At 67.2% G+C, this 115,343-nt stretch carries 99 protein-coding genes and 1 pseudogene (1 of these 100 running past the window's edge); 29 read left to right on the top strand and 71 right to left on the bottom strand.

Annotated features, from left to right (window positions below; all coding sequences use genetic code 11):
* The 3 genes from ctaC to ACZYZE_RS12990 form a co-directional block, all read right to left on the bottom strand.
* Positions 1-37, bottom strand: the 5' end (the start) of a protein-coding gene (gene ctaC / locus ACZYZE_RS13000; protein WP_459319038.1) for an aa3-type cytochrome oxidase subunit II. It extends 836 nt beyond the left edge of the window; the window shows 37 of its 873 coding nt (coding positions 1-37); it begins with the start codon at positions 35-37; its stop codon lies beyond the left edge, outside the window.
* Between the two features lie 199 nt (positions 38-236).
* A complete protein-coding gene (locus ACZYZE_RS12995) occupies positions 237-626 on the bottom strand; it encodes a HesB/IscA family protein (protein WP_459319037.1) in 390 nt (129 codons plus the stop codon).
* Between the two features lie 174 nt (positions 627-800).
* On the bottom strand, positions 801-2,231 hold the full coding sequence (locus tag ACZYZE_RS12990) for a dipeptidase (protein WP_463908081.1): 1,431 nt from the start codon (positions 2,229-2,231) through the stop codon (positions 801-803).
* A 106-nt stretch (positions 2,232-2,337) separates the two neighbouring features.
* Here ACZYZE_RS12990 and ACZYZE_RS12985 point away from each other — a divergent pair, with 106 nt between their 5' ends.
* Positions 2,338-2,937, top strand: coding sequence for a DUF3043 domain-containing protein (locus tag ACZYZE_RS12985; RefSeq protein ID WP_463908080.1), 600 nt, complete (start codon positions 2,338-2,340; stop codon positions 2,935-2,937).
* A 184-nt stretch (positions 2,938-3,121) separates the two neighbouring features.
* Here the strand turns inward: ACZYZE_RS12985 and ACZYZE_RS12980 are convergent, their stop codons facing one another.
* Positions 3,122-4,195, bottom strand: a complete 1,074-nt coding sequence (locus ACZYZE_RS12980) for a quinone-dependent dihydroorotate dehydrogenase (protein WP_463908079.1) — start codon at positions 4,193-4,195, stop codon at positions 3,122-3,124.
* A 169-nt stretch (positions 4,196-4,364) separates the two neighbouring features.
* Here ACZYZE_RS12980 and ACZYZE_RS12975 point away from each other — a divergent pair.
* From ACZYZE_RS12975 to ACZYZE_RS12965, 3 genes and pseudogenes are all read left to right on the top strand, one after another.
* Positions 4,365-4,682: pseudogene (locus ACZYZE_RS12975) on the top strand (FAD-binding protein); the annotation flags it as partial.
* Between the two features lie 9 nt (positions 4,683-4,691).
* Positions 4,692-5,681 (top strand): alpha/beta hydrolase, encoded by a 990-nt coding sequence (locus ACZYZE_RS12970; RefSeq protein WP_459319033.1) that lies wholly within the window; start codon positions 4,692-4,694, stop codon positions 5,679-5,681.
* Positions 5,678-6,817, top strand: a complete 1,140-nt coding sequence (locus ACZYZE_RS12965; RefSeq protein WP_463908078.1) for an alpha/beta hydrolase — start codon at positions 5,678-5,680, stop codon at positions 6,815-6,817. The genes ACZYZE_RS12970 and ACZYZE_RS12965 overlap by 4 nt, the downstream gene beginning before the upstream one ends.
* A 64-nt stretch (positions 6,818-6,881) precedes the next feature.
* Here the strand turns inward: ACZYZE_RS12965 and ACZYZE_RS12960 are convergent, their stop codons facing one another.
* The 3 genes from ACZYZE_RS12960 to leuA all read right to left on the bottom strand — a co-directional run bounded on the left by ACZYZE_RS12960 (position 6,882) and on the right by leuA (position 10,372).
* Positions 6,882-7,718, bottom strand: coding sequence for an isoprenyl transferase (locus ACZYZE_RS12960; RefSeq protein ID WP_459319031.1), 837 nt, complete (start codon positions 7,716-7,718; stop codon positions 6,882-6,884).
* 2 nt (positions 7,719-7,720) lie between these two features.
* Positions 7,721-8,476, bottom strand: a complete 756-nt coding sequence (recO, locus tag ACZYZE_RS12955) for a DNA repair protein RecO (protein WP_459319030.1) — start codon at positions 8,474-8,476, stop codon at positions 7,721-7,723.
* Positions 8,477-8,632: 156 nt separating this feature from the next.
* The gene (gene leuA, locus ACZYZE_RS12950) at positions 8,633-10,372 is read right to left on the bottom strand and encodes a 2-isopropylmalate synthase (RefSeq protein WP_459319922.1); all 1,740 of its coding nucleotides are present in this window, start codon (positions 10,370-10,372) and stop codon (positions 8,633-8,635) included.
* Positions 10,373-10,623: 251 nt separating this feature from the next.
* Here leuA and ACZYZE_RS12945 point away from each other — a divergent pair, with 251 nt between their 5' ends.
* Positions 10,624-12,576, top strand: coding sequence for a M13 family metallopeptidase (locus ACZYZE_RS12945; RefSeq protein ID WP_463908077.1), 1,953 nt, complete (start codon positions 10,624-10,626; stop codon positions 12,574-12,576).
* Between the two features lie 73 nt (positions 12,577-12,649).
* Here the strand turns inward: ACZYZE_RS12945 and ACZYZE_RS12940 are convergent, their stop codons facing one another.
* The 5 genes from ACZYZE_RS12940 to ACZYZE_RS12920 all read right to left on the bottom strand — a co-directional run bounded on the left by ACZYZE_RS12940 (position 12,650) and on the right by ACZYZE_RS12920 (position 18,157).
* Positions 12,650-14,206 (bottom strand): LCP family protein, encoded by a 1,557-nt coding sequence (locus ACZYZE_RS12940; RefSeq protein ID WP_459319915.1) that lies wholly within the window; start codon positions 14,204-14,206, stop codon positions 12,650-12,652.
* A 121-nt stretch (positions 14,207-14,327) separates the two neighbouring features.
* Positions 14,328-15,287, bottom strand: a complete 960-nt coding sequence (gene era / locus ACZYZE_RS12935) for a GTPase Era (RefSeq protein WP_463908076.1) — start codon at positions 15,285-15,287, stop codon at positions 14,328-14,330.
* The gene (locus ACZYZE_RS12930) at positions 15,271-16,602 is read right to left on the bottom strand and encodes a hemolysin family protein (RefSeq protein WP_463908074.1); all 1,332 of its coding nucleotides are present in this window, start codon (positions 16,600-16,602) and stop codon (positions 15,271-15,273) included. Before ACZYZE_RS12930 ends, era begins: the two co-directional genes overlap by 17 nt.
* Positions 16,599-17,072, bottom strand: a complete 474-nt coding sequence (ybeY, locus tag ACZYZE_RS12925; RefSeq protein WP_463908072.1) for an rRNA maturation RNase YbeY — start codon at positions 17,070-17,072, stop codon at positions 16,599-16,601. The genes ACZYZE_RS12930 and ybeY overlap by 4 nt, the downstream gene beginning before the upstream one ends.
* Positions 17,072-18,157 (bottom strand): PhoH family protein, encoded by a 1,086-nt coding sequence (locus ACZYZE_RS12920; RefSeq protein WP_463908070.1) that lies wholly within the window; start codon positions 18,155-18,157, stop codon positions 17,072-17,074. The genes ybeY and ACZYZE_RS12920 overlap by 1 nt, the downstream gene beginning before the upstream one ends.
* Before the next feature lie 451 nt (positions 18,158-18,608).
* On the opposite strand from ACZYZE_RS12920, the gene ACZYZE_RS12915 reads away from it, so the two are divergent.
* Positions 18,609-19,517, top strand: coding sequence for a GerMN domain-containing protein (locus ACZYZE_RS12915; RefSeq protein ID WP_463908068.1), 909 nt, complete (start codon positions 18,609-18,611; stop codon positions 19,515-19,517).
* A gap of 9 nt (positions 19,518-19,526) precedes the next feature.
* On the opposite strand, the gene ACZYZE_RS12910 is transcribed toward ACZYZE_RS12915, so the two are convergent.
* From ACZYZE_RS12910 to hrcA, 3 genes are all read right to left on the bottom strand, one after another.
* Positions 19,527-20,315: a 16S rRNA (uracil(1498)-N(3))-methyltransferase gene (locus ACZYZE_RS12910; RefSeq protein WP_463908066.1), complete on the bottom strand. Its 789-nt coding sequence runs from the start codon at positions 20,313-20,315 to the stop codon at positions 19,527-19,529.
* Between the two features lie 2 nt (positions 20,316-20,317).
* A complete protein-coding gene (gene dnaJ / locus ACZYZE_RS12905) occupies positions 20,318-21,445 on the bottom strand; it encodes a molecular chaperone DnaJ (RefSeq protein WP_459319908.1) in 1,128 nt (375 codons plus the stop codon).
* Positions 21,446-21,506: 61 nt separating this feature from the next.
* Positions 21,507-22,520: a heat-inducible transcriptional repressor HrcA gene (gene hrcA, locus ACZYZE_RS12900; RefSeq protein WP_463908064.1), complete on the bottom strand. Its 1,014-nt coding sequence runs from the start codon at positions 22,518-22,520 to the stop codon at positions 21,507-21,509.
* A gap of 239 nt (positions 22,521-22,759) precedes the next feature.
* Between hrcA and ACZYZE_RS12895 the strand changes: the two genes are divergently transcribed.
* Positions 22,760-23,611, top strand: a complete 852-nt coding sequence (locus ACZYZE_RS12895) for a DUF3097 domain-containing protein (protein ID WP_463908062.1) — start codon at positions 22,760-22,762, stop codon at positions 23,609-23,611.
* Between the two features lie 159 nt (positions 23,612-23,770).
* The gene (locus ACZYZE_RS12890) at positions 23,771-24,190 is read left to right on the top strand and encodes a DUF4870 domain-containing protein (protein ID WP_459319905.1); all 420 of its coding nucleotides are present in this window, start codon (positions 23,771-23,773) and stop codon (positions 24,188-24,190) included.
* A 71-nt stretch (positions 24,191-24,261) separates the two neighbouring features.
* On the opposite strand, the gene hemW is transcribed toward ACZYZE_RS12890, so the two are convergent.
* Positions 24,262-25,500: a radical SAM family heme chaperone HemW gene (hemW, locus tag ACZYZE_RS12885; protein ID WP_463908060.1), complete on the bottom strand. Its 1,239-nt coding sequence runs from the start codon at positions 25,498-25,500 to the stop codon at positions 24,262-24,264.
* A gap of 42 nt (positions 25,501-25,542) precedes the next feature.
* A complete protein-coding gene (gene lepA, locus ACZYZE_RS12880) occupies positions 25,543-27,396 on the bottom strand; it encodes a translation elongation factor 4 (protein WP_459319903.1) in 1,854 nt (617 codons plus the stop codon).
* A 207-nt stretch (positions 27,397-27,603) separates the two neighbouring features.
* Here lepA and ACZYZE_RS12875 point away from each other — a divergent pair, with 207 nt between their 5' ends.
* Entirely contained in the window at positions 27,604-28,212 is a 609-nt protein-coding gene (locus ACZYZE_RS12875) for a type II toxin-antitoxin system PemK/MazF family toxin (RefSeq protein ID WP_463908058.1), read from the top strand.
* Between the two features lie 219 nt (positions 28,213-28,431).
* Entirely contained in the window at positions 28,432-28,692 is a 261-nt protein-coding gene (gene rpsT / locus ACZYZE_RS12870) for a 30S ribosomal protein S20 (RefSeq protein ID WP_459319901.1), read from the top strand.
* 144 nt (positions 28,693-28,836) lie between these two features.
* Here rpsT and holA read toward each other — a convergent pair whose 3' ends face one another.
* The 5 genes from holA to leuS form a co-directional block, all read right to left on the bottom strand.
* Positions 28,837-29,850 carry a DNA polymerase III subunit delta gene (gene holA / locus ACZYZE_RS12865; RefSeq protein ID WP_463908056.1) on the bottom strand — a complete coding sequence of 338 codons (1,014 nt, stop codon included), beginning with the start codon at positions 29,848-29,850 and terminating at the stop codon, positions 28,837-28,839.
* Positions 29,784-31,775 (bottom strand): ComEC/Rec2 family competence protein, encoded by a 1,992-nt coding sequence (locus ACZYZE_RS12860; protein WP_463908054.1) that lies wholly within the window; start codon positions 31,773-31,775, stop codon positions 29,784-29,786. Before ACZYZE_RS12860 ends, holA begins: the two co-directional genes overlap by 67 nt.
* Before the next feature lie 26 nt (positions 31,776-31,801).
* The gene (locus ACZYZE_RS12855) at positions 31,802-32,659 is read right to left on the bottom strand and encodes a ComEA family DNA-binding protein (protein ID WP_463908052.1); all 858 of its coding nucleotides are present in this window, start codon (positions 32,657-32,659) and stop codon (positions 31,802-31,804) included.
* Between the two features lie 79 nt (positions 32,660-32,738).
* On the bottom strand, positions 32,739-33,752 hold the full coding sequence (locus tag ACZYZE_RS12850; protein ID WP_463908050.1) for a DegV family protein: 1,014 nt from the start codon (positions 33,750-33,752) through the stop codon (positions 32,739-32,741).
* Between the two features lie 96 nt (positions 33,753-33,848).
* Positions 33,849-36,380, bottom strand: coding sequence for a leucine--tRNA ligase (gene leuS / locus ACZYZE_RS12845; protein ID WP_463908048.1), 2,532 nt, complete (start codon positions 36,378-36,380; stop codon positions 33,849-33,851).
* 775 nt (positions 36,381-37,155) lie between these two features.
* Here leuS and ACZYZE_RS12840 point away from each other — a divergent pair.
* The 4 genes from ACZYZE_RS12840 to ACZYZE_RS12825 are packed head-to-tail and all read left to right on the top strand — an operon-like array spanning position 37,156 to position 44,881.
* Positions 37,156-40,329 carry an efflux RND transporter permease subunit gene (locus ACZYZE_RS12840; RefSeq protein WP_463908046.1) on the top strand — a complete coding sequence of 1,058 codons (3,174 nt, stop codon included), beginning with the start codon at positions 37,156-37,158 and terminating at the stop codon, positions 40,327-40,329.
* Entirely contained in the window at positions 40,326-40,778 is a 453-nt protein-coding gene (locus ACZYZE_RS12835; RefSeq protein ID WP_463908044.1) for a hypothetical protein, read from the top strand. Before ACZYZE_RS12840 ends, ACZYZE_RS12835 begins: the two co-directional genes overlap by 4 nt.
* 1 nt (position 40,779) lies before the next feature.
* Positions 40,780-43,923 (top strand): efflux RND transporter permease subunit, encoded by a 3,144-nt coding sequence (locus ACZYZE_RS12830; protein WP_463908042.1) that lies wholly within the window; start codon positions 40,780-40,782, stop codon positions 43,921-43,923.
* Between the two features lie 37 nt (positions 43,924-43,960).
* A complete protein-coding gene (locus ACZYZE_RS12825; RefSeq protein ID WP_459319892.1) occupies positions 43,961-44,881 on the top strand; it encodes a hypothetical protein in 921 nt (306 codons plus the stop codon).
* A gap of 111 nt (positions 44,882-44,992) precedes the next feature.
* Here ACZYZE_RS12825 and glpK read toward each other — a convergent pair whose 3' ends face one another.
* From glpK to ACZYZE_RS12810, 3 genes are all read right to left on the bottom strand, one after another.
* Positions 44,993-46,507: a glycerol kinase GlpK gene (glpK, locus tag ACZYZE_RS12820; RefSeq protein ID WP_459319239.1), complete on the bottom strand. Its 1,515-nt coding sequence runs from the start codon at positions 46,505-46,507 to the stop codon at positions 44,993-44,995.
* 50 nt (positions 46,508-46,557) lie between these two features.
* Positions 46,558-47,307 carry an MIP/aquaporin family protein gene (locus tag ACZYZE_RS12815; RefSeq protein WP_459319238.1) on the bottom strand — a complete coding sequence of 250 codons (750 nt, stop codon included), beginning with the start codon at positions 47,305-47,307 and terminating at the stop codon, positions 46,558-46,560.
* Positions 47,308-47,464: 157 nt separating this feature from the next.
* On the bottom strand, positions 47,465-49,249 hold the full coding sequence (locus ACZYZE_RS12810; protein ID WP_459319237.1) for a glycerol-3-phosphate dehydrogenase/oxidase: 1,785 nt from the start codon (positions 49,247-49,249) through the stop codon (positions 47,465-47,467).
* Positions 49,250-49,374: 125 nt separating this feature from the next.
* On the opposite strand from ACZYZE_RS12810, the gene ACZYZE_RS12805 reads away from it, so the two are divergent.
* Genes ACZYZE_RS12805 through ACZYZE_RS12790 form a run of 4 tightly spaced genes read left to right on the top strand, consistent with a single transcriptional unit; the run spans position 49,375 to position 53,300 of the window.
* Positions 49,375-50,337 (top strand): sugar-binding transcriptional regulator, encoded by a 963-nt coding sequence (locus ACZYZE_RS12805; RefSeq protein ID WP_459319236.1) that lies wholly within the window; start codon positions 49,375-49,377, stop codon positions 50,335-50,337.
* 48 nt (positions 50,338-50,385) lie between these two features.
* Positions 50,386-51,255, top strand: coding sequence for an aldo/keto reductase (locus ACZYZE_RS12800; RefSeq protein ID WP_463908039.1), 870 nt, complete (start codon positions 50,386-50,388; stop codon positions 51,253-51,255).
* Positions 51,256-51,267: 12 nt separating this feature from the next.
* Positions 51,268-52,194, top strand: coding sequence for an alpha/beta fold hydrolase (locus ACZYZE_RS12795; protein WP_463908037.1), 927 nt, complete (start codon positions 51,268-51,270; stop codon positions 52,192-52,194).
* Positions 52,191-53,300 (top strand): glycosyltransferase family 4 protein, encoded by a 1,110-nt coding sequence (locus tag ACZYZE_RS12790; RefSeq protein ID WP_463908035.1) that lies wholly within the window; start codon positions 52,191-52,193, stop codon positions 53,298-53,300. Before ACZYZE_RS12795 ends, ACZYZE_RS12790 begins: the two co-directional genes overlap by 4 nt.
* A 117-nt stretch (positions 53,301-53,417) precedes the next feature.
* On the opposite strand, the gene ACZYZE_RS12785 is transcribed toward ACZYZE_RS12790, so the two are convergent.
* The 13 genes from ACZYZE_RS12785 to pyrR all read right to left on the bottom strand — a co-directional run bounded on the left by ACZYZE_RS12785 (position 53,418) and on the right by pyrR (position 68,760).
* The gene (locus ACZYZE_RS12785; RefSeq protein WP_463908033.1) at positions 53,418-55,577 is read right to left on the bottom strand and encodes a primosomal protein N'; all 2,160 of its coding nucleotides are present in this window, start codon (positions 55,575-55,577) and stop codon (positions 53,418-53,420) included.
* Between the two features lie 164 nt (positions 55,578-55,741).
* Positions 55,742-56,977: a methionine adenosyltransferase gene (metK, locus tag ACZYZE_RS12780; RefSeq protein ID WP_459319231.1), complete on the bottom strand. Its 1,236-nt coding sequence runs from the start codon at positions 56,975-56,977 to the stop codon at positions 55,742-55,744.
* Between the two features lie 78 nt (positions 56,978-57,055).
* Positions 57,056-58,366 (bottom strand): bifunctional phosphopantothenoylcysteine decarboxylase/phosphopantothenate synthase, encoded by a 1,311-nt coding sequence (locus tag ACZYZE_RS12775; RefSeq protein ID WP_459319230.1) that lies wholly within the window; start codon positions 58,364-58,366, stop codon positions 57,056-57,058.
* Between the two features lie 25 nt (positions 58,367-58,391).
* On the bottom strand, positions 58,392-58,652 hold the full coding sequence (gene rpoZ, locus ACZYZE_RS12770) for a DNA-directed RNA polymerase subunit omega (RefSeq protein WP_011692102.1): 261 nt from the start codon (positions 58,650-58,652) through the stop codon (positions 58,392-58,394).
* Between the two features lie 39 nt (positions 58,653-58,691).
* A complete protein-coding gene (gene gmk, locus ACZYZE_RS12765; RefSeq protein ID WP_459319229.1) occupies positions 58,692-59,264 on the bottom strand; it encodes a guanylate kinase in 573 nt (190 codons plus the stop codon).
* A 40-nt stretch (positions 59,265-59,304) separates the two neighbouring features.
* Complete coding sequence (gene mihF / locus ACZYZE_RS12760) at positions 59,305-59,622, bottom strand: integration host factor, actinobacterial type (RefSeq protein WP_463908030.1); 318 nt, start codon at positions 59,620-59,622, stop codon at positions 59,305-59,307.
* Positions 59,623-59,789: 167 nt separating this feature from the next.
* A complete protein-coding gene (pyrF, locus tag ACZYZE_RS12755) occupies positions 59,790-60,671 on the bottom strand; it encodes an orotidine-5'-phosphate decarboxylase (protein WP_459319227.1) in 882 nt (293 codons plus the stop codon).
* Entirely contained in the window at positions 60,664-64,005 is a 3,342-nt protein-coding gene (gene carB, locus ACZYZE_RS12750; protein WP_463908027.1) for a carbamoyl-phosphate synthase large subunit, read from the bottom strand. The genes pyrF and carB overlap by 8 nt, the downstream gene beginning before the upstream one ends.
* Positions 64,005-65,270 carry a glutamine-hydrolyzing carbamoyl-phosphate synthase small subunit gene (gene carA / locus ACZYZE_RS12745; RefSeq protein WP_463908025.1) on the bottom strand — a complete coding sequence of 422 codons (1,266 nt, stop codon included), beginning with the start codon at positions 65,268-65,270 and terminating at the stop codon, positions 64,005-64,007. The genes carB and carA overlap by 1 nt, the downstream gene beginning before the upstream one ends.
* Positions 65,251-65,769: a PH-like domain-containing protein gene (locus tag ACZYZE_RS12740; protein ID WP_463908023.1), complete on the bottom strand. Its 519-nt coding sequence runs from the start codon at positions 65,767-65,769 to the stop codon at positions 65,251-65,253. Before ACZYZE_RS12740 ends, carA begins: the two co-directional genes overlap by 20 nt.
* Positions 65,769-67,136, bottom strand: coding sequence for a dihydroorotase (locus tag ACZYZE_RS12735; RefSeq protein ID WP_459319223.1), 1,368 nt, complete (start codon positions 67,134-67,136; stop codon positions 65,769-65,771). Before ACZYZE_RS12735 ends, ACZYZE_RS12740 begins: the two co-directional genes overlap by 1 nt.
* Positions 67,136-68,164 carry an aspartate carbamoyltransferase catalytic subunit gene (locus tag ACZYZE_RS12730; RefSeq protein WP_459319222.1) on the bottom strand — a complete coding sequence of 343 codons (1,029 nt, stop codon included), beginning with the start codon at positions 68,162-68,164 and terminating at the stop codon, positions 67,136-67,138. Before ACZYZE_RS12730 ends, ACZYZE_RS12735 begins: the two co-directional genes overlap by 1 nt.
* Complete coding sequence (gene pyrR / locus ACZYZE_RS12725) at positions 68,161-68,760, bottom strand: bifunctional pyr operon transcriptional regulator/uracil phosphoribosyltransferase PyrR (protein WP_459319221.1); 600 nt, start codon at positions 68,758-68,760, stop codon at positions 68,161-68,163. Before pyrR ends, ACZYZE_RS12730 begins: the two co-directional genes overlap by 4 nt.
* Positions 68,761-69,019: 259 nt before the next feature.
* On the opposite strand from pyrR, the gene ACZYZE_RS12720 reads away from it, so the two are divergent.
* Both ACZYZE_RS12720 and ACZYZE_RS12715 read left to right on the top strand, forming a co-directional pair.
* A complete protein-coding gene (locus ACZYZE_RS12720) occupies positions 69,020-70,687 on the top strand; it encodes an HNH endonuclease signature motif containing protein (protein ID WP_463908020.1) in 1,668 nt (555 codons plus the stop codon).
* Positions 70,688-71,244: 557 nt separating this feature from the next.
* On the top strand, positions 71,245-72,492 hold the full coding sequence (locus ACZYZE_RS12715) for a PrsW family intramembrane metalloprotease (protein WP_463908018.1): 1,248 nt from the start codon (positions 71,245-71,247) through the stop codon (positions 72,490-72,492).
* A gap of 78 nt (positions 72,493-72,570) precedes the next feature.
* Here the strand turns inward: ACZYZE_RS12715 and nusB are convergent, their stop codons facing one another.
* The 15 genes from nusB to ACZYZE_RS12640 all read right to left on the bottom strand — a co-directional run bounded on the left by nusB (position 72,571) and on the right by ACZYZE_RS12640 (position 86,962).
* The gene (nusB, locus tag ACZYZE_RS12710; protein ID WP_459319218.1) at positions 72,571-72,981 is read right to left on the bottom strand and encodes a transcription antitermination factor NusB; all 411 of its coding nucleotides are present in this window, start codon (positions 72,979-72,981) and stop codon (positions 72,571-72,573) included.
* Complete coding sequence (efp, locus tag ACZYZE_RS12705) at positions 72,981-73,544, bottom strand: elongation factor P (protein WP_459319217.1); 564 nt, start codon at positions 73,542-73,544, stop codon at positions 72,981-72,983. The genes nusB and efp overlap by 1 nt, the downstream gene beginning before the upstream one ends.
* A gap of 167 nt (positions 73,545-73,711) precedes the next feature.
* Entirely contained in the window at positions 73,712-74,227 is a 516-nt protein-coding gene (locus tag ACZYZE_RS12700) for a tetratricopeptide repeat protein (protein ID WP_463908016.1), read from the bottom strand.
* Positions 74,227-75,318, bottom strand: a complete 1,092-nt coding sequence (gene aroB, locus ACZYZE_RS12695) for a 3-dehydroquinate synthase (protein WP_459319215.1) — start codon at positions 75,316-75,318, stop codon at positions 74,227-74,229. The genes ACZYZE_RS12700 and aroB overlap by 1 nt, the downstream gene beginning before the upstream one ends.
* Complete coding sequence (locus tag ACZYZE_RS12690; protein ID WP_463908014.1) at positions 75,315-75,902, bottom strand: shikimate kinase; 588 nt, start codon at positions 75,900-75,902, stop codon at positions 75,315-75,317. The genes aroB and ACZYZE_RS12690 overlap by 4 nt, the downstream gene beginning before the upstream one ends.
* On the bottom strand, positions 75,902-77,101 hold the full coding sequence (aroC, locus tag ACZYZE_RS12685) for a chorismate synthase (RefSeq protein ID WP_459319214.1): 1,200 nt from the start codon (positions 77,099-77,101) through the stop codon (positions 75,902-75,904). Before aroC ends, ACZYZE_RS12690 begins: the two co-directional genes overlap by 1 nt.
* 26 nt (positions 77,102-77,127) lie before the next feature.
* Positions 77,128-78,081 (bottom strand): shikimate dehydrogenase family protein, encoded by a 954-nt coding sequence (locus ACZYZE_RS12680; protein ID WP_463908012.1) that lies wholly within the window; start codon positions 78,079-78,081, stop codon positions 77,128-77,130.
* The gene (gene mltG / locus ACZYZE_RS12675; RefSeq protein ID WP_463908010.1) at positions 78,078-79,793 is read right to left on the bottom strand and encodes an endolytic transglycosylase MltG; all 1,716 of its coding nucleotides are present in this window, start codon (positions 79,791-79,793) and stop codon (positions 78,078-78,080) included. Before mltG ends, ACZYZE_RS12680 begins: the two co-directional genes overlap by 4 nt.
* The gene (gene ruvX, locus ACZYZE_RS12670) at positions 79,777-80,388 is read right to left on the bottom strand and encodes a Holliday junction resolvase RuvX (protein ID WP_459319211.1); all 612 of its coding nucleotides are present in this window, start codon (positions 80,386-80,388) and stop codon (positions 79,777-79,779) included. The genes mltG and ruvX overlap by 17 nt, the downstream gene beginning before the upstream one ends.
* Before the next feature lie 2 nt (positions 80,389-80,390).
* The gene (alaS, locus tag ACZYZE_RS12665) at positions 80,391-83,069 is read right to left on the bottom strand and encodes an alanine--tRNA ligase (protein WP_463908008.1); all 2,679 of its coding nucleotides are present in this window, start codon (positions 83,067-83,069) and stop codon (positions 80,391-80,393) included.
* Positions 83,070-83,202: 133 nt separating this feature from the next.
* The gene (locus ACZYZE_RS12660; RefSeq protein WP_459319209.1) at positions 83,203-83,469 is read right to left on the bottom strand and encodes a DUF6167 family protein; all 267 of its coding nucleotides are present in this window, start codon (positions 83,467-83,469) and stop codon (positions 83,203-83,205) included.
* A 21-nt stretch (positions 83,470-83,490) separates the two neighbouring features.
* The gene (locus ACZYZE_RS12655; RefSeq protein ID WP_459319208.1) at positions 83,491-83,865 is read right to left on the bottom strand and encodes a DUF948 domain-containing protein; all 375 of its coding nucleotides are present in this window, start codon (positions 83,863-83,865) and stop codon (positions 83,491-83,493) included.
* 144 nt (positions 83,866-84,009) lie between these two features.
* Entirely contained in the window at positions 84,010-84,636 is a 627-nt protein-coding gene (gene rpsD / locus ACZYZE_RS12650) for a 30S ribosomal protein S4 (protein WP_326966120.1), read from the bottom strand.
* 239 nt (positions 84,637-84,875) lie between these two features.
* Positions 84,876-85,274, bottom strand: a complete 399-nt coding sequence (locus tag ACZYZE_RS12645; RefSeq protein ID WP_463908005.1) for a cupin domain-containing protein — start codon at positions 85,272-85,274, stop codon at positions 84,876-84,878.
* A gap of 212 nt (positions 85,275-85,486) precedes the next feature.
* Positions 85,487-86,962 (bottom strand): replication-associated recombination protein A, encoded by a 1,476-nt coding sequence (locus ACZYZE_RS12640; RefSeq protein WP_459319206.1) that lies wholly within the window; start codon positions 86,960-86,962, stop codon positions 85,487-85,489.
* 66 nt (positions 86,963-87,028) lie between these two features.
* On the opposite strand from ACZYZE_RS12640, the gene ACZYZE_RS12635 reads away from it, so the two are divergent.
* The gene (locus ACZYZE_RS12635) at positions 87,029-87,676 is read left to right on the top strand and encodes an acVLRF1 family peptidyl-tRNA hydrolase (protein ID WP_459319205.1); all 648 of its coding nucleotides are present in this window, start codon (positions 87,029-87,031) and stop codon (positions 87,674-87,676) included.
* A 6-nt stretch (positions 87,677-87,682) separates the two neighbouring features.
* On the opposite strand, the gene ACZYZE_RS12630 is transcribed toward ACZYZE_RS12635, so the two are convergent.
* Positions 87,683-87,970: an AAA family ATPase gene (locus ACZYZE_RS12630; protein ID WP_459319242.1), complete on the bottom strand. Its 288-nt coding sequence runs from the start codon at positions 87,968-87,970 to the stop codon at positions 87,683-87,685.
* A 238-nt stretch (positions 87,971-88,208) separates the two neighbouring features.
* On the opposite strand from ACZYZE_RS12630, the gene ACZYZE_RS12625 reads away from it, so the two are divergent.
* Entirely contained in the window at positions 88,209-89,033 is an 825-nt protein-coding gene (locus ACZYZE_RS12625) for a phosphotransferase enzyme family protein (protein WP_459319204.1), read from the top strand.
* On the opposite strand, the gene ACZYZE_RS12620 is transcribed toward ACZYZE_RS12625, so the two are convergent.
* The 3 genes from ACZYZE_RS12620 to hisS form a co-directional block, all read right to left on the bottom strand.
* Complete coding sequence (locus tag ACZYZE_RS12620) at positions 88,991-89,779, bottom strand: GNAT family N-acetyltransferase (RefSeq protein ID WP_459319203.1); 789 nt, start codon at positions 89,777-89,779, stop codon at positions 88,991-88,993. The two genes, ACZYZE_RS12625 and ACZYZE_RS12620, sit on opposite strands and share 43 nt — an antisense overlap.
* A gap of 69 nt (positions 89,780-89,848) precedes the next feature.
* Positions 89,849-91,654 (bottom strand): aspartate--tRNA ligase, encoded by a 1,806-nt coding sequence (aspS, locus tag ACZYZE_RS12615; RefSeq protein ID WP_459319202.1) that lies wholly within the window; start codon positions 91,652-91,654, stop codon positions 89,849-89,851.
* Between the two features lie 127 nt (positions 91,655-91,781).
* On the bottom strand, positions 91,782-93,137 hold the full coding sequence (gene hisS / locus ACZYZE_RS12610) for a histidine--tRNA ligase (protein WP_459319201.1): 1,356 nt from the start codon (positions 93,135-93,137) through the stop codon (positions 91,782-91,784).
* Positions 93,138-93,397: 260 nt separating this feature from the next.
* On the opposite strand from hisS, the gene ACZYZE_RS12605 reads away from it, so the two are divergent.
* The 3 genes from ACZYZE_RS12605 to ACZYZE_RS12595 all read left to right on the top strand — a co-directional run bounded on the left by ACZYZE_RS12605 (position 93,398) and on the right by ACZYZE_RS12595 (position 96,671).
* Positions 93,398-94,198 carry a peptidylprolyl isomerase gene (locus ACZYZE_RS12605; protein ID WP_459319200.1) on the top strand — a complete coding sequence of 267 codons (801 nt, stop codon included), beginning with the start codon at positions 93,398-93,400 and terminating at the stop codon, positions 94,196-94,198.
* A 163-nt stretch (positions 94,199-94,361) separates the two neighbouring features.
* Positions 94,362-95,867, top strand: coding sequence for a DUF349 domain-containing protein (locus ACZYZE_RS12600; RefSeq protein WP_459319199.1), 1,506 nt, complete (start codon positions 94,362-94,364; stop codon positions 95,865-95,867).
* A 96-nt stretch (positions 95,868-95,963) separates the two neighbouring features.
* Positions 95,964-96,671 (top strand): hypothetical protein, encoded by a 708-nt coding sequence (locus tag ACZYZE_RS12595; RefSeq protein WP_459319198.1) that lies wholly within the window; start codon positions 95,964-95,966, stop codon positions 96,669-96,671.
* On the opposite strand, the gene ACZYZE_RS12590 is transcribed toward ACZYZE_RS12595, so the two are convergent.
* The 9 genes from ACZYZE_RS12590 to pdxT all read right to left on the bottom strand — a co-directional run bounded on the left by ACZYZE_RS12590 (position 96,668) and on the right by pdxT (position 106,649).
* Positions 96,668-99,061 carry a RelA/SpoT family protein gene (locus ACZYZE_RS12590; RefSeq protein ID WP_459319197.1) on the bottom strand — a complete coding sequence of 798 codons (2,394 nt, stop codon included), beginning with the start codon at positions 99,059-99,061 and terminating at the stop codon, positions 96,668-96,670. The genes ACZYZE_RS12595 and ACZYZE_RS12590 overlap by 4 nt on opposite strands.
* Before the next feature lie 164 nt (positions 99,062-99,225).
* Positions 99,226-100,245, bottom strand: a complete 1,020-nt coding sequence (gene secF / locus ACZYZE_RS12585) for a protein translocase subunit SecF (protein WP_459319196.1) — start codon at positions 100,243-100,245, stop codon at positions 99,226-99,228.
* Positions 100,246-102,006, bottom strand: coding sequence for a protein translocase subunit SecD (gene secD / locus ACZYZE_RS12580; protein WP_459319195.1), 1,761 nt, complete (start codon positions 102,004-102,006; stop codon positions 100,246-100,248).
* A 105-nt stretch (positions 102,007-102,111) separates the two neighbouring features.
* Positions 102,112-102,519 (bottom strand): preprotein translocase subunit YajC, encoded by a 408-nt coding sequence (yajC, locus tag ACZYZE_RS12575; protein ID WP_459319241.1) that lies wholly within the window; start codon positions 102,517-102,519, stop codon positions 102,112-102,114.
* A 244-nt stretch (positions 102,520-102,763) separates the two neighbouring features.
* A complete protein-coding gene (gene ruvB, locus ACZYZE_RS12570; RefSeq protein ID WP_463908000.1) occupies positions 102,764-103,876 on the bottom strand; it encodes a Holliday junction branch migration DNA helicase RuvB in 1,113 nt (370 codons plus the stop codon).
* Positions 103,869-104,513, bottom strand: coding sequence for a Holliday junction branch migration protein RuvA (gene ruvA, locus ACZYZE_RS12565; protein WP_459319193.1), 645 nt, complete (start codon positions 104,511-104,513; stop codon positions 103,869-103,871). Before ruvA ends, ruvB begins: the two co-directional genes overlap by 8 nt.
* A 91-nt stretch (positions 104,514-104,604) precedes the next feature.
* Positions 104,605-105,192 carry a crossover junction endodeoxyribonuclease RuvC gene (gene ruvC / locus ACZYZE_RS12560; protein WP_459319192.1) on the bottom strand — a complete coding sequence of 196 codons (588 nt, stop codon included), beginning with the start codon at positions 105,190-105,192 and terminating at the stop codon, positions 104,605-104,607.
* Positions 105,189-105,944, bottom strand: coding sequence for a YebC/PmpR family DNA-binding transcriptional regulator (locus ACZYZE_RS12555; RefSeq protein ID WP_459319191.1), 756 nt, complete (start codon positions 105,942-105,944; stop codon positions 105,189-105,191). Before ACZYZE_RS12555 ends, ruvC begins: the two co-directional genes overlap by 4 nt.
* 3 nt (positions 105,945-105,947) lie before the next feature.
* A complete protein-coding gene (pdxT, locus tag ACZYZE_RS12550; RefSeq protein WP_459319190.1) occupies positions 105,948-106,649 on the bottom strand; it encodes a pyridoxal 5'-phosphate synthase glutaminase subunit PdxT in 702 nt (233 codons plus the stop codon).
* A gap of 80 nt (positions 106,650-106,729) precedes the next feature.
* Here pdxT and ACZYZE_RS12545 point away from each other — a divergent pair, with 80 nt between their 5' ends.
* Both ACZYZE_RS12545 and ACZYZE_RS12540 read left to right on the top strand, forming a co-directional pair.
* Positions 106,730-108,034 carry a Mur ligase family protein gene (locus ACZYZE_RS12545; RefSeq protein WP_463907997.1) on the top strand — a complete coding sequence of 435 codons (1,305 nt, stop codon included), beginning with the start codon at positions 106,730-106,732 and terminating at the stop codon, positions 108,032-108,034.
* Positions 108,035-108,075: 41 nt separating this feature from the next.
* Complete coding sequence (locus ACZYZE_RS12540) at positions 108,076-108,822, top strand: type 1 glutamine amidotransferase (RefSeq protein ID WP_463908180.1); 747 nt, start codon at positions 108,076-108,078, stop codon at positions 108,820-108,822.
* 222 nt (positions 108,823-109,044) lie between these two features.
* On the opposite strand, the gene ACZYZE_RS12535 is transcribed toward ACZYZE_RS12540, so the two are convergent.
* Both ACZYZE_RS12535 and ACZYZE_RS12530 read right to left on the bottom strand, forming a co-directional pair.
* Positions 109,045-109,182: a hypothetical protein gene (locus ACZYZE_RS12535; RefSeq protein ID WP_463907995.1), complete on the bottom strand. Its 138-nt coding sequence runs from the start codon at positions 109,180-109,182 to the stop codon at positions 109,045-109,047.
* Positions 109,183-109,237: 55 nt separating this feature from the next.
* The gene (locus ACZYZE_RS12530; RefSeq protein WP_463908189.1) at positions 109,238-109,918 is read right to left on the bottom strand and encodes a hypothetical protein; all 681 of its coding nucleotides are present in this window, start codon (positions 109,916-109,918) and stop codon (positions 109,238-109,240) included.
* Between ACZYZE_RS12530 and ACZYZE_RS12525 the strand changes: the two genes are divergently transcribed.
* On the top strand, positions 109,848-110,432 hold the full coding sequence (locus ACZYZE_RS12525) for a GNAT family N-acetyltransferase (RefSeq protein ID WP_463907993.1): 585 nt from the start codon (positions 109,848-109,850) through the stop codon (positions 110,430-110,432). The two genes, ACZYZE_RS12530 and ACZYZE_RS12525, sit on opposite strands and share 71 nt — an antisense overlap.
* Here ACZYZE_RS12525 and ACZYZE_RS12520 read toward each other — a convergent pair.
* Complete coding sequence (locus ACZYZE_RS12520) at positions 110,344-111,180, bottom strand: alpha/beta fold hydrolase (protein WP_463907991.1); 837 nt, start codon at positions 111,178-111,180, stop codon at positions 110,344-110,346. The two genes, ACZYZE_RS12525 and ACZYZE_RS12520, sit on opposite strands and share 89 nt — an antisense overlap.
* Positions 111,181-111,406: 226 nt before the next feature.
* Positions 111,407-112,690 (bottom strand): CapA family protein, encoded by a 1,284-nt coding sequence (locus ACZYZE_RS12515; RefSeq protein ID WP_463907989.1) that lies wholly within the window; start codon positions 112,688-112,690, stop codon positions 111,407-111,409.
* Between the two features lie 73 nt (positions 112,691-112,763).
* On the opposite strand from ACZYZE_RS12515, the gene ACZYZE_RS12510 reads away from it, so the two are divergent.
* Positions 112,764-114,776, top strand: coding sequence for a M3 family metallopeptidase (locus ACZYZE_RS12510; protein WP_463907987.1), 2,013 nt, complete (start codon positions 112,764-112,766; stop codon positions 114,774-114,776).
* Between the two features lie 231 nt (positions 114,777-115,007).
* On the opposite strand, the gene ACZYZE_RS12505 is transcribed toward ACZYZE_RS12510, so the two are convergent.
* Positions 115,008-115,343, bottom strand: a 336-nt coding sequence (locus tag ACZYZE_RS12505) for a beta/alpha barrel domain-containing protein (protein WP_463907985.1), incomplete at its 5' end; no start/stop codon positions are given.

The following is a 115,343-nucleotide window of genomic DNA, read 5'->3' as shown; positions in this document are numbered from 1 at the left end:
GTTTGCGTCGGCTGCCGGTTCGGTTCTGCGAACTCACAGACGGCCCTTCCTACTTGTTGCTGTCGCCCCGGCCGCTAAATGGCGGTCAGGGCACACGAAAAGTTTTACTACTCGGTGTAGAGCTTACCGCTCCCCGCGAGTTTTCGCCCACATGTCCGCGCCGTGCGTCGGGACCTATTTACTGCGCCCGCTCGTTGTGGTTCCTGCGGCATCAGGGCCGGGCCAATTGCCCGTCCTTAGTGGAAGGAATCGCCGCAGGCGCAGGAGCCACCGGCATTCGGATTGTCGATCGTGAAGCCCTGCTTGGAGATGGTGTCCTCGAAGTCGATGCTGGCCCCGCTGAGGTAGGGGACGCTCATCTTGTCGACCACAACTTCGACGCCGTCATAGTTCCGGACGGCGTCTCCGTCGAGGAGCCTCTCGTCGAAGTAGAGCTGGTAGATCAGGCCGGAGCAACCACCGGGCTGCACGGCGACGCGGAGGCGCAGATCGGTGCGGCCTTCCTGCTCGAGCAGGCTGCGGACCTTGCCGGCAGCGACGTCGGTCAGCTTGACCTCGTGCGCGGCCAGTTCCTCGCCCGCCGTGGCGGTGGTGTCGGCGCTGTTTTCATTGGTTGTAGTGCTCATGGCCTACCTTCTTACGACGGTGGTGGCGGCACCGTTCGCACGGTGCCCGCCTCTACTTAAACGGTTTGGGCTATAGCTACATGCTACGTCGGTCAGACGGGCAGCTCTAACTTCTGACGTAACCGTCCCGGCAGGCCGGATGTTCCCGGTAACCCGGCCGGCCGGAGAATCCGCCTAGGCCAGGCCGTCCTCGTTCAGCCGGGCCAGCAGAAGCGCTTCGGCAACGATTGCGTTCCTGAAGTCCCCCAGGTGCAGGGATTCGTTCGCGCTGTGAGCGCGGGAATCCGGATCCTCCACACCGGTCACCAGGATCTGCACGTCCGGGTAGAGCTCGGTGAGGTCCGCAATGAAGGGAATCGAGCCGCCAATTCCCATTTCGACGGCCGGTACGCCCCAGGCCTCGCCGAGGGCCCACATTGCGGCGCCCGCGGCCTTGGAGGACGTATCGGTGCTGAAGGCGTTGCCGCTCTCCCCCGGGGTGAAGACCACGTGGGCGCCGAAGGGGGCGTTGGCTTCCACATGCCGGCGCACGGCGTCCATGGCCTCGGCCGGATCCTGGCCGGGGGCGAGCCGCAGGCTGAATTTGGCGCGCGCCCGCGGGAGCAGGGTGTTGGAGGCGACATCCACGGCCGGGGCATCGAAGCCGATGATGGCCAACGCCGGTTTGGTCCACATGCGCGAGGCGATCGAGCCGGTGCCGGCCAGCCGGACGCCGTCGAGCACCGAAGCGTCGGCGCGGTACTCCTCTTCGGTCAGGTCCACCTCGACGTCGTCGCGGCTGACCAGCCCGGCAACCGCGACGCTGCCGTCGGCGTCGTGCAGGGTGGCGATCAGGCGGGACAGCAGCGTCGGGGCGTCCAATACAGGACCGCCGAACATACCGGAGTGGACGGCGTGGTCCAGGACCTTGACTTCAATGGTGCCGTCCACGAGGCCGCGCAGGCTTGTGGTGAGGGCAGGGATGCCAACCTTCCAGTTGGACGAGTCGGCGACGACGATCACATCGGAGCGCAGCAGTTCCTGATGGGTTTCCAGGAAGGAACGGAACGTCGGGGAACCGGCTTCCTCCTCACCTTCGAAGAAGAAGGTCACGCCAAGGCCGAGGTCATCGCCCAGCACCCGCGTCACGGCGGCGTAGGCCGCGATGTGGGCCATGATGCCAGCCTTGTCATCTGCCGCGCCGCGGCCGTAGAGCCGGCCGTCGCGTTCGACGGCGGTGAACGGCTCGGTCTCCCACAGCGCAAGGTCGCCCGTGGGCTGCACATCGTGGTGGGCGTAGAGGAGGATGGTCGGCTTGCCCCCGGTGGCCGGACGGCGGGCGACGACGGCGGGGCCGCCGGGCGTGCCGTCCTCCTTGTCGCAGCGCAGGATCCGGACGTCGTCGAAGCCGCCGGCGCGGACCAGTTCGGCGACGGCGTCGGCGCTGGCGTTCAGCGGGGCCGGGTCGAAGCTGGGCCAGGCGATGCCCGGGATGGCGACGAGGTTCTTCAGCTGGGTGATCGTGGTGTCGAACGATTCGCTGACGGCCTGGCGGAGGGCTTCGGCGTCGAAGTTTCCGATGTGGCCGGTGGAGGTTTGCGGGTTCGCCGCGGGTGATGAGGTCATGGCCAGAACACTACCCGTGCCGGGGATCACCACAAACAGCGCGGCGGCGGGTCCGCCGGCTTGTGGGCCGGGTCTCGCGCCCGCCGCCGCGGGGTATTCTGTAGGGGTGTTTGGACGAAAAAAGGAAGCGCCCTCGGCGCAGGACGTAGTTGACCAGCAGGCAGCCGAGGCTTCGGCCCGGGACGCCGCCATCGGCAAGGGCGCACCCACGCCCAAGCGCAGCGCTCAGGTGGCCGCCCGCAAGCGGCCCCTCGTGCCGGAGGACCGCAAGGCCTCCAAGGCCGCCGAGCGCGCCGCCGTCCAGGACCAGCGGGTCAAGATGCGGAAGGCCATGGACACCGGGGACGAGAAGTTCCTTCCGCTGCGGGACAAGGGCCCGCAGAAACGCTTTGCCCGCGACTACGTGGATGCCCGCTTCAGCCTCGGCGAATACCTCATGTTCGGTGCCCTGATCTTCGTCGTCGTCTCCCTGCTTGTGCCGGCCTCCAGCGACCAGATGATCTATGTGCTGGGCGGATTCTGGGTGATGTTCCTGGCCGTCTTCGTTGACGTCTTCATCCTGTCCCGGAAACTCAAGAAGCGCCTGGCCGAGAAGTTCAGTGAGGTCGAGCGGGGCACCGTCTGGTATGGCTCCATGCGCTCCCTGCAGTTCCGCCGCCTGCGCCTCCCCAAGCCCCAGGTCAAGCGCGGCGACTACCCCGCCTGATACTTCGTCAGCAGCAAGTTGCCCCGGCAGTCCGACTGCCGGGGCTTCTTCATGTCCGGGCATGCCTCGCGATACGCAAATCGCCTCGCGACGCGCGAAATGCCTGTCGACAGGGGAATGCCGGCGTCGTCAGGCATTTTGCGCGTCGCAGGGAAAGCTGCGCGTCGCAGGAAGACAGACGCGCCTATCGCCGCGACGGGTGCTTCGCGAGCTGCCGGTTGATGTGGGCGGCCCAGAAGGGACCTTCGTAAAGGAAAGCCGTGTAACCCTGAACCAGGGTGGCGCCGGCCTCAAGCCGTTGCTGGACGTCCTGCGCGGTTTCGACGCCGCCGACCGCCACCAGGGTCAGTGCGCCGCCGGTTGCGGCCCGAAGGCGGGCCAGCACCTCCAGCGAACGCTGCTTCAGCGGCGCCCCGGAGAGTCCGCCGGCCCCGCAGGCCGCTACTTTGTCCGGGCCGGACGAAAGTCCTGTGCGGGCGATCGTCGTGTTGGTGGCGATGATGCCATCCAGCTTCAGGTCCAGCGCCAGGCGCGCGACGCCGTCGATGTCCTCGTCGCTGAGGTCCGGCGCAATCTTGACGAGCAGCGGCACGTGCCGGCCTGCGGCTTTGTCCGCCTCCTCCCCCACCGCGATGAGCAGCGGGCGCAGCGTCTCAACGTCCTGCAGCAGCCGGAGCCCGGGCGTGTTCGGGGAGCTGACGTTGACTACGAGGTAGTCGGCTGCGGGTGCCAGGCTCCGGGCGCTGACCCGGTAGTCGGCCACGGCGTCGTCAAGCTCCACCACCTTGCTCTTGCCGATGTTGACCCCGATGACCGGGCGGACGCCGGGATAGTGGCGCTGCAGGGCTGCCCGGGCGGATTTCAGCCGGGGCGCCACCGCGGCGGCGCCGTCGTTGTTGAAGCCCATCCGGTTGATGACTGCCCTGTCGTCGACCAGGCGGAAAAGCCTGGGGGCCGGGTTGCCGGGCTGGGCCTGGCCGGTGATGGTGCCAACTTCCACGTGGCCGAAGCCGAGGTCGGTGAGGGCCTCGATGCCGAGGCCCTCCTTGTCGAATCCGGCGGCCAGCCCGAACGGCGAGGGGAAGGTCAGGCCGAAGGCCTGGGTCCGCAGTGAGGCTGCCGGTGCCGTGAATTTCTGCAACAACCGCCCGGCGCCGCAGCTGTGGACGAGGCGAATGGCCCGGAACCCGATTTTGTGGGCGCGTTCGGCGTCCATCCATGAGAAGGCCAGCCGGAAGAATGTCGGATATACGCGCATGGTTCTAGTTTTGCGGTTCACGCGGTCCAGACCAAACCGGCACCCCGGCGGGCGCTAGCATAAAGCCATGACCAGCGACGCTGCATACCCGACCACGGGATCCCCGGGGGCGGGACAGACCCTGATCGAGGCGGATGTCATCGGTGGCGGCGCGGCGCTGGCCGGGCCGGTAGCAGCGGCCCGGGCCTACGCTTCCGGCCGGCGCGTGGCGCCGCCGCACCGGATGCCGGACCCCCGCCATCGCCCGCTTTTCGCCGTCCGGCTGTCCGTCCTGACGCGCAAGATCCTCGGCGGCCTCCCCACGGATCTGCAGTCCCGGGTTCTCGATGACTCCGGTGCGCCGGTGACCGGATTCTTTGCGGCCGGGGAAACGCCGGGCTTCGGCGGAGGCGGCACCCACGGCTGCCGTGCCATCGAAGGAACCTTCCCCGGCGGCTGCCTGTTCTCCGGCCGCGCGGCCGGCCAAGCCGCGGCGTCGGAAGTCTAGGAGACCGCGATGGAATGGGAACCCGACATCCTCGGGGACGACTTCGAAGCCTGCGCCTTCCAGGCCGCGGGCCCCGACGGCCTCGAGCGGACCGCCACCCTGGTGCGCCGTCTGCCGGGCACCGGGACCGGCAGGACGGGGCGGGTGCGGGCCGTGCTGTTCCTGCACGGCTGGAGCGACTACTTCTTCAACGAGGAACTCGCGGAATTCTGGGCCGGGCAGGGCTTCGAGTTCTTCGCCCTGGACATGCACAACCACGGACGGAGCCTGCGGCCGGGCACCCACGGCGGCTACGTGGCGGACCTGGACGACTACGACGCCGAGATCACCGCTGCCATCGGCATCATCCGCTCGCTCCACCCGGCCGCCGCCGCACCGCCGCCGGTAACACTGATGGGACATTCCACCGGCGGACTGATCGCCGCGCTGTGGGCCAGCCGGCATCCGGGCGTGGTGTCCCAACTGGTCCTCGACAGCCCCTGGCTTGAAATGCACGGCAGCCCGGCCGTCCGCCGCGCAGCCCGGACCATGGTGGAACCCCTCGCCCGTTTCCGGCCCGAATCCGTGATCCGCCTCCCGGAACGCTCCTTCTACTGGCGCAGCATCAGCAGCGCGGCCGAGGGCGAGTGGACCCTGGACGACAGCTACCGTCCGCCGCGCGCCTTTCCCGTCCGGGCCGGCTGGCTCAGTGCCGTGCTCACCGGGCAGGCCAGGGTGGCCCGCGGGCTCAATATCGACGTCCCGATCCTCGTCCTGATCTCCGGGGCCAGCGCCAACGGAATGTTCTGGAAGGAATCCATGCGGCGCACCGACGCGGTCCTGGACGTGAACACGATCGCCCTGCGGGCCCTGAGCCTGGGTCGCACCGTGACCCTGGAACGGATCGACGGCGCCCTGCACGACGTCTTCCTGTCCGCACCGCGGGTCCGCGCGGATGCCTACGCCCGGCTGGCCCGCTGGCTCCGGGCCTATGTACTGGACGACGGCGGGACCACATGACCGTTCCGCTGGCACGTCCCCGGTGGCAGGAGGACGTGCTGGGCAGCCGGTTCGAGTCCCTGGAGCTGCCGCTGCTTCCCGACGACGAGGGGCCCGTCGTCGCCACCCTCGTGCGGCATGTCGGGTCGGGCAGAGCGGACGCGGGAGCGGACGCGGGAGCGGAAGGGACGCCCCCGGCGTCGGGTCCCGGGGAAAGGGTCCTTTCGGCCCTGCGCCGGGTCTTCGGCGCGGACGGCCGGCCGTCACCGGCACCCGGCAACGGCCAGGACGCGTCTGGCAGTCGGGCGCCGGAGAAGGCAGTCCTGTACCTGCACGGCTGGGCTGACTACTTCCTGCAGGCCGAACTCGCCGACCACCTCGCTGCCAGCGGGTTCCACTTCTATGCCCTGGACCTGCGGAAGTTCGGGCGGAGCCTCCGCGGCTGGCAGACCCCCGGCTACATGACCGATCTGGCGGTCTATGACGAGGACATCGCCGCCGCACTGGCCGCCGTGGGAGCCGATATTGCCCTCCGCACCGGCCGCTCCGGCCCGCCGACCCTGCATCTGCTGGCGCACTCGCTCGGCGGCCTGGTGGCGGCCCTGTGGGCTGACCGGCACCCTGGCAGGCTGGGCACCCTGATCCTGAACGCACCGTGGCTGGAATTGCAGGGCAGCAGCCTGATCCGGAACATCGCCATGCATCTGGTGGAGCCGCTGGCGCGGACGGATCCCCGGCGGCCGTTGCTGCTGCCGGGCATGCCGGGCTACTGGGAGAGTATCAGCGATACGGCCCACGGTGAATGGGCCGTGAATCCGGCGTGGCGGCCGAGGGCGTCCTTCCCGATCAGGCCCGGCTGGACAAAGGCGGTGATGGCTGGCCACGCGGCCGTGGAACGGCGGCTCGACATCACGTCACCGGTGCTGGTGATGCTGTCCGGGCGCACCGGGATCCAGGCTGAATGGTCCGAGGAGATCACGGAGGTCGACGCCGTGATCGACGTCGAGGAGACGGCGCGCCGGGCGCTCGGGCTGGGCCGCCGCACAGCAGTCTTCCGTTACCCGGAGGCCCTCCACGACATCTTCCTGTCCCGCCGAGCGGTGCGCCGGGAGGCCTACGACGATCTCGTCCTCTGGCTGCGCCTGTTTCCCGGCTGACTTTGTGGGGCTGGCTGTTTGTGGCTCACCTTCCCGCCGTCCGGCATCCGGCCTGACGCCGGGCTCAGCCCCCCGGGGCGCCGGCGGGGGCCGCGGCGTCGACCGCCCCGCCGTAGCGGCGGTCCCGCCGGGCATAGATCTCGACGGCGTCCCACAGGGTGCGCCGGTCCACGTCGGGCCAGAGCGTATCCAGGAAGACGAATTCGGCATAGGCCGATTGCCAGAGCATGAAGTTGGAGAGCCGCTGTTCGCCGGAGCTGCGCAGGAACAGGTCGACGTCCGGGAGGTCGGGTTCGTCCAGGTACTTCTGGATGGTCTTCTCGGTGATGGCTCCGGGCTTGAGCCGCCCGGCCGCCACTTCCTCCGCGATGGCGGACACGGCATCGGCAATCTCGGCGCGTCCACCGTAGTTAACACACATGTTCAACGTGCAGGTGCTGTTGCCCCGGGTGAAGTCCTCGGCTTCCTCCAGCTCGCGGATCACCGAGCCCCAGAGCCTGGGGCGCCGCCCGGACCAGCGGATCCGGACGCCCCACTCATCCAGCTGGTTCCGCTGGCGGCGTAGCACATCTTTGTTAAATCCCATCAGGAAGCGGACTTCCTCAGGCGAGCGGCGCCAGTTCTCGGTGGAGAACGCGTAGACGCTGATGTGCTCGATGCCGAGTTCAATCGCACCGGCCACAACGTCCAGCAGGGCCGGCTCCCCTGCTTTGTGGCCTTCGATCCGCGGCAGGCCCCGCTGGTTGGCCCAGCGGCCGTTGCCGTCCATGACAATGGCGACGTGCCGCGGAATGAGCTCCGCCGGGATGGCCGGGGGGACGGCTCCGGAGGGGTGCGGGTAGGGCAACACCGGCGGGCCGCTCCGCTGCCGGACCGGATTCTTCTTCTTACCCAAGGCCACAGCTATGTACGCTCCACATGTTTGAGGGACTTCAGGACACGTTCCAGATGCCATTGCAGATAGTTGGACACCAGGCCGGCGGATTCGCGGCGGTGCACCGGGGCCGACGCGTCCGCCGTCGTCCAGTCCCCGGTCAGGAGGGCGCCGAGCAGCAGGACGGTTTCCGCGGCGGGGGCCGGCGAACCGGGCGGCCGGCACTCGGCGCACACCATGCCGCCGAGCGGTGCCGAGAACGCGTTGTGCGGCCCCGGGGCGCCGCAGCGCGCGCAGTCCGTGAAGCTTGGGGCCCAGCCGCCGGTGGAGAGGGCACGCAGCAGATAGGAATCGAGGATAAGTTCCGGGGTGTGGTCCCCGCGGCTCAACGAGGCCAGGGCGCCGACCAGCAGGTGGTACTGGGCGGTGCCGGATTCGCCGTCGACGTCCGTGAGTTTCTCTGCGGTCTCCGTCATGGCGGCAGCCACCGTGTAGCGGCCGTAGTCCGCGGCGATGTTGCTTCCGTACGCACCCTTGGCGACGGCCTGGGTGACGATATCCAGGCTGCGGCCGGAAATCAGCTGCAGATCGGCCACCATAAACGGCTCGAGCCGGGCTCCGAAGCGGCTGCTCGTGCGGCGGACACCCTTGGCCACGGCACGGACCTGGCCATGGTGTTTTGTGAGCAGCGTGATGATGCGGTCCGCCTCGCCCAGCTTGTGGGTGCGCAGCACGACGGCGTCATCGCGGTAGGCGCGGGCTGCAAAGGAGGATGGTTGTGCCACGGTTAATCTTCGCACTCAATTTCTGTAAGTACTGTCTTTCGGCCATCACTGTTCTATCCCAACCCACGGCACTGCCAACCCACGGCCAACGCACCGCGCCGCCGGACGGATCCGGCGGCGCGGAACGGTGTGCAGGACTAGGGCGTGCAGGACTAACTAGGCGCGCGCGTCCCGGATGGCACGGTTCACGGCCGAGATGACGGCCTTGAGCGAGGCCATGGACGTGTTGGCGTCGATCCCGACGCCCCACAGGACACGCTCGCCCACGGCCGCCTCGACGTAGGCGGCGGCAAGGGCACTGCCGCCTTCGGACAGCGCGTGTTCACTGTAGTCAAGGACGCGGACGTCGACGCCGTCTTCCCGCAGGATGCTCAGCAGGGCCGCGATCGGGCCGTTGCCGATGCCGGTGCGGCGGACCTGGGTGCCGTCAATCTTCAGGGCGGCCTGAAGTGTCATCACGCCGTCCTCGTCGGACTCGGTGCTCACCGCGCCGAGCGCGTAACGGCCCCACTGGTGGTCGGAGGAACCGGACGGCAGGTATTCGTCCTGGAAGACCTGCCAGAGCTGGGCGCCGCTGACCTCGCCGCCCACCATGTCGGTCTGCTTCTGGATGACACCGGAGAACTCGATCTGGGCGCGGCGCGGCAGGTCCAGGTTGTGCTCGTTCTTGAGCAGGTAGGCCACCCCGCCCTTGCCGGACTGCGAGTTCACCCGGATGACGGCCTCGTAGCTGCGGCCGAGGTCCTTCGGATCGACCGGGAGGTACGGGACCTGCCAGGTGTAGTCGGCGACGTCCTTGCCGGCGGCCGCGGCGTCCTTCTCTAAGGCTTCCAGGCCCTTCTTGATAGCGTCCTGGTGGGAGCCGGAGAAGGCGGTGAAGACGAGGTCGCCGCCGTAGGGTGAGCGCTCCGCCACGGGCAGCTGGTTGCAGTACTCCACGGTGCGGCGAATTTCGTCGATGTCGGAGAAGTCGATCATCGGGTCGATGCCCTGGACGAACATGTTCAGGCCCAGGGTGACCAGGTCCACGTTGCCGGTCCGCTCGCCGTTGCCGAAGAGGCAGCCTTCGATCCGGTCCGCGCCGGCCAGGTAACCCAGTTCGGCCGCGGCGACGCCGGTGCCACGGTCATTGTGGGGGTGCAGGGACAGGATGATACCTTCCCGCGGGTGCAGGTGGCGGCTCATCCACTCGATGGAGTCGGCATACACATTGGGGGTCGCCATTTCGACCGTGGCCGGCAGGTTGATGATCATCTGGCTGTCGGCGGAGGCCTCGAACACGTCGGCGACGGCGTTGCAGACCCGGACGGCGTACTCCAGCTCGGTCCCGGTGAAGGATTCCGGCGAGTATTCATAGGTGATGTGCGTGTCGGCGAGGGTTTCCTCGTACTTCTTGCACAGGCGTGCGCCCTGCAGTGCGATGTCCAGGATGCCGTCTTCGTCCTGGTTGAAGACGACCCGGCGCTGCAGGACCGACGTCGAGTTGTAGAGGTGGACGATTGCCTGCCTGGCACCGACCAGCGACTCGTAGGTCCGCTCGATCAGGTGCTCGCGGGCCTGGGTCAGCACCTGGATGGTGACGTCGTCCGGGATGTGGTTGCCTTCGATCAGTTGCCGGACGAAGTCGAAGTCGGTTTGCGATGCGGAAGGGAAGCCGACCTCAATTTCCTTGTATCCCATGCGGACCAGCAGGTCGAACATCTTCATCTTGCGGGCCGGACTCATCGGGTCGATCAGGGCCTGGTTGCCGTCACGCAGGTCCACGGCGCACCAGCGCGGCGCCTTGGTGATGAGCTTGTCCGGCCAGGTGCGGTCCGGGAGTTCCACCGTGATCAGGTCCTGGAAGGGAGCGTAACGGTGGACGGGCATTCCTGAGGGCTTCTGTGCGTTTCGCATTACAATCGGGGCCTTTTCTATCGTTCCTGGTGAAAGGGTGGCCGGGCAACACAAACTCCGCAGCGAGGGTGGGCCTTGCGCTAGATCGCGTCTGAGGCCTCGCCGCGGCAGCTAAGGAGAAGCAGTTCTGCGCGCACCATTTCACACTAACACGGGTGCGTAAGATGAAGGAGCCAGACCTCGTAACGTCCATCGTGCAGCCCCGTAACAGTGCCCTCAGCGCTGCCGGGCTGCCTCGCAAAGGAGCATCCGTGCCGCTTTCGGGAATCGCCCTGTCCAATATCGACGCCGGTGTGCGGCCGCAGGACGACCTGTACCAGCACGTCAACGGCACCTGGCTCAAGAACACCGAGATTCCGGATGACCGGCCGCTGGAGGGGACGTTCACCGCGCTGCGGGACGGCTCCGAGCTGGCGGTGAAGGAAATCATCGAGGACGCGGCCGGCCGCGGTACGGAATCCACCGGGATCGAACAGAAAATCGGGGACCTCTACACCAGCTTCATGGACGAGGCCGCGGTCGAGGGCAAGGGACTGGACCCGGTCCGGGAGCGGCTCGCCGATGTGTTCGCCACCCGGTCGGTTGCCGGGCTCGTGGCCCTGGCCGGCAAGCTGTTCCGCGCCGATGTCGCCGGGCTCTTCTATATCTATCCCGCCCCCGACGCCGGAAACCCGGACAGGGTCCTGCTGTACACGGGCCAGGGCGGCCTCGGCCTGCCGGATGAGTCCTACTACCGCGAAGAAAAGTTCGCTCCAATGGTCCGGGCCTACCGCGCACATGTGCGGACGGTCCTCGACCTCGCCGGTGTCGCCGATCCGGAGGGCGCGGCCGGCCGCGTCGTGGCGCTGGAAACCGCCCTGGCCTCACACCACTGGGACAACGTCACACTGCGCAATCCGCAGAAAACCTACAACCTGAAGTCCGCCGACGAAGCCATGCAGCTCTTCCCGCTCCTCACGACCTGGTTCGACGCCGCCGCCATCGCGCCGGAGAAACGCACCGAACTCGTGGTGAGCACCCCCGATTTCTTCGCCGGAGCCGCATCCCTGCTGGACACGGAGCCCCTGGCCGTCTGGCAGGAATGGCTCGCCCTGCGGGTCGTCAGCGCCGCCGCGCCGTACCTGCCGGCCGCGTTCGTGGACGCGAACTTCGCCTTCTACGGCACCACGCTGAGCGGCACCCCGCGCAATAAGGACCGATGGAAACGCGGCGTCGCCGTCGTCGAGGCCGCCCTCGGCGAGGCTGTCGGCCAGATCTACGTCGCCCGGCACTTCCCCGAGGCCCACAAGGCCCGCATGCAGTCGCTCGTCACGAACCTGATCGAGGCCTACCGCGAATCCATCACCGGCCTCGACTGGATGGGCGAGGAAACGAAGATCGAGGCGCTCAAGAAGCTCGGCTCCTTCCGGGCCAAAATCGGCTACCCGGACAAGTGGATCGACTATTCAGCCGTCGAAATCGACCCGTCCGATCTGCTGGGGAACGTGGAGCGCGCGCACAGCGCCGACGTCGACCGCCACCTGGCTGAGGTGGGCAAGCCCGTTGACCGGGAGAAGTGGCTAATGACGCCGCAGACTGTCAACGCCTACTACCACCCGCTCCTGAACGAGATCGTGTTCCCGGCGGCCATCCTGCAGCCTCCGTTCTTCACCGCCGACGCCGACGACGCCGTCAACTACGGCGGCATCGGAGCCGTGATCGGCCACGAAATCGGCCACGGCTTCGACGACCAGGGGTCCCAGTATGACGGCAGCGGCCTGCTCCGCGACTGGTGGACCGGGGATGACCGGACCGCGTTCGAGGCGCTGACCTCCAGGTTGGTGGCGCAGTTTGAGGCGCTCTCCCCCACCGCTGCCCCCGGCCACACCGTCAACGGGAAGCTGACCCTCGGCGAAAACATCGGCGACCTCGGCGGCCTGACCATTGCCTACAAGGCCTACCTGATCAGCCTCGACGGCCAGGAGCCGCCGGTACTGGACGGCCTGACCGGTTTCCGGCGCTTCTTCGCATCGTGGGCCGCGGGCTGGCGGCAGGTAGTGCGCACAGAGGAAGCGATCCGCCGGCTGGCCACGGACCCGCACTCGCCCAACGAATTCCGTACCAACCAGATCGCCAGGAACCTTGACGCGTTCCACGCGGCATTCGGCACCACCGAGCAGGACGGCATGTGGATGCCGGCCGCGGAGCGTGTCAGCATCTGGTAAGCGGCACAAGCGGCACCCGAAGAAGGCCGGCCGCCGGAGCATTTCCGGTGGCCGGCCTCGGCCTCAAGGACGCCTAGCGGGTGATGAGCGCCGGGTTGGCCGGCTGGCAGACGGTGTCCCCGGCGGTCTGGTTGACGATGTCCGAGGGCAGGGCCACCTGGCCGCCCCCGCCGGGGGTGCCGCCCGTGAGGTCGCTGCCCAGATAGACCTGGACTCCGACGACGCCTGCGGCCGGAAGGACCTGCGTGGCAGGGATCCCGAGCAGCGCGGCCACGTCGGCGGCCACATCGGCGAAGTCTGCGCCGTAGTACACGGCCGTGGCCGCCACGGGCTTGGCCGTCAGCTGGCCGGTCTTGGTGAAGCCCCCGGCGGTGAGGGCCTTGATGATCTCCTGGGACCGGGCGGGAACCCCGGAACCGTTGGCCACCGCGACCGGCTGCAGCGACTTGTCGTAGGCCGATGCAGCGGGCGTGGCGCTCGGCTCCGCGCTGGCGGAGGCACTCGGTGCCGCCGTCGGGTCCGTCAGGTCCACGTCCTTGCGCATCGCGGCGAAAAGCTGCGACGCGGCGGGTTCGGCAAGCTGCAGCCGGTTGGTGTCGCTGACGGCCGGCTCGGCGGGAACGGCAACAAACGCCACCTTGCCGACGTCGATGTTTTTCAGCCGGTTCGCGACCGTCAGCAGCGTCGGGACGGAGGCCATGCCGTCATCGATCGTGAGGTTTTTGGTGATGACGTCGGCGATCTGGAGCATCTTGCCGGGGTTGCCGAGCGTCCCGTCGTCCTTGATCTTGCGGACCAGCGAGGACAGGAACCCCTGCTGGCCCTTGATCCGGCCGAGGTCGCCGCCGTCGGCAAAGGCGTGGCGGGTGCGCAGGAACGCCAGGGCCTGTTCGCCCTCCACCTTGGAGGTACCCTTCGGCAGGCGCAGACCGGAGTCCGGATCGTAGACGGCATCGCTGATGCAGACGTCCACGCCGCCGACGGCGTTGGACAGTTCCTTCACCGAGTTGAAGTCCGCCATCATGAAGTGGTCGATTTCCAGGCCCGTGAGCTTGTTGACGGTGTCAACGGCGCAGCCGATGCCGGCCTCGGACATCGCCGCGTTGATCATGACCTTCTTCTGCGCCTGGAAATCCCGCTTCGATTCCGGGTCGGTGCACTTCGGGATATCCACGAGCAGGTCGCGGGGGAAACTGATGACGTTGACGCGCTTATTGTCGGCCGAAATGTCCATCAGCATCATAACGTCCGAATGCCCGTAGCCGGTGGATTCGTTGGCGCTGCCGTACTGGGAGTTTTTGCCGTCACGGGTGTCCGAACCGAGAATCAGGATCTGCATCCGGTCCGTCGCGTCGTTGACGGCGGCTTCGGTCTTATTGTTGCCTGCGCTCAGCGACGCCTTCGTGATGTTTCCCTGCAACCGGATGGCCCAGTAGGCGCCGAGGGCAAGGACACCCACGAGCAGGACGGAAACGACCGCCGCCCCGATCTTCAGCCAGCCGGGCATCCCGCGGTGGGCGCCGAGGTGCCGGGCGGGTCCGACGGCGGGATCTTCCGTGTGCCGGGCAGCGGCGGCCGGCCGAACCGGCGGGGCGGTTCCGTCTGCACGGTTGTCACGGGGTCGAGCCACGGCTAAAGCCTTCCTTCATGAATGGGAATCTCTCTACTTTAGTGTTTCAAGCTGTGAATTTACCGGTGGGCCCCTCCACCGGAGCGGCGCGGGCCGCCATAACACCAGTCAGGCCCGTTGCTTAGAAGCCGAGCTTCACGAGCTGCTTCGGGTCGCGCTGCCAGTCCTTCGCGACCTTCACGTGCAGGTCAAGGTAGATGCGTGCGCCAAGCAGCGCCTCGATCCCCTTCCGCGCGTTGGTGCCGACTTCACGGAGTCTCGCCCCGCCCTTGCCAATGATGATGGCCTTCTGCGAAGGACGTTCCACGTAGAGATTGACCCGGACGTCCAGGAATGGGCTGTCTTCGGGGCGGCCTTCACGGGGAACAATCTCATCGACCACAACCGCCAGGGAATGCGGCAGCTCGTCGCGGACGCCCTCGAGGGCGGCTTCGCGGATGAGTTCAGCAATCATCACGGCTTCCGGTTCGTCCGTCAGGTGCCCGTCCGGGTACAGCGGCGGGGACGGCGGCATGTGGCTGATGAGCACATCGGCCAGGGTTTCGACCTGGAAGCCGTCGGTGGCGGAGACGGGGACGATGTCCTTCCAGCCATCCTCGCCCAACACGGAGCGGCCCAGGGCGGCGACGGCGAGCAGCTGCTCAGTGAGGGCCTGGCGGTCCACGAGGTCGGCCTTGGTCACGATCGCGATCACCGGCTTGTTGCCGACGGCGGCGAGCTGGGCGGCGATGAACTTATCTCCCGGGCCGATCTTCTCGTTGGCCGGCAGGCAAAAGCCGATCGCGTCAACCTCGGCGAGGGTGTCCGCAACGAGCTGGTTAAGGCGCTTGCCCAGCAGGGTGCGCGGGCGGTGCAGGCCCGGGGTGTCCACCAGGATCAGCTGGGCATCCTCGCGGTGGACAATGCCGCGGATCGTGTGGCGTGTGGTCTGGGGCTTCGCCGAGGTGATGGCGACCTTCTGGCCGACCAGGGCGTTGGTGAGGGTGGACTTGCCCGCGTTGGGCCGCCCGACCAGCACCGAGAACCCGGCACGGTAGCCGCCGTGGGCTGCTTCGCCGTCGGACTTATTCTGCTTGCTCACGTGGAACTCCCTGTTGGATTTGTGCGGCCTCGTCGAGAAGCTCGTTAAGGTCAGTTTCTTCTTTTGCTGCGGCGGCCGCAATGATGTGGCTGACGCGGTTCCGCCTGCCCTCGAGCCTGTCGGCCCGGAGCGAGAGTCCGTGGACCGCGACGGTGCTGCCAACGATCGGCACCCGCCCGAGCGCCTTGGCGAGCAGGCCGCCCACAGTGTCCACTTCGTCGTCGTCGAGCTCCAGATCGAAGAGTTCGCCGAGATCGTCGATGCTCATCCGCGCGCTGACCCGGTAGCTTCCGTCACCGAGCTCCACCGCCTCGGCGCTTTCTGTGTCGTACTCGTCCACGATCTCGCCGACGATCTCCTCGATAAGATCCTCGAGGGTGACCAGTCCGGCGGTGCCGCCGTATTCGTCGATGACAATCGCGACGTGGGTCGATTCCTTCTGCAGTTCCCGCAGCAGCTCACTCACCGGCTTGGAGTCCGGCACGTAGCGGACCTCGCGGGAGAGTTCGTCGACGAGCGGGGGTTCCTCGCCGGGGCCGAGGTTGTGGATCACGGCGGCCACATCCTTGAGGTACACGATCCCGAGGATCTGGTCCGTGTTCTCACCGATCACGGGGATCCGGGAATAGCCGGAGCGCAGGAACAGCGACATGGCCCGGTGCAGGGTGGAGCCGGAGTCGATGCAGAGGATATCGGTCCGCGGAACCATCACGGAGCGGACCAGGGTGTCGCCGAAATCAAAGACCGACTGGATCAGCTCGGCTTCGTTGTCTTCGATGACGTCGGATTCGGAGGCGCGGTCCACGAGCTCACGGAATTCCTCTTCGCTGAAGAACGCCTCGTTATCGGCAGGCGCACCCGGGGCCACGGCGCTGCCGAGGGTGACGAGCCAGCCGGGGATGGGGCCCAGCACCCCGCAGAGCCCGCGGATCAGCGGTGCGGTGAACCGGACCAGGCCCGCGGAGTGGACGCGGCCGAGCTGCCGCGGGGAGACGCCGACGATCACGAAGCCGACGAGGGCCATGATTCCGGTCGCCGCCAGCCCGGCGAGCCAGACGTTGTCCAGCAGGCTGTGCAGCACCACGGTCACGGCGACCGCAGAGGCCATTTCGAACCAGACCCGCCAGAACCGGAGGGCCCGCATATGGGCCACGGGTTGCGCCATGATCCGTTTGAGCGCGGTGCCGCGGCTCTGCAGGATCGCCTGCTCGGCGTCGTGCCGCGGCAGGTAGCTGAAGGCGGACTCGGCCGCGGTCAGCAGGAAGGCAAAGCTGAGGAACACCAGCGCCATGCCGGCAAGGATCAGTGGGGTCACTGAATCGTCTCGGACGGGGCGTCTTTGCCGGTGAAGGCGGAGAGCAGTTCGCGCTGAAGCCCGAACATTTCCTCCTTCTCCTCGGGCTCGGCGTGGTCAAAGCCGAGCAGGTGCAGGATGCCGTGCGTCGTGAGCAGCAGCATCTCGTCCTGGGTGGAGTGGCCCGCATCTTTCGCCTGGACCTCTGCCACCTGCGGACAGATGGCGATATCGCCGAGCATGCCCTGCGGCGTCGGCTTGTCCGGCGTGCCGGGGGTCAGTTCGTCCATCGGTACCGACAGCACGTCGGTGGAGCCGGGCTCGTCCATCAGTTCAATGTGGAGCTTTTCCATGGCCGGCTCGTCCACCAGCAGGATGGACAGCTCGGCCTGGGGGTGGATGAAAAGTCGTTCAAAGACGAAGCGGGACAGCTGCACCAGTTCGGCCTCGTCCACGCTGACGCCGGATTCGTTGTTGATCTCGATGCTCATCAGTGTTCCCCGCTCTTCTCACGGGTCACGGAGTGCTTGACCCGGTTTCTCTGGATCTCGTCCCAGACCCCGTAGGCGTTCACGATGTCGCCGACGAGGCGGTGACGGACGACGTCGGACGCGTCCAGGATCGTGAAGTTGACGTCCTCGATGCCCTGCAGGATTTCCTCGACGATCCGGAGCCCGGAGCGCGTCCCGAACGGCAGATCCACCTGGGTGACGTCACCGGTGACCACCATTTTAGAGCCGAAGCCCAGCCGGGTCAGGAACATCTTCATCTGCTCCGGCGTGGTGTTCTGCGCCTCGTCGAGGATGATGAAGGCGTCGTTGAGCGTGCGTCCGCGCATGTAGGCGAGCGGGGCGACCTCGATGGTGCCGGCTGCGATCAGCCGCGGAATGGACTCGGGATCCATCATTTCGTGCAGCGCGTCGTAGAGGGGCCGCAGGTAGGGGTCGATCTTGTCGCTCAGCGTGCCGGGCAGGAACCCGAGCCGCTCCCCCGCCTCGACGGCGGGACGGGTCAGGATGATCCGGCTGACTTCCTTCTGCTGCAGTGCCTGGACGGCCTTGGCCATGGCCAGGTACGTCTTGCCGGTGCCGGCCGGGCCGATCCCGAAGATCACCGTATTGGCGTCGATCGCGTCCACATAGTTCTTCTGGTTCAGCGTCTTCGGGCGGATCGTCTTGCCTCGGCTCGAGAGAATGTTGTGGGTGAGCACGTCGACGGGGTTCTGCAGGGTCTGGCTTCGCAGCAGCGAGACCAGCTGCTTAAGCACGGCGGGGGTCACAACGGTGCCCCTGGCGACGAGCCCGCGCACCTCATTGAGCAGCCGCATGATCCGCGGTACGTCCGCCGACGGCCCGCTGATCGAGAGCTCATTCCCGCGGACATGGAAGTCAACGGCGGGGAACTGGGTCTCGATGAAACGGAGGGCTTCGTCGTGGCTGCCGAGGGACTGGACCATCTGGTCGGAGTTGTCGAACAGGACCACCTCGGTCCGCAGCCCTGGAAGGGAGTGGGGAAATTCTCCTGCGGGGCGCCCTCCGGCGCTGATCCGGGCCTTGCCGTTCGCTGCTTCAGTCATGGTGTTGGCCCGCGGGCCTCTGGTCCCCTCCGGCTCGGAAATGGTCTCTCCCCCTGATCCGGCCCGACGGCGGTGCTCGCCTTCTGGTTCCGGTCTCAGCGGGTCCTTCCATCTTACGCCAGCGCGGCGCGCCGCACGCCGGCGCAGCGGGCGGTGCCGCTGCGCATGCCAGCCGCCGCCGGGCTCCACTGGCTGCCGCCGGCAGACCCCTGTTCCCGGATTTTGGTATCAACTTCGTATCGGCCTCATATCGTTCCCGTTGCAGTTCCACCGCCCGGCCCCAAACCACGGCGCCGCGCCCTGGCGCTGTGCCATGCTGGAAATCGGCCGCCGGCAGGGCGGACGAGCCGCGGCACAGCGGTCTGGCCGGGTCGGCAAGCAGGAGCGGCAAGCAGGAAAGGAACGGGCAATCAGGCAGCGTGGAGTTGAACAAGCAGCAGCAGGCAGGCGGATGCGTTCCCGCGTGCTGTTGCTGGTGCTGCCCGCAGCGCTTGTCCTGTCCGGTTGCATAGCCACTCCCCAGCCCGGCATCAGCAACTCCACCACGCCCTCGGTCCTGAACGGCGCGGCCTCTCCCGGCGCCCCGACCACCAGCGCGCCGCTGGAAACCACCCAGGCCTCCAACAAGGCCCCGGTGTACTGGATCGGCCGCAGCAACGAGAACATGTTCCTGTACCGCGAGTTCCGCGATGTTCCTGAGCAGGACAACCCCGTCACGCGGGCCCTGCGGGTCATGATGTCCCAGAAGCCGCTTGATCCTGACTTCTTCACCCCGTGGCAGAACCCGAAGAAACTGGCCAGCTCCATATCCGGGAAAAACGTGATCACGGTGGATGTCTCGACTGATGCCTTTAACTCCAACGTCGACGCGGCGATGGCCGAGCGGGCCATCCAGCAGCTCGTCTACACCGCGACGGCGGCCGGCGCCAGCGCGGGCCTGATCGACTCCGGCCAGCAGGTCCAGGTCGTCGTGCTCGTGGACGGGCACACCGACTACGTCGCTTTCAACCAGGTCCGGCTCGGCGCGCCGACGTCGCGCAGCGCAGGCCTGGTCGCCCCGGTGTGGATCATTGATCCCCAGGAGGGTACTTCGGTGGCGGACGGCGCCATCAAGGTCTCCGGCCGGAGCACCGTCCCGGGCGGCAAACTCCGCTGGGAAATCCTGCGCATCGACGGAAGCGTCAAGACCACGTACCTGAACGGCACCACGGCCGCCTCCGCGGAGGCCGGCCAGTCCGGCGCCTTCAGCCTGTCGGTGAATCTGGGCCCCGGAAACTACGAGGTCAGGGTTGCCCAGCTTGAGGACGGCAACCCCTCCGAGGACCGGTTCGTCGACACCCGCGGGTTCAGCGTCAAATAGCGTCTGCTGCTACCAGCGGTCCAGGATATCGCTCGCGAGCACGGTCGCCGCGGGACCGGCGGTGGAGGAGCGCAGCACGTGGTGCCCCAGCAGGGCGGTGACCGCGCCGGCAGCGCATAACCGTGTCACTTCCCGCGGGCTGATGCCGCCTTCCGGCCCCACAATCAGCAGCACCTCGAAGGCACCGTTCAGGTCTTCACCCAAGGGCCGGTCGTTGACGCCCTCCTGCCACGTCTCCAGCACCAGCCGCAGGGGACGCACCGCGTCCTCGTGCAGGATGACGGCGAGGTCCGCGGCCGCCACAGCCGCCTGCAGACCGGCGCCGTCGACGAGGGGGCGGACTTCCGGAATCCAGGCACGGCGCGCCTGCTTCGCGGCCGCCGTGACTACGGACTGCCACTTGGCGTGCGCCTTTGCCGCCCGCTCGGCTTTCCAGCGCACGATCGAGCGCTCGGCCTGCCACGGGATCACGGCGTCGATTCCCAGCTCGGTGGCGGTCTCGGCCGCGAGCTCGTCCCGGTCGCCCTTGGCGAGGGCCTGCACAAGGACCAGCCGGATGTCGGGCCGGGACTCGACCGCGAGTTCGGTGCATTCCACCGTCAGCTCACCGGGGGCGACGGCCGTGACCGTCCCCGTCAGGCGCCTGCCGGCGCCGTCGGCAATGTCTACCGTTTCCTCCACCGCGAGCCGCCGGACCGTGACCGCATGGCGGGCCTCGGCGCCGTCGAGGACGAAGGCGGAACCGGGGACCTGCCGGTCAAGGGTTCCCGGGGCAGTGAAGAAGACCGGGTTGCTCACCGCTACAGGTTACCGAGCCGGTCCCGGAGTTTGGCGAAGACGCCGCCGCCGGCGGCGAGCTTGCCTTCCGAGAACTGCTCGCCCCGGAGCTTGGCGAGCTGCCGGAGGAGGTCCTCCTGGGCGGCGTCGAGCCTGGCGGGGGTGTCAACCTGCAGGTGGACCTTGAGGTCCCCGCGGCCGTAGCCGCGCAGGTGGGTGACGCCGAGGCCGCGCAGGGTGATGACCTCGCCGGACTGGGTGCCGGCCTTGACATCGATCTCCTGCTGGCCGTCAAAAGTGTCCAGCCTGAGCTCGGTGCCGAGAGCGGCAGCCGTCATGGGAATGCTGAGGCTCGCGTGCAGGTCGTCGCCGTCGCGGACGTAGGTGGCGTCGTTGTTGACGCGGATCTCCACGTAGAGGTCGCCGGAGGGCCCGCCGGCTGGCCCGGCCTCGCCCTGTGCGGACAGCTGGATGCGGGTGCCGGTGGCAACGCCGGCGGGGACCTTGACCGTGAGGGAACGGCGGCTGCGGATGCGGCCCTGCCCGTTGCACTCGTTGCAGGGATCCTTGATGACGGTGCCGAAGCCTCCACAGCTGCCGCAGGGGGCCGCGGTCATGACCTGGCCGAGGATGGAGCGCACGGCGCGCTGGACCTGGCCGCTGCCGCCGCAGATGTCGCAGCGCTCCGGGTGGCTGCCTTCGCGGCAGCAGGAGCCTTCACAGGTGGGGCAGGTGACGGCCGTGTCGACTTCAAGCTTCCTGTTGACGCCGAACACCGCGTCGCGGAGCTCGATCCGGACGCTGATCAGGGCGTCCTGGCCGCGGCGGATCCGGGACGCCGGGCCGGCCTGGCCGCCGGCACCGAAGAAGGTGTCGAAGATGTCCTGGAAAGCGAACCCCTGGCCCGAGTAGCTGCCGCCGCCGAAGCCGTTGTCGGTGCCGTTCTCGTTGCCCGTGGTGTCATAGATCCGGCGTTTCTGCGGATCGGAGAGCACCTCGTAGGCATGGGTGACTGCCTTGAAACGGTCCGAGGCGTCCTCCCCCGGGTTCACATCCGGGTGGAGGTTCCGTGCCAGCTTGCGGTAAGCCTTCTTGATCTCTTCCCCCGTTGCTTCGCGGGAGACTCCAAGAACGTCGTAATGGCTGCTCAAAGTTCGTATCTCTTCCTGGTTGTACTTACCTGTTAGGGGCAAGAAGTCTGGTATCGGCCCGTCAGGGACCGAGAATCCTTGAAAGGTAGCGGGCCACCGCGCGGACGGCGGCCATGGTGGTGGGATAGTCCATCCGGGTGGGGCCCAGCACACCGACCTTGGCGGTGGCATCAGGGCCGTAGCCCGTCGCGACCACCGATGCCTCCGCGAGACCGACATACGGGTTCTCCCGGCCGATGCTCACTGTCACGCCGCGCGGGTCCTCCGCCATATCGCTGAGCAGGCGGAGCATGACAACCTGCTCCTCGAGGGCCTCCAGCACGGGACCGATGCTCAGTGGGAAGTCCACGTTGGACCTGGCCAGATTGGCCGTCCCGGCCATGACCATACGCTCTTCGCGGCTGCTGACGGCCAGGGCTTCCAGCCCGCGGGCCAGCGCCCGGGCCGCGCTGCGCCGTACGGGCGGGCAACCGGCGATGACGGAGTCCAGCGACTGCGGGAGCAGGTTCAACGGGGTACCGGAGAGGCTGCCCAGGAACCGGGTCCGCAGCTCCGCGAGGGCCTCGTCCGGAAGGTCCTGCCCGACGTCGATCACGCGCTGCTCCACCTTTCCGGTGTCAGCGATCAGGACCGCCAGCACCTTCCGTGGGGCGAGCAGGACGAATTCGATGTGCCGGATCCTGGCCCGGCTGAGGTGCGGGTACTGCACGACGGCGACCTGGTTGGTCAGCTGGGCGAGGAGCCGCACGGTCCGGTCCAGGACGTCGTCGAGGTCCTCGGATCCTTCCAGCAGCGCCTGGATGGCCCGACGTTCGGCCGGGGAGAGCGGCTTGACGGCCGAAATCTGGTCCACGAAGAGCCGGTAGCCCTTGTCCGTGGGGATCCGTCCTGCGCTCGTGTGCGGGGCCGTGATGAGGCCCTCGTCCTCCAGTGCCGCCATGTCGTTGCGGATGGTGGCGCTGGACACACCCAGGTGGTGCCTTTCCACGAGCGCCTTGGATCCGACGGGTTCACGCGAATGGACGTAGTCCTCGACGATGGCGCGCAGCACTTCGAGTTTGCGCGGTTCACTCACACTGCACCTCCATTCGACGGTCCTGCGTTCACTGCCAGCCGGGGCAACCGGCCGGCACTCCGTACTCCGGGCCGGCCCGGGCCGGCCCGGGGTTAGCACTCGACATGCCTTAGTGCTAACCAGTCTAATATGAGTCGCCGCGTTGTTAGCATTGGATTCGCTCCTGGCGTTGTTCCCGGGGCTCGTGTTTTCGGGCACAGTCCGCCGTATCATTCCGAGCGCAAGGCAGTGTGTAGCAGATGTCGTACCAGAACTGGGGCCCCCAGGACCTGTCCGCCCCCGCCAAAACGGAACTGCCCGAGGTGCCGGTGGAGCGCGGCATGGTACTCGAGGACGTGCAGTCCGGCTGGGTCGGCGCCGTCACGCGCATGGAGAAGTCCGGCGGAATGTTTGTTGTGGCGCTTGAGGACCGGCGGGGCAGGTCACGGTCCTTCCGGCTCGGCTTCGGATTCCTGCTGGAAGGCCAACCGATCCGGCTGATGCCGCCGGTGCCGCGGCCCGCCGAGGCACCGGCGGGGGGCGCGCGCACGGCGTCCGGTTCGGTCCGGGTGGCGGGCCAGCGGGCCCAGGTCGCCAAGGCCAGCCGTATCTGGGTGGAAGGCAAGCATGACGCCGAACTCGTCGAAAAGGTCTGGGGCGACGATCTCCGGGTGGAGGGCATCGTCGTCGAGCCGCTGCACGGAATTGACGACCTCGCGGGCGCCGTGGCGGCCTTCCGGCCTGGCCCGGGCCGCCGTCTCGGGGTGCTCGTGGACCACCTCGTGCCTGATTCCAAGGAATCACGGATTGCCGGTGCCGTCATGGCCTCGCCCGGGGCAAAGGGCAATGTCCTGATCGTCGGCCACCCCTATGTGGACGTCTGGCAGGCTATCCGGCCCGCCGTCCTGGGCATCGGGCAGTGGCCCGTGATCCCGCGCGGCGTTGACTGGAAGACCGGCATCCTGAGGGCGTTCGGCTGGCCGCACAGCACCCCGGAGGATATCGGCCTGGGCTGGCAGAAGCTCCTCGGCGCTGTCCGCAGCTACGCCGATCTGGAGCCGTCCCTGCTGGGCCGGGTCGAAGAGGTCATCGACTTCCTCACCGTGCCCTGATGTTTCTGCACCCGCGATCACTGCCGGGCATCACCGTCCGCGGGCCCTGATCTTCGTTTAGCCGTCCGAGCAAGTATTCTTGGAACGGCGGCTGCGCTTCCGGCGCGGCCCTCGCACTTCCAGGCTCCAAGGCATCACCGCAATCCGAAGGAAAAAACCGTGGCAGATAACGCACGCGAACAGCCGGGCAACCAGGCCGGCCATGGCCAACCCCCGTACCAAGGCGTTGCCGCAAATGCGCTGCCGCTGACGGCAAACGAGGACCGGCAGTGGGCCACCCTGGCGCACTTTGGCGGCATCTTAGGGTGCGTTCCGTCGTTGCTGGTCTACCTGATTTTCAAGGACCGCGGCCCGTTCACGGCACAGGAGTCCAAGGAAGCCCTCAACTTCACGCTGCCCCCCACGATTGCTGCCGTGCTGTGCAACCTGCTGGTTTTTGTCCCGGTGGTGGGCAACATCTTCGCCGTCCTGGCCACGGTCATCTGGATTGCCGTGACGTGCTTCTCGGTCGCGGCCGGCATCCACGTCAACCGCGGCCAGCCGCACCGCTACGAATTCAACCTGCGCTGGATCAAGTAGGGCATCTGGCCTCGGCCTGTCTGGCCGGCCGGTGTCCGGCCTGTGGCCCGTGGGGCCGGAACGTGCCGTCGTCAGTCGGGCAGGATGCGGCGGACCACGGCGTCGGCGAGCAGCCGTCCCTTAAGGGTCAGCACCAGGCGGCCTTTGAAGGCCGCCGACGGATCCACGAGGCCGTCGGCAATGAGTCCGGCCACCGCGTGCCGCCCGGTGTCCCCCAGTCCGCCTAGGCTGGGGATCTCCAGGCCGGAGTTCAGCCGGGCTTCGAGCATAACGCGTTCCACGTTTCGGGTCTCGGAATCAAGCGTTTCCCGCCCTGCGGCGGGCGAGAGTCCGGAACCCAGCCGGTTCGCGTAGGCGGTGGGGTGCTTGACGTTCCACCAGCGGACGCCACCCACATGTGAGTGCGCCCCCGGACCAATCCCCCACCAGTCATCCCCGCGCCAGTAGGCGAGGTTGTGGCGGCAGGCCTGCTCCGGGGTGCGGGACCAGTTGCTGACCTCGTACCAGGCAAGCCCGGCCGCCGAAATGAGTGCATCGGCCAGTTCGTACTTCGCGGCGTGGTCATCGTCGTCGATACCCGGAACTTCGCCGCGGCGGATCTGGGCGGCGAGCTTGGTGCCGTCCTCGACGATCAGGGCGTAGGCGCTGATGTGGTCCGGGCCATAGGACAGTGCTGTTTCCAGCGAGTAGCGCCAGTCCTCCAGCGACTCCCCCGGCGTGCCGTAAATCAGGTCGAGGCTGACGGCGAGGCCGGCGTCGCGGGCCCACTGCACCACCTGGGGCACCCGGCTGGGGGTGTGGGTGCGGTCCAGGACCTTCAGGACGTGCGGGACCGCGGACTGCATGCCGAAGGAGACGCGGGTGAATCCGGCGTCGGCGAGCAGCTGCAGGGATTCGGGCGTAACGGAGTCCGGGTTTGCTTCCGTGCTGACCTCGGCTTCGGGCTCCAGGCCCCAGGCCGCGATCGCGGCGGTGAGGATGCGCGCCAGGTCCTCCGCCGGGAGCAGCGTGGGTGTCCCGCCGCCGAAGAAGACCGTGCTGAGCGGGCGTGCCGGCAGGCCGCTGTTCTTAAGCGCAGCGGCGGCGAAGTGGATCTCTGCGACGGCGGTGCCGGCGTAGGCGTCCTGGGAGGCCCCGCCGCCGAGCTCCGTGGCGGTGTAGGTGTTGAAGTCGCAGTAGCCGCAGCGGACGGCGCAGAACGGGATGTGGACGTACAGCCCGAAGGCGCGGTCCGCGGCACCGTCCAGCGCCTGGCCTGGCAGCAGCCCGTCCGGTGGTGCCGGGTCGCCCAGCGGGAGTGCGCTAGGCACGGGCCGGTCCCGCCAGCGTGGGGTCAGTCATCACGAGCACCGCTACTTCTTGGCCTTGTCCTTGGACTCGTCCGTGGTGAGCGCGGCGATGAAGGCTTCCTGCGGGACCTCGACACGGCCCACCATCTTCATGCGCTTCTTGCCTTCCTTTTGCTTCTCCAGCAGTTTGCGCTTCCTGGTGATGTCACCGCCGTAGCACTTGGCGAGGACGTCCTTGCGGATGGCGCGGATGCTTTCCCGGGCGATGATCCGGGAGCCGATGGCAGCCTGGATGGGCACCTCGAACTGCTGCCGCGGAATCAGTTCACGCAGCTTGCCCGTCATCATGACGCCGTAGGCGTAGGCCTTGTCACGGTGCGTGATGGCGGAGAAGGCATCCACCTGCTCGCCCTGGAGCATGATGTCCACCTTGACCAGGTCGGCCACCTGTTCGCCGTCGGCCTTCCAGTCCAGCGAACCATAGCCGCGGGTCTTGGACTTGAGGATGTCGAAGAAGTCGAAGACGATTTCGGCCAGCGGCAGGCGGTACCGGATTTCCACCCGGTCCTCGGAGAGGTAGTCCATGCCGCCCATCACGCCGCGCCGGCTCTGGCACAGCTCCATGATGGCGCCGACAAACTCATTCGGCGCAAGGATGGTGGCGGAAACCATCGGTTCGCGGACTTCGGCGATCTTGCCGCTGGGGTACTCGCTGGGGTTCGTGACGTGGATGACCTTCTTGTCTTCCAGCGTCACCTCGTATTCCACGTTGGGGGCAGTGGAGATCAGGTCCAGGTTGTATTCGCGTTCGAGCCGCTCGCGGGTGATTTCCAGGTGCAGCAGCCCCAGGAATCCCACCCGGAAACCGAAGCCCAGCGCCGCGGACGTCTCAGGCTCATAGACCAGCGCGGCATCGTTGAGCATCAGTTTCTCCAGTGCATCGCGGAGCACCGGATAGTCCGTGCCGTCCAGCGGATACAGGCCGGAGAAGACCATGGGCTTGGCGTCAGCATAGCCGGGGAGGGACTCGGTGGCAGGCTTGGCCAGGTTGGTGACGGTGTCGCCCACCTTGGACAGGCGGACGTCCTTGACGCCGGTGATGAGGTAGCCCACTTCGCCGACGCCGAGGCCCTTGGAGGGGGTGGGCTCCGGGGAGCTGACACCGATCTCGAGGAGTTCGTGCGTGGCACGGGTGGACATCATCTGGATGCGCTCACGGGGGTGCAGCATGCCGTCCACCACGCGGACGTAGGTGACCACACCGCGGTACGTGTCGTACACGGAGTCGAAGATCATGGCGCGGGCGGGGGCGTTGGGGTCGCCCACGGGGGCCGGCAGGTCACGGACAATTTTGTCCAGCAGGACTTCGACGCCCATGCCGGTCTTGCCGGAGACGCGGAGCACGTCGTCGGGGTCGCCGCCGATCAGGTTGGCGAGTTCCGCCGCGTACTTCTCGGGCTGGGCGGCCGGGAGGTCGATCTTGTTCAGGACCGGGATGATGGTGAGGTTGTTTTCCATCGCCAGGTAGAGGTTGGCCAGGGTCTGGGCCTCGATGCCCTGGGCCGCGTCCACCAGGAGCACTGCGCCTTCGCAGGCCGCAAGCGAGCGGGAGACCTCGTAGGTGAAGTCAACGTGCCCGGGGGTGTCGATCATGTTCAACGCATAACCGATGCCATCAAGTTCCCAGGGCATCCGGACTGCCTGGGACTTGATGGTGATGCCGCGTTCGCGCTCAATGTCCATGCGGTCCAGGTACTGGGCCTTCATGTCACGGGACTGGACGACACCGGTGTACTGAAGCATCCGGTCGGCCAATGTGGATTTGCCGTGGTCAATGTGCGCAATGATGCAGAAGTTCCGGATGATGGCCGGATCTGTTGCCGCGGGCACCGGGGCGGTGCGGGCCATGGGTGACACGCAGGGTCCTTACTGTTGGCATTTCCACGGCTTCGCGCGGATTAGTGTTTCGCCATCCAGCAACGTGCCGCATTTATCGTTCCTATAGTCTCCCACGTCCGGGCCGCCCGGAGCGCACTACGGCAGCCCCGCGGGGACAGCGTCAGCCACGCATCGGCCTGCCCGCCTGTGACAGCGTCCCGCGGGGGCTGCCGGTATGGTTTCCCCATGGCTTTGAACTTGCGCTCGATCGGCAACGCGTTCCGCACAACCCTGCGCTTCCTGGGCGGACTCCCGGGCGGCCCGGCACCCGGCAGCTCCGGTGGAACGGCGGCGAAGCCCGGGCCCGTGCCAAGGAGATCCGGCGCGAAGCCCCGCTCCGGCCGGCCGGCCGCACCGACGGCCGGACGGCCCGGCGCCGTCGTCGGGACGACCGGAAGCTACCCCGGAGACTTCCGCGGAACTGCGGCGGTCCTTTACGCGCCCTCCCCCAACGGGCGGCCCGAACCGGGCGAGGTTGTCTGGACCTGGGTGCCCTATGAAGAGGACTACTCCCGGGGCAAGGACCGCCCGGTGCTGCTGGTGGGCCACAGCGGCCGGTATCTGCTGGGCCTTATGCTCACGAGCCAGGACCACGACGGCGATGCGCGCCGGGCAGATGACTACGTCGACATCGGAACGGGCCCCTGGGACCGGCAGCTGCGTCCGAGCGAAGCGAAGCTGGATCGCGTCCTCCAGATCAACCCCAAGGATGTCCGGCGTGAAGGTGCCATCCTCGACGCCGGCCGCTTCCGTCCCGTCGCGGCTGCTCTTCGGTCCCGGCACGGGTGGTCGTAGCAGCGGGCAGCGGCACAGGTCCCGGCACGCCGGGACGGCAGCAGATGCCCGGAAAATCGTCACGGCGCCGGCGTCTCTGCTATTATTGACAGCTGTGTGTCCGTGCAGGTCGACGGCCACATATGGTTGGTCGCCATAGGTATCCCCACGCCGCTCAGTCAATGGCCAATCTGAAAGCCCTCTAGACCATTTTCCGCATTGAAAAAAGAGAGTTCACACGTGGCTAATATTAAGTCCCAGAAGAAGCGCATCCTCACCAACGAGAAGGCTCGCCTGCGCAACAACGCAGCCAAGTCCGAGCTGAAGACGGCCATCCGCGCCGTCAACACCGCCGTTGAGTCTGCCGACAAGGATGCTGCCACTGCTGCACTGGTTTCTGCCGGCCGCAAGCTGGACAAGGCTGTCAGCAAGGGTGTTCTTCACAAGAACAACGCAGCAAACCGCAAGTCCGCGATCTCCAAAAAGGTCAACGCGCTCTAAAGGTTTCCAGTTCACCTGAACTGATGATTGTGGCCGGCACCCAGGGTGCCGGCCACTTCCAGTTAAGCCGTCAGGGCGGCGCCTGCCCTTCGAGAGTCCGGCCTGTGGCTTGAACTGCGGGCTGGCTCGTGGTGGATGCCCCGCTCAGCGGCGGACAGACGTCGCAATCACCGTCACTGCGTGTTCGACGGCGTAGACCGGATCCCGGGAGAGGCCCTTGACCTGCGCGTCGGCCTCGGCGGTCACCTGGATGGAGCGGATGAGTCCCTCGGGGGTCCAGCGCCGTACCTCACGTTGCGCCTGCTCCACGAGCCACGGCTGCATGCCCAGCTGCTTGGCGATCTGGGCGGAGGAGCCCTGCGCCCCGGCAACCTTCGCCAGGGAGCGCAGCTTTGATGCCAGCGCGGCTACCAGCGGGACGGGATCAGCGCCGGTGGCAAGGGCGTGCCGGAGGGTGGAGAGCGCAAGAGGAGCGTTGCCGGCCATCGCGGCGTCCGCAACCTTGAAGGCGGTGGCTTCCACACGCCCGCCGTAGTAACGGTCCACCATTGCGGCATCGACTCCGGTCGCGGCATCGGAGATCAGCTGGCTGCAGGCGGCGGCAAGCTCCGCCAGGTGGGCGCCGACGGCGTTGACCAGGGCGTGCACGGCGTCGGGATCGATGCGGCGGGAGGCGGCCTTGAACTCGGACGTGACGAACGCGATCTTGTCGGCGTCCTTCTTCAGTGGCTGGCAGTCCACCACCGGCCAGCCCCCGGCCTTAATCGCATCCAGCAGTTTTTTGCCGCGCACGCCGCCGCTGTGGCGGAGCACCAGGACGGCGTCCGGCTCGGGCTGTCCGAGATACTTCAGGCCGTCGGTCAGGAAGGCTTCGTTCATCGACTCGAGCCCCTCGACCTCGATGAGCTTCTGCTCGCCAAAGAGCGACGGACTGACATTCATGGCCAGCGAACCCGGCTCGTAGCTGCCGGCGTTGAGCCGGGTGACCTCGACATCGGGCGCTGCCGCGCGGACCTGCGAACGGATGCGGTCCATGGCGCGGGAACCGAGGTAGTCCTCGGGTCCGCCAACCAGCACCACCGCCGCCGGTGTCACCTCACGCCAGGTGGCGGTCGTCGACGCCGAAGTCCTGGTCCGTTGGGTCTGGGCAGCAGCCACTCTTGTTTCCTCCCGGAAGTTCTTTTGCAGACTCTAAGCGTGCCACGGCCTGGGCGGTCCACCAAGCCGCGTCGGCGGCGTCCCTGCCCGTCGTGCCGGCGGGCGCCGGGGGGAAGCATTTGCTCGAGCCAGGCGACGGTAGTCGTATGCGCACCCACCGCCAGGCCTACCGCCGCGGCCGGGTGGAACACCAGCCACGCAGCGGCCAGCACAACGCCGGAGAGCAGTGTCATGGTGGCGGCACCAAAGCCGCCCTCCGGCCAGGGAAGGACGGCGCCGGGGAGCGCCGCGAAGAACCGGGCGACCCCGCCCACACCACCGGCGAAGACCGCCGCAATGCCCAACGGGACTTCCGCGACCGCCGGTGCCAGCGCCACGAGCGGTACGGCGGCGGTGCCCAGCAGCGTCACCGGGGCGACGAGGGCGGCGGCCACCACGTTGGCGGGCAGCGCGTAGCTGGAAAACTGTGGCTGCAGCAGCACGATCACCGGACCGCAGAAGGCCTGCGCCGCCAGCGGGACCGCCAGTCCCGCCGCCGCCCAGCGCGGCACTGCGGCCGGGAACCACGTCATGATTGGCCTGCCTGACACCACGATGCCCAGGGTGGCCAGCACGGAGAGCAGGAATCCGAAACTCGTGGACAGCGCCGGCTCGGCCAACAGCAGCCCGATCACCGCAAGGCACAGGAAACTGAGTCCGCGTCCGGTCCGTCCGCCGGCCAGTGCCATGAGTCCGACCGCGCCCATCACCGCCGCCCGCAGGACGCTCGCGTCCGGACCCACCATCAGGACGAACATTCCCAGCCCCGCGAGGCACACGGCGGCGGCAGCGGCTCGATTTAGCCGAAGGCTGCGGGCGGCGAACAGCAGCGTACCGAGGATCAGGCTGCAGTTCGCCCCGCTGACCGCTGTCAGGTGGGTCATTCCGACCGTCTTCATGGCGGTATCCAGCTGCGGATCCAGCGCGCTGGTATCCCCGGTCACCATTCCCGGCAGGAGGCCGCGGGCATCGCCGTCGAGCCGGCCGGCGGCAGCCGTGAAGCCGGTCCGGAGTTCGCCGGGACCCCGCTGCCAGGGGCCAGGCGCCCGTTGTGTCCGCGGCACAGAGCTCGCCGACAGAATGGCGGCTTCGGCCTGTCCGGGCTCGGAGGGCTTGAGCTTGCCTGTCGTCCGGATCCGCTGGCCCGGTGTGGTGTGCCCCCAGACGGCGCCGCCCATCACCAGCAGCCTTACCTGGGCGAGGACCCGGCGGCCACGGAAATCCAGCGTCAGCAGCGTGGCCGGCACCGCCCACCGGTCGGCGAGCCCGGAGCTTCCCGGTGCCCTAAGCCGCCGCGGTGCACTCACTACCTCCAGTTCAGCCACGACGGCGGCCTGCGCGGCGACGGCCTCGGCGACAGCACCGTCATGGCGCTGGGACGAGCCGACGGCCCCGTGCGCGCCCGCGGCGGCGGAGAGCAGCAGCGCCACGGCAAGCGTCGCAAGCGAACTTCGCCGTGCCGGTCGGCCCGGCCCGCACGCCGTTGCCCTAGCCGCGGCCGTTGCCCTGGCCCTGGCGGACACCCTGAGCAGGAGCAGGGCCGAGCCCGCCAGGAGGAAGAGGCACAGGCCCGCCAAAGCGGCGGGTTCCAGCCAGCTTCCGGCGACGGCTGTCCCCCAGACCAGCAAAGCGGAGGGTACCAACCGAACGTCGGTCCGGCGACGGGTGGCCTCCCGTGCCGGGGTGGGGAGGGCGGGGAACATGATTTCCTCGAGCCGTTCCCTGAGCCGCCCAGCTAGGCCGGGTGCGGGGTGACTATGCCTGCCTGCGGCGGTGCTGGCAGCCAGGGATACGTCGCGGGCCGCAGCGGCGGGACCGCTGGCCAACGGCTGACGCGTGACCGCGGCGTCAACGTACCGCTGCCAGGGACTGCGCTTTTTCGTCATGGCTGGGTCATCTCCACGGCTTCCGCTCAGACCCGGACCAGCGGTAGCAGCGCTGCCAGCAGTTTCGGGCCCACCCCGTCCACGGCATCAAGCTCCTCGACTGTCTGGAACTTGCCGTGTTGACTGCGCCAGTCCACGATGCGCTGGGCAAGCACGGGTCCGACGCGCGGGAGGGTGCCCAACTCCTCGACACCGGCAGTGTTGAGGTTAACCTTCCCACCGCCCGAACCATTGCTGCCGGTACTGCCGGTGCCGGTGCTGGTTCCGGATTCTCCCGCTTCGGCGGCGACCGGGGCAGGCTCCGCGGTGCCCGCTCCGCCCTGCTCCGGAACGAGGATCCTCTGGCCGTCCTCAAGCACAGCTGCGAGGTTGAGCCGGCCCGGATCCGCCGACGCCGTACTCCCGCCCGCGGCGGCTATGGCCTCGTGGAGCCGGCTTCCCTCCGGCAACTCCAACACGCCCGGTTTCGCCACGGCTCCGGCCATGTGGACGAAGATGCTCGCCGGCTTCGTCTCTGTGGCGGCTCCCGTGGGTGCGGACAGGGCGTCAGCGTCAGGTCCGGGCTGTTGGATGCCCGCCGCGGAGACGTCGCTCAGCGGCACCACCTCGGGCGCTCCTGTGGCCACACGCCACCAGAACCAGCCGCCCAGCACCGCCGCTGCGACCCCCAGCAGGACCGCAGCACCCAGTCCGGCCCGACGCCGCAGCCTCGCCGCCACGGGCCGCCGCCCGCTTCCCGCGGATTCAGGGACGCCGGCCGCTGTCAGCCCCAGCAGCCCGGCCGTGTGCCCGGAGCTGTCCCCCACTCCGAGCGTCGCGGACAGGCGGTGCCGGGCAGCCCTGAGCCCCTCGGCGGTTTCCGCCCCCGGAGTCCGGTGTGACACGTTCCGGCATGACATGGGAACTACGGTAGGAAGTCACGGGACGGATGCACATCCCGCACCGGGACTATGTGGAAAAGGGCTAGTCCGAAAGAGCCGGGGAAGAAAGTTCCGGAGATGCAGGGGTGCTGCTCTCCCCCACGATCACTGCCAGCACGCCGAGTCCGGCGTGGGCGGCCAGCACAGCCGGGAGGGCACTGATTTGAGCCGCCGGGCACCCGGGCAGCAGAACCGCCAGGCGTGCGGCAAGCTGCCCGGCCTCGGCCTGGTTGCCGAAATGATGAACGGCCAGCCGTGCCTGTCCGTTCGGGCGCGCGGCGGCATCGGCGGCGACGATCTCCTCCAGCCGGGTGATGGCCTTCGCAGCGGACCGGACCTTCTCCAGCGGAATGATTTTGCCGTCCTCGACCGCCAGTATGGGTTTGATCGAGAACATGGTGCCCCAGAGTGACGCCGCCGCACCGATCCGACCGCCGCGGCGCAGCTGTTCGAGGCTCGGAACGTAGAAGTAGACCCTGGTGCGGGCCAGCCGTGCCTCGGCGAAATCCCGCACATCCACGGCGTTCCTGCCGTCGGCGGCAGCGACAACGGCGCTCTGGACACCCATCCCTTGCGCCATCCCGACGGTCCGTGAATCCAGGACCTCCACCGGAATGCCAACACGGGCGGCCGCGAGCCGGGCCGAATCCACAGTCCCGGAGAGTTCGCCGGAAATATGGACGGACACCACGGACTCGAAGCCGCGTTGGTGTGCGGCGAGGTACGCCTGTTCGAACTGTCCGGGTGAGGGGCGTGAGGTCTTGACGGGTGTACCGCTGGCAAGGGCCACGGCAATCGTGTCGGTGATGTCGTCTTCGCCCTCGCCGTAAATTTCCGCGCCCACCATCACGGGCATGGGCACCACGGTCAGCAGGCCGTTTGCGGTGAAGGCCCGCACCCAGTCGGCCGGCAGCGCCGCCGCGGAGTCCGTGACCACAGCGGTCCGGACGACGGCGGCGGGGGCTGCCTCGGGGACGGCCCCGGGCCTGGTGGTCTGCCGGAGCCGGATAAGGCGCTCCCTCAGCCACGGCCATCCTGCTGGCTCGCGGTCTGGCACGGGAACCTCCTGCTGTCCTAATCTGGCGGCTGGTACTTCAAAGTCGGCCGGCCGCCGGCTTTCACCGGCGGCCGGTCTTTGGGTTGCCCTGCCCGGCTACGCCGGGACGATGTTGACCAGTTTAGGCGCCCGCACGATCACCGTGCGGATACCCCTGCCATCAAGGGCGCGCTGGACGTTTTCCGAGGCGAGCGCCAGTTCGCGCAGCCCGTCCTCGGTGATGTCCGGTGGCACCTCCAGGCGGTCCCGCACCTTGCCCTGCACCTGGACGACGGCCGTGACCGTGTCCTGCACAAGGAGGGCTTTGTCGTGCGCGGGCCAGCCGGCGTTTGCCACGGAGGCGGGGTGCCCCAGCACGTTCCACAGGTCCTCGGCCGTATAGGGCGCGAAGAGGCTCAGGATCACCGCGACGGCCTCCACGGCCTCACGTACGGCCGGGTCTGCCCCGCCCGCACCGCTGACTGCGTCAATAGTTTTACGCGTCGCGTTGACCAGCTCCATCAGCTTTGCCACAACAACGTTGAACTTGTTGTGGTCCAGCAGGGCTTCGGCATCGGCGATGGTGCGGTGGGTGACGGTGCGCAGGGCACGGTCACCGGTGGCGAAGTCGACGCCGGGTGCGCTCGCCACGTCCTGACCCAGGCGCCAGGCCCGGGCCAGGAACTTCGCGGAGCCCGACGGCGAAACGTCCGCCCAGTCGACGTCGTCCTCCGGCGGGGACGCGAAGATCATGGTGAGGCGGACGGCGTCGACGCCGAATTTGTCCAGCTGCTCGCTCAGGTCCACGCCGTTGCCCAGCGACTTGCTCATGGCCTTGCCGCCGTTGAGGACCTGGCCCTGGTTGAGCAGGGCGCTGAAAGGTTCGTTGGCGTCGATCATGCCGAGGTCGTGGATGACCTTGGTGAAGAACCGCGCGTACAGCAGGTGCAGGATGGCGTGCTCCACACCGCCCACGTACTGGCCGACCGGCATCCAATCGTTGATCTTGGCCGGATCGAACGGGCCGCCGGTGTACTCCGGGGAAACAAACCGCAGGAAGTACCAGGACGAATCCACGAAGGTGTCCATGGTGTCCGTGTCCCGTTTGGCCGGGCCGTGGCAGTCGGGGCACTCGACGTTGACCCAGCTTTCGACGGCGGCCAGCGGTGACGTGCCCTTCGGGGACAGGTCCTCGCCGCGAAGGTCCGCCGGCAGCGTGACGGGCAGCTGATCGTCCGGGACCGGCACTTCGCCACAGGACGGGCAGTGGATGATCGGGATCGGGGTGCCCCAGAAGCGCTGCCGGCTGAGCAGCCAGTCGCGCAGGCGGAAGTTGACGAATTTCTCGCCTGTTCCCTGCCCCAGCAGGATCTCGATGGCGGCCGGGATGGCTTCTGCCTTGGGCAGTCCGTCCAGGGCGCCGGAGTTGATCAGTGTTCCCTCGCCGGTGGTCGCGGTGCCGGTCACGGCCGGATCTTCCTCACCGGTGTCCAGGACCGCCCGGACCGGCAGCCCGAAGGTGCGGGCGAAGTCGAGGTCACGCTGGTCATGGGCCGGGACAGCCATGATGGCGCCGGTACCATAGTCGGCCAGTACATAGTCGGCCGCCCAGACGGCCAGCTTTTCGCCGTTCAACGGGTTGATCGCGTAGCGGCCGGTGAAGACACCGGTTTTCTCCCGTTCGGTGGACTGGCGTTCGATTTCCGAAAGCGCCTTGACCTGCTCGCGGTAGGCGTCCAGGGCGGCGGCGTGTTCGCCGGTGACCAGCTCGACGGCGATCGGCGCATCCGCGGCGACGACGAAGAATGTGGCGCCGTACAGGGTGTCCGGGCGGGTGGTGAAGACCGTGACGTCCCTGGCGGGCTTACTGCCGTCGGCCTCGATCACGAAGGTGACGTGGGCGCCTTCGGAACGGCCGATCCAGTTCTTCTGCATGGCCAGGACACGTTCGGGCCAGTGGCCGCGCAGCTCGTCCATGTCATCGAGCAGCCGGTCGGCGTAGTCGGTGATTTTGAAGTACCACTGGTTCAGGGACTTCTTGGTGACGGGGGTGCCGCAGCGCTCACAGGCACCGTTAACCACCTGTTCGTTGGCTAGGACGGTCTGGTCCTTGGGGCACCAGTTGACCGGCGAGTTCTTGCGATAGGCCAGGCCGCGCTCATGGAAGCGCGTGAACAGCCACTGGGTCCAGCGGTAGTACTCCGGGTCGGAGGTGTGGATGCGGCGGGACCAATCGACGGAGACGGCGTACCGTTTGAACGACGCCGCCTGGGTGTCGATGTTGGCGTAGGTCCACTCGCTGGGATGGGCGTTGCGCTTGATCGCCGCGTTCTCCGCCGGCAGCCCGAAGGAGTCCCAGCCGATCGGGTGCAGCACATCGAAGCCCTGCTGGCGCAGGTACCGCGCGACGACGTCGCCCATCGCGAACGCTTCGGCGTGCCCCATGTGGAGGTCGCCGGACGGGTACGGGAACATGTCCAGCACGTAGCGGCGTTCCCTGGAGCCGTCGTCGACGGGCGTGAAGACCTTGAGGTCCTCCCAGACCTGCGGCCACTTGGCTTCCATCGCCGCAAAGCTGTAGGCACCCTCTTCGGGGCCCGCCGTCGCGACGGCGGGTGTTCCGGTCTCTGTCTCCGGCTGAACGCTCACTGCTGGCCTCTTCTGTTCTTTAAAGCTTCACGTAGTTCAAAACGTCACGGTCAGGCTCTATCTTCTGGCAAGGCTGCTGTTCCGGCCCGGCCCTGGTCCCCTGCTGCCCGGCCGGAAAGGGCCCGGACACACAAAAGCCCCTCGACATGGAGGGGCTGCCGCTCGGCACTCCGAGTTCTCGTCGGGATACCGGGCGGCTAGCTAAACAGGAGGATCGCACGCATACGACTACTTTAGCGCTTCCGGCTGGTTCCCGGGGAAACGGGAGCGGTGTCGCAGCAAAGCGGCTGAGGCAGCGGTTGGCGCCGGGCTGGCCGGCGGAGGAATTTCCGGGACGTCCATGAATTCAAATTGTTACAAATTCATCACTTGTAAGCCTGCTGTACTTACAGCACCATCTGCTAATGCAGACTTGCGTAAACACAATTCGGAAGCAAGTACTCGTGTGGCCACATCAAGTAGTCCCTGTATCCATCCCAAGTGACGATTATGCCCTTTCCAGGTAGTTTCTTTTCGCTTACTTAATTTACGCGAACCCGGCGGGAGGACTCCGCCGGAATTGGCAGTCTTCCCCTATTTTCTGCGCCTTGCCAAACGGATCGAATAGGAACACTATTCTCTCAAGATCGCGTGGGGGGATCCTGTGGGGGGATTCGCATAGGTCTCGGGTTGAGGAGCCTGATATGTATCTCTTGCGTATTTCTGCCCTGCATCAATTGAACAATCTGCCCGTGCGGCGCTGCGCCGCATGCAGCCGCCAGGAAATGGTCTAGCCATGTTTGGCTGGGTTACCCGCTTCAGTCTGCAGTTCCGAATCCTGGTTCTCGCCCTAGCGGCGGGCCTCATCGCCTTCGGCGTTGTGAACGTCCCTCACATCGCCGTGGATACGATGCCCGAGTTCGCGCCGGCACACGTTGAGATCCAGACAGAGGCCCTGGGCCTTTCCGCTGTTGAAGTAGAACAGCTCATCACGTCCCCGATGGAAGCCGACCTCCTCAACGGGGTGGCCTGGCTCGACGAGATCCGTTCCAAGTCCGTACCGGGGCTGTCGTCAATCGAGCTAATCTTCGAACCTGGCACCGACCTGCTTCGCGCCCGCCAGCTGGTCGCGGAACGCATGACCCAGGCGCACGCCCTGCCAAACGTTTCGGCACCGCCCCTGATCATGCAGCCGCTCTCCTCCACCAGCCGTGTGCTGATGGTCAAAATGAACTCCAAGCAGCTCTCCGGGATCGAGATGTCGGTCCTGGCCCGGTGGAAGATCAAGCCGCGGCTGATCGGCATTCCAGGTGTGGCCAACGTTTCCATCTGGGGGCAGCGCGAACAGCAACTCCAGGTCGAGGTCACCCCGACCCAGCTGCGTGACAAAGGCATCACCCTTGAACAGGTCATCAAGACCGCCGGCAACGCCGTTTGGGTATCCCCCCTGAGCTTCCTTGAAGCGTCGACACCGGGCACCGGCGGTTTCGTGGAGTCACCGAGCCAACGCCTCGGTATCCAGCATGTCCTGCCGATCCGCACCCCTGCCGACCTCTCCAAGGTCAGCGTTGAGGAATCGAACCCGACGATGCTTCTGGGCGATATTGCCCAGGTCAAGGAGGATCACCAGCCCCTGATCGGCGACGCCGTCGTCGGGCAGGACGCCGGTCTGTTGCTGGTCGTCGAGAAGTTCCCGGGAACCAGCGCCCTGCAGGTCACCGAGAATATCGAGGCGGCTCTGAAGGACATGGAATCCGGTCTGACCGGCATCACGATGGACACCACCGTTTTCCGCCCTGCAACGTCCGTCCAGGAATCAGTTAATGGCCTCGGCTTGGCGCTGTTGATCAGCCTTTTGATCGCCGTGGGACTCTTCTGGCTGCTGTTCCGCTCCTGGCGGGTCGCGGTCATTGCCCTCGTGGCGATCTCGACGACTGTCCTGGCGGCGGCTGTGGTTCTTTACTCGCAAAACGCTACGCTTAACGTCACCGTTCTGGTCGGCGTGCTCCTCGGCATCTCTGTGATTGTGGGAGACATCGTGGAGGACGTCCAGGCACAGCGACGCCGGCCTCTGGTGACCACGGCCACTGAAACCGATGCAACGCTGCGGTCACGCATCGTCCACATCGTCCGGGGTGTCCGCACACCACTGTTCCATGCCTCCCTCATCATGGTGATCGCACTCATTCCGACGCTGTTCGTCACCGGGATCGGCGGCTCCTTCTTCCAGCCGCTGTTCTGGTCCCTGGTGCTGGCCCTTGCGGCCGGATTGCTCGTCGGTATTTCCCTCACCCCGGTACTGGCACAGATGCTCCTGCCGCGGGAGACGGCTCCGCGGCAGGAATTCGCTGCCGCCGGACGCGCCAGGACCTACTATGATCGCGCCCTCAACGGTGCCCGCTCACGCCGCACCCTTGGCCTTGTCGCCGTTGCTGTCATCGGGGTCCTTGGCCTTGCCGCCGGATCCCAGCTGCTCGGCAACCGGCCGGTCGTTCCCACCCTGCCGGACAGGACGCTGCTGGTTCAGTGGGACACCATGGCCGGCACCTCCAATGATGAAGTCCGCCGGGTTGCTTCCAAGGCCTCCGACGAACTCCGGGCCCTGCCCGGTGTATCCGGAGTCGGCGGGCACATCGGCCGCGCCATCTCCTCGGATCAGGTTGTCGGAAACAGCTCAGCCGAACTCTGGGTGTCCATCGCGCCGAACGCGAATTTCGGCGAGACGGAGCAGGCGGTACGGGACGTGGTCCAGGGCTACCCGGGCATCGCGAACAACGTCCTGAACTACACGCAGCAGAAAATCGGCGATATGCGCAGCAGCATGGAACCGGGCTTCGCAGTCCGGGTCTACGGCACCGAGTTGCCCATCCTGCGCGAAAAGGCTGAAGAGGTCCGCAAGGCGCTGGAGAGCATCAGCGGGGTAAAGAACCCGAAAATCAACGCCACTACCAAGTCCCCCATCGTGGAGGTCGAAGTCAACCTTGAGGCCGCCCAGAAGGTCGGCATCAAACCCGGTGACGCCAGGCGCGCCGCGGCGGCACTCATGCAGGGAATCGTCGTCGGCAACCTCTTTGAGCAACAAAAGGTATTCGAAGTCGTTGTTCGCGGCGCGGTGGACGTCAGGGATGACCTGACCAGCATTCGTGAACTACTCCTCGACACCCCCAGCGGTGGCCACATCACGCTCGGCGAGATCGCCGCGGTCCGGATGGTCCCCAACGAAGTTGTCATCCTGCACGATGACACCTCGCGGCGGATCGACGTCGTAGCAGATGTCAGCGGACGCCCGCTGGCGGATGTACAACGTGACATTGAGGCCGCAGTCAAGCAGATTCAGTTCCCGCTTGAATACCACGCGGAGATTCCGGCGAAGTACAGCGAACTGCAGGCGGCCGACACTGTGGTGCTCTGGCTTGGAGCGGCCGCACTGCTGGGCGTACTGCTTCTGCTCCAGACTGCAGTGCGGAGCTGGAAGCTGGCTCTCGCCGTCTTCCTGGCAATGCCCGCGGCGCTGGCCGGCGCGGCGGTGGCTGCCTGGATTGGAGCTGCGTCACTCTCCTGGCTCTCGCTGACCGCCTTTGCAGTGGTGCTGGCCATCGCGGCCCGCAACGCCGCCCTCCTGTCCGCTCGAGTCGATGAGCTGTGGCGGGCCATGCCGCAGACGTCCCACGGGAAGATCGTTGTGATGGCGGCCCGGGACCGGATGTCCCCGGTCCTGAAGTCGGCCCTGATCACGGTACTGGTCCTGATACCACCCGCGGTGTTGGGCGGTACCGTCGGCCAGGCCATCATCGCCCCGATGTTGCTGATTGTCGCCGGAGGCATTGTGACCACAACCCTTGTGGCGCTCCTTGTGCTCCCTCTGCTGACGCTCTGGTTCGGTCCCCGGACCGCCCCGGAGGAGTGGTCAGAAGTCTACGAAGCGGAAGTCCCCGTTCAGCCCATGCAGGAAAAGGTGGAAGTAAAATGACCAGCCAAAAGCCCCTGCGGCGCCTGCCCCTCGCGGCCGCTGTCTGTGCAGCCCTTGTATTCTCCCTCCCCGCGTGCGCTCAGCCCTCGGTGACCCCTGCATCAGTTGCTGAGGCCCCTGCGAAAGTTGAGAAGAACGCTACGACCGGCATCGCGAAGCTCACCCTGACCCAGCGCGGTATCGATCGGATCGATCTCAAGACCGAGCCTGCTACGGCGGGCACCGGAACCGACGTACTGCTGCCGTACGGCGCCCTGATGTACGACGCCAACGGCAAGACCTGGGTCTACACCAACCCTGCCCCGCGCGTTTACGAGCGCCAGTCCGTCACCGTCACGAAAGTGGAAGCCGGCGTGGTCACGGCCAGCGCGGGTCCCTCCGTGGGGACTCAAGTGGTAACTGTAGGCGCACCTGAGCTGTTCGGCGCCGAGTTCAATACGGGCAAATGACATGCGCCGGATAGTCGCAGCCAGCCTGAGGTTCAGATCAATCATCATTGCGATGGCAGCGGCGCTGATGATCGTAGGCGGCGCTCAACTCAGCAGCGCCTCGGTGGATGTGTTCCCCGAGTTTGCGCCGCCGAAAGTCGAGGTCCAGACAGCCTGTCTGGGACTTACCGCTGCTGAGGTCGAAGAACTGGTGTCCGTTCCGATGGAGGAGGCGTTCAACGGGATCGACGGCCTCGACCACATGCGGTCCAAGTCGGTACCCCAGCTGTCATCTATTGTGCTGGAATTCAAGAACGACATGGATCTGCTCACCGCGAGACAATTGGTGTCCGAACGGATGGCCACGGTCATCCCCACACTGCCCACCTGGGCTGCGCCGCCACTAATGCTGCAGCCGCTGTCTTCGACAAGCCGCGTCATGAAGATCGGCCTGTCCTCGGACACGCGGTCCCTGATCGAGATGTCCATGATTTCCTACTGGAATATCAGGGCGCACCTCCTTAGGGTGCCAGGAGTGGCCAACGTGGCAATCTGGGGCGAACGCCTCCAGATGCTTCAGGTCCAGGTTGATCCCGCCAAGTTGGCGGCCAACCAGGTCACGCTGGAAACCGTGATGAGTTCCACCGCTGATGCCTTGGACGCGGGGCTGCTGCAATATTCCCCCGGTGCCCTGATCGGTACCGGCGGGGCGCTCGATACACCTAGCCAGAGCATGGGTATCCGCCACGTCCAGCCCATCACCTCTCCGGAGGAGCTGGCGAAGGTAGCGCTGGAGGATCGTGAGGGCCAGACCCCATTGCGCCTGTCCGATGTTGCCAACGTCGTGGAAGACCACCAGCAATTGATCGGCGATGCCGTCATCAACGGCGGTCCGGGACTTATGCTGATCGTTGAGAAGCTCCCGTGGGGCAATACGCTCGAAGTGACGCGTGGGGTGGAAGAAGCCCTGAAGCAGCTCGAGCCTGGCCTGACCGGGATCGCCGTGGACACCACTCTGTTCCGGCCGGCAACATTTATCGAGGAATCGCTTGGCAATCTGGGCGTGGCCCTCCTGCTGGGCTGCCTCCTGGTCATCCTGGTGTTGAGCGTCTTCCTCTTCCAGTGGCGCACTGCGCTGGTCAGCGTGACGGCCATCCCGTTGTCGCTGATGGCCGCTGCCCTTGTGTTGTACTGGACCGGAGGCACGATCAACACGATGGTACTTGCCGGGTTGGTGATTGCCGTCGGGGTGGTTGTCGACGATGCCATTATCGACGTCGAGAACATCGTCCGAAGACTACGCCAGCACCGCGCCAGCGGCGGGGTAGGAAGCACCGCCCGGGTGGTGGTTAACGCCTCGCTCGAGGTCCGCGGACCCATTGTGTACGCAACCCTGATCATCGTCGCCGCCACAGTGCCGATCTTCTTCCTGGACGGGCTGACGGGGGCGTTCTTCCGCCCGCTGGCCACCTCCTACACCCTCGCGGTGATGGCGTCCATGCTCGTTGCGCTCACCGTCACCCCTGCGATGGCGTACATCTTCCTCCGGAACGCCAAACTGGAGGACCGCGATCCACCCTTGGTCCGAGTACTTAAGCGCTGGTACAACGCGGCGCTGCGTCCGATTGTCCGCCGGCCGCTACCGGGTTACGTCGCTTTGGGAGCTCTTGGCTTGGTCGGCGTTGTGGCGGCCCCGCTCCTGGGCCAGTCACTGCTGCCCTCCTTCAAGGAGCGTGACTTCCTGATGCACTGGCTCACGCAGCCTGGCACGTCCAACTCCGAGGAAGTCCGCGTCAGCCAGTTGGCGTGCAATGAACTCATGACGATTCCGGGCGTGAACAACTGCGGGTCCCACATCGGACAGGCATTCAACGCCGATGAGGTGGTGGGCGTCTACTTCGGTGAGAACTGGATCAGCGTCGACCCTGCGGTCGACTACGACGAGACACTCGCGGCAGTCCAGGAGGTGGTCGACGGATACCCCGGAATCGTGAGGGATGTCCAGACGTACCTCAAGGAACGCATCCGCGAGGTTCTGACGGGCACTGGTTATGCCGTCGTCATCCGTATATACGGAGACGATCTTGCGACGCTGCACCAGCAGGCTGACAAGATCAAGACCATCCTGGCCGGTATTGACGGAGCCGTCGGTGCGAAGGTGGCTCTCCAGGCCAACATTCCGCAGATTAACGTGGAAGTGAATCTGGAGGCAGCCAACCGCTACGGCCTGAAGCCGGGCGATGTGCGTCGCGCCGCGGCCACCCTGGTCGCCGGTGAAGAAGTGGGCGACGTCTACCGAGACGGCAAGGCCTATGACGTCCAGGTGTGGAGCCTGCCGGCAATCCGGACGAGTGTCACGAGCATCGAAAACCTCCCGCTGGATACGCCGAGCGGGGTGAAGATCCGGATGGCTGACGTCGCCACGATCTCGGTCAAACCCACACCGAACGTGATTGAGCGTTCGGAGGGATCGCGGCGCATCGATGTCAGTGCCAACGTCAAGGAAGGGGATCTGGCGAAGGTTGTGGAGAAGTTGAAGTCCGATATGGAGTCGGTTGAGTTCCCGGTCGGCTACAGTGCCTCCATCCTGGGCGAATACGCAGAACGGCAGGCCGCCTCACAACGGCTGCTGCTCTACTCGACGGGCGCGCTCTTAGTGGTCTACCTCCTGCTTCAAGCTGCTTTCAAAAGCTGGCGGCTGGCCACACTCGCCATATTGACGCTGCCGGTGGCCCTTGTAGGTGGGATTATCGCGGCCCACCTCAGCGGCGGGATCCTGTCCCTGGGCTCATTGGTCGGTTTCCTGACACTGATGGGTATCGCAGCCCGCAACGGCATCCTGCTCATCAACCACTGCCAGCATCTGGAACAGTTCGAAGGGATGCCTTTCGGCCGGGGCCTGGTGCTGCGTGGCGCCGCCGAGCGCTTGTCGCCGATCCTGATGACCACGCTCGCAACCGCACTGGCTCTCGTACCACTGGTGGTCATGGGAAACATTCCCGGGCATGAGATTGAACATCCCATGGCGGTGGTGATCCTGGGTGGTCTGGTCACCTCGACGCTGGTCAACCTGTTCATCGTTCCCTCGCTGTATCTGCGGTTCGCAAAGAAGGGACCGAAGCGTGAGCGCCGGCCCAACCAGCCCCAGCCGGCTGCGGCCGTCTAGCCGCAGCCAACCAGCCCAACTAAGAGAGGCCAGACAAATGTCTCAACGAGGAAAACGATTCACAGCATACGGTTCCGCGATCCTGCTGGTCCTGGGAACGCTGACGGTGGGCACAGCCGCCGCGGCAACCGCCGCACCGAATCCGCAGGAGCTCTGCGGACCCGGTTCGGCGATCAAGTTCAACCGCGCCGATTTCCCGGCAAATCCGGTGATCGACAACAAGTGGCTCACGCTCAAGCCCGGCATGCAGTTCACCACCACCGGTGAAGTCAAGTCGGCCGACGGCAGCGTGAGCGCCCATTCCGTGGTCCACACGGTAACCGGGCTGACGAAGGTGATCAACGGCGTCAAGACCCAGGTGCTGTGGGACCGGGACTACTCCGACGGCGTCCTGGCGGAGTCTGAACTCGCGTTCTTCGCCCAGTCGAAGAAGTCGGGAAGCGTCTGGCTCTTCGGGGAGTATCCGGAGGAGTACGAGAACGGGAAGCTTGCCGGCGCTCCCAGCACCTTCATCAGCGGTATCGATAAGACACAGGCGGGAATCGCCATGCAGGGCGCCCCGCACCGCAACAGCCCTGCCGTCGTCCAGGCCTACGCGCCCAGCGTGGACTTCCTGGACTGCGGTCGTGTGCTGTACAAGAACCAGCGCGTTTGCGTGAAGACGGGCTGCTACAACGATGTGATGGTGATCGATGAATACAACCCGCTGGATCCGCCGAGCGCGGGCCACCAGCGCAAGTTCTATTCAGCCGGAACGGGACTCATCAAGGTGACGGCCGTCAGCGGCGCGGACCAGGAGTTCATGGACCTCGTCAAGATCAAGAAGCTGAGCCGTGCCGAGCTGGCAAGCGTCAATGCGCAGGCCTTGAAGCAGGACAAGCGGGGCTACACGGTCAGCAAGGACGTCTACGCCAAGACGCCGCGCGCCGTGGTGGCCTACCCGGGCCCGGTCTCCTGAGACGTGCCGCTGCCCTTAGCCGGGCAGCGGCACACCACCCAGGCACAGCAAGCAAGGCACACAAAAGCTCCGGCCGGGTTTCCCCAGCCGGAGCCTTTGCGCGGAACGGTGTTACTTGACGTCCTCGTCCACCCAGTCCATGGACTTGGTGACGGCCTTCTTCCAGAGGCGCATCTGGCGCTCCCGCTCAGCCTGTTCCATCTTCGGTTCCCAGCGCTTGTCCTCGGACCAGTTGGCAGAGCACTCGCCCAGGTCCTTCCAGAAGCCGACGGCGAGCCCTGCCGCGTAGGCCGCACCCAGGGCAGTGGTCTCGACAACCTTCGGGCGGATCACCGGGACACCGAGGATGTCCGCCTGGAACTGCATCAGGGCGTCGTTGGCGACCATGCCGCCGTCGACCTTCAGCTCCGTCAGCGGCACACCGGAATCGGCGTTGACGGCGTCGAGGACCTCGCGGGTCTGGAAGGCGGTGGCCTCCAGCGCAGCGCGGGCGATGTGGTTCTTGTTCACGAAGCGGGTCAGGCCGACAATCGCGCCGCGGGCGTCGGAACGCCAATACGGAGCGAACAGGCCGGAGAACGCCGGGACAATGTACACGCCGCCGTTGTCCGGCACCGCAGCCGCGAGGGTTTCCACTTCCGCGGCGCTGCTGATCATGCCAAGGTTGTCACGCAACCACTGCACGAGCGATCCGGTGACGGCGATGGAGCCTTCCAGGGCGTAGTGCGGTGCCGCGTCGCCGAGCTTGTAGCCGACCGTGGTCAGCAGCCCGTTCTTGGAATGGACGATTTCCTCACCCGTGTTGAAGATGAGGAAACAGCCCGTGCCGTAGGTGTTCTTGGCTTCGCCGGCTTCGAATGCCGCCTGCCCGAACGTTGCCGCCTGCTGGTCACCCAGGATGCCGGCGACGGGAACTTCGCGCAGCAACTGGGAGGTGTGTACCGTGCCGTAGACCTCCGAGGACGACTTGATGGCCGGCATCATGGAGGCCGGAACACCGAAGGCGTCCAGGATTTCCTGGTCCCAGGAGAGCGTCTCGAGGTCCATGAACATGGTCCGGGAGGCGTTGGTGACGTCGGTGACGTGCACGCCGCCGTCGGTCCCGCCGGTGAGGTTCCAGAGCACCCAGCAGTCGGTGTTGCCGAAGACCAGGTCGCCGGCCTCCGCCTTCGCGCGGGCGCCCTCGACATTGTCCAGGATCCACTTGATCTTGGTGCCCGAGAAGTAGGTCGCCAGCGGCAGGCCCACCTTCTGCTTGAAGCGCTCCGGCCCCCCGTCCATGGCCAGCTCATCGACAATCGACTGGGTCCGGGTGTCCTGCCAGACGATCGCGTTGTATACCGCCTGGCCCGTGGTCTTGTCCCAGACGACGGCGGTTTCGCGCTGGTTGGTAATGCCGACGGCGGCGATGTCGTGGCGGGTCAGGTTCGCCTTGGACAGGGCCGAGGCGATGACCTCACGGGTGTTGTTCCAGATCTCGGCGGGGTCGTGCTCCACCCAGCCGGCCTGCGGGAAGATCTGCTCGTGCTCCATCTGGCCCGAGGAGACGATGTTGCCGCTGTGGTCGAACACGATGGCGCGGGTGCTGGTGGTGCCCTGGTCAATGGCGATTACATACTGGTTCATGTTGACGTCCTTGTCTTTTGGCCTGGCGGTTGTATGGGTGAGTGCGGGGGTTAAGCGGCTGCGGTAACGATGATCGGCACGACGGCGGCCACGATTCCGGCGAGTCCGCCGCCAATCAGCGGTCCGACGACCGGGATCCAGGAGTAGCTCCAGTCGCTGGAGCCCTTGCCCTTGATCGGGAGGAGTGCGTGCGCGATGCGGGGACCCAGGTCACGGGCGGGGTTGATGGCGTAGCCGGTGGGTCCGCCGAGCGAAACACCGATACCGACAACCAGCAGGGCCACGGCCAGCGGGCCCAATCCGGATGGTGTCCCGCCGAAGGTCAGGATGACGAAGACGAGGACAAAGGTGCCGATGATTTCCGTGACGAGGTTCCACGGGGTGGAGCGGATGGCGGGACCGGTCGAGAACACGGCCAGCTTGCTGGCGGGCTCGGGCTCGGCATCGAAGTGCTGCTTGTGGGCCAGCCACATCACGAGGGCGCCCAGGAAGGCGCCGAGCAGTTCAGCGCCGAAGTACGTCAGCGTGGACGCGAAGTCGACAGGAACGCCCGGAGCGTACTCCTTCTTGCCGTTGAGCAGCAGACCGAAGGTGACGGCCGGGTTCAGGTGCGCGCCCGACTTGGCGGCGACGTAGACGGCGGCAAAGACGGCGATGCCCCATCCCCAGGTGACCATCAGGAACCCGCCGTTGTTCCCTTTGGTGCCTTTTAGCGCCACGTTTGCCACGACGCCGCAACCCAGCAGGGTCAGCATCGCGGTGCCGAATACTTCGGACAGGAAAACTATTCCAAGAGACATCTTTGACTCCTCTATTTTCTGTTGTCAGCCCTTCGCGAGTTTGAAGGGCCGTTGGGCCGGCGGCGCGTTGCCGCCGCCGGCCGGCCACTGCGCCGGTCCTGTGAAGAGACCCCGCAGTCCTTGCGTCCGGACGTCCCCCGTCCGGCGCCGAGGTTTGTCAGGAGACCAGGCTGTGGACCTGGACGCCGTGGTATCGCTCGAGCACCTCCTGAGCGTGGCTGATCTCGGAGGACCGTGTTGCCGCGTCCCAGCCCAGCGGGCCGGAAAGGATCCCGGCAACCTCGTTCAGCAGTTCGCCGGTCACCAGGCCACGGAAGGCCAGGGACGTGCGGCGGATCAGTACGTCGATCAGGTGCCCGATCTGTTCGTTCTGCGCCATGAACTCCAGTTCGCGGCTACTGAGTTCGCGGGTGGAGTGCAGGAGCCGGTCCGCGTCCGCGGCGCCGTCGAGGAAGGAGATGACTTCCGCGGCACGCGTGCCGTAGCGGGTCAGCAGGCCCGCGACCCGGTCGGCGTCGCGGCCGGCGGACATATGCGCTTTGATCCAGCGCTGGACGCCGTCGTCGCTGTCGGGGAAGCCGGCGCCGCCGCCGATGGCCAGCTTCGCCGTCGAGACCTTCCGTTCCATGCCGAGCTCGGCGAGGACGTCGTTGCTCAAGTGCTCGGCGAGGGCCCGGAAAGTGGTCCATTTGCCGCCCACAAGGCTGAGGACGACGCCGCCATTACCGCCCGCCGGGCCGGCTGAACCCGCCCGGCGCTCGATCCGGTAGTCACGGCTGACGAAGCCCGGCTGGGTGGCATCATGCTTCGGCAGGGGCCGCACCCCGGCGAAGGTATACACGATCTGCCCGCGGTCCACGGCAACGTCAGGGAAGACATGGCCGATCAGGTCAAAGAAGTAGTCGATCTCGGCCTCGGTGCAGACGGCGTCCTCGGCCATGTCGGCGTCGACGTCGGTGGTGCCGACGAGGACCCGGTCGCCCATCGGATAGATGAGGACGATCCGGCCGTCGGTGTGTTCGAAGAAGATCTCGCGGCCGTTGCAGGCCGCCAGCAGTTCCGGATGGTCAAGCACAATGTGCGAACCCTTGGTGCCGCCCATAAAGGACGACGCCGCGCCCATCGCCTGGTTGGTCAGGTCGACCCAGGCGCCGGTGGTGTTCACAATGACATCGGCGGTGAAGTCGAACACCTCGCCCGTGAGTTCGTCACGGAGCCGGACGGTACCGCCGGATCCGGAGCCTGTCGTGGACAGGAGCGATAGGTAGTTGCTGGCGCGGGCGCTGTGGCCGCCGGCCGCACCGGCCTTTTCGCCGTCCTGCAGTACATCCAGGGTGAGCCGCTCCGGATTGTGCACGGAAGCGTCGAAGTAGGTGGCGGCGTACTTGATGCCCGGGTGCAGCCGGGGCAGTTCGGCCAGGGCACGCTTGCGGCCGCGGAACTGATGCCGGGGCACTGTACCGCCGTCGCGGGAGAAGAAGTCGTACAGACTCAGGCCCAGCTTGATCAGGAAGGCCCCGCGCTCCTTGGGTGCGCCCTGCTGCTTGTGGGTAAGGAAGCGCAGCGGCGCCGCGAGGATGCCGGAAAAGGTGCTGAAGATGGGGATGGTGGTCTGCAGCGGCTTCACATAGTGCGGTGCGATCCGCAGGAGCCGGTTCCGCTCGACCACGGACTCCTGGACGAGGCGGAACTCGCCGTTCTCGAGGTAGCGGATGCCCCCGTGGATCATGTGCGATGAGGCGCCGCTGGCGCCCTGGCAGTAGTCGCCGCGCTCCACAAGCGCCACATCCACACCCTGCAGTGCCAGGTCCCGGAACGTGCCGACTCCGTTGATGCCGCCGCCGATGATCAGCACCTGTGCCCGGGGCCGCGTCCGCAACTTCTGCACCGATGCGCGCTCGCCGGTCTGCGCCTGGTTGCGGGCTGAATCCTTGTGTCCCAAAAACTGCTCCCTTGGGTTTGGTCCTCTGCGGCGCGCCACGTGGCGCGCCGCCGTTCAACACTATTGTTTGGAGTAATGGAAAATGGAGTCAAGCACTATGCACAAACGTGCAGAACGGAAATGGGATGACGCCTTCACGCCAGTCCGACGCCCTCAGGGCGGCCCAGCTGTACTACCTGCAGGACCTGACCATGGACGCGATTGCGCGTGAACTCCGGACCTCGCGATCCACTGTCTCGCGGCTGCTGTCCTCGGCCAGGGAAACCGGCCTGGTACAGATCCAGATCCGCAACCCGCTGGACACGGGCCCCGAGCTGGAGAGCATGATCCGGCTCGAATACAAGGTGGATGTCCACGTCGTTCCAGTCGTTGACACCTTGAATGAAGCGGAAACACTGGACCGTGTGGCAATGCAGGCCGCCCGCACCATCGGCCCGCTGGTGGACTCGAACGCCATCATTGGCGTGGCCTGGGGTTCCACTCTCAGCGCCGTCAGCCGGCACCTGACCCGGAAGATCACCCACGACAGCGTGATCGTCCAGCTCAACGGCGCCGGAAACATGCAGACCACCGGCATCACCTACGCCTCGGACATCATGCGGCGCTTCGGAAGTGCCTACGGTGCCCGGGTGGAACAGTTCCCGGTACCGGCGTTCTTTGACCACGCCGCGACCAAAGCCGCCATGTGGAATGAGCGCAGTGTGCAACGCATCCTCGATCTGCAGTCCCGCATGAGTATCGCCATATTCGGCGTCGGATCGGTCGACGCCGACTACCCCAGCCACGTCTATGCCGGCGGCTACCTCGATGAAGACGACCTGAACGTGCTGGCCGGCTCCGGGGTCGCCGGCGATGTCGCCACCGTCTTCTTCCGGGCCGACGGCTCCTCGGACGGCATCACCCTGAATGCACGGTCCACCGGTCCGGACCTTGCCCAACTCCGCCAAGTCCGTCGAAGGATCTGTGTGGTCTCGGGCGCCTCCAAGATCAACGGGCTGCGGGGGGCCCTCGCCGCGGGCCTGGCCACTGACCTGATCCTCGACGAGGCCAGCGCCCGGCGGCTGGTCAGCCTGGACTGGCGGTCCTAGCTGCCCGTCCTGAGGGATGGGGCCGGCGAAGTCGGTAGAGTCAGTGCTATGAGAATCTCCCCCCGACTGACCTTGAACAACGGTGTGATGATCGACCGCCTGGGCTTCGGGCTGTACAAAGTGCCGCCGGCCGACGCCGCTCCCCTGGTAACCATGGCGCTGGAGGCCGGCTACCGCCATGTCGACACGGCGGCCATGTACGGGAACGAAACCGGCGTGGGCAAGGGCATCGGCGCCCTTTCGGCATTCGGCGGCGGCGCCGGAGGATCCGGGGAACTGGCAGGCTCGCTGACCCGTCAGGACGTGTTCGTGACCACCAAGGTGTGGAATGACGACCACGGCTACGACGCCACTATGCGCGCCTTCGATACCTCGATGTCAAACCTCGGGCTGGAGTACCTCGACCTCTACTTGATCCATTGGCCGTGCGCGAAGCGCGGGCTGTTCACGGAGACTTACCGGGCCATGGAGACGCTCTATCGTGAGGGCAGGGTCCGCGCCATCGGCGTAGCCAACTTCCAGCCCCGCCATCTGGACCGTCTGCTCGAAACGGCCGAGGTGGTGCCGGCCGTTAACCAGATCGAGCTTCACCCGTGGCTGCAGCAGGCGGAACTGCGGGAGATGCACGCCGCCCTGGACATCAGGACGGAGGCGTGGAGCCCGTTGGGACGCGGGCAGGTCCTCACGGACCCGGTGATCCTGGCCCTCGCGGCCGAACACGAACGCACCCCGGCCCAGGTCATCCTGCGCTGGCATCTCCAGCTCGGCAACGTCGCCATCCCCAAAGCCAGCTCCTCCGGGCGCCTCCGGGAAAACCGGGGCGTCTTCGACTTCGAGCTCTCCGCAACGGACCTGGCCGATGTCGCCGCCCTGGAGCGCGGTTTCCGCACCGGCTCCCACCCGGACAACGTCAACTAGGATCCCAGGAAGATGGAACACGTGGACACCAAGCCCTCACCCTCGCCCCTCTTCAGCGCGGAGCTGGAAGCCCGCACCCGCTCCTGCCGGGTGGACCTCGGCGGCACCAGAGTGGCCTACTGGAGCTACGAGCCCGTCCAAGTGACGCCGGCAACCCGCACCATCCTGGTGATCCATGGCTTCCGCGGCGACCACCACGGACTGCTGCGTGTGGCGGACCAGTTGTCCGAGATGCGGCTCATCATGCCGGACCTCCCCGGCTTCGGCAGCTCCGCCGCGTTCGCGGGCACCGAACACAGCGTCGAAGGCTACGTACGCTTCGTCAGCGACTTCATGGCCGCCCTGGGCCTGGGGCCGGACACGGTCCTGCTGGGCCACTCCTTCGGGTCGATCCTCGCGAGCCACTTCGTCGCCGGCAACCGCGGGGCTGTCGCCGAGCTGATCCTGGTCAACCCGATCGCGTCCCCGGCCCTCGAAGGTCCCAAGGGGCTCATGACCAAGCTCGCGGTGCTGTATTACGAGGCTGCCGCACGCCTCCCCCGCCGGCTGGGGCAGGGCCTGCTGCGCAGCCAGCTGATCGTCCGGCTCATGAGCGAGACCATGGCCAAGACCCGGGACAAGGACCTCCGCCGATTCGTCCACGCCCAACACAGCTCGTACTTCTCCGCCTTCGCGGACCGGGACAGCCTGCTTGAGGCGTTCAAGGCATCGGTCGGCGGCACTGTCTCTGACATTGCCCGCCGGCTCACCCTGCCGGTCCTGCTCATCGCCGGCGAAAAGGACGAGATCGCAACCCTCCCTGACCAGCACAAACTCCTGGCCCTGCTGCCGGACGGACACCTTGACGTAATTCCCGGCGTCGGGCACCTCATCCACTACGAAACCCCCGGACCCGCCGCGGGCTTCATCCGCCGCTTCCTGAAGGACCACGCCACGTGAAAATCCTCATTGATGCCCGCTTCACCAGGATCGACCACCACGACGGGATCAGCCGCTACGGCGCCAGCCTGATCGCGGCCACGGCCAAGATAGCGGACGTCTCGATGCTGATCAGCGATCCCCGGCAGCTGGCCCTGCTGCCGGACGTGCCGTACACCCTGATCAACAGCCCTCTCTCCCCCGCCGAGTTGTTCGTGGCAGCCAAGGTCAACACGCTCGGCGCCGACGTTGTCGTGTGCCCCATGCAGACGATGGGCAGCTGGGGCCGGAAGTACCCGCTGGTGCTGACCCTGCACGACCTGATCTACTACGAGCACCCGGCCCCTCCCGGATTCCTCCCGGCCCCGGTCCGGGTCCTCTGGCGCCTGTACCATAAGGCGTTCTGGCCCCAGCGCGTACTGCTGAACCGCGCGGATATTGTCGCGACCATCAGCTCCACCACGGCGGCCCTGATCTCGAAGTACCGGCTCACGAAGCGTCCGGTCAAGATTGTGGGCAATGCCCCGCAGCCCGGCCTCACGCCCCGGGATCCCGGCGCCGGGGCGGACAAGTCGCTGCTCTACATGGGTTCCTTCATGCCCTACAAAAATGTGGAGACCATGATCCGCGGCATGGCCGGGCTTCCGGATCTGACCCTGCACCTGCTCAGCCGGATCACCCCGGCGCGCAGGGCGGAACTGGAGGCCCTGGCCCCGGCCGGCGCGAACATCGTGTTCCACAACGGTGTGACCGATGCCGAATATGAGGCCCTGCTGGCCCGCAGCACGGCCCTGGTCAGCCTCTCCAAGGCGGAGGGGTACGGCCTTCCCCTCGTGGAGGCGATGTCCCACGGCACCCCGGTGATCGCCAGCGACATCCCGATTTTCCGCGAGGTGGGCGGCGATGCCGTCAGCTACGTCCGTCCGGACTCGCCGGCTGAGTTCGCGGAGGCCGTACGGAAGCTCGAGGAGCCGGCTCAGTGGAAGGCCCGCTCGCTCCGCTCCGTGGAACGCGCCGCCGAATTCAGCTGGGACGCGTCCGCCCGTAGCCTGCTGGAACTCGCCGAAGAGGCCGTGGTGCTGCATGCGCGCCGCTCCGGCGCCCCGACGGTGGCGGACAGAAAGTAGCCGGCGCGCAGACCCCAGCGGCGCCCCACTCGCCGGTGCGCTTCGTGGTCGCCGGGTGGCAACGGCGAACCCGCATGCTTCCGGCGACCTCGGTAGTATCTTGGCCGCGAAAGTCCCCTAGAGCACGTCCACGCCGTCGAGGCGCAACTGCACGGGGTCGTCGCTGCGTTTGGCGGCCGCGGCGGCCTTCACCGCCCGCATCACCTTCGTGGCCTCGGCAGCCTGGCCGTACGGGATGAACAGCAGGGTGCGGACGTCTTCGCCGCCGTCCCGCGCCGGGCTGCCGGCTCCGACACCGTGAGCGGCCATCACCAGCGGTGCCGGGCCTGCTGCCCGCAACACGATTCCCTCCGCGCCCAGCTGCCGTTCAATGGCCTGGGTGAAGTGCCCGACGGCGGTGCGCCCGCCGGTGACGGAGGCAACCCGCACAGCCGGCGGAAGGTGCAACTCCTGCCGCAGGGACAGTTCGCGCCGGGCGTAGCCGGCGGGATCCCAGCGCAGCAGGGCTCCGACGCCGGCGGTGTCGTCGGCGGTTATGACCACGAGGCCGCCGTCGGCTGCAGGGCGGACCAGGGCGGCGGCGTTGAACCAGCGGCGGACGGCGTCCTCCCCGGCCCGCAGGTTTTCCCGGCGCAGCAGCGAGTCGCCGTCGAGCAGCAGGGCCGCGGCGTAGCCGCCGGGTGCGACCGGTTCGGCCCCCACCGTCGCCACCACCAGCGCCTTCGTGTCCCCGACGGTGGCCAGCACCCGGTCCCCGGAGGAGGTGATGACCGGCCTGCCGGGAAAAGCCCGGCCAAGCTCCTCGGCCGTGCGGAGCGCCCCGGTGGCACCGCGCCGCAGCCGTACGGCGTTGCAGGTGCCGCAGCGCCAGGCGGGGGCCGGCGTCGAGCACCAGCGGCACTGCGGGACGGCGGAGCTGCCGGTAGGCCCGGCAATGGCCAGCGGGCCGCTGCAGGACACACAACGGGCCGGTTCACGGCAGTTCTCGCAGGCGAGCGACGGCGCGTACCCGGCCCGGGCCACCTGGACCAGGACGGGGCCCCGTTCGAGGCCTTCCTTGGCGGCGCGCCAGGCGGCACCGGGAAGCCGCGCGATCCGGGCCAGCGGATCATGCTCGAGTTCGAAGCTGTCGGCCGTGTTGAGCACGCGCGGGACGGTCCGGCGCACCACCGTGCGGTCCGCCTCCACGGGCCAGGCCCAGCCCGATTCGACCAGCCGCTGGGTTTCGGTGCTGCGGGAGTGCCCGGCGAGGAGGCAGGCGGCGCCCTCCTGGCCGGCGCGGAGCAGCAGGACCTCACGGGAGTGGGCGTACGGGGAGCGCTGCTCGATGTGCAGCTCGTCGCCGTCATCCCAGCAGACCACGAGGCCCAGGTTGTGGACGGGCGCGTAGGCGGCGGAGCGGGTACCGACGGCCACCCCGGCGGCGCCGCTGAGGAGCCGCAGGAAGCTCCGGTACCGCGGGGTCTGGCCGTCGTCCGCGGTGAGCCGGGCGACATCCCCGGCGGGGAGGAGTCCGAGCAGTGCGGACTCCACCCGGTCCAGGTCCCGGTAGTCGGGCACCACGACGACGGCGCCGCGGCCGGACAGCCTGACGGCGGCCACGGCTTCGGCGATCATCCGGGGCCAGCCGCCGGGGCCGTAGCCCTGGAGGGCGCCCAGCACCGCCCGCGGCGACTCCCCCGCACCGAGATGCTGGAGGAAGGCCGGGCCGTTGCGGTAGTCGGACCAGCTGGAGGCCTCCAGGCCGGCAGGAATGCCCGCTCCCGCCCCGTCATCGGGCGTGTCGTCAGCAAACAGGGCCGGGTCCAGCTGGCCGTCCGGGGCGAGTTCCTTTTCGAGCCTGGCCATCCGCGGCGGGACAGCGACACGCAGGACGTCGCTGAGCGTTCCGGCGTACCGGGACGCGACGCGGCCCGCCAGTTCGGCGACGGCGGCCGTCAGCACCGGCACCGGCGAGATGACCTGGTGCAGGGGCACGAGGTCATGGCCGGCGTCCGATTCCGCTGCCCGCTCCACGAGGTAACCGGCCAGTTCCTGGCCGTTGAACTTCACCTTCACGCGGACGCCGGGCTGCGCCGAGGCATCGAGGCTCGCCGGGACGCTGTAGTCGAACGCCCGGTCCAGGTGCGGGAGGGAGGACTCGAGCCGGATGCGTGCCACGGGCAACTCCGCCGCGAGGGCAGGGCCGGAGGCGGCGGCCTTCGTCGGGAAGCCCTGCAGCAGCGGGAGCTGGAGGGGCTCATCCGGCGTTGTGGCGCCGCCAGGGATCGGCGTCATGGCACCTTCCTCCCTTCGGCAGCGGTACAACACTTCAACGGCAGCTCAATGAAGAGTAGCCAGGCCACCGGAACGGCGGCCTGGCTACAGCACATCACACGGCAGCGACATTTATGCCAGCGACGTTTTAGGACAGTGACGTTCAGGACAGCGGCATTGGTGTCTTAGGCGTTGAAGAACGCCTTCAGCGCGTCAACGCGGTCCAGCCGCTCCCAGGTGAAGTCCGGGTCCTCGCGGCCGAAGTGGCCGTGCGCCGCCGTCTTGGTGTAGATCGGGCGCTTGAGGTCCAGGGCGTCGATGATGGCGCGGGGGCGCAGGTCGAAGATCTCGGCGATCGCGGCACTGATCCTGGCCGGGTCGACGGTCTCGGTGCCGAAGGTTTCCACGTAGGTGCCAATCGGTCGGGCCTGGCCGATCGCGTACGCGATCTGGATTTCGGCGCGCTTCGCGAGTCCGGCAGCCACCACGTTCTTGGCGACCCAGCGCATCGCGTACGCGGCCGAACGGTCCACCTTGGACGGGTCCTTGCCGGAGAAGGCGCCGCCGCCGTGGCGGGCCATGCCGCCGTAGGTGTCGACGATGATCTTGCGTCCGGTGAGGCCGGCGTCGCCGACCGGTCCGCCGATGACGAAGGCGCCGGCGGGGTTCAGGATGTTGTGGGCCCGCGAGATGTCCAGGTTGGACATGGCCAGGACCGGATCGACGACGTACGCGGCGAGGTCGGCGCGGAGCGTCTCGAGGCTGGCGCCTTCGGCGTGCTGGCTGGAGATGACCACCGTCTCAACGGAGACCGGGCGGTCGCCGTCGTAGCCGACGGTGACCTGGGTCTTGCCGTCGGGGCGGAGGTAGGACAGTTCGCCGTTCTTGCGGACCTCGGTGAGGCGCTCGGAGAGGCGGTGCGCGAGCCAGATCGGGACCGGCATGTAGGAAGGGGTCTCGTCGCTGGCGTAGCCGAACATCAGGCCCTGGTCGCCGGCGCCCTGGAGGTCGTAGTCGTCTTCCTGGCGGCCTTCGCGTGCTTCGAGCGAGTTGAAGACACCGCCGGCGATGTCGTTGGACTGCTGGCCGATGGAAACGGACACGCCGCAGCGGGCTCCGTCGAAGCCGTTGGCCGAGGAATCGTAGCCGATGCCGAGGATGGTCTCCCGGACGATCTGCGGGATTTCGACGTAGGCATCCGTGGTGACCTCGCCGGCCACATGGACCAGCCCCGTGGTGGCCAGCGTCTCAACGGCAACCCTGGATTCGGGGTCCTTGGCCAGCAGGGCGTCGAGGATCGCGTCGCTGATCTGGTCACAGATCTTGTCGGGGTGTCCTTCGGTCACCGACTCGGAGGTGAACAGACGGAGCGAGGCGGGCGTGGACCCGTGGAAGTCAGGGATGTGCAGCGGTAAAGTCACTCAACTACCTTACTGGTTGGAAAACGGACGTCCGGCGGCGTGTGTCCCCGTACGAAGGAGACGTTGACTACGCCGGGCTCAGGCCGGCGGAACAACCCGGCTCAGCTCGGCGCTGATGCGGTCGATCACAGCAGCGGCAACGTCGGATTTGGAACCCGACGCCTCTTGGGGTTCGGAGCCGGAGCGGGAAAGGATGACTACGGAGTTGGTGTCCTCGCCGAAGACCTTGCCATCCCCGACGTGGTTGACCACGAGCAGGTCGCAGGCCTTTCGGCTCAGCTTGGCCTGGGCATACTCCAGGACGTCGCCGTCGGCGTCCCCGGTCTCGGCCGCGAAGCCGACGATCAGCTGATGGCGGGAGGCCGCGTCGCGGACCTCCACGAGTTCCCGCAGGATGTCGGGGTTGCGGACCAGCGAGATGACCGGGTCTGCGGCGTCGTCGCGCTTCTTGATCTTGGTACCGGAGACGTCTGCGGGGCGGAAGTCTGCGACAGCGGCGGCCATAATCACGACGTCGGAGTCGGCGGCGGCGTGCAGGGCTGCCTTTCGCAGCTCCAGGGCCGTCTCGACCTTGACCACTTCGACGCCGTCGGGCGCGGGTACTTCCAGGTGGGCGGCCAGCAGCCGGACCCTGGCACCGGCGGCGAGGGCGGCGGCGGCCAGCGCGACGCCCTGTTTGCCGGAGGAACGGTTGCCGAGGAAACGCACCGGGTCCAGCGGTTCGCGGGTGCCGCCGGCGCTGACGGTAACGGTGAGGCCTGCCAGTGGCCGCATTGCCGACGGTGCCGACAGGAGTCCGGCGGAGCGCGCGGAAGACAGTGTCGCGTCCGACGGCGGCGGGGCAGCGCCGGGCATGGCAGGCGCACCGGCGAGGGCCATGGCAGCCTCGAAAATTGCCCCGGGTTCGGGGAGCCGCCCGGGCCCGGAGTCTGCGCCGGTGAGCCGGCCCGAGGCCGGTTCCAGCACGGTGACGCCGCGGCTGCGCAGGGTCTCGACGTTGGCCCGGGTGGCGGGGTGCTGCCACATCTCGGTGTGCATGGCCGGGGCCATCAGCACCGGGCAGCCGCCGGCCATCAGCAGGGTGTTGGTGAGGAGGTCGTTGGCCTGTCCCGTGGCAGCCCGTGCGAGCAGATCGGCCGTCGCGGGGGCCACCACGATCAGTTCGGCCTCGTGGCCGAGGCGGACGTGGTTGACGGTGTGGACCTCGTCAAAGACGCTGTTGCTGACCGGATGACCGGACAGTGCTTCCCAGGTGGCCACACCGACGAAGCGGGTGGCCGCCTCCGTGGGGATGACAGTGACGTCATGACCGGCTTCGGTAAAAAGCCGGAGGAGCGACGCCACCTTGTAGGCGGCAATCCCTCCCCCGACTCCGAGGACTATGCGCACGTGGCCTCCGTCTACGGCTGCGTAATTACTCTGCAGGCTCGATCGGAGTGGAAACGAGCTTGCCTTCGTTGATCTCGCGCAGGGCGATGGACAGCGACTTCTCGTTCAGCTTGGTGTCGACCAGCGGGCCGACGTATTCGAACAGGCCCTCGTGCAGCTGGGCGTAGTAGGCGTTGATCTGGCGTGCGCGCTTGGCGCCGAAAATTACCAGTCCGTACTTCGAGTCGGCAGCTTTCAGCAGCTCGTCGATCGGCGGGTTGATGATGCCTTCAAGGTTCGTGGACACGAATTCTCCAAATTCTAACGGGCCGATACGTCCCGGCGCCTAGCGTGGGTTCGGGGTCAGCCCCATGAGTGAAACAAGCTCGTCCGCTGCACGTCGAACGTCATCATTGATGACGGTGTGGTCAAACTCCGGCTCAGCGGCCAGTTCTAGTTTAGCGGTTTCCAGCCGCTGCTGCTGTTCCTCGGGTGTTTCCGTGCCGCGGCCCACCAGCCGGCGGACCATTTCGTCCCAGCTCGGCGGGGCCAGGAACACAAACTGGGCGTCGGGGACGGCCTCCTTGACCTGCCGCGCACCCTGCAGGTCAATCTCCAGCAGCACCGAGCGGCCCTCGGCAATCGCGGCATCCACGGTGCTGCGCAGCGTGCCGTAGCGGTTCCGGCCGTGGACCAGGGCCCACTCCAGGAGGTCGCCGTTTTCCACCAGGGCATCGAAGTCCGCGGCCGATTTGAAGAAGTAGTGGACGCCGTCAATCTCGCCGGGACGCGGCGGGCGCGTCGTCGCCGAAACCGAAAGCCAGACGCCGGGATAGTTGTCCCGGATATAGGTGGACACGGTGCCTTTGCCAACAGCCGTCGGGCCGGCGAGGACTGTCAGTCCCGGTTTCTTGCTCACATATTCCTTCAGCGGTGTTCGGATCAGCTCACGAAAGGAGCTATTTGTCGTCTATAAAATCTACCAGCGCCCGGCGCTGGTGAATTCCCAGGCCGCGGACCCGTCGCGACGCCGCAATGCCGAGCTGTTCCATAATCGCCGCGGCACGCACCCGCCCGATCCCGGGCAGCGCCTCCAACAGCTCCACGATCCTCATCCGGGCAATGGCGTCGTCGGAATCGCCGGAACTGAGCAGTTCCGCGATGGTCAGCTCCCTGGACTTCAGCCGCTCCTTGGCCGCGGCTCTGGTGGTCCTGGCGGCGGCGGCCTTGCCCAAGGCATCGGCACGCTCCTGCGGGGTGAGGGGTCGCAAGCTCACTGAAGTCCTCCCTGCGTGCGCAACCGGGCCGGTCAGACGGATCGCGGATCAGTCGGGCGGCTCGGCCGGACAGCGCCCAGGCAGTCGCCGTGGACGTGTCCTGAACCTACCGTCTGGACGAGGGAGAAATCAATGGACAAGATCCGCAGCCGCAGGTTGTCCCAAGGTCAGGGCGCGCGCAGTTCCTCCAGAGTCCGCTGGGCCGTGTCGCGCAGCGCCTGGATCCCCGGCCCTGCGCCGAGAATGTCCCGGCTCGAGGTGCCGAGCACCTGGCCGTAGGCACTGCCGAAGGTGCGGCGAAGGTCGGCGGCCGTGGCACCCTGGGCGCCCAGACCGGGGGCCAGGATGGGGCCGCGGACCGCCGCGAGGTCCAGGTCCAGGTCCGCCAGGGCGGAGCCGACGGTGGCGCCGACGACGAGGCCGGCGGAGCCGAGCGCCCCGGCGTCTTGATCAACGCCGTAGCGGCGGTTCTCCGCGGCGGCCGCCTGCACGATCCGGCGGGCCACGGAGTCCGCGCCGCCGACGTGCTGGACGGAGGCACCCTCCGGGTTGGACGTCAGCGCGAGGACGAACACGCCGCGCCCGGTCTGCGCGGCGAGGTCCAGGGCCGGCCTGAGCGATTCGAAGCCCAGGTATGGGCTCAGCGTCACCGAGTCGGCGGCCAGGGCGGAACCGTCCCGGAGCCACGCGTCCGCGTATGCGGCCATGGTGGAGCCGATGTCGCCGCGCTTGGCATCGGCGATGGTCAGCACCGAGGCTTCCGCGGCGGCGGCCAGGGTGCGCTCCAGCACAGCAATCCCGGCGGAGCCGTGCCGCTCGTACAGCGCCACCTGCGGCTTCACCGCGGCCGCCAGCGGACCCACCGCCGCCAGGACGGTGAGCGAGAAGCGCTCCAGCCCGGCGACGTCGTCGTTCAACCCCCAGGCCGTCAACAGCGCCGGGTGCGGATCGATCCCGACGCACAGCGGACCGCGGTCCGTCATGGCCCGGCCAAGCCGGGAGCCGAACGACTCCCGGCCGGCCGTGCTTGCCGCTTCGGACTCAGGCATGCGAGTTCGCTTCCTGCGCCACGCGCTCCTGCGATGCTGTGTTTTGCGAGACCGCCAGTGCGGCGGCGTGCTCCTGCAGGCTTGTGACGGACCATTCGTAGGTGCGCAGCGCCTCGATGGCCTGGACGGCGGCGTTGAATTCGGCCACTGTCGTAATGCAGGGGATGCCGATTGAGGTCGCCGCGGCACGCAGTTCGTAGCCGTCGCTGCGGGCTTCGCCGCCGGAGGGAGTGTTGAAGACCATGTCGATCTCGCCGGCGATGATGAGGTCGGCGATGGTGCCTTCCCCTTCGGAGCTGGAACCCTCGGCGACCTTGCGGACCGGGGTGGCCTGGATGCCGTTGCGGCGCAGCACGTCGGCAGTGCCGCCCGTGGAGACGATCTCGAAGCCGAGGTCGGAGAGCCGCTTGACGCCCATGATGACCGAGCGCTTGTCCCGGTTGGCCACCGAGACGAAAATCTTGCCTTCGGTGGGCAACGCGTTGTTGGCCGCGGCCTGGCTCTTGGCGAAGGCGGTGTCGAAGTGCTTGTCGATGCCCATGACCTCGCCGGTGGAGCGCATCTCCGGCCCAAGCAGCGAATCAACAACCTTGCCCTCCGGGGTGCGGAAGCGGCTGAACGGGAGCACGGCCTCCTTGACCGAGACCGGTGCGTCCAGCGGCAGCGTGGAGCCATCGCCGGTTGCCGGGAGCATTTTGTAGGCGGTGCGGAGCTGGTTGATGGTCACGCCGGTGCCGATCAGGGCTGCGGCCTTGGCCATCTGCACGCCGGTCGCCTTGGAGACGAACGGGACGGTGCGGGAGGCCCGCGGGTTGGCTTCCAGCACGTAGAGCACATCGGAGGCCAGGGCGAACTGGATGTTGATCAGGCCGCGGACACCCACGCCCTCGGCGATCGCCAGGGTGGCGGTCCGGACCCGGTCCAGCACGTTGTTGCCGAGGGTGATGGGCGGCAGCACACACGCCGAGTCGCCGGAGTGGATGCCGGCCTCCTCGATGTGCTCCATGATGCCGCCGAGGTACATCTCCGTGCCGTCGTAGAGGGCGTCGACGTCGATCTCGACGGCGTCCTCGAGGAAGCGGTCGATCAGCACCGGGTGGTCCGGGGTGATCTCGGTGGCGTTGGCGATGTAGCGGGAGAGGTTGGGCTCGTCGTAGACGATTTCCATGCCGCGGCCGCCGAGCACGTAGGACGGCCGGACCAGCACCGGATAGCCGATTTCGTCGGCGATCTTCTTGGCGTCGTCGAAGGACACGGCGGTGCCGTTTTTCGGCGAGATAAGGCCGGCCCTGTCGAGCACCCGGGAGAAGGCGCCGCGGTGCTCGGCGAGGTCGATCGCTTCCGGGGAGGTGCCGAGGATCGGCACGCCGGCGTCGGCGAGCTGCTGGGCGAGTTTGAGCGGGGTCTGGCCGCCGAGCTGGACGAAGACGCCCATCACGCCGCCGGTGCGCTCTTCGGCCGCGATGACCTCGAGCACGTCCTCGAGCGTGAGCGGCTCGAAGTACAGCCGGGTGGAGACGTCGTAGTCGGTGGAGACGGTTTCCGGGTTGCAGTTGACCATCACGGTTTCGTAGCCGGCCTTGCGCAGCGCCATCGAGGCGTGGACGCAGGAGTAGTCGAATTCGATGCCCTGGCCGATCCGGTTGGGACCGGATCCGAGGATGATGATGGACGGTTTGGCGTGCAGCGCCACCTCGTCCTCCTCGTCGTAGGAGGAGTAGTGGTAGGGGGTGTAGGCGGCGAATTCGGCGGCACAGGTGTCCACGGTCTTGTAGACCGGGCGGATGCCGAGGGCCTGCCGTACGCCGCGGACGACGTCCTCGGAGTTGTGCGTCAGGGCACCGATCTGCTCGTCGGAGAAGCCGTGGCGCTTGGCGCGTTTGAGCATCTCCGGGGTCAGGGCGGCGGCCTTGCGGATTTCGAGTGAGATCTCGTTCAGCAGCTGGAGCTGGTCGAGGTACCAGGGATCGATTTTGGTGGCTTCGAAGAGCTGCTCGATGGTGGCGCCGCCGAGCAGGGCACGTTGGACCTGGTGCAGGCGGTCCGTGGTGGGCCGCTTTGACTTCTCGATCAGCTCCGGGACTTCCCATTCCGGGACGTGGCTGAAGTCCAGCTGGGAGCCCTTCTGTTCGAGGGACCGCAGGGCCTTCTGCAGGGCCTCGGTGAAGTTGCGGCCCATCGCCATGGCCTCGCCCACCGACTTCATCGTGGTGGTCAGCGTGGGGTCCGCCGCCGGGAACTTCTCGAAGGCGAAACGCGGGACCTTCACCACGACGTAGTCCAGCGTCGGCTCGAAGGAGGCCGGGGTCTTCTGGGTGATGTCGTTCGGGATCTCGTCCAGGGTGTAACCCAGGGAGAGCTTGGTGGCGATCTTGGCGATCGCGAAGCCCGTGGCCTTGGAGGCGAGGGCAGAGGAGCGGGAGACACGCGGGTTCATCTCGATCACGATTACGCGGCCGGTGTCCGGCTCGACGGCGAACTGGATGTTGCAGCCGCCGGTGTCGACGCCGACTTCGCGGATGACGGCGATGGAAATGTCGCGCAGGCGCTGGTATTCGCGGTCCGTGAGGGTCAGGGCAGGTGCGACGGTGATGGAGTCGCCGGTGTGGACGCCGACGGGGTCGAAGTTCTCGATGGAGCAGACGACGACGACGTTGTCGTTCTTGTCGCGCATCATTTCAAGCTCGTACTCCTTCCAGCCGAGAATGCTCTCTTCGAGCAGCACCTCGGACGTGGGGCTGTACTGCAGGCCCTGGCCGACGATGCGGCGGAGGTCGTTTTCGTCGTAGGCCAGTCCGGAGCCGAGGCCGCCCATGGTAAAGGAGGGCCGGACCACCATCGGGTAGCCCAGGTCCTCGGCCGCGGTCAGGGCGTCGTCAATGCTGTGGATGATGTGGCTGCGGGCCGATTCGGCGCCGCAGCGTTCGACGACGCCCTTGAACTTTTCGCGGTCCTCGCCGAGCTCGATCGCTGCGATGTTGGCGCCGATCAGCTCCACGTTGTACTTCTCCAGCACGCCGTTCTTGTCCAGCGCGATAGCGGTGTTGAGCGCGGTCTGGCCGCCCAGGGTGGGCAGGAGCGCGTCGGGGCGTTCCTTGGCGATGATTTTCTCGACCACCTCGGGGGTGATCGGCTCGATGTAGGTGGCATCGGCGAACTCCGGGTCGGTCATGATGGTGGCCGGGTTGGAGTTGACGAGGATGACGCGGAGGCCTTCCTCCTTGAGGACGCGCAGTGCCTGGGTGCCGGAGTAGTCGAATTCGGCCGCCTGGCCGATCACGATCGGGCCGGAACCGATGACCAGGACACTCTTAAGGTCAGTTCTCTTGGGCATTACTTCTTGTCCTCAGTCTTGGAGTCGGTGGAAGTCTTGGTGCCGGAGGCAGCAGCGGCTGCGCCCTTCGTGTCCGCCATCAACTCGATGAAGCGGTCAAAGAGGTAGGCGGCATCGTGCGGGCCGGAGGCGGCCTCGGGGTGGTACTGCACCGAGAAGGCCGGGATGTCCAGGCAGGACAGGCCTTCGACGACGTCGTCGTTGAGGCTCACGTGGCTGACCTCGACGCGGCCGAAGCGCTGTTCCGGGGCCTGCGTGGCGCCGTCGAGCGGTGCGTCGACCGCGAAGCCGTGGTTCTGCGAGGTGATTTCCACCTTGCCGGTGCGGCGGTCCATCACGGGCTGGTTGATGCCGCGGTGGCCGTAGCGCAGCTTGTAGGTGCCGAAGCCCAGGGCCCGGCCCAGGATCTGGTTGCCGAAGCAGATGCCGAAGTACGGGATCTTCTCGTCGAGGACCGAGCGGAGCAGCGTGACCTGGTTGTCGGCGGTGGCGGGGTCGCCCGGGCCGTTGGACATAAAGAAGCCGTCAGGCTTGACCGCCTGGACGTCGGCCAGGGTCGCGGTGGCGGGCAGCACGTGCACGCGGACGCCGCGTTCGGCGAAGCGGATCGGGGTCATCCGCTTGATGCCCAAGTCGATCGCGGCGATGCTGAACCGCGGCTCGCCGTCCCAGCCCCAGTCCTTCGGCTCCACCGTGTAGGCCGTCTCCACGCTGACTTCCTCGGCCAGGCGGGCGCCTTCCATCGGAGCACTCGCCAGGACGGTGTCCACGAGTTCCTTGTCCGTGGCGCGGACCGCGTCGCCGGAGAAGATCCCGGCGCGCATGGTCTTGTGTTCGCGCAGGTGGCGGGTGATGGCGCGGGTGTCGACGCCCTGGATGCCGACGATGCCCTGTTCGATGAGCTCCTCATCCAAAGAACGCTCCGAGCGCCAGTTGGACGGGCGGCGGGCGGCGTCGCGGACGATGTAGCCGGCCACCCAGATGCGCCGGGACTCGGCGTCGTCCTTGTTGACGCCGGTGTTGCCGATGTGCGGCGCCGTCTGGACTACGAGCTGGCGGGCGTAGGAGGGATCCGTGATGGTTTCCTGGTAGCCGGTCATACCGGTCGCGAACACGGCCTCGCCAAGGGCGGTGCCGGTAGCGCCGTAACTGGTGCCGCGGAAGATCCGGCCGTCCTCGAGCACAAGGGCTGCCGGGGTGGATGCTGCTGCGTTTGATGTCATTTGGTTCGGGTCCGTCACGTTGTTACTTTCCACTATCGGCATTGGCCTGGGGGGCCGCGGGGATCAATTCCTGCAGCGCGTTGAGGAGGGTGGTCTTGTCTTCGGCGTGCCGGGTGCGGAACCCGGAGTCCAGTTCGCGGGCGCCGAGCATCCAGCTGACGACCAGCAGTCCGTCCTTTTCGACGAATTTGCCGGCCATGCCACTTTCCTGGCGCACGCCGGTGAGCCGTGCGGCCGGGATGAACACCGGGGCCGCGCCGGAGCGGTCGAAGAGCACACCTTCGGGGTGGACGCTGAGTTCGGCGTTGGTGCGGATGCCCAGGTTGTGGACGGCGATGCGGTCCAGCCAGTCGCCGGCGGTGGTGGAGGCGACGTACTGGCCGTCGGCGGCTGCCAGCGGGGCACCGAGTCCGGCGGGAACCCCGGGCAGCGGGCCGACGTCGGCCTGCCGGCGCAGGCGGTTCCGCCAGCCGACCGCCAGCAAGGCGAAAATGCCGCCTGCAAGGGCCAGCATCAGCAGGAAGAAGGGCAGCTTGTCCATCAGTTCCGGCCCGCCGGTGTGGCGTCTGGCAGGTCTGCCGGATACCGGTACGGGGTGTTGAGCTTACCGTCGAGGACGGTCGGGTGGCCCTTGAAGAACGTCGCCACGACCTTGCCGGGCAGTTCCCGGCCGGCAAACGGAGAGTTACGGCCCATGGTTGCCATCTTAGAAGGATCCACGGTCCAGCGCGCAGCGGGGTCCACGAGTATGACGTTGGCTGGTTCGCCGGTCTCGAGCGGGCGGCCCTGGTCCTCCAGCCGGCCGATGGCGGCCGGGGCGGTGGAGGTGACGCGGGCGAAGTCCGCCCAGTCCATCAGCCCGGTTTCGATCATGGTGTGCTGCACCACGGAGAGCGCCGTTTCCAGCCCTGTCATGCCCATCGCGGCCTGCGCCCACTCGCATTCCTTGTGTTCGCTCGGATGCGGGGCGTGGTCCGTGCCGACGACGTCGATGGTGCCGTCGGCCAGCGCTGAGCGGAGAGCCCGGACATCGGCTTCGGTGCGCAGCGGCGGGTTGACCTTGTACACCGGGTCGTAGCTGCGGGCCAGCTCGTCGGTGAGCCAGAGATGGTGCGGGGTGACCTCGGCCGTGACGTTGACGCCGCGGGACTTGGCCCAGCGCACGATTTCCACCGAGCCTGCGGTTGAAACGTGGCAGACGTGCAGCCGGGACCCGACGTGCTGGGCCAGGAGGACGTCGCGGGCGATGATGCTTTCCTCGGCGACGGCGGGCCAGCCGGTGAGGCCAAGGACGGCGGAGACTTCGCCCTCGTTCATCTGGGCGCCGGCCGTGAGCCGGGGTTCCTGCGCGTGCTGGGCCACGACGCCGTCGAACGCCTTGACGTATTCGAGTGCGCGGCGCATGAGCACGGGATCGTGGACACAGATGCCGTCGTCGGAGAAGACCCTTACCCGGGCGCGGGAATCGGCCATCGCGCCGAGTTCGGCGAGCCGCTCCCCCGCGAGGCCGACGGTGACGGCGCCCACCGGGCGGACGTCCACCCAGCCGGCGGCACGGCCGAGGGTCAGGACCTGTTCGACGACGCCGGCGGTGTCTGCCACCGGGGTGCTGTTGGCCATCGCGTGCACGGCGGTGTAGCCGCCCAGGGCCGCGGCGCGGGTGCCGGTCTCGACCGTTTCGGCGTCTTCGCGGCCGGGTTCGCGCAGGTGGGTGTGGATGTCCACCATGCCGGGCAGGGCCACGAGGCCGGCGGCCTCGATGACGGTGGCGCCGTCGGCTGCGAGGTTCTGTCCGCGTTCGGCGATAAGGCCGTCACGGATCAGGAGATCTTCGGGGGCTCCGCCGAGGATGGCTGCGCCGCGGATCAGGTAGGCACCGGCGCCGGCGTCCTGTTGCTGTGATGCCATCAGTGGCTCTCCTTGGTGACGTTGGCGGAGTTGGTGTATGACGAATGCGCGTTGCCGGCGGGTTCGCGGTTGTCCCCGGAGAGCAGCAGGTAGAGGGCTGCCATCCGGATGGAGACGCCGTTGCGGACCTGTGCGAGCACGGTGGAGCGGGGCGAATCCGCGGCTGCGGAGGAGATCTCCAGGCCCCGGTTCATCGGGCCCGGGTGCATGATGATCGTGTCCTTGAGGCCCAGTCGGTCGAGGGCGCGGAGCCGGTTATCGTCGAAGCCCCAGCGGCGCGAATATTCACGCGTGGTCGGGAAGAAGGAAGCGTTCATCCGTTCCCCCTGCACACGGAGCATCATCATCGCGTCCACGCCCCTGGCGAGGGTTTCGTCAAGGTCGTAGCTGACGGTGCAGGGCCACTTTTCGACGCCGACAGGCAGCAGCGTGGGAGGCGCCACGAGCGTGACTTCGGCACCCAGGGTACGCAGCAGCCAGACGTTGGACCGGGCCACCCGTGAGTGCAGCACGTCCCCGGCCATCACGACGCGCATCCCCGTGAGGTCGGCCCCGGCGGACGGCGTACCGGCCAGCTTCGACCAGTGCCGGCGCATCGTGAACGCGTCCAGCAGCGCCTGGGTTGGGTGTTCGTGGGTGCCGTCGCCGGCATTGATGACGGCGGCGTCGATCCAGTCGGTGGCGGCGAGCCGGTGCGGGGCGCCGGAGGCCCAGTGCCGGATGACAACGGCGTCCGCCCCCATGGCGGCGAGCGTCTGGGCCGTGTCCTTGAGGGACTCGCCTTTGGAGACGGAGGAGCCCTTCGCGGCGAAGTTGATGACGTCCGCGGAGAGCCGTTTGGCGGCGGCCTCGAACGAGATCCGGGTGCGGGTTGAGTCCTCGAAGAACAGGTTGACGACGGTGCGGCCGCGCAGCGTAGGAAGCTTTTTGACCTCGCGCTCCCCCACGGCGGCCATTTCCTCAGCGGTGTCGAGGATGCGGATGGCGTTGGACAGGCTCAGGTCTTCGGTGGAGAGCAGGTGTTTCATACGGTGGCCTCGATAACCACTTCGTTGACGGGCACCCCGTCGGCGGAGTCGGTTTCCTCGAGCCGGACCCGGACTTTCTCTGAGGAGGAGGTGGGGAGGTTCTTGCCGACGTGGTCCGCACGGATGGGCAGTTCCCGGTGACCGCGGTCGATCAGCACGGCGAGGCGGACGATGCGCGGCCGGCCGAGGTCGATGATCGCATCGAGGGCGGCCCGGATGGTCCGGCCGGAGTACAGGACGTCGTCGATCAGCACAACGACTTTGTTGTCGATGCCGGTGCGCGGCAGCTGAGTGGGGTAGGGCGGGCGCAGGGCCTGGTGGGAAAGGTCGTCACGGAACATCGTCACATCCAGTTGGCCGACGATCGCGGCCGGGTCCACGGTGGGATCGGCGGCGGCAATCTTGGCAGCAAGCCGGACGGCGAGCGGGTAGCCCCGCCGCGGGATACCCAGCAGGACCAGGTCCTGGGAGCCCTTGTTGGACTCGAGAATTTCATGGGCGATACGAGTGAGTGCACGGTCGATATCCGCCTGGTTGAGTACCACTCGGGTGAGTACAACCTTGGCCGGAACCGGTGCTTCTGGAACAGAAGTCAACGCTCGTCTCCCCTTTCCCCGCCTCACGGGACGGAATTAAAAAAGGATTGTTTGCGCTCCCAAATTACCACAGGGGCCGCCGCGGACCCGCCGCGGAACCGTAGCGGAGCCGTCGCGGAGCCGCGCGTTTCGCGTCCCGGCCGCGCCGCCCGGGACGGCGGACATGGACATCCGGCCGCGGCGGGAGCGAAACCGCGGGAGAGGACCACCTGCCGCAGCACAGCCGCTAATTGTCAGTGCGTCCTGATGTAATTGGGGTATGGATAGCAGGACAGCGTGGAGCGCGGACAGCAGGGCAGCCCTGGCGGCCGTCGCGGCGTCCGCTGCCGTGCTGGCTGGCCTCACCGGCGCCGCCGCTGACCACTCGGATCCGCCAGGCGCCGTCCCGCTGCGGGACGTCGATCCGCCCGACGCCGATCCGCTGCGGGATCTGGCCGACGCCGATCCGCCCGACGCCGATCCGCTGCGGGATCTGGCCGATAGTTGCCTGGACGGTCTCGCCGAGGTGGCCCGGCTGGAGGCCCGGACCGCCGCGCTGAAGGTCCGGCTCGCCGCGGACTACGTGCAGGCCACCAGGGCCCTGGCACCACCGGGAGCGTCCCCGCAGGAACACACCATGCAGGAGATGGCCCTGACCGCCGAGGTCGCCTGTGTCCAGACCGTCAGCGAACGAACCTCCCGAGCCCTCCTGGCCGGCTGCCAGGCCCTGGTCACGGGACTGACGCTGACCCTGGGAGCCCTGCAGGCCGGGACGATCTCCTGGGCCCACGCCCGGATCATCATCGAGGAAACCAGCACCCTGGACGCGGCCGGGGCGGCCGCACTGGAAGCACACTTCCTGGACCCCGGAGCACCGGACCCCGCCCGCGGATGCCCGGCCGGAGACCTCGTGGCGGGCCGGTTCCGGGCCAAAGCACGCACCTGGCGCGAACGCCACCACCCGGCCAGCATCGAAGAACGCCACACCACAAGCGCCGAAGACCGGCGGGTCGAATTCGTCCCGGACCGGGACGGCATGGCCTGGCTCTCGGCCTACCTCCCGGCCGATACCGCCGCAGGAATCTGGGACCGGACCACCGCCGCCGCCCGCGCCCTCCAAAACCCCCACGAGGCCCGCACCCTCACCCAACTCCGCGCCGACATCACCGCCATCTGGCTCCTCACCAGCGGAACGGCCGGCACCGGCATGGCCGGGCGTGTCCCCTCCCCCAGGGCGCAGGTCCTGATCACCGTCCCGGTCCTGTCCCTCCTCGGCGCCACCGACGAACCGGCCGTCCTGGACGGATACGGTCCCATCCCGGCCTCCATGGCCCGCCGCCTGATCGCCGACGGCGCCGGCTCCTTCCACCGCGTCCTGACCGACCCCCGGGACGGCGCACCCCTGGAAATCGGACGCACCAACTACCGCCTCACGAAAGCCCAGCGTCAATGGCTCCGCCTCCGCGACGGCAAATGCCCCTTCCCCGGCTGCAACAACCACTCCCTGGACAACGAAGCAGACCACCTCCTGGCCTGGGCCGACGGCGGCACCACCGGCATCTCCAACCTCGGCCAAACCTGCCCCAGACACCACCGGCTTAAACACGGCTCCGCCTGGACACCCACCGGAGCCAGCAAAGACCACCCGCCCGGCTGGACCTCACCGTCAGGACGGCACTACCCCAGCGAACACCAGGACTGGGAACCACCCCACTGGCCACACCACCTCCCGGCCACAGACACGGACGCGGACACAGACACAGACATAGACACAGGCCCGGACACGCTCCCGGACCAAGGCCCGCCCCCGGACCCCCTCCCGGACTGGCACCAGTTCACGGCCGGGCACCCCTGGCCCGCCGCAGACACCGACGCCCCAGGGCGGCCAGCACACCTCGACGACCCCTTCCCGGAACTCTTCGCGGCCGCGCTGAACCACGGTATCTGATCGATCAGTTGCAGGCCGTTCAGCACGGCCATGTGGGAGCCTGTCGACTTTGGCTGTGGCTGTGGCTGTGGCGAGGGTTTGTGGGCTTGGGTCTGTCGAATCCGATCCGGGGCAGGGTGGAGCTGATCGCGACGGACCGCTTTTCGTCGGCTCGGTCAACAACCCCGTGAGTCCTTCGGCAGGATCCGTGGCCAGCATCAGCCTTCCAGTTTGCGGGCGATCGCAACGTTCGCGATCATGGGGCGATTCCCGTGTTCCAGATAGACAAACTAGTGCTCATGAAGCCGCCCCGGGCTGGGCGCGGACGAGGCCTGTGTCCCTCGTTGCCGCATGTAGTTGGACCGGCGTGGATAAGGATGACCGGGGCCACCCCCACCCAGGACCAGCCCAGGACCAGCCCAGGACCAGCCCAGGACCAGCCCACCGAGATTCAACCTCACCACGTGGGGCGCCCAAACGAGGAGTCTCAGACGCCCAGAACCCGCCAAAACAGTGCCTGACCAGCTCGTTTGGACCTCTCACCCCCGATGCCTCGGAAATCCCTTAGGCTCTTGTCCATGACGAGCTACGATCCGGGACCAGGCCGTCCGGGGCCGGGCCACCCGGCGCCCGGGCAGCAGGCCAACCCGAGCTGGATGGGGCAGGTCCCGGAGCAGCACTACCGGCAGGCGCCGGCCAGCCACCAGGGCCGCCTTCACCCCGTCGTGGCTCCGGTGCTCCCGGTTAGCCGCCGCGGCTCGCCCGGGGTGCTCGGACTCGTAGTGGCCGGCGGGGTACTCGGCTTCGCCAGCCTGTTCCTGGTTCTCCCCTTCCTCCTGGCCAACACCGGCGTCACGGGGTTCGTTGTCGGCTTCGTGGCCTCACTGCTGCCCCTGGCAGCAGTCATGCTCGCCGTCCACGTCATCGACCGCTGGGAACCCGAACCCCGCCGGCTGCTGCTCTTCGCCTTCGTCTGGGGAGCCATCGTCTCCATTTCGGTGACGATGCTGATCCAGCCCTATTTCGCGCTGGCCGCGGGTCCCGTATCCGGCCTGGACTACCAGACCTTCGCCGTGACAGTCCAAGCTCCGGTGGTCGAGGAATTCGCCAAGTCGCTCGGACTGCTGCTGCTCGTACTGTTCGCCCGTAAGCACTTCGATGGGCCGGTCGACGGCGTGGTGTTCGCCTTCACTATTGCGGGTGGCTTCGCGTTCACCGAGAACATCCTCTACTTCGGCCGCGCCATCGCCGAGTCCAGCGACCCCGGCACGGACCTCGCCGTTGTGTTCTTCCTCCGCGGGGTGATGTCGCCCTTCGCGCACGCCATCTTCACCGGAACGACGGGGCTCATCATGGGCTTCGCCGCCCGGCGCGGGAGCACCGGGCTGTTAGTCGCCGCCTTTGCCGTTGGCCTGATCCCCGCGATTCTGCTGCACGGCGGCTGGAACTCGATGGGCCAGGATTTCGTGGCGCGGTACGTCCTGATCCAGGTGCCGATCTTCCTGCTGACGCTACTTGTCATTGTGCTGCTGCGGGTCGCGGAGAACAGGCTGACCCGCCAGCGGCTCCGGGAATATGCGGCCGCCGGCTGGTTCACCGCGGCCGAGGTGGACCTGCTGGCCACCGCCGGCGGCCGCCGTTCGGCGCTGCGCTGGGCCAAGTCCATCGGTCGGGGTCCGCAGATGAAGGCCTTCCTTCATGCCACCACACAGCTCGCCTTCACCCGGCAGCGGATCCTCAGCGGCCGGGACGTGCGCGCCCACCAAATCGACGAACAGCAGCAGCTGGCCGACGTCGTCGCTCTCCGGACCTCCGTCCTGCGCTAACGGCGCCAACCGGCCCGGACAAAGGAAAGAGCCCCGTCCAGGATGACCTGAACGGGGCTCTCGGGTAATGCGCATGGCTTACGCCAGCAGCGAGGGTTTCAGCTGCTGCAGCCGGCCCAGCAGGCCGTTGATGAACGACGGCGACTCGTCCGTGGAAAGGGTCTTAGCCAGTGCAACGGCCTCGCTGACGGCAACGCCGTCCGGGACGTCGTCGTTGTAAAGCAATTCCCAGGTTCCGATCCGCAGGATGGTGCGGTCCACCGAGGGCATCCGCTCCAGGGTCCAGCCCTGCGAATAGGTTTCCAGGAACTCGTCGATCGCGGTCTGGTGGGAGACAACGCCTTCGACGATTTCGAGGGTGTACGGGTTAACGATTTGGTCCGTCTGCTCGCGACGGGCCTTTAATACATCGAACGCCGACACGGAGCGCTGCTCCGCCTCGAAGAGAACATCCAGGGCCCGGTTACGGGCCTTACCGCGTGCACTCACTAGTCGTTGACCCGGCCGAGGTAGCTGCCGTCACGGGTGTCGACCTTGACCTTGGTGTTGTTCTCGACGAACAGTGGCACCTGGATCTCGTAGCCGGTTTGGAGCGTGGCGGGCTTGGTGCCTGCCGAGGAGCGGTCGCCCTGCAGGCCCGGCTCCGTGTAGGTGATTTCGAGGACGACGCTCGGGGGAAGCTCGATGTAGAGCGGGTTGCCCTCGTGGATGGCGATGTTGACCATCTGGTTCTCGAGCATGAAGTTGGTGGCGTCGCCCACGGTCGCACCGGAAACAGTGAGCTGGTCGAAGTCGCTCGTGTCCATGAACACGAAGTCGGGGCCGTCCTGGTACAGGTACTGGTAGTCGCGGCGGTCAACCGTGGCGGTCTCGATCTTGAGTCCGGCGTTGAAGGTCTTGTCGACGACCTTGCCGGACATCACGTTGCGCATCTTGGTGCGCACGAACGCGCCGCCCTTGCCGGGCTTCACATGCTGGAACTCAATGATGTTCCAGAGCTGGCCCTCAAGCTTAAGGACGGTTCCGTTCTTGATGTCGTTAGTGGTTGCCACTGTGATCCTCTGGTTTCGTTTCTGGCTGGTTCGAGTGCAAGCCGGTTATGCCAGGCAAGCATGCCGAACGGCCTGCCAGCGCGTATTTATCAAAAATCCAAAAACTATTCTACCGGTTTTGCCGGCCCGCTGCCGGACGGGCGTCGGGACTGGCCCCGGACGGATCCTTAGGAGGCGAGATCCAAAACTTCGCGGGCGCGCTGCAGGGCCACCGTGGAGGCGTAGATCACGGCAGCGTCGGCGGAACCGGCGACACGCAGGTCCAGCGCTTTGGCAAAGGATTCGACGGCGGCGGCGGTGCTGCCGCTGGCGAAGTAGGAGCGGCCCAGGTGCTCGCGGATGGCCGCTTCATCGGCGGTGCCCCGGGTTTCGGCCAGCAGCTGCCTGAACAGCTCCACGGCCCGGTCGGCCCGGTTGGAAACGCGCAGCACGTCCGCTTCGAAAATGCGCAGCCGCAGCGAATCGGGGTCCTTGTAGCGGGCCTCGGCGAGCAGTTCCGCGGCCTCCGCGGCGTGCCCTTCGACGAGCCGCACGAAGATCAGGTCTCCCGGGTCCGTCGAGGCCGCGAGGGCTCCGACGACGGTGTCCTCGTTGACGATCTGCGGCACCAGGCTGTCCGGATTGATGCGGACCCCGGGTAAGCCGGCGTCCGGCCAGTCGCTGGTGCCTGCGATGTTTGCCATCAGGAGGCGATCTCCTGGTAGGCGGCGAACAGCAGGGAGGTGTCCGGAACGTCGAGGATGCCGGGGCGTCCGACGCCGTCGAGCACCACGAAGCGCAGCAGGTCGCCGCGGGATTTCTTGTCCCTCCGCATGCCGTCCAGCAGGGCCTGCCAACGGTCCCGCCGGTAGGTGAGGGGCAGTCCGAGGCTGTCGAGGATGGTGCGGTGCCGGTCGGCGTCGGCGTCGCTGAGGCGGCCGACGCTGCGGGCGAGTTCAGCGGCGAACATCATGCCGACTGAGACGGCGGCGCCATGGCGCCAGGAGTAGCGCTCGGCGAGTTCGATCGCGTGGCCCAGGGTGTGGCCGTAGTTGAGGATTTCGCGCTGGCCGGTTTCCTTGAGGTCCGAGGACACCACCCGTGCCTTGACCGTGATGGCACGTTCGATGAGTTCCCGCAGGGTGTCCGAGCGGGGGTCGGCAACGGCGGCCGGGTCCTTTTCGATCAGTTCGAGGATGGCCGGATCGGCGATAAAGCCGCACTTGATAACCTCGGCCATGCCGGAAATTATCTCGTTCCTGGGCAGGGTGTCAAGGGTGTCGAGGTCCGCGAGGACACCGGCCGGCGGGTGGAACGCGCCAACCAGGTTTTTGCCTTCCGCGGTGTTGATGCCGGTCTTACCACCGACGGCGGCGTCCACCATGCCGAGCAGGCTCGTTGGCATGTGAATGACCTTGACGCCGCGCAGCCAGGTCGCCGCGACGAAGCCGGCGAGGTCGGTCACGGCCCCGCCGCCGACGGCGACGACGGCATCCGAGCGGGTGAAGTCGTTCTGGCCCAGTACCTGCCAGCAGAAGGACGCCACCTCGATATGCTTGCCTTCCTCGGCGTCGGGGATCTCGGCGGTCAGCGCCGTGAAGCCGGCCGAGGCGAGCTCCTCCCGGACAGTGTCGCCGGTGAGCCGGAGCGCACGCGGGTGGACAACCAGGACTCGCTTGACGCGCTCCCCCAGCAGGCCCGGGAGGCTGGACAGCAGGCCGCGGCCCACTACGACGTCGTAGTTCTCGCCTGGTGTCTGCCCGGTGACCGGGATGACGGTTGATTCGGTAATCACGTATTAACTTCCTTAGTCGCCGCTGTCATAGGTGCTGCCGCGGTCTTCCCGGCGGCCAGCTCCCCCAGCGCATCTTCCAGCCGGTGAGCGAGGTCCGGAACGGTTCCGCCCCGGACATCGAATACCAGGTCGGCGAGCCGTTCGTAGACCGGCCGCCGGGTGGCGAACAGTGTCTTCCAGCGTTCCATGGCGTCTCCGGCCAGGAGCGGCCGGCCTGAACTCCTGGCGATGCGTTCCGCCACTGTGTCCGCATCACATTCGAGATACACCACGGTACACAGCTCCAGCAGCTGCTGTGTACCGGAGTCCAGCACGGCGCCGCCGCCGAGGGAGATGACAGTGTTGGTGCCCTGTGCGTCCTCGACCGCCCGCGCCACCGCCCTCGCCTCCATCTCGCGAAAGGCGTTTTCGCCGCGGCCGGCGAAGATCTCGGCAATGGTCCCGTGGCTGGCGACAATCACGACGTCGGTGTCCACAAAGGCCGCGCCCAGCTGGAGGGCGAGCTGCTGGCCGATTGCCGACTTGCCGACCGCCATCGGCCCGATCAGCGCAATGGGTCCGGTGAGCGTATTCCCGGCCGGCACTACGGGCCGATCGAGTCCAGGGACGCCGGAATGTTGTCCAGATAACCCTTGATATTGCGGGCGGTTTCCTGCACCGAATCGCCGCCGAACTTTTCCGTGACCGCTTCGGCGAGAACGAGGGCCACCATCGCCTCGGCAACGACGCCGGCGGCCGGCACCGCACAAACGTCGGAGCGCTGGTGGTGGGCCTTGGCGGCCTCCCCTGTGCTGACGTCAACGGTCCTGAGTGCGCGCGGGACCGTGGCGATCGGCTTCATGGCCGCCCGGACGCGCAGCACGTCGCCGATGCTCATGCCGCCTTCGATGCCGCCGGCGCGGTTGGACGTGCGGATGATCTTTCCGTTCGCGTCCTTGACGATCTCGTCGTGGGCCGCGGAGCCGCGACGGGAGGCAGTGCGGAAACCGTCGCCGACTTCCACTCCCTTGATCGCCTGGATGCCCATCAGGGCAGCGGCCAGGCGCGAATCGAGGCGGCGGTCCCAGTGCACGTAGCTGCCGAGTCCCGGGGGCAGCCCGTAGGCGAGGACCTCCACCACACCTCCCAGGGTCTCGCCTTCCTTGTGCGCGATGTCCACCTCGGCCACCATGGCGTCGGAGGTTTCACGGTCGAAGCAGCGCAGCGGGTCGGCATCGAGGGCCAGGACGTTGTCCGGGCCCGGCAGCGGCCGGCCCTCCGGGACGGCGGTGCTGGCGATGGACACGGTGTGGGAGACAAGCTCGATGCCGAGCTGCCTGAGGAACGCGGCGGCCACCGTGCCGAGCGCAACGCGGGTGGCCGTCTCGCGGGCGCTGGCGCGCTCCAGCACGGGACGGGCCTCGTCGAAGCCGTATTTCTGCATGCCGGTGAAGTCGGCATGGCCGGGGCGGGGCCGGGTCAGCGGGGCGTTGCGTGCCTGGTCGGCGAGAATTTCGGTGGCCACCGGGTCGGCAGACATGATCTGCTCCCATTTGGGCCATTCGGTGTTGCCGACCTGGATGGCGACGGGGCCGCCCTGGGTGAGGCCGTGGCGGACGCCGCCGAGGATGGTGACCACGTCCTGCTCGAACTTCATCCGCGCGCCGCGGCCATAACCGAGCCGGCGGCGGGCCAGGGCATCGCCAATCTGGGCGCTGGTGAGTTCCACACCGGCGGGCACGCCTTCAATAATTCCGACCAGGGCCGGACCATGGGATTCTCCGGCAGTCAACCAACGCAACATAAAGTCCATCCTGCCATGTAAGGCGCTCAGAACACCCGTCGGGGTGCTCCCACTGCGTCACACATCACATCTATGACTTCGGCCGGGACGGCGTCACCGAGCCGGGTGAAGTGACGTACCTGTTCCACCGCTTGGTAGATCAGCATCTCGAGACCTGGAACCACGGTTCCGCCGGCATCCTGCCACACGGAGGCGATCCGGCTGGGCCAGGGATCGTAGGCAACGTCCATCAGGACTCCGGGATGCTCCCGCCCTGATGCAGGCGCCCGATCCCCCGGCACGTCCGGCGTGAATTCCTGCTCAAATTCCTGTGCGAGTTCATCTGCCAGCGCGTCGGCGGCGCGGGGCGGCAGGGTGGAAATGACGACGTCGGCGGCGGCGACGGCGGCTGCCGCGCCGGCGATCGGACGCACCGTCACGGGAAGGCCGACGGCGGCGGCGGCGGCGCGCGCCTCTGCAGCGCGGCCGACGTCCCGCACGTAGACCTCGGCCGCCAGGGCGCCGAGTTCCTTGAGGGCCGCGATGGCGGCAGCTGCGGTCCCGCCGCCGCCGAGGATGACGGCGCTGGGTGCGGACGCTGCCCGAGCGTGCCGAAGCGCGTTGACGATGCCGGCGACGTCGGTGTTGTACCCGACGAGGCGGGTGGTGCCGCCGTTGTCCCCGAAGGGGCCCTGTCCTGATGCGTCGGACTCAAAGGTGACGGTGTTGATGACGCCGAGGGCCCGGCCCACGCCGCGGACCTCGTCCACCTCGGCCACCATCGCGGTCTTCAGGGGCATGGTTACGGACAACCCGCGCCAGCCGTCGCCCTGGCCCACAGCGTCCCGGATCCGGGCCATAAAGGACGGCAGGTCCGCCTCGGTCACGTCGATCGCAGAGTAGTCCATTTCCACGCCGAGGTAGGCGTAGGCGGACCGGTGCAGGGCCGGGGATTTCGAATGGCTGATCGGATGCCCCAGGACGGCGGCCCGCAGCGTCACACGCAGCGTCCGGGGTTCGACTCACACCAGGCGTTGTACTTGGCAACGTAGGTGTTGTGTTCCGCGAGGGTCTTGGAGAACTTCGTCTCCTTGGTGTCCAGGTTGATGGTCACCCAGTAGAGGAAGTCGTTGGTCTTGGGCTTGGCGGCGGCATCGATGGCCGTCTTGCCGGGCGATCCGATGGGCCCCGCCGGCAGCCCGGTGTTGGCATAGGTGTTGTACGGGTTGGACTTGTCGGCCTTCTGCGCTTCGTCGATGTGGAAGCTGCGGATGCCCAGGCCATAGGTCACCGTGGCGTCGGACTGGATCAGTCCGTTGGTCTCGGTGTTGTTGGCCTTGAGCCGGTTGTAGATGGCGCCGGCCACGTCCCCGTATTCGGCCTGGCCGCCTTCGGCCTGGACGATGCTGGCGACCGTGACGACGTCGTACTGCTTGGCCGGATCGGTGACGCCCTGGGACTTGAGCTCGTCCAGGGTGGTGGTGACCAGCTTCTGGAGGATGTCCTTGGCCGGGGTCCCAAGCGGGAACCGGTATTCACCCGGGGCGAGGAAGCCCTCGAGGTTCTTCGATTTGGCGGGGACGCCGAACTGAGCGGGGGAATCGCCGAGGGTTTTGAGCTCCGACACGGGAAGTCCGGTGCCCTCGGCGATGGCCTGCAGGGATTCGCCCATCCTGAGTCCGGCGCTGAGGGCGAAGTACATGACCTTGCCCTTGTCCTTGTTCAGCAGCACGGCCACCGCGTCCGAACTATTCATTTCGTTCCGCATGGTGAAGTCACCGGGGCTCAGGGCTCCGCCCGAGGCGGCGAACTCCTTGAGGAAGATGTCCGCGTTCGCAATGACCTTCTTCTCCTGGAGCTGGCTGGCCACGGATCTGGGGCCGGCACCAGCAGGGACAGTGATGGTCACCTCGCCGGTGCCGGGGCCCGGATAGTCAGCCAGCGTGTCGCCGCCGAGCAGGGGCTTCAGGAACTGCGCGCCGACGACGATCGCGACGACGAAGACAGCCAAAGTCAGCAACAGCGCCAGGAAACGGCGACGGCGGCGGACCTTCTTGGACGGGCCCTTGGATGTGGGTACGGAGGAGGCTCCGGCCATGACGTCATGCCCGGCCTCCTCGTGGTGGTAGTCCGGGTGCTGTCCGGCGTCGTCCGGGTGGAGAGTGTACTCATCCTGGGCCGGCTCGTTGGGGTGGACGGCATAGCCGTCCTGCAGTTCGGCCTCGTGATGGAGTTCGTAGCCGTGCTGCAGCTCGGCCGCGCGGCGCAGGGTGTCTTCACGGGAGCCGCCGGCATATTCGTGGACGGGCTCTTCGTGGACGGGCTCTTCGTGGACGGGCTCTTCGTGGACGGGCTCGTTGTGAACCGGCTCAACGTGAACCGGCTCCTCAGGCAGGGGCATGGCCACTGCGGGCACAGGCTCCGCGTGCACGGGCTCTTCGTGAACGGTGGGTGCCGCGGCGGGGAGCTCGGGGGCGTCGGCCGGCTCGATGGGCTCCGACGGCTGTGGGGCCGCTGACTCCGGCCCGGGCTGGACCGGCACGGCGGGGGCCGGCGTCGCGGCGTCCTCGCCGGTCTCGAAAGCCTGCGGCGGGATGGCGTCGTGGCCCTCGGGCGAGAGGGACTTCTCGCGGGCCCTGATCTCTTTGCGCGTCAGCGGACGGCCGGTGCCGAAATCATCACCAGAGGAGTCGTCATTATTGACCGGGCTCACTGTAGCCTTCCATTTTGTGCAGTTTGCGGTGTGCAGATTGCGTGTTGACTTCCGGAGCGGCCTGAGCGCCATCTCCGGTTGGCCCCGGAGCGGACTCCGCATACACGCGGCGTCCGACCTCCGTCCCCCTGGCCTTTTGCATATCGATCGCATGTTGCAGGATACCTGCGGCCGCAACCTGATCAACTACTTTACGGTGGTTCCGGCTGCTCATGCCAGCCGCGTGCAGGTTCCGGTGCGCCGTGACGGTGCTCAGCCGTTCGTCCAAGAGCCGCACCGGCATCCCGGAACCGCCCTCCGTCAGTCTACCGGCCAGTAACTTTGCGTACTCCGTCGCCATCCGGGCGGAGGCATGTTCCTCGCCTTTCATCGTCCGCGGAAGGCCTACGAAGATCTCGACGGCATTGAGCTCGATTGCCAGGGCCGCGAGGATGCGCACATCGGTGTTCTTCTTCGTGTTCCGTTCCAGGGTCCGCAGCGGAGTCGCCAGGATGCCGTCGCGGTCGCAGACCGCGACGCCAACCCGGACCGTGCCGACGTCGACCCCGAGCTTGACGCCCTGGGGGTAGTCGCCGGGCACAGCAGCTTCAGTCATCTTTATCGCTTTGTGATGGCGTCCACGACGGCGGTGAGTGCCGCGCCGACCTTGGCGGTGTCCGTGCCGCCGCCCTGGGCGACGTCGTCCTTGCCGCCACCGCCGCCGCCGAGGATTCCGGCGGCGAGGCGCACGAGCGCGCCGGCCTTGACGCCGGCCGTTCGGGCGGCGTCGTTGGTGGCGATCAGGATGACCGGGCGGTCGTTGCTGACCCCGGCCACCGCAACGGCGGCCGGCTCGGACCCGAGACGCGTCCGCAGGTCCAGGGCCAGGCCGCGCAGGTCATCGGCGCCGCTGACCTGGCCGGCGTCGTGGGCGATGACCTTGACCCCCGCGGCGTCCCTGGCGGTTCCGACGAGCTGGGCTGCGGCAGCCGTGAGCTGCTCCCTGCGGAGCCGATCGAGTTCCTTCTCGGCCGTCTTGAGCTTGGTGAGGGTGCTGGCGATCCGCTCCGCGAGGAGCCCGGACGGAACCTTGAGCATCTCGGTGAGCTCGGTGACGAGGGCGCGTTCGGCCGCAAGGTGCCGGAAGGCATCCATGCCCACGAAGGCCTCGACGCGGCGGTTTCCTGAACCGACTGACTGGTCCCCCAGCAGGGAGAGGCTGCCGATCAGTGAGGTGTTTTCGACGTGGGTGCCGCCGCAGAGCTCACGGGACCAGGCGCCGTCGATTTCCACGACCCGGACCTCGTTGCCGTAGTTCTCGCCGAAGAGCGCCATGGCGCCGAGGGCCTTGGCCTCCGCGAGCCCCATGACTTTGGTGTCCACCCGGTAGTTGTTGCGGATGGCGATGTTGGAGACTTCCTCGATCTCGGAGCGGGTGGCGGCGCTGAGGCCTTCGCCCCAGGCGAAGTCGAAGCGCAGGTAGCCTGCCTTGTTGAAGGAGCCGCGCTGCAGCGCTTCCGGGCCGAGGATCTGGTGCAGGGCCGCGTGCACGATGTGCGTGCCGGTGTGGGCCTGCTCGGCGGCGTGGCGGCGTTCCCGGTCCACGGCAGCCTGGACCAGCGAGTCGGAGCCGATTTCGCCTTCGCGGACGATCGCCTTGTGCACGCTCAGGCCCTTGATGGGCCGCTGGACGTCCAGGACCTCGACGACGAAGCCGTCGCCCGTGATCAGGCCCGTGTCGGCCGCCTGGCCGCCGGCCTCGGCGTAGAACGGCGTCTCCGCCAGCACGAGTTCGATTTCGTCTCCTGTGGCGGCCTGCGAGACCTTGCGGCCTTCAGACAGGATGCCCCGGACCTTGGACTCGCCCTGGAGTTCGGTGTAGCCGGTGAAGACGGTCTCGCCGGCGGAGAGCAGCTCCTGGAACGCGCTGAGGTCGGCGTGGGCACCCTTCTTGCCCTTGGCGTCGGCCTGGGCGCGCTGGCGCTGTTCCAGCATGAGCTTGCGGAACTCGGGTTCGTCGACTTTCAGCCCGGCCTCGTCCGCCATTTCGAGCGTGAGGTCGATCGGGAAGCCGTACGTGTCGTGGAGGGCAAAGGCGTCGGCGCCGGAAAGCGGGTGCCCGGCCGCCGTGGATTCCTTGACGGCATCCTCGAGGCGGGCCGTACCGGAGGCGATGGTGCGCAGGAACGCCTTCTCTTCGGCGTAGGCGATCCGGCTGATCCGGTCAAAGTCCGTCTCGACGATCGGGTAGACGCCCTTCATGGCGTCGCGTGAGGCCGGCAGCAGTTCGGGCAGGCAGGCCTTTTCGACGCCGAGCAGGCGCATGGAGCGCACGGCGCGGCGGATCAGGCGGCGCAAAACGTAGCCGCGGCCTTCGTTGGAGGGGGTGACGCCGTCGGCGATCAGCATGAGCGAAGAGCGGATGTGGTCGGCCACGACGCGCATCCGGACGTCGTCCGTGTGGTGCGGGTCCTGGGGGGACTCGGCGGAGGTGTATTCCCGGCCGGACAGTGCCGCCGCCCGGTCGATCACGGGGCGGACCTGGTCCGTCTCGTACATGTTCTCGACGTCCTGCAGGATCATGGCGAGGCGTTCCATGCCGAGGCCGGTATCGATGTTCTTCTTCGGCAGCTCGCCGGTGATGTCGAAGTCCACCTTCGAGCGGACGTTGCCGATCTGGTACTGCATAAACACGAGGTTCCAGATTTCGACGTAGCGGTTCTCGTCCGCGATCGGGCCGCCCTCGACACCGTATGACGGTCCCCGGTCGTAGTAGATCTCAGAGCAGGGGCCGGCCGGGCCCGGCTGGCCGGTGGACCAGTAGTTGTCCGCCTTGCCCATCCGCTGGATCCGCTCGGCCGGCATCCCCGTGTTCTTCAGCCAGAGCTGCTCGGCCTCGTCGTCCTCCTCGTAGACCGTGACCCACAGCCGCTCGGGCGGCAGGCCATAGCCGCCGTCGTCAACGTTGCTGGTGAGCAGCTCCCAGGCGAACTTGATGGCGTCTTCCTTGAAGTAGTCGCCGAAGGAGAAGTTGCCGCACATCTGGAAGAACGTGCCGTGGCGGGCAGTCTTGCCCACTTCCTCGATGTCGCCGGTCCGGATGCACTTCTGCACGCTGGTGGCCCGTTTGAAGGGGGCTTCCTCCCGCGCGGTCAGGTAAGGGATGAACGGGACCATGCCGGCCACCGTGAACAGCAGGGAAGGGTCGCTGGAGACCAGGGAGGCGGAGGGAACCGCCGTGTGTCCCTTGCTGACAAAAAAGTCGATCCAGCGCCTGGTGATCTCCTGCGACTTCATGAGCTGATTACGTACCCTTCAATATTCACTGCGTTCGTGGTTCACGCGCGTAGTCCGCGGAACGGTCTGGTCCCGGCCTTCGGCCGTGCCGGCGGCCCGTTTTGCGGGTGCCGCCCTGCTAATTCTCTCGCGGCTAGCGCCGGACTGCATCCCGGGCCGCGGAGCTATTGCTGACGGCCTTCTCAAGGCCAGCATCGATCCCCAGGGCAGTGCGGAGCTCGGTTTCACGCTCCTGCATGCCTTCCCGAACGGCGTCGGCGAAGTCGTACAGGCCGTCGGCGAGCCGTCCCACGGCCCGGTTCAGCCCCTCGGGGCCCAGATTGGACCGGGCCTCGGTGATCTTGCGGAAGGCGATGACGCCGATGGCGACGCCGATTCCCATCCAGATGATTCTGTTCATAGTCAGGTTCTCCAGCTGGGCTTATCGGCTGCGGCGGCCGGTGGTGGGCTTTTTGCGGGCGGTGAAGGCGGAGCGCACGCCGTAGCTGAAGGCTGCGACCTTGATCAGCGGCGAGCCCAAGGTCGCGGCCACCAGCGAGGACAGCGCCGAGATGTTCGCCGAGGCGTCCGAGACGTTGTTTGCGATCCCGTCAACCTTCTTCAGCTGCTGGTTGGTGGTGGAGACGGTGGCGGTGACTTCGTCCATGAGCGGGGTGGCGCCGTCGCTGATCGACCGGATGGAGGTCCGCACCTCGTCAAACACTCCCCCGAGCTTCAGAATCGGCACGGCGAGCAGCAGGACCAGCAGTGCAAACACTCCGGCCGCGATCAGGCCGGCAATATCGCCACCAGACATAGTCTTCATCTCCTTGTTGCGTCGTATTCCTGCGGCTTCCACCGGCTGACCCAGCCGACAACCGCAGAACTCCCCCAAGTACCTTACATACAAAGAAGCCCGCGGCGCTTGCCACGGGCTTCTTTGTAGGGTGTTGCGTTGGATCTAGCGTGCGTAGAATTCCACGACGAGCTGCTCTTCGCAGGTCACGGGGACCTCGGAGCGCTTGGGGCGGCGCACAAGGCGGGCCTGCAGGGCGTCAAGCTTGACGTCCAGGTAGGCCGGAACCATCGGCAGGACGTCGCGGTGAGCGCCGGCTGCTGCAACCTGGAACGGGGGCATCGGCTCGCTGCGGCTGTGGACGTGGACCAGCTGGCCCGCGGCGACGCGGAAAGACGGGCGGTCAACGCGGATGCCGTCGACGAGGATGTGGCGGTGGACAACCAGCTGGCGGGCCTGGGCGATGGTGCGGGCGAAGCCTGCACGCAGCACGAGGGCGTCGAGACGCATTTCGAGCAGTTCGATCAGGTTTTCACCGGTCAGGCCCTTGGTGCGGCGTGCTTCTTCGAAGGCACGGGTCATCTGGGCTTCGCGGATGCCGTACTGGGCGCGCAGACGCTGCTTTTCGCGCAGACGTACGGCGTAGTCGGAGTCCTGCTTCTTACGGGCACGGCCATGCTCACCGGGGCCGTACGGGCGGCGCTCCATGTACTTGGCGGCCTTGGGGGTCAGAGCGATGCCGAGTGCACGCGAAAGGCGTGCGGTACGGCGAGCACGAGTGTTGTTAGCCACTTGTGTCCTTCCAATATCTGCGGTGTGTCAGTGTTACTGGCCTCCATAATGGAGAGCATCGGCCAACCGCTGCCTTTTGCTACTGGGCACAGGGCAAACCCAACAAAACAGCATGAACTGCTGAGAACCGGTGGATTTTGCGTCCGTGCCTTGCCAGACAACGAACAAGCCTACCATGATGGGCCGGGCGGCCCGTATGGTCCGGGCTGCGTCCGGGCACCAGCCGCCGCTGCCCGCCGTCAGATCCTGGCGTGCATACCGCGGCTGCCGGGCCGCCCGTAGGAGGCCGCGCCCAGGAATTCCACGGCCACGAACGAGGCGGATCCCACCACCCACTCATCATGGCCGGGCGGGATCGCATAGGTATCGTTGGCATGGATCGTGGACCGCAGCCCGTCGGAGGATGCCACTTCCAGCGCCCCCGAGACACAGAACCCGAGGTGGTGGTGCTGGCAGAGCTCGGTCTGTTCGACGGGTCTGATGGACTCGGACCACCGCCAGCCGGGGCCGAGGATCAGCCGGGCCACCGTGTAGTCGTTCACGGTGACCAGATCGAATTCGGCTTTCTCCGGGCACCGCTTCTTGTCCGGTACATCGAAGGACTTAACTGCCATGGCTGTGACGAAATTTACGGACATAGGACACGACCTGGGAACTGGGACGAAGAAACCCGGCGTGGAACCAGGTTACTGACGTGCCGGCCACCGACCTGAGGTCCCGGAAGCGAAGAACCGGCAATATGTGCCGCTGTCCCCCGGCAGAGCACGCACGTGCAGCAGATCCATGCTCACGTAATTCCACGGTAGACCTCACGGCACGGAAGTCAACGGGCAGTTTCCGGGCCGGTGGTTCACTTGCCCCGGATGATCCTGCGCAGCCGCTCCAGCCGGGTGGAGATGTCCCGTTCGGCACCATTGGCCGTTGGCTCGTAGTAGTTGCGGCCCACCAGGTCATCCGGCGGGTACTGCTGCGTGGCCACCGAGTGCGGGGCGTCGTGGGCGTATTTGTAGCCCTGGCCGTGGCCGAGCTGCTTGGACCCCGGGTAGTGGGCGTCGCGCAGGTGGGCGGGGATGCCGTTGCCGAGCCCGGCTCGGACGTCCGCGATCGCCTGGTTGATTCCCAGGTAAGCGGCGTTGGACTTCGGCGCGGTGGCGAGGTGGACCACAGCCTCGGCCAGGATGATCCGTCCTTCCGGCATGCCGATCAGCTGCACGGCCTGTGCCGCGGCGACGGCGGTCTGCAGCGCCGTCGGGTCTGCCATTCCGACGTCCTCGGCCGCGGAAATGACGATGCGCCGGGCTACGAACTTCGGGTCCTCCCCCGCCTCGAGCATCCGGGCGAGGTAGTGCAGGGCAGCGTCGACGTCGGAACCGCGGATCGACTTGATGAAGGCGCTGGCGACGTCGTAGTGCTGGTCACCGGCGCGGTCGTAGCGCACCGAGGCGACGTCGAGCGCCCGCTCGGTGTGCTTCAGTTCGATCTTCACCGGAGCTGGTCCTGCCGTACCGGCGTCGGCCGTACCGGCGATACCGGCGATACCGTCTGCGTCGTCCGCGTCACCGAACGCGACGCCGGCGGCCGCCTCGAGTGCGGTCAGCGCCCTGCGGGCGTCCCCGCCGGAGAGCCGGACCAGGTGCGCCAGGGCTTCGGCGTCGAGTTCCACCTTGCCGTTGAGCCCGCGGACGTCCGACGCGGCCCGGACGAGCAGCCCCTCGACGTCGCCGTCGGTGAGCGGTTTGAGGGTCAGCAGCAGGGACCGTGAGAGCAGGGGTGAGACGACGGAGAAGGACGGGTTTTCCGTGGTCGCCGCCACCAGCACCACCCAGCGGTTCTCCACACCGGGCAGCAATGCGTCCTGCTGGGCCTTGTTGAAGCGGTGGATCTCGTCCAGGAACAGCACGGTGGTGGTCTTGAAGAGATCCCGGGCGGTCAGGGCTTCCTCCATGACGCGGCGGACGTCCTTGACGCCGGCGGTGATGGCGGAAAGCTCCACGAACTTCCGGCCCGGGCCCTTGGCGATGACGTGCGCCAGCGTGGTCTTTCCGGTGCCCGGAGGTCCCCAGAGGATCAGCGAGCTGGGCCCTGCGGGGCCGGTGGCGTCCGTGCCGGCTGCGAGCTGCCGCAGCGGCGACCCGTGGCCCAGGAGGTGCTGCTGGCCTACCACGTCATCGAGGCTGCGCGGCCGCATCCGGACGGCAAGCGGGCTGCGCGGCGAGGCTCGGTGGCCGGCGGACCGGCCCGCGCCGGCGTCGTCGGTGTCCCCGTCATCGTTTCCGCCGTCATTTCCGCCGGCGGTATCCTGCCCTGAGCCAAAGAGATCATCCACATAGATAGGCTACGTCTAGTTCATCCGCGCCCTGACACCTTCACCAGAACAACGGAGCCCCCACCCATGGCAAGCCCTGAGACCCGTGTGGCGTTCGTCTCCGGCGCCCGGCTGCCGGGCTGGGTGGAGCGCTTCGCCGCGAGCCACGGCGGGCTGAGCGAAGAAGAGCTCGACGGCGGCCTGCAGCTGCGCGCCGCGGACGGGGCCGCGGCCCTGCTCCAGGCACCGTGGCCGGTGGACGGCCGTCCCGGCCGCGGCGGCGACGCCTCATCCCGGCTGGCCTCCCTCGCTTCCCAGCCCCGGAGCATCGGCGCCGTCCTGGTCCGCCGGGGCGGGTACTCGGTGGCCGTGGTCAGCGGCGGAACCGTACTGGCCGCCAAGACGGGCACGCGCCACGTCCAGTCAAGGACAGCGGCCGGCGGCTGGTCCCAGCAGCGCTTTGCCCGGCGTCGCGCGAACCAGGCCGATGCCCTGGTGGAGGCCGTGGCGGACCATGCCGCCCGGATTTTCGCGGGTCACCGGATCGAGTACCTGGCGCCGGGCGGAGACCGGACCCTTGCCGGAGAGGTGCTCGCCGAGCCGGTGCTGCAGCAGTACGCCGCACTGGGGAGGCTTGCGTTCCTGGACGTCCCGGATCCACGCGCCGCAGTCCTGAAAAAGGCCGCCGCGGATTTGTGCGCGGTGCGGATCCTCGTGACGGATCCGCCGGTGTAGAACCGGCTACGGCGCAGCGGCCGGGGCGGCGCAACGGAAACCGACGTGGCTCATCCCGGTGTCCACCATCGGCGGGCGGCGGGCCGCGGGGCGGTAACGCAGGCAGTAGCTGTCGCCACACCCCCACTTCCAGAATCTGTGCACCAGGAAGGGCCGCAAGTACTGGTGAGTGATTTGCCCGCCGCCAGAAGGTCCTTCAACACCATCTGTTGACCCGCCTTCGGGAGACATGCCGCAGGCCAGTGCGATGGCTTCCACGAGGGTTGATTTTCCTGACCCGTTTTCGCCGACCAGGATGGTCGCGGACGTCAGATCGAGCCCTTGGTCCAGGACCTGGGCGACCGGTGCCAGGGCGGCCGGCCATTGACGGCGGTCGAGAACGTTTGCGGGATCCTCCGTCAGCCGTCGGATCGGATAGTTCAGGAGGGGTCATGCGGCCATTCTTGCGGCCCCAAAGAGGACCCAGATGTTCTGGGGTTCAGCGGCCACGATTGGAGCATCGTCAGCATTGGCCGTTACATTTATTGGACCGATGGATGACGAAGAAGATCTTGTGGGCGGCAACTCCACACGCGTGACCCGGGTGGGCAAGACCGTGCGGCGGAGTACCGGGCCATGGACGCCCGCCGTTCACGCGTTCCTCAATGCTCTCCGGGCCGCGGGCGTCACCGAAGTCCCCGAGGCTCTCGGCATCGACGAACATGGCCGGGAAATCCTCAGCTTCATGCCGGGCGACGCCGCACACTACCCGTTGTCGGACTGGGTGTGGGATCCGTCGATCCTGCACGACGCCGGGGTTCTGCTGCGGCGCATCCACGACGCCAGCGTTGGACTTGCCGGGGCGGACCTCCAGTGGCAATTGCCCACCCATCAACCGGCAGAAGTCGTGTGCCATAACGACGCCGCGCCGTACAACATGGTCTTCCGGGGCGGACGGCTGGCAGCGCTCATCGACTTTGATACAGCCTCGCCGGGCCCGAGAGTCTGGGACTTCGCCTACCTGGCGTACCGGCTCGTGCCGCTGGGAGAAAACGGTGGCGGAGCAGCCCCTGACGAGAATCAAAGATTGTCGCGGCTCGATGCCCTGATCATGGCCTATGGCCTCCCGTTTGAGCACCAGGAAGTCTTCGAAACCCTCGTGAACAGGCTCGACGAACTCGCGGAGTTCACGGACGGCCGCGCTGCAGCCACCGGACGAACAGATTTCCTCGACCATTCCGCTATGTACCGCCGCGATCGCGACAGCGTATCCGCGCTTGTCGCCGGGCCGGCTGTCGCTGTGGCCCCGGGAACGAGCCCGGCCGGAGCGCCGTTTCAGCAGCCGGTCAGGTGCCGCTTGGGCCGTTCCTGCCGGTAGAGGTAGCGGCCGGCTTCACGGAAACCGGCACGGGCGTACAGTTCCCGGGCTCCGGCATTGGAGGCCATCACCAACAGCCAGTAGCCCCTCATGCCGCGGCGTGATCCTTCACGCAGCAGCGCCTGCAGGATCCGGGCGGCATAGCCGCGCCGCCGCGCATCCGGCCGGGTCGCCATGCAGTACAGTCCGCCAGTGCCACCGGCAACGCCGGGAGGAATTGCAAGGCGTCCGACGGCGGCGGGCCCGCCGTCGTCGTCCCGCACGAGGGCGTACAGCGCGGGGCAGCCTGCCAGGATTTGCCGGGCGACAGCGAGGGCAGTTTCGTCGCCGCGGCCGTCCACGCCCCACCACAGCCGCAGCCACTCCGCGGAGGGCCCAGCGGAAATTTCGACGCCGCCGCCAGCCGCCGGCGAATCCGTGCCGCCGTCCCGGACCAGCACCAGGGTCTGGGACTGCCGGGTAAACCCTTCCTCGTCCAGTACGGCGTTGAGCGCCGCGTATCGTGGGTCCTCGAACACCTGGAAAATCAGCGGGAGCCGGCGGTCCCGGTACCAGAGGCGCGCCTCCCGGAGCCTGGCGAGCTGGCCGTGCGCGTCTCCGCCGGGTTCGCGGGGCCACACGGAGTTGGCCCGCTGGGTCACGCCGGAGGCCGCGCGGAGCACCCAGCCGCCGGACTCCTCCCGCTCGCCGGGAGGCCACGCGGCATCCATCAGCGCCTCAAGATCACGAAGTAGCGGATCTGCCATGTTATGCCACCCTTCCAAAACCAAAGGCTCCCCGGTTTCCCGGGGAGCCTTTCGTATCCAGCCTCAGGGCTACTCGGCCTTTTTGGCGTCTTCTGGCTTCGGCGCCGCCGCCGTCTTGGCTTCCGGCTTGAAGTCCACGCCGGCCTCCTTGCGCTGCTGCGCCGTGATCGGCGCGGGAGCCTGGGTCAGCGGGTCGAAGCCGCCGCCGGACTTCGGGAAGGCAATGACGTCGCGGATGGACTCGACGCCGGCCATCAGTGCCACCACGCGGTCCCAGCCGAAGGCGATGCCGCCGTGGGGAGGCGCGCCGAACTTGAAGCCCTCGAGCAGGAAGCCAAACTTGGTCTGGGCATCCGCCTTGTCCAGGCCCATCAACTCGAAGACCCGTTCCTGGACATCGGCCTGGTGGATACGGATGGAGCCGCCGCCGATTTCATTGCCGTTGCAGACGATGTCGTAGGCATAGGACAGCGCCGATTCGGGATCCTTATCGAAGCTGTCCATGAACTCGGGCTTGGGCGACGTGAACGCGTGGTGCACCGCGGTCCACTGCCCCGCACCGACGGCGACGTCGCCGGAAGCGACAGCCGCTGCGGCGGGTTCGAACATCGGGGCGTCCACGACCCAGCAGAAAGCCCAGTCGGCCGGGTTGATGAGGCCGGTGCGGTGGCCGATCTCCACGCGGGCGGCACCGAGCAGGGCACGGGACGGGGTCTTCTCTCCGGCGGCGAAGAAGATGCAGTCGCCCGGCTTGGCGCCGACGGCGTCGGCCAGTCCGGAACGCTCGGTCTCGGTGAGGTTCTTGGCCACGGGGCCGGTGAGTTCGCCGTCCTCCTTAAAGAGCACATAGGCCAGGCCCTTGGCGCCGCGCTGCTTGGCCCATTCCTGCCAGGCATCGAGCGCCCGGCGGGCCTGGGAGGCTCCGCCCGGCATCACGACGGCGCCGACGTAGGGTGCCTTGAAGACGCCGAAGTTGGTGTCCTTGAAGAATTCGGTGAGCTCGGTGAGTTCCAGCCCGAAGCGCAGGTCCGGCTTGTCCGAGCCGTAGCGGGCCATGGCGTCGTGGTAGGTGATGCGCTGGATCGGCGTCGGGATTTCGACGTCGATCAGCTTCCACAGTGCCTTGACGATGCTTTCGCCGAGCCGGATGATGTCATCCTGCTCAACGAAGCTGGCTTCGATGTCGAGCTGGGTGAACTCCGGCTGGCGGTCCGCGCGAAAGTCCTCATCGCGGTAGCAGCGGGCGATCTGGTAGTACTTCTCGAAACCGCCCACCTGCAGGAGCTGCTTGAACAGCTGCGGGGACTGCGGAAGCGCATACCAGGAACCCGGCGCCAGGCGGGCGGGGACCACGAAGTCGCGGGCGCCTTCCGGCGTCGAGCGTGTCAGCGTGGGGGTTTCGATCTCGACGTAGCCGTCCCGGTGGAGCAGTTCGCGGGCCACGCGATTGGCCTCCGAGCGCAGGCGCAGGTTGCGGGCGGGGCCGGGGCGGCGCAGGTCCAGGTAGCGGTGCTTGAGGCGTGCTTCCTCGCCTACTTCGACGTGCTCGTCGATCTGGAACGGCAGCGGATCGGAGGTGTTGAGGATGGTGACCTTCTCGGCCATGACCTCGATCTCGCCGGTGGCCAGTGCCGGGTTCCCGTTCCCCTCGGGGCGCCGGGAAACGGTGCCGGTGATCTGCAGCACGTACTCGTTGCGCAGTCCGTGGAAGACTTCCTCTTCACGGACGACCACCTGGGCGACGCCCGAAGCGTCGCGAAGGTCAACGAAGGCGACACCACCGTGATCACGACGCCGGCCGACCCAGCCGGCGAGGGTTACGGTTTGTCCAATGTGCTCGGAGCGAAGGGATCCGAGGTCATGTGTGCGCAGCACAGCACGCCTTTCTGAAGAAGACAGAGGGAAAACATTACTCATGTTCAGGAGGACCGCTACAGGAACGATCCCGTTCGAGTTTACCCGGTGGCGGCCGCCCCGCCGCCAGGCCGGGCAGGCGGCCGGCTCAGGCCTTGAGGACCCTGACGATCAGGTCGTCCTCGGACGGTGCCCAACTGGCCGGATCGGCGTCGACCTGCTCGCCGGAGCGGATGTCCTTGACCTGGTGCTTGCCCTCGTCGTCGGTAAACCAGACGAAGGGGATGCCGCGCCGGTCGGCGAACTTGATCTGCTTGCCGAACTTCTCGGCCTTCGCGGCAACCTCGGTGGCGATGCCGCGGCTGCGCAGCGCCGCCGCGACATCCTGCGCCGCACCCCAGCTGTCGTCGGTGTTGAGCGCCACCAGCACGGCGGTGGGCACGGACCTCGTCGCCCTGGCGAGGTCCTGGCTGAGGATTCGGGAGACCAGCCGGGTCACGCCGATCGAGAGGCCGACGCCGGGGAACGTGCGGTTGCCCTTGCTGGCGAGGGCGTCATAGCGCCCGCCGGAGCAGATCGAGCCGAGCTGCTCGTGGCCCACCAGGACGGTTTCCACCACGGTGCCGGTGTAATAGTCCAGGCCGCGGGCGATGCTAAGGTCCGCCACGACTTTGCCGGGGGCGCGCTGGACGGCGGCGGCAATGACCTGCTCCAGCTCGTTGAGGCCTTCCTCGAGCAGGTCATTGCTGACCCCCAGAGCCCGGACCTGCGCCGCGAAGGAGGTGTCTTCGGTGCGGATCGAGGCGAGCTTCAGCGCGGCCTGGGCCTGGTCCTCGGTGGCGCCGAGCTCGGATTTGAGCAGTTCTGCAACCTTGGCGGGGCCGATCTTCTCGAGCTTGTCGATGCTGCGCAGCACGCCTGCGGTGTCGGTGAGGCCTATGCCGTTGTAGAAGCCTTCGGCCAGCTTGCGGTTGTTGATCCTGAGCAGGAAGTCCGGGATCGGCAGGGCGTTGAGGGCCTCGGCGATCACGAGCGCAATTTCGACGTCGTAGCGGAACGGCAGTTCGCCGTCGCCCACGACGTCGATGTCCGCCTGGGTGAACTCGCGCGCCCGGCCCTCCTGCGGACGCTCGCCGCGCCAGACCTTCTGGATCTGGTAGCGGCGGAACGGGAAGGCGAGGTAGCCGGCGTTTTCCACAACGTACCGGGCGAAAGGCACGGTGAGGTCAAAGTGCAGGGCCAGAGCATGCGGATCCCCCTTGGCTGCTGTTCCGGCGTTCCCGCCGTCGCCTTCCTCATCCTGGAGTCGGCTCAGGCCGTAGACCTCTTTGTCGATCTCTCCCTTGCGCAGCAGCTGCCCGACGGTTTCCACGGCACGGGTTTCGATCGAGGAGAAGCCGTGGAGTTCAAAAATCCGGCGCAGGGTGTCCAGCACATGCAGTTCCACCAGCCGCTCCTCGGGAAGCCACTCGGGGAATCCGGACAGGGAGGCTGTGCGTGCCATGGTGGAATTTTCTCCTCAGGTAACGCCGGCCGGGGGCAATTGCGCCGCGAACTGTTCCGAAACGGGCTGTCCGAAACGTGGGGCAGATAGGCGGCAGACCGGCCAGTCGTGCATAAACTGTGTGCGGCAGTCAGTTTATGCTTTCGGCGCGTGCATCTCTAATGCAGCCGGGCGCTGCAGGATTGCCGGCAGTGTTACAGCTGAACCCACGACGGCGCCCGGCGCCCGTTCCGGTGTCGGCCCTACAACCAGGAGGACTTTTGGCGGCCAGTTCACGGAGCGCCCGCGACGCCAAGCGGCGCGTCCAGCAGATGGAAGCTAAGCGCGAGCTTCGCCGCGAGCAGGACAAGCGCCGCAAACGCGACAGCGTCCTCGCCGTTGGCGCGGGAACGGCAGCCATCGTGGCCGCCCTTGTCCTCCAGCTGACGGTTTTCTCCGCCAATCCCACGGAGGATGAATACGCAGCGACGCAGGCCGGACTGACCTCCCCGTCCGCCACGCCGTCGGCCAGTCCGACCAACGGCGAGAACATCCCCAGGCCGGAGACGGCGGCCGGCACGACCCTCAGCGGCGAGCTCAAGCTCAGCAGCGGCGCGCTCGGCGTCGAACTGGACGGCACGAAGGCCCCGCAGGCTGCAGCCGTCTTCAAATCCCTCGCGGATCAGGGCTTCTACGCCGGCCTCAGCTGCCACCGGCTCACCACGGCCGAGACGTTCGGGGTACTGCAGTGCGGCTCCAAGGGCGGCGACGGCAGCAGCGACCCGGCTTACACCTGGGGACCGCTGGAAAACACGCCGGCGGACAACAGCTACCCGGCCGGAACCATCGCCGTCGCACGCACAGGGGGAAACGCCTACGGCAACGGCACGCAGTTCTTCATCGTGTACAAGGACACCGTCATTCCGGCAGACGCCGCGGGCGGGTACACGGTGGTGGGCAAGGTGACCTCCGGCCTGGATGTGGTGGCCGGCATCGCCGCCGCCGGCCTTAAACCGGGTGAGAACACCACAGACGGCGCACCTGTTGAACCAGTCACGATAGACTCGTTCTCTCTGAAGTAACCAGCCGTTGCCCCCGTGGGCGCGGCCCCGGTATTTCCCTCCAAGCGAAAGACTTCTAGCGGTGACAGACAGTCAGAAATCCGACGAAACAGTGTCAGCAGCAGCTGCCAACGAGACCGAAGCCGAGGCTTCTGTGACAACGCAGGCGACAGACACTCCCACAATGACGGCAGCGGAAGCCGTGACGGCCGAGGTGCCTGAGGCACCGGCCGCTGCTCCTCAGGCTCCGGCCGAGGTGCCCGAGGCTCCGGCCGAGGAGACCGCACCCGAGGCACCGGCCGCTGCTCCTCAGGCTCCGGCCGCTCCGGCCGCAGCGCGTCCCGCGCCTTCGCCGGCCGCGTTTGCCGCCCGGCCCAAGGCAATGCCTGCGCCCGCCGCCCCGGCAGCCGCCCCGGCTCCTGTGTCCTCCGCTGCCTCGCTCGCCGAAGCCGCCCGCTGGGGCCGCGTCGAAGGCGACGGCCACGTGTTCCTGACCGTGGACGGCACCGAATACCCCGTCGGCCAGTACCCGGATGTCAGCAATGACGAAGCCCTTGGCTACTTCGCCCGGAAGTACGACGACGTCATCGCACAGATTGTCCTGCTGGAACAGCGCGTCAACTCCAAGGCGCCCACCACGGATATGCAGAAGACCGTCACCCACCTCCGCGAGCAGCTGGCCGAGCGGAACATGGTGGGCGATCTCCGCTCCGCCGAGTCCCGCCTCGACTCCCTGGCCGCTCAGATCACCGGGCTTGAGAAGGCAGAGAAGGCCGAACACGACGCCGTCCGCGCCGCCGAATTGGCGGCCCGTGAAGCAATCGTTGCCGAGGCCGAGGAGATCGCCGGGCACGACCCGGCGCAGATCCAGTGGAAGACCTCCAGCGCCCGGATGAACGAACTCTTCGAGAGCTGGAAGACCGCCCAGAAGAGCGGCGTCCGGCTTGGCCGCAGCAACGAAGACGCCCTCTGGAAGCGTTTCCGCGCAGCCCGCACGGTATTTGACCGGCACCGCCGAGCGTACTTCTCCCAGCTGGACAGCAACAACTCGACGGCCAAGGCCGCCAAGGAAAAGCTGATCACCGAGGCGGAAGCCCTCTCCGCCTCGACCGACTGGGGCTTCGCGGCCGGCGAATACCGCCGCCTGATGGACCAGTGGAAGGCCTCCCCGCGCGCCAGCCGCAAGGACGATGACGCCCTCTGGGCACGTTTCCGCGCCGCGCAGGACGTCTTCTTCACGCATCGACAGGCGGCCAACGACGAGATCGACCAGGAATACGGCGCGAACCTCGTGGTGAAGGAAGCCCTGTTGGTGGAAGCCAACGAGCTGCTGCCCATCAAGGACCTCGCAGCCACGAAGAAGGCGCTCCAGTCCGTCCGCGACCGCTGGGAAGAGGCCGGCAAGGTTCCGCGCGCCGATATGGGCCGGACCGAGGCGGGGCTGCGGAAGGTCGAAGACGCCGTTCGCCACGCCGAGGATGAGAACTGGAAGCGGTCCAATCCGGAGACGAAGGCCCGCACCAACAGTGCTCTGACCCAGCTCGAATCGGCTATTGCCGGACTCCGGGATGACCTGGCCAAGGCCGAGAAGGCAGGCGACCAGCGCAAGATTAAGGCCGCCCAGGAAGCCCTCGAAGCCCGCGAAGCCTGGCTGGAACAGCTCGAGAAGTCGGCGAGCGAGCTCTCCTAACAGCCTCTCTTTCAAGACCCGCAGGCCCCGATTCGGTTATCCACATGACCGGGACGGGGCCTGTCTTGTTGGCCCGGGGCACGGCACGATGGCAGAATGGCCATCCCGTCCGGTTCCCCCGCCCCTCCTCCCCCTGCTGCTCCCGGCAGCTTTGAGGCGCACGGCACGGCGGTGCGCCCGGCCCTTGCCTCTGCGCCGGATCCGCCGCCCGGCGAGCTCTACTCCCCGGGTGCGCTGTTCTCCTGGCCTGAGTTGCAGGCAATGGCGTCCGACGGCGTGCTGACGCAGCTGTACCAGCGCGGATACCTGCCGCCCGGGGCCCGGCCCACTCCACAGCTCCGGGCCCGCGCCGCCGCCGTCCTGATCCGCCCGGGAATCCGCCAGCGGGTGGTGGCCGGAAGGATGACGGCGGCCTGGATCTACGGCTGCGCTCCGGAGCCGGACCGCCTCGCCCTGCTGGTCGATGCCAGCCGGAGAATCTCCGGCCTGAGGTCCACGCGCGGCTGCACCTTCCACGAGGTGAGGCTCGAGCCGTTCGACGTCGTGAGCCTGGGCGGGCTGATGGTGTCCAGCCCGTTGCGGACCGCCGTTGACATCGCCCTGCACGTGGACGCCGAACGGGCCGTGCCGGCACTGGGCGCCCTCCTGGGACGCCCTGAGCTGGGCCTGGGGCTAAGGCTGATCGCCGTCGCCGTGGATGCCACGCCGAGGCTGCCGCACAAGAGGGCAGCCCTGGAAAAGCTCGCTTCCGTCCAGGCCGTTCGGGCGCATGCCCTTCAGGCGCAGGCCGGGCAGGCACCCTAGCTGCGCCGCCGGTTCCCGGTGGTGCGGTAGACGTCGAACACGCCGTCGATGCGGCGGACGGCGCTGAGCACGTGGCTGAGGTACTTAGGGTCGCCCATCTCGAAGGCAAACTTGGAGATCGCCACACGATCCGTGGACGTATGAACGCTGGCCGCAAGGATGTTGACGTGGTTCTCCGAGAGGATCCGGGTGACGTCGGAGAGCAGGGACTTGCGGTCCAGCGCCTCCACCTGTATTTCCACCAGGAACACGCTCAATTGGGTGGGTGCCCAGTCGACGTCCACGATCCGGTCCGGCTGCTCCAGCAGGCCCGAAACATTGGTGCAGTCCGTCCGGTGCACGGAGACGCCGGAGCCGCGCGTGACGAAGCCGAGGATCGGATCCGGCGGCACGGGAGTGCAGCAGCGGGCCAGTTTGACCCAGACGTCGTCCACGCCGCGGACCACCACGCCGGAATCCGAATACCGGGCCTTGGTGACCTGGGTGGGGATGGAAACCTCGGTGAGGTCGTCTTCGGGGGTATCGTTCCCGCCGAGGCTCTCCACAAGGCGTTCCATCACGGACTGGGCGGAGGTATGGCCGTCGCCCACCCCCGCGTAGAGTCCGGAAATGTCGACGTACTTGAAGTCCTCGGCGATCGCGGCGAGGGCATCGTGTGTCATGAGCCGCTGCAGCGGCAGGTTCTGCTTGCGCATGGCCTTGGTCAGCAAATCCTTGCCGCGGTCGATCGACTCTTCGCGGCGCTCCTTGCTGAACCACTGCCTGATCTTGTTGCGGGCGCGGGCGCTCTTGACGAAGTGCTGCCAGTCCTGGCTGGGCCCGGCGCCTTCGGCCTTGGAGGTGAAGATCTCCACCCAGTCGCCGTGGTTCAGTTCGCTGTTGAGTGGAACGAGCTTGCCGTTGACGCGCGCACCGATGGTCCGGTGGCCCACCTCGGTGTGAACCGCATAGGCGAAGTCCACCGGTGTGGAGCCCGCGGGCAGGGCCATGACCTCGCCCTTGGGGGTGAAGACGAACACTTCCCGGGCATTGATTTCAAAGCGCAGCGAGTCGAGGAACTCGCCGGGGTCGGAGGTCTCCTGCTGCCAGTCGACGAGGGACCGCAGCCAGCCCATATCGCCGTCACGCGGGCTTCCGGGTCCGGCGGCCGCCCGGTTCGGCTGGTCCTTGTACTTCCAGTGCGCGGCGACGCCGTATTCGGCGCGCCGGTGCATCTCGTGGGTGCGGATCTGGATTTCCACCGGCTTGCCGCCCGGGCCAATCACGGTGGTGTGCAGCGACTGGTACATGTTGAACTTCGGCATCGCGATGTAGTCCTTGAACCGGCCCGGCAGCGGGTTCCAGCGCGAGTGCATGGCCCCGAGGGCCGCGTAACAGTCCCGAACCGAATCCACGAGGACGCGGACTCCCATCAGGTCGTTGATGTCGTCGAAGTCTTTGTCCCGGACGATCATCTTCTGGTAAATCGAGTAATAGTGCTTCGGCCGCCCCGTGATGGTGGCCTTAATTTTGGCGTCGCGCAGATCGTCGGTGATCTGGTTGCGGATAACGCTCAGGTTCTTTTCGCGCTCCGGGGTCCGGTCCCCCACCATCCGCACGATTTCCTCGTAGACCTTCGGATACAGCGCAGCGAAAGAGAGGTCTTCGAGTTCCCACTTGATCGTGTTCATGCCGAGCCGGTGGGCCAGCGGGGCGAAGATCTCAAGAGTCTCGCGGGCCTTACGAGCCGAGGACTCCGCGGAGACGAAGCGCCAGGTGCGGGCGTTGTGCAGCCGGTCCGCAAGCTTGATCATCAGCACGCGGATATCCTTGGCCATCGCCACGACCATCTTGCGCACGGTTTCGGACTGGGCGGCCTCGCCGAAACTGACCTTGTCCAGCTTGGTGACGCCGTCGACCAGCATGGCGACTTCCGGCCCGAACTCGGCCTTGAGATCGGCTAGCGTATAGGAGGTGTCCTCCACTGTGTCGTGCAGCAGGGCCGCGGCGAGCGTGGTGCCGCTGAGGCCCAGTTCGGCGAGGATGGTGGCCACGGCCACCGGGTGCGTGATGTAAGGATCGCCGCTCTTGCGCTTCTGGCCGCGGTGGCACCCTTCCGCGACGACGAAGGCGCGCTGGATGAGGTCGAAGTCTTCCTTGGGGTTGTTGGCCCGGACTGTCCGCAGCAGCGGCTCCAGAATCGGCGAGTACGCGGGGGCGCCGCGGCCTGTCAGCCGGGCAAGCCGGGACCGGGTGCGTTCACGCCGGCCGGGGAAGGTGGGCCGGGCTCCCGAACTGTCAACGGGGACCGGCGGATCGGCACGTCCGGGAGCCACCACACCAGTCTGCGAACCCTGGCCGGGACCCTTATCCGCTGGTACTGAAGGCACCGGCGTCGAACGTTCTTCCAATGGAGCACCTCTCACAACCCGTTAATTATTCAAGTCTATTCCCGCAGCAGGATACTTCGATAACCCGCGCGGATACGAAGACGGGCCGGAGAGCATCATGAATGACGATCTCCGGCCCGCAGGTCCGGTTCAGGTGGTACCCGTTCAGGGGCTACCGTTGCCGCCTAGGCCGTGGCGGGCGCTTCCGATGAGGCGTTCCTGGCTGCCGTCTCTGCGCGGCGCTGCTCCACCCGATGGGCCTGCTTGACCAGGTCAGGTTCGTTCCGGCGCAGCCAGGCGTAGAGCGGGGCCGCGATGAAGATCGTCGCCGCCGTTCCGATCAGGATGCCCACAAACAAGGCCAGCGAGAGGTCTCGCAATGTCCCGGCGCCCAGCAGACCCGCACCGATGAAGAGGATCGCGCCGACCGGAAGAATTGCCACCATCATGGTGTTGATGGAGCGGACCAACGTCTGGTTGACGGCCAGGTTGACTTCCTCACCGAACGTGCGGCGCGTGGAGACCTGAAGATCCGCGGTGTTTTCGCGGATCTTATCGAACACCACCACGGTGTCGTACAGCGAGTAGCTGAGCACCGTCAGGAATCCGATGATGGCCGACGGCGTCACCTCGAAGTCGCTGAGGGAATACACCCCCGCGGTGATGAACATGGTCACCAGCATGCCGACGATCGCCGAGAGCGACATCTTCCAGGTCCGGAAGTACAGGGCCATCAGGATCGCCGCGAGCACAACGAAGATGACAAGTCCCAGCAGCGCCTGCTTGGTGACGTCGGCGCCCCAGGTGGGTCCGACGAAGGTCGAGGTCACCTCATTGTCCGTGACACCGTACGCAGTGGTCAGACCCTCTTTGATCCGGAGCGTCTCCTCGTCGGTGAGCTTGTCCGTCTGGATCCGCATCGTGTTGCCGGCGACGTTCGCGACGCGCGGGATGCTGCCGGGGACAACGTCCTCGACCGCCTTCTCGCCCAGGGTCGTGTCCGTCGTCTTGACGTTTGAGACCGTGAACTCCGAGCCGCCGCGGAACTCGATGCCGAGGTTGAAGCCGCCCTTGGCGACCGGGAGCAGGATCGAGAGTGCGACGGCGACGGCGGCAATCAGGAACCAGATTTTCTTGGAAGCGACGAAGTCGTACGAGCGCTTGCCGGTGTAAAGCTCGTTACCGAAATTGGCGAAACTGGCCATTTACTTGCCCTCCTTGGACGCGCTCTTGGACGATCCGGCAAGCTGTTCCTGTCGTTCCACGAGGCGTCGTTCTGCAATGGTCATCCGGCGTTCGGCTTCAGCCGTGGCACCGGTGTTCTTGGCGCGTACCGCAACCGCGGGCCGGTCCTCCGGAGCGCGGAACCGGCCTGCACCCCGGTACAGGGGAACAACGCCGAGACGCTTCGGATCCAGACCCGAGAGCGGATGGCCTTCACCGAAGAACTTGGTGCGGGCCAGCATCTGGAGGGTCGGGTGGGTGAACATAAAGACGACGATGAGGTCGGCGATCGCGGTCAGGCCGAGGGTGAAGGCGAATCCGCGGACGTTGCCCACTGCCACGAAGTACAGCACCAGGGCGGCCAGCAGGTTCACGGCCTTGGATGCCAGCACGGTCCGCTTGGCACGCTTCCAGCCATTCTCGACAGCCGAGACCAGGCCGCGGCCTTCACGGAGCTCATCACGGATTCGTTCGAAGTACACGATGAACGAGTCCGCTGTCTGGCCGATGGCCACGATGATGCCCGCGACGCCGGCGAGGGACAGACGGTAGTTCTCGGTCCAGCCCAGGATGGCGATGGCCAGGTACGTGATGGCACCGGCGACGATGAGTGAGGCGACGGTGACGAGGCCGAGTGCCCGGTACTGGATCAGCGAATAGACCACCACGAGAAGCAGGCCGATCAGTCCGGCCAGCATGCCCATGCGGAGCTGCTCACCGCCGAGGGTGGCCGAGATCTGCTGTTCGCTCTGGATCTCGAAGCTGATCGGCAATGCCCCGAAACGCAGCTGGTCCGACAGGGCTTTGGCGGACTGCTCGGTGAACCCGCCGGTGATCTGCGGGCGGCCGTCGGTGATGACGGCGAGCGAACGCGGTGCCGAGATGACCTGGTCATCGAGGACGATGGCGAACTGGGCCTTCGGGTCCGAACCGCCCTGGCCGCCACCGGCGACGTAGAACTGGTAAAGGCGTTCGGTGACTTCCTTGAACTTGGCGGTGCCGGCGTCGTCGAACTGGATGTTCACAGCCCACTCGTTGGTCACCGCGCCCTGCGCGCCGCGCTGCAGCTGGAACGTGGAACCCTTGATGTTGGAGCCCTTGACCTCAACCGGACCAAGGATGTACTTGATCGCGGGCGAGTTGGCGGACGCCGGTTCGCAGGTGACCAGGGGCTTGGCGGGGTCGGAGCGTTCCTGCTTGTCCTGGGACGGGTTGTCACAGTCGAGCGTCTCGAACCTCTTGTAGACGTCGGCGGTGATCCAGTTCTCATCGCTGCTGTTGGCGGGCTCCGCGGTGGGCTTGGGCAGCTGGTCTTCCGGGGTCAATGACTCCGCGGGGACTGCTGCGCCGGGGCCGGCCTGGAGGACCGGCCGGAAGTTCATGTCTGCGGAGGCCTGGATCAGCGCGCGGGTTTCCTTGGAGGGGGTTCCGGGGAGGCTGACGACGACGTTCCGGCCGGACTGCGTGCTGATTTCAGCTTCCGCAACGCCCGAGCCGTCCACGCGCTGGCGGATGATCGCCACGGCCTGGTTGAGCTGCTCTTCGTTGATGTCCGAACCACCCTCGACCTTGGGCGCCAGGATCATCTGGGTGCCGCCTTCAAGGTCCAGGGCGAGCTTAGGAGCCCAGCTCGCCTGGCCGGCAATGTTGCCGCCCGCCAGGAGAGCAGTCAAGACGGCGAGAATTACGCCAAGCCAGACCAGCACCCTGAGGGCTGTGTTTTTGGGGCCAGTTCGTGCCATTGTCGATCTTTCTTCTATTGACGGAGGGAACGTCGGTGCGGGCCGTGAGACCCGCACCGACGGATGCCCGCAGCAGTTACTACGCGGGATAGCTCAAAGGGCAGACTAGCTGCCTTTCTTGCCTTCGTCATTGAGGCGGCGCATGGTTTCGTCAGGAGTTTCGTTGCGCGGAGTTTCGTTGACGGGAGCTGAGCTGTCCGTCTTCTCGATGGTCAGCGAGGATGCGTCGTCGGGAACGACCGCGGGCTCCTCGTCCACGGCTACCGGCTCAACGATCTTGGTGACTGCCTGACGGTGCACCGTCGCGGTGTTGCCCGGGGAGAGTTCCAGCAGGACCTTGTTCTCGTCGTCGTCGATCTCGACGATGCGGCCATACAGGCCGAAGCTCGTCATGACCTCCACACCCGGGGCAAACTGTGACTGCAGCGTGGCTGCCTGTTCCTTGGTCTTCTTGTTGCGGCGGAACATCATGAAGACGAAAAGTCCAAGCATGACGAACAGCAGGATGTTCATTGGATCCACGGGGAAAATTCCATTCTGTACTTGCATAGCTGGTCATCGGCAACGTCTGCTTCGCTCCGGGCCAACCGGGCGGCCGATGCCCCCGGACAGCACCCGGGCAGCGAACCTGTCAGAAGAGACTGCCAGAAAATCAATGCCCAGCCCACGGCGGCCGGATGGGTGCCGCGCACAGAAACAAAGACCCGAACGTGCCGAGCGTCATTCCAGTCTAAAGGGAAAAGGCCACCGGGTGGTGCTATTGACTGTTACGGATCCATTCCGGCCCGGCTTGTTCCCCCGGGCCGTCCGCCATGCCCGGCTCCAGTTCCTCGGCCTGAAAGAGCTCTAGGGGGTCCTGGCTGAAGATCCCCGGCGGGACCGCGAATCCGAGGTGGGTCCACGCCGGGGCCAGGGCAATCCGGCCGCGCGGTGTGCGGCCCAGCAGTCCTTCGCGGACCAGGTACGGCTCGGCGACGGTTTCCACCGTCTCGGTCTCTTCACCGACGGCGATCGCGAGCGTGGACAGGCCCACCGGTCCCCCGCCGAATTTGGTGATGAGCGCCTCGAGGACGGCACGGTCCAGCCGGTCGAGGCCGCGCTTGTCCACCTCATACATGTCCAGCGCCGCGGAGGCGGCGCGCGCGTCGATCTGTTCGATGCCGTGCACCAGGGCCCAGTCCCGGACGCGCCGCAGGAGGCGGTTGGCGATACGGGGTGTGCCGCGGGACCGTCCGGCGATCTCGCTGAACCCGGCGGAGTTGACCTTGAGGTCCAGCAGTCCGGCGGAGCGCCGGAGCACGAGTTCCAGTTCTGCAACGGAGTAAAACTCGAGGTGGCCGGTGAAGCCGAAGCGGTCCCGGAGCGGCCCGGGCAGGAGTCCGGCCCGGGTGGTGGCACCGACCAGGGTGAAGGGCGGCAGCTCGAGCGGAATGGCTGTGGCGCCGGCGCCCTTGCCGACTATGATGTCGACGCGGAAATCTTCCATCGCCATGTACAGCATTTCCTCGGCAGGCCGGGACATGCGGTGGATCTCGTCGAGGAAGAGAACCTCACCCTCGGAGAGCGAGGACAGAATGGCGGCCAGGTCTCCGGCGTGCTGGATGGCCGGGCCGCTGCTGATCCGCAGCGGGGCGTTCATCTCGGCCGCAATGATCATGGACAGCGTCGTCTTGCCCAGGCCCGGCGGGCCGGAGAGCAGCACATGGTCCGCGCTGCGTCCGCGCATGCGGGAGGCCTCCAGCACGAGGGAGAGCTGCTTGCGGACCCGGTGCTGGCCGACGAAGTCGTGCAGGTTCTTGGGCCTGAGGGCGGCTTCGATAACGCGCTCCTCCGGTTCCTCTCCCCCGGCCACGAGTGACGGCTCAGCCACGGGAGCCTACCCTGTTTCCGGCGCGTGCGCCGTCCTGGCCCAGCCAGCGGAGGGTGGCGCGCAGGATCTCGGCCACATTGCCCTTCCCGGCGAGTTCGGGTGAGTCGGCGAGGGACTTGTCAATGCTGGTGACGGCATCCTTTTCGGACCAGCCGAGGCTCGTCATGGCGGCGACCACCTGCGGTTTCCAGACGGCTTCCGAGGATGCCACCGGGGCCGCGGCGCCTGCGGTCCCGTGCGGAACGAGCTTTCCGGCCAGCTCCAGCACGATCCGGCCCGCGACCTTTGGCCCGATCCCGGGCACCATGGTGAACGCCTTGCCGTCGCCGGAGTGCGCGGCGACGCGGATGGCTTCGGGTTCGTGGACGGCCAGTACGGCCAGGGCCAGCCGGGGGCCCACGCCGCTGACGCTAAGGAGCACGTCGAAGACCTCGCGTTCGTCATCGCTGCCAAAGCCGAAGAGGGTCAGGGAGTCCTCACGCACGATCAGGGAGGTGAAGAGCTTCCCCTCCTCGCCCACGCGGAGCCTGCTGAGGGTCTGCGGCGTGGCGTTCACGCTCATGCCGGCACCATTGAGGTCGATCACGGCGGAGGACAGACCGACGTGCGCTACGGGTCCGCGGAGAAAACTGATCAAAGCCGGGCTCCTGAAATACTGCCGGCAAACGCCGGCTATCGAACATATCTACGAATATCCTACCAAGCTCTGCGGCGGCACAGCCGGACATTCAGCCTGAACGGCGCGCTTTCGCCTCGGCGTCCGCCCAGGCGCGCTGGGCCGGGGTCAGCGACTGGCTGCCCGCTGCGGTAGTGACTGCGCCCTTGGTGGAAATCCCGCTGCCGGCCCGCCAGGCGTGCGTGATGGCCAGCGCCAGGGCGTCGGCGGCGTCTGCCGGGCGGGGCGGGGTGTCGAGCCGCAGGATCTTGGTGACCAGTTTGGTGACAGCGTCCTTGTTGGACGTTCCGCTGCCCGTGACGGCGGCCTTGACTTCCGACGGCGTGTGCAGCGCCACCGGGATGCCGCGCCGGGCAGCGGCGGCGATCACCACGCCGGAAGCCTGGGCGACCCCCATCACCGTGCTGACATTGAGTTGCGAAAAGACGCGTTCGACGGCGAGGACGTGCGGTTCATACTTGTCCAGCCACTCATCGATCGAGGTGGCGATCACCAGCAGGCGCCGGTCCAGGCTCTCCTCGGGAGGGGTTCCGACGACGCCGAACGCCACCAGGGTGGCGCGGCGGTTACGCTCGACGTCCACGACGCCGATTCCGCAGCGGGTGAGGCCCGGATCGACGCCAAGGACGCGAAGGGTCACTCGGCTTCCAGGGCGGCCTGTACGTCGTCGCTGAGGTCGGCGTTGCTGTAGACGTTCTGGACGTCGTCGAGTTCTTCCAGCGCGTCCACGAGCTTCATGAACTTCTTGGCACCCTCGAGGTCCAGCGGAACCTCCATGGAGGGCACAAACTCGGCTTCGTCGGAGTCGTACTCGATGCCCGCTTCCTTGAGCGCATCGCGGATGGCCTGGAGGTCGGTCGGCTCGGAGTGGATCTCGAAGCTGTCGCCGTTGTCCTTGACTTCCTCGGCGCCGGCGTCGAGCACGGCCATCAGGACGTCGTCCTCGGTCAGGCCGTTCTTCGGCAGCGACACAACACCCTTACGGGAGAAGAGGTAGCTGACCGAACCGGGATCAGCGATGGTCCCGCCGTTGCGGGAGATGGCGAGGCGGACTTCCGAGGCAGCACGGTTCTTGTTGTCCGTGAGGCACTCGATCAGCAACGCCGAGCCCTGCGGTCCGCGGCATTCGTACATGATCTCGGTGTAGTCCACGACTTCACCGGTGAGGCCCGCGCCGCGTTTGATGGCGCGGTCGATGTTGTCAGCGGGAACCGAGGTCTTCTTGGCCTTCGTGACGGCAAGTTCCAGGCCCGGGTTGCCGGCAAGGTCCGGGCCGCCCATACGGGCGGCGACTTCGATGTTCTTGATCAGCTTGGCGAACGACTTGGCCCTGCGGCTGTCGAGGATGGCCTTCTTGTGCTTGGTCGTCGCCCATTTGGAGTGGCCTGACATGCTTTACGCTTCTCCTCTGATCATTCGAATAAACAGTTCGTGCACACGCTTCTCCCCCGTCACTTCCGGGTGGAAGGAGGTGGCCAGCAGCTTGCCGGAGCGCACAGCAACAATTCTAGCCGTCCCGGCCAACGCCTCGGGGTGGGACGCCCTGGAGGGTTCCACTGTGGCCAGGACCTCCACGCCGTCCCCGACACGCTCCACCCAGGGTCCGCGGATGAAGACCGCATGGACTGGGGCCACGCCGTGCTCCGTGGCGCTGAACTCGAGGCCCTTGAAGTCGAGATCCGTTTCGAAGGACTCGCGCTGCCGGCCAAAGGCGTTGCGCCGCACCGTGATGTCCAGGCCGCCGAAGGTCTGCTGCGGGTTGCCGGCAAGGTCCCTGGCCGGGTCGGTGATCTCGTCCGCGAGCAGGATCATGCCGGCGCACGAGCCGTAGGCCGGCAGCCCGGCCTGGAGTCGTTCGCGCAGCGGTTCCCGGAGCCCGAAGATCCGGGACAGCTTGTCAATGGTGGTTGATTCGCCGCCGGGAATGATGAGGCCATCGAGGCCATCGAGTTCGGCGGGGCGCCGGACGCCGATGCCCGTGGCGCCGGCTGCTTCCACCGCGTGCAGGTGTTCGCGGAAATCGCCCTGGAGTGCCAGCACGCCGATGCGCAGGCCTGCACCCGCGCGGGAAGGAAGCGCAGAAAAGGGGTTGGTCATCCGACCAGCATAGTGGCCGGAACCCCGCCGGCACCGCAGCCGGCAGGCTTCCATGCCGCCGCTGGGATATATTACAAAGCATGTTTTACTTCAGTGTTCCGCTCGGCAAGCTCGTCCGCCGGATCTCCCGGCTCAGGGGCGGAGGCTCTGCCCTTCCCGGGCTGGTAGTCGAAAAAATCGACCCCGGCTTCATGCGGAGGACACTGTCCACGCTGCCCATCGGCGTCGCCGTCGTCAGCGGTACGAACGGCAAAACGACCACCACAAAGATGGTGGTGGAACTGCTCGAGAGCCAGGGCCTGAAAGTGTTCACCAACCGCACGGGCAGCAACTTCACCCGCGGCGTGGCGGCCGCCCTGCTGGGGGAGGTGGACTGGCGCGGCCGGCTGAGCGCCGACGTCGCCGTGCTGGAGCTGGACGAAGCCCACGCCGTACACTTCGTCAACCAGGTGCCGCCGCGCTACAGCCTCCTACTCAACGTCCTGCGGGACCAGCTGGACCGCTTCGGGGAGATCGACAAGACCGCGCAGCTGCTCCAGCACATCGCCTCCAAGACCACGGAAACCGTGGTGCTGAACCGGGAGGACCCGCGGGTCGCGCGCATCGCGGAAACGCTCACCGGTCCCGAGGTCCTCTACTTCGGCCTCGATGATTCGCTGCTGAGCACTTTCCCGAACGACGACGAAATGCGGGCGGCCCCCGGCAGCCCGGTGCCGCCGGCCCCCGCAAGGCCGCACGCCGACGTCGTGCTGCGCCGGGTGGGTGCGGACGATGCGGACTTCGAGTACGACGGCGTCACGGTGACCACCGCGATGTTGCTCCGGGGCGTCTACAACATCTTCAACGCGGCGGCCGCGCTGACCCTGGCCCGGGCCATTGCGGTGCGGGACGGCGGTCAGGGAAAGACGGCGATGGCCGATGACGAGGGACTGCTGAAGGCACTGTCCCGGGTGGCGCCGGCATTCGGCCGCGGTGAAAGCCTCGTCGTCGATGGCCTGCCGCTGGACCTGGTGCTGGTGAAGAATCCCAGCGGTTTCCGGCTGGGCCTGAAGTCCTTTCCGGCCGCCGGCTACGCGACGATGATCGCGATCAATGACAACTATGCCGACGGACGGGACATGTCCTGGCTCTGGGACGTCGAATTCGATACCCTCCGCGAGGGCGGCGTGGACGGTTTGACCGGCTCCCGCGCCTACGACATGGCGCTCCGGCTGCAGTACGACGACGTCGCGATCGGAGCCGTGGACACCGAGATCGCGCCCGCGCTGGCCGCGTTTATCCGCGATGCCACGGACAAGCCGAAGCGGATCTTCTGCACCTATACGGCGATGCTGGCCATCCGCCGCGAGCTGTCCAAAATCACCACGGTGGAGGTAGTCTCGTGACCCCCGAGTCCAACGAATCCAGGCTCTCCTTCGGTCATGAGCTGCCGCCGGAGGAATCCGCTGCACCCGGCAAGGGCAGCATCCGCGTCCTGCAGCTGTATCCGCGGGACATGAACATTTACGGCGACTGGGGCAACGCCCTGGTGCTCGCCCAGCGGCTGCGCTGGCATGGCTACACGCCGGAGCTGCTCGAATACAACGTCGGCGACGAGTTTCCGGCGGAGGTTGACCTGATCGTCGGCGGCGGCGGGCAGGACAGCGGCCAGCTCGTTATCAAGGACGACCTCCTTTCGCGCGGGTCCACACTGAAGGAGCTGGCCGAGGACGGCACTCCCATGCTGGTGATCTGCGGGCTCTACCAGTTGTTCGGGAAGTTCTTCAAGACCCGGCTCGGCTCGGTCATCCCGGGAATCGGCATCCTGGACGTGGAGACCCACGGCACCGACGAGCGGCTGATCGGCAACGTCTCCGTGTCCTCCCCCGAGTTCGGCACCGTCCTGGGGTACGAGAACCACAGCGGCCAGACCACCCTGGGTCCGGGCGTCTCGCCGCTGGGAACCACGGCCAAGGGCACGGGCAACAACAGCAACGACGGCAAGGAAGGCGCCCGCTACCGGAACATCGTGGCGAGCTACCTGCATGGTTCCCTGCTGCCCAAAAACCCGGCGCTGGCGGACTTCCTCATCCGGACCGCCGTCGAACGCAAGTACGGCAGCTTCTCCCCCGGCACCCCGGACGACTCCTACGCCGTCCTCGCCCGCGAGCACGCCGCCCGCCGCCCGCGCTGAGCTGCGGGGGCTTGTGCAGGGCTTGTGCAGGGCTTGTGCGGGGCTTGTGCGGGGCTTGTGCGGCGGCCGTAGCCCCGATCAGCCGGGCTGAAGCGGCCTGAACAGCCTTCACATGCTCGTGCCGTGGCGGCTGCGTCCGTTGCCCAGGCTGCACCTCCAGTCCATGGGTCACTGACCTTTCTTCTCGTCGCCGTCCAAAGCCTGGCGCTGGCCTCGTCCCGCCTACTGTCCGGCAAACCAACTGAGGTCCGCGCCTTCAGGGAGCTCCAGGGCTTCAATCGCCGGATCCGCGACGAGCCCGGCAACCAGTTCGGGGCTGCCGGCGACGATCGTCGAATCGAAATCGATCTCCGTGACCATGATCCAGGCCCGGTCGTCGGGCCAGAGCAGGCTGGGTGACTGAGGCCACCGCGGATCATGGTGCCACGGCGCGTCCCTTGCCCAGGCTGGCTCGGTGAATCCGGATGGGGCTGCGGCGAAGAGGAAGTGGCTGCGGCCTGGAAGCTCCAGCTTCGGGCCGTTCACCACACTCGCCGGCAGCAGCCCCGAGCCGGGCCCGCCGTCCCCCCGCCGGCGTTGTGGTCAGTGGTGTCCCGGCACCGTCCGAGTGGAAGGTCAGCTGGCTGTAGCCCGCGGAACTCGTGAGGCCTCCCCATCCTTCCCAGATGGCGGCGACGCCCTTGCCCGGCGTCGAAGTGTGCCGGCACAGGCGCGACGCGAGGATGGCGAGCACCCCGAGGTCCAGGTTGCCCTGCAGCGGTTCAGAGTAGCGCCAGCCCTCGGCATCGAGGACTTCGCCGTACGGCTCCGACGCCGGGCCCGGCAGGAGGTGATACTGGGCCACTGCGTGCATGGACGTGCCGAAGGCCTGCGCCAGGGCGGACCACGGAACGGTTTCAGTCTCGACGTCGACGAAGGCTGAGCGGTCCTGCCGGCGCCAGGACCGCGATGCCGCGGGCCGGTCCCTGGTCGCCGGGTGGAACACCCGGGCGTAGGCGGCATAGCCCCGCGGTGCAACGCAATGCATGTCCCTTGCCCTGGGGTCCAGGAGCGGCAGGATCCAGCGGCCGGAGTCGGCGTCGTGCAGAGATTCCATGGCGCCGGCCTACAACCGTCCTCGGACGCGAATTCGCGGGAAGGCGGCGGAGACGCCGGAACGTTGCGGCGACCCGGCGCGGGTCCGGCGACCCCGGCGGACAAGGCTCGAGGGGCCCTTCCCCGCCGAGAGTGTTCATGCCCTGGATGAGGCGGCGTTCTCGGGACCGGACATCGCCTACTGGACCGCGCGCGAGGAGGCCGAGCTGCTCAGCGGCGGGGCGCTGAAACGGCTCCAGGAGGGTCAGGGCGAGATCAAGTCCATCCGCACGTCCTCGCACACACGCGGCCGCGGCATCGCCACCGTTCTGCTGACCCACATCCTGGCCGAGGCCCGGCGCGGCGGCTATCACCGCCTGTACCTCGAGACGGGAAGCCAGGACTTCTTCGCTCCGGCGCAACTGCCGGCCGCGGGTCCGGCGCGGCTCAGCTGCGGCCGGCGAACGCAAGCACGTCCCGGGCGATGCGGCCACTTGAGGCTGCCCGGAGATGGCCCTTTCCTTCGTACCAGATGAGGGTGCAGTCCGGGATCAGCCCGGCCGTTTCCCGGGCGACCTCGCGTGGGAAGAATTGGTCGGAGCCTCCGCAGATCAGCAGCACAGGCCGCCGGATGAGCGGGAGCACCGCACGGGAATTGAAGGTCATTTCGCCTTGCGCCTCGGTGAGGACGTCCTGGGAGGGGAAATCGGATCCGCTCAGAATCCGCCGGCTGATGAGGGGCCCAATCAGCTGCCGCAGCCATTTCAGGCGCCGGCCCGGCAGCAGATACTCGGCGAAGACTGTTCCGGCGCCGTTCGTGTCTCCGCCCGCGAGGGCATGTGCCATCCGGGAATCGACGTCCTTGCCCCAGTCGCTCAACTCCGCCGCGGTGACCACCATGGCGATGCGGCCGAAGGAGTCGGGATGCCGCGCAGCCAGATACTGGGCGACCATCCCGCCAAAGGACTCGGCCACGACGACGCCAACGCGGCCGCCGAACTCCTCGGCTATCAGCTGCGCGTAGTCATCCGCCATGTCGGCGATGGTGTGCTCCGGCGGCATTCCCCGGCGCCGGGTGACAATCCAGACGGCGTATCCGGCGTGGAGAAAGGGATCGAACTGCCGCCGGAACATCCGGCGCAGCATCCCCTTGGGCACCGTACTTCCGGGCCCGCCCTGGATGAAGAGGAGTGTTTTCGGGCCGCTGCCCCAGTTCAGGTAGTCCATGCCGTTCGGGAAGGTCCCGTTCCGGGGTTCCCTGTCCGCCGTCGATCCTCTGCCCACCAAAGCCTCCCGTCCAGGCGCGACCGGAGCCGACCTCAAAAGCCCGCCGCGTCACCACCACGGTATTCGCCGGTCGGTATCGGGGCAAGAGCCGCAGGCCTCCGACGGTTCCGGCTCCGCGGAGATCCCGGCCAGGTGCCGGACGTCTGCCTCCCTGAGCCGGGCCGCACAACCGGTGGACGGCCGCGCGCCCGGGCGCTGTCCGCCGTCGTGGTTCCTTCAGGTCCTACGGTTCCTTGGAAATCAGCAGTTCGTGGGCTCCCGCCGCCGCGGCACCCATCGACTCGACCACGGTCTTGGTGCGCAAGCGGGTGGCGGCGTCGGCCGCGGCTCCGGCGCAGGGGCCCTGCGGGACGTCGGAGGCAACGGAGCACCAGCGGTACGGTCCGCGGACAATCACCGACGGCGCCCAGCCCAGGTCCGAGGCGGTCCAGACGCCTGCAGCATCCTGGCTGAACTGGGCCCGGACCAGCAGGCCCTCGTTGTTCACCACGTAACTCGGGGACAGCTCGGTGATGCCGTTGCCCAGACCGTAGACAATCCAGGTCCCCTTGTACTTCTCGATCGGGAGCACCGAATGCGTGTGGTGGCCATAAATCATGGTGAACTGCCCGCTGTCCACGAGGGCGTGGGCGACGTCCCGCTGCTGCGCGTTGGGGACAGTCGAGTACTCGTCACCGGCATGCATAACGCCGAGGACGATGTCCGCCCCAAGAACCCGGGCCTTTTTCGCCTTGGCGATCATGGCCGCGGGGTCGAGCATGTCCACCTGCCAGGCCGCCTCGGGGGTCTGCCCGTTGAGACCGTAGGCGGCGTCGATAACGGCGATCTTCGCCGCAGCGGTCTGCAGGATGAGGACACCTTGCGAGTCGGCCTCGGTCCGGTAAGACCCCGTGTGCTGCACTCGGGCCGCGTCGAGGGCATCCAGGGTGCGGACCAGTCCGGCGGTCCCGCGGTCGATGGTGTGGTTACTGGCCGTCGTGCAGGCCTGGTAGCCCACCTGCTGGGCCGCGGTAATGATCTGCGGCGGAACGTTGAAGGAGGGATACGCAGAGAAGGGTCCGGTCGGTCCAGCCACGGGGGTCTCCTGGTGGCAGATCGCGAGGTCGCTCTTTTCGATGTACTTCCGCTGGCCTTCCAGCAATGGGCCGAAGTCCAGGCCCTTCGCCCCGGTGGCGAGGGCGTCGGCGCGTGCCTGCTCCCACAGCTGGGCGTGCACCAGCATGTCCCCGGTTACGACGACGGAGGTGCAGCGGACCGCCGCGCAGGCGGGCCCCTTCCCCTGTGTCGGGGTCGGCGTCGGCGTCGGCGTCGGCGTACTCGACGGCGTCTGCGTCCCCGCCGACGTTGTTGCCGCCGTGCCGCCGGCGTCCGCCGAAGGACTCGACTTGTTGTTGTCCTGCTCGGTGATGATGCCGCAGGATGCCACGGATGCCACGAGCGCCGCCGCTGCGGCCACGGCGACGAGCCGTCCGCGAAGAGTTGAGTTGGTATTCCCCAGACCGGGCATCCTACGGCGGGCGCCAGCACAACACGCCCAGCAGTCCATTGAGAACCGCAGCATTACATGAAAGAGTTATTTCATGACCAATCCCCTGCTGAGCCCCAGCACCCTGCCGTTCGGCCTGCCGCCATTCGCTGACATCGAGGACGCGCACTACGCCGACGCCGTCGAGGCCGGTCTCGCGGAGCATCTGGCCGAGATCCGGGCGATCGTGGACAACCCGGAGCCCGCCGACTTCGAGAACACCGCCCTGGCCATGGAGAAGTCCGGCCGGCTGCTGGCCCGTGCCGCGGCAGCCTTCTTCACGCTGGTCTCGGCGGATGCCTCGGGCCCGATCCTGGAGTTGGAGACCCGCTTGTCCCCGCTGTTTTCGGCCCATCAGGACGCCGTCTACCTCAATCGTGGTCTCTTCGAGCGCTTCGCGGCACTGGACTCCGCCGTGCTCGACGCCGAGGCGGCCCGGCTCGTGGACGAGTATCTCAAGGAGTTCCGCCAGTCAGGCATCCAGCTGGATGAGGCAGGCCAGGAGCGGCTCATGGCCGTCAACGCCGAGCTTGCACGGCTCGGCACCGAGTTCGGTCAGCGCGTCAAGGAAGGGATGAAGTCGGCCTCGCTGCTGCTGGACGACGCCGCCGAGCTGGCAGGCCTGCCGGCTGACGACGTCGCCAGCGCCGCGGAAGCCGCCCGCACCGCCGGTCACGAGGGCAAATTCCTGCTCACCCTGATCCAGCCCAGCAACCAGCCGGCCCTGGCCGCCCTGGAAAACCGGGGCGTCCGCCGGCGCCTCTACGAGGCCTCCATCGGACGAGGCAGCGGCGGCGGCAGCCTCGATGTGCAGGACCTGGTCAAGGATATGGTCCGGCTCCGCGCCGAAAAGGCCGGGCTGCTGGGTTTCGCGAACTTCGCCGAACTCATGGTGGACCGGCAGACCGCGCCCGACTTTGAGGCCGTCCGGACCATGATGAACACTCTCGCCCCCGCGGCCGTCCGGAACGCCGATGCCGAAGCCGTAGCGCTGGCCGAGATCGCCGGCCACCCCCTCGAAGCCTGGGACTGGGCCTACTACTCGGCCAGGGTCAAGCGCGAACGCTACGCCGTGGATGAGCAGGCACTTCGCCCCTACTTCGAGCTGGACCGGGTCCTTAACGACGGCGTTTTCTTCGCCGCCAATGCCCTGTACGGCATCACCTTCCACGAACGCGGCGACCTCGCGGGTTACCACCCGGACGTCCGGGTCTGGGAAGTGAAGAACCCGGACGGCACGGAACTGGGTCTGTTCCTGGGCGACTACTACACCCGGGATTCCAAACGCGGCGGGGCCTGGATGAACTCCCTCGTAGAACAGTCCTCGCTCCTGGATACCCTGCCCGTGGTGATCAACAACCTCAACATCTCCAAGCCGCCGGCCGGGGAACCCACGCTCCTGACCCTGGACGAGCTCCGCACCACCTTCCACGAGTTCGGCCACGCCCTGCACGGGCTGTTTTCCGCCGTGACGTATCCGCGGTTCTCCGGCACTTCGGTGCCGCGGGACTTCGTCGAGTACCCCTCGCAGGTCAACGAAATGTGGATCATGTGGCCGGAAGTCCTCGCCAACTACGCGCGGCACTACGTCACCGGCGAAGCCCTGCCGCGGGAGGTTGTGGACAAGCTCGACGCCGCCCGGCTCTGGGGCGAAGGCTTTGGCACCACCGAGTATCTGGGCGCCGCGTTGCTGGACCTCGCCTGGCATGTGCTGGACGGCTCCGACATACCGGAGGACACCGTCGAGTTCGAAGCGAAGGCACTGGCCGCCGCCGGGGTGGCGCACAGCCTGATCCCGCCGCGCTACCGGACCGGCTATTTCCAGCACATCTTCGCGGGCGGGTGGTACGCCGCAGGGTACTACTCCTACATCTGGAGCGAAGTCCTCGACGCCGAGACGGTGGAATGGTTCAAGGACAACGGCGGGCTCACCCGGGCCAACGGGGACTTCTTCCGGAACGAGCTGCTGTCCCGGGGCAACAGCCGCGATCCGCTGGAATCCTTCCGGGCTTTCCGCGGACGTGATGCAGAGCTCGGGCCGCTGCTCAAGCGCCGCGGCCTGCTATAGCCCAACTGACCCGCAGCAGGGGCCGTTCTGGGCGCTCAAAACGGCCCCTGCTGCCAGTCACTTGGGTGAGGGATACGACGACGCCGGCCGGCCACCTCGAAAGGTGACCGCCCGGCGTCGAAAGATCCTGGCGAGAACAGCGCTCAACCCTCCCGGCTTAATAAGAGAGACTGCAGAGGCTCCAGGGACGAGGCGCCTCGGCGCCGAGTTTGTGGAGAAGCAGGCGAACGGTTACCAGCCGCGCTGGGCCAGGCGGTGCGGCTCCGGGATCTCGTCGACGTTGATGCCGACCATGGCCTCGCCCAGGCCGCGGGAGGCCTTGGCGATCTCGTCGGGATCGTCGAAGAAGGTGGTGGCCTTCACGACGGCGGCGGCACGCTGGGCCGGGTTGCCGGACTTGAAGATGCCGGAGCCAACGAAGACACCGTCCGCGCCGAGCTGCATCATCATGGCCGCGTCGGCCGGTGTGGCGATACCACCGGCGGTGAACAGCACCACCGGGAGCTTGCCGGTGGCGGCAACTTCCTTGACCAGTTCGTACGGGGCCTGCAGCTCCTTGGCGGCGAC

This window comes from Pseudarthrobacter woesei, assembly GCF_055412745.1.
The sequence above is the reverse complement of the archived record's forward strand: the minus strand, read 5'-3'. Positions and strand labels throughout refer to the sequence as shown.

What these genes read in the sequence shown, in the direction of transcription:
- ACZYZE_RS12995 (WP_459319037.1), bottom strand. Translation starts at nt 626, where the DNA reads ATGAGCACTACAACCAATGAAAACAGCGCCGACACCACCGCCACGGCG.
- ACZYZE_RS12990 (WP_463908081.1), bottom strand. Translation starts at nt 2,231, where the DNA reads ATGACCTCATCACCCGCGGCGAACCCGCAAACCTCCACCGGCCACATC.
- ACZYZE_RS12980 (WP_463908079.1), bottom strand. Translation starts at nt 4,195, where the DNA reads ATGCGCGTATATCCGACATTCTTCCGGCTGGCCTTCTCATGGATGGAC.
- ACZYZE_RS12970 (WP_459319033.1), top strand. Translation starts at nt 4,692, where the DNA reads ATGGAATGGGAACCCGACATCCTCGGGGACGACTTCGAAGCCTGCGCC.
- ACZYZE_RS12965 (WP_463908078.1), top strand. Translation starts at nt 5,678, where the DNA reads ATGACCGTTCCGCTGGCACGTCCCCGGTGGCAGGAGGACGTGCTGGGC.
- leuA (WP_459319922.1), bottom strand. Translation starts at nt 10,372, where the DNA reads ATGCGAAACGCACAGAAGCCCTCAGGAATGCCCGTCCACCGTTACGCT.
- ybeY (WP_463908072.1), bottom strand. Translation starts at nt 17,072, where the DNA reads ATGAGCATCGAGATCAACAACGAATCCGGCGTCAGCGTGGACGAGGCC.
- ACZYZE_RS12920 (WP_463908070.1), bottom strand. Translation starts at nt 18,157, where the DNA reads ATGACTGAAGCAGCGAACGGCAAGGCCCGGATCAGCGCCGGAGGGCGC.
- ACZYZE_RS12915 (WP_463908068.1), top strand. Translation starts at nt 18,609, where the DNA reads ATGCGTTCCCGCGTGCTGTTGCTGGTGCTGCCCGCAGCGCTTGTCCTG.
- ACZYZE_RS12895 (WP_463908062.1), top strand. Translation starts at nt 22,760, where the DNA reads ATGTCGTACCAGAACTGGGGCCCCCAGGACCTGTCCGCCCCCGCCAAA.
- ACZYZE_RS12875 (WP_463908058.1), top strand. Translation starts at nt 27,604, where the DNA reads ATGGCTTTGAACTTGCGCTCGATCGGCAACGCGTTCCGCACAACCCTG.
- ACZYZE_RS12860 (WP_463908054.1), bottom strand. Translation starts at nt 31,775, where the DNA reads ATGACGAAAAAGCGCAGTCCCTGGCAGCGGTACGTTGACGCCGCGGTC.
- ACZYZE_RS12840 (WP_463908046.1), top strand. Translation starts at nt 37,156, where the DNA reads ATGTTTGGCTGGGTTACCCGCTTCAGTCTGCAGTTCCGAATCCTGGTT.
- ACZYZE_RS12835 (WP_463908044.1), top strand. Translation starts at nt 40,326, where the DNA reads ATGACCAGCCAAAAGCCCCTGCGGCGCCTGCCCCTCGCGGCCGCTGTC.
- ACZYZE_RS12830 (WP_463908042.1), top strand. Translation starts at nt 40,780, where the DNA reads ATGCGCCGGATAGTCGCAGCCAGCCTGAGGTTCAGATCAATCATCATT.
- ACZYZE_RS12825 (WP_459319892.1), top strand. Translation starts at nt 43,961, where the DNA reads ATGTCTCAACGAGGAAAACGATTCACAGCATACGGTTCCGCGATCCTG.
- glpK (WP_459319239.1), bottom strand. Translation starts at nt 46,507, where the DNA reads ATGAACCAGTATGTAATCGCCATTGACCAGGGCACCACCAGCACCCGC.
- ACZYZE_RS12815 (WP_459319238.1), bottom strand. Translation starts at nt 47,307, where the DNA reads ATGTCTCTTGGAATAGTTTTCCTGTCCGAAGTATTCGGCACCGCGATG.
- ACZYZE_RS12805 (WP_459319236.1), top strand. Translation starts at nt 49,375, where the DNA reads ATGACGCCTTCACGCCAGTCCGACGCCCTCAGGGCGGCCCAGCTGTAC.
- ACZYZE_RS12800 (WP_463908039.1), top strand. Translation starts at nt 50,386, where the DNA reads ATGAGAATCTCCCCCCGACTGACCTTGAACAACGGTGTGATGATCGAC.
- ACZYZE_RS12795 (WP_463908037.1), top strand. Translation starts at nt 51,268, where the DNA reads ATGGAACACGTGGACACCAAGCCCTCACCCTCGCCCCTCTTCAGCGCG.
- ACZYZE_RS12785 (WP_463908033.1), bottom strand. Translation starts at nt 55,577, where the DNA reads ATGACGCCGATCCCTGGCGGCGCCACAACGCCGGATGAGCCCCTCCAG.
- pyrF (WP_459319227.1), bottom strand. Translation starts at nt 60,671, where the DNA reads ATGCCTGAGTCCGAAGCGGCAAGCACGGCCGGCCGGGAGTCGTTCGGC.
- carB (WP_463908027.1), bottom strand. Translation starts at nt 64,005, where the DNA reads ATGCCCAAGAGAACTGACCTTAAGAGTGTCCTGGTCATCGGTTCCGGC.
- carA (WP_463908025.1), bottom strand. Translation starts at nt 65,270, where the DNA reads ATGCCGATAGTGGAAAGTAACAACGTGACGGACCCGAACCAAATGACA.
- ACZYZE_RS12740 (WP_463908023.1), bottom strand. Translation starts at nt 65,769, where the DNA reads ATGGACAAGCTGCCCTTCTTCCTGCTGATGCTGGCCCTTGCAGGCGGC.
- ACZYZE_RS12735 (WP_459319223.1), bottom strand. Translation starts at nt 67,136, where the DNA reads ATGGCATCACAGCAACAGGACGCCGGCGCCGGTGCCTACCTGATCCGC.
- ACZYZE_RS12730 (WP_459319222.1), bottom strand. Translation starts at nt 68,164, where the DNA reads ATGAAACACCTGCTCTCCACCGAAGACCTGAGCCTGTCCAACGCCATC.
- ACZYZE_RS12720 (WP_463908020.1), top strand. Translation starts at nt 69,020, where the DNA reads ATGGATAGCAGGACAGCGTGGAGCGCGGACAGCAGGGCAGCCCTGGCG.
- ACZYZE_RS12715 (WP_463908018.1), top strand. Translation starts at nt 71,245, where the DNA reads ATGACGAGCTACGATCCGGGACCAGGCCGTCCGGGGCCGGGCCACCCG.
- ACZYZE_RS12700 (WP_463908016.1), bottom strand. Translation starts at nt 74,227, where the DNA reads ATGGCAAACATCGCAGGCACCAGCGACTGGCCGGACGCCGGCTTACCC.
- aroC (WP_459319214.1), bottom strand. Translation starts at nt 77,101, where the DNA reads ATGTTGCGTTGGTTGACTGCCGGAGAATCCCATGGTCCGGCCCTGGTC.
- ruvX (WP_459319211.1), bottom strand. Translation starts at nt 80,388, where the DNA reads ATGACTGAAGCTGCTGTGCCCGGCGACTACCCCCAGGGCGTCAAGCTC.
- alaS (WP_463908008.1), bottom strand. Translation starts at nt 83,069, where the DNA reads ATGAAGTCGCAGGAGATCACCAGGCGCTGGATCGACTTTTTTGTCAGC.
- ACZYZE_RS12660 (WP_459319209.1), bottom strand. Translation starts at nt 83,469, where the DNA reads ATGAACAGAATCATCTGGATGGGAATCGGCGTCGCCATCGGCGTCATC.
- ACZYZE_RS12655 (WP_459319208.1), bottom strand. Translation starts at nt 83,865, where the DNA reads ATGTCTGGTGGCGATATTGCCGGCCTGATCGCGGCCGGAGTGTTTGCA.
- ACZYZE_RS12645 (WP_463908005.1), bottom strand. Translation starts at nt 85,274, where the DNA reads ATGTCCGTAAATTTCGTCACAGCCATGGCAGTTAAGTCCTTCGATGTA.
- ACZYZE_RS12635 (WP_459319205.1), top strand. Translation starts at nt 87,029, where the DNA reads ATGGCAAGCCCTGAGACCCGTGTGGCGTTCGTCTCCGGCGCCCGGCTG.
- ACZYZE_RS12625 (WP_459319204.1), top strand. Translation starts at nt 88,209, where the DNA reads ATGGATGACGAAGAAGATCTTGTGGGCGGCAACTCCACACGCGTGACC.
- ACZYZE_RS12620 (WP_459319203.1), bottom strand. Translation starts at nt 89,779, where the DNA reads ATGGCAGATCCGCTACTTCGTGATCTTGAGGCGCTGATGGATGCCGCG.
- hisS (WP_459319201.1), bottom strand. Translation starts at nt 93,137, where the DNA reads ATGGCACGCACAGCCTCCCTGTCCGGATTCCCCGAGTGGCTTCCCGAG.
- ACZYZE_RS12600 (WP_459319199.1), top strand. Translation starts at nt 94,362, where the DNA reads ATGACGGCAGCGGAAGCCGTGACGGCCGAGGTGCCTGAGGCACCGGCC.
- ACZYZE_RS12595 (WP_459319198.1), top strand. Translation starts at nt 95,964, where the DNA reads ATGGCCATCCCGTCCGGTTCCCCCGCCCCTCCTCCCCCTGCTGCTCCC.
- secF (WP_459319196.1), bottom strand. Translation starts at nt 100,245, where the DNA reads ATGGCCAGTTTCGCCAATTTCGGTAACGAGCTTTACACCGGCAAGCGC.
- secD (WP_459319195.1), bottom strand. Translation starts at nt 102,006, where the DNA reads ATGGCACGAACTGGCCCCAAAAACACAGCCCTCAGGGTGCTGGTCTGG.
- yajC (WP_459319241.1), bottom strand. Translation starts at nt 102,519, where the DNA reads ATGAACATCCTGCTGTTCGTCATGCTTGGACTTTTCGTCTTCATGATG.
- ACZYZE_RS12555 (WP_459319191.1), bottom strand. Translation starts at nt 105,944, where the DNA reads ATGTCAGGCCACTCCAAATGGGCGACGACCAAGCACAAGAAGGCCATC.
- pdxT (WP_459319190.1), bottom strand. Translation starts at nt 106,649, where the DNA reads ATGACCAACCCCTTTTCTGCGCTTCCTTCCCGCGCGGGTGCAGGCCTG.
- ACZYZE_RS12545 (WP_463907997.1), top strand. Translation starts at nt 106,730, where the DNA reads ATGTTTTACTTCAGTGTTCCGCTCGGCAAGCTCGTCCGCCGGATCTCC.
- ACZYZE_RS12535 (WP_463907995.1), bottom strand. Translation starts at nt 109,182, where the DNA reads ATGGTCACGGAGATCGATTTCGATTCGACGATCGTCGCCGGCAGCCCC.
- ACZYZE_RS12525 (WP_463907993.1), top strand. Translation starts at nt 109,848, where the DNA reads ATGTCCCTTGCCCTGGGGTCCAGGAGCGGCAGGATCCAGCGGCCGGAG.
- ACZYZE_RS12530 (WP_463908189.1), bottom strand. Translation starts at nt 109,918, where the DNA reads ATGGAATCTCTGCACGACGCCGACTCCGGCCGCTGGATCCTGCCGCTC.
- ACZYZE_RS12515 (WP_463907989.1), bottom strand. Translation starts at nt 112,690, where the DNA reads ATGCCCGGTCTGGGGAATACCAACTCAACTCTTCGCGGACGGCTCGTC.
- ACZYZE_RS12510 (WP_463907987.1), top strand. Translation starts at nt 112,764, where the DNA reads ATGACCAATCCCCTGCTGAGCCCCAGCACCCTGCCGTTCGGCCTGCCG.